The following is a 115343-nucleotide window of genomic DNA, read 5'->3' as shown; positions in this document are numbered from 1 at the left end:
CGCCGCGGTCCACAGCACCTGGCGGTCGACGTCGGGGGAGGGAACCGGCAGTGAGTTGGTGCGCGCGGTCTGTGCCGCGGCCAGATCCAGGCGGTGGATCAGCACCAGGCCGAGGCCGTTGAGCAGGGCCGCGATCGGCAGCAGCAGCGGATCGGCGAACGGCGCGAAACGTCGCACGGCCAGATGGGCGACCGCGAACAGCGCCAGATAGGCCAGCGCCAGTTCGGCGCAGTCGCGCCAGGCGCCCTGATCCTGGGCGGCCTCCACCAGAACCAGTGCGACAGTGGTCACGACGACCGCCGTCCCCAGCAGCAGAAGTTCGACATTGCGACGAGTCGAGGGCGGTGGCGCAGGGGCGAACCCGCCCGGAGGACTCGGGAAGGCCCCCGCCGACAGCGGTGCCGGAGCGGACATCAGTCCGCCTTCCTGCAGTTCTCCCCCGGAGTTTGCGGGGCCTGCGACGCGGTCGTCGGCGTGGCGGGCACGGTGGTGGTCGGGACGGGCGCGCCGGGGTGTCCGTCGCCGCTGGCCGGCGCGGGCGTGGCGGGCGCCGGCGTGGCGCCGTTCGGAGCGGCGGGGGTGGTGGTCGTCGGAGTCTGCGCGGGCTGCGGGGTCGAGACGGGGGTGGTGCACGCGGGCAGCAGATCCTGCTGAGCGAGCTTGGCGAGCTGGCGGCGGGCGTCGTCGAGGGTGCCCGGGGGCAGGCCGTTGTTCACCTTGTCCCGGCCGGTCTGCTCGAGGTCGGCGACCTGCAACTGCCGGCAACCGGACGTGAAACTCTCACCCGGAGCGGCCAGGCCCAGCTCACCGTCGCGCTGCACGCACGCGATCTGGTTCACCTCGTGGATCGAGTAACCGAGCACCGAACCGGGCAGTCCGCGCACGATCACGACGTTGCCGTTGTCCGCACCGACGTAGTAGTTGTTGCGAATCATCTTGTAGCCCACCACGAGTCCGACCGCGACCGCCGCGATCAGCGCGAGGGACAGCAGGATCCAGCGCAGTTTGTGACTCTTGCGGGGCTCGGGCGGTTCCTGGGCCACCGTGGCGCGCCGCGGGGCCGACCGCGGTGGGCGCATCGCCGCGGCGCGGCCGGCGGCGGTGTTGGGCGGCGGGGTGTCCTCGTCCTCACCGGAGGCGGCGCCGGCCACGATCGGATGACTCTGGCCGTAGTCCAGATCGATGACGTCCGCGACGACGACGGTGACGTTGTCCGGGCCGCCGCTGCGCAGGGCTAGTTCGATGAGGCGATCGGCCGCCTCATCGGTGTTGCCCTCCCGCAACGTATTTCCGATCGTCTCGTCGCTGACCACGTCGGACAGGCCGTCCGAGCAGAGCAGATAGCGATCGCCCGCCCGCGCCTCCCGCATGATCAGCGTGGGGTCGATCTCGTTGCCGGTCAGCGCCCGCATGATCAGGGACCGCTGCGGATGGGTGTGCGCCTGCTCGGGTGTGATCCGCCCCTCGTCGACCAGCGACTGGACGAACGTGTCGTCGCGGGTGATCTGGGCCAGTTCGTTCTCGCGGAACAGGTACGCACGCGAATCGCCGATATGCGCCAAGCCGAGTTTCTTGCCCGCGAACAGGATCGCGGTGAGCGTGGTGCCCATGCCGTCCAGTTCGGGCTCTTCCTCGACCTGGTCGGCGATGGCGGCGTTACCCGCGTGCACCGCGCGATCCAGCTTGCCGAGCAGATCGTCGCCGGGCTCGTCATCGTCGAGATGCGCGAGTGCGGCGATCATCAATTGGGAGGCGACTTCACCGGCGGCATGGCCGCCCATTCCGTCGGCCAGCGCCAGCAGGCGCGCACCGGCGTAGACGGAATCCTCGTTGTTGCCTCGGACGAGTCCGCGGTCGCTGCGCGCCGCGTAACGGAGAACAAGTGTCACGATCGCAGCTCGATCACTGTCTTACCGACACGGACGGGGGACCCGAGCGGAACCCGCACCGGGGTGGTGACCTTCGCGCGGTCGAGATAGGTCCCGTTGGTGGAACCGAGATCTTCGACGTACCAGTCCTCGCCTCGCGGCGAGAGTCGCGCATGCCTGGTCGAGGCATAGTCATCGGTGAGTACCAGCGTGGAATCGTCGGCGCGCCCGATGAGCACCGGTTGGGTGCCCAGGGTGATGCGTGTGCCGGCGAGTGAACCTTGAGTCACCACTAGATACTTGGCGCCCTTCTGGCCACGGCTGAAGGATGGCAGCACCGCGGAACCGCGTGCGGCCCGGGGCTGGATCCGGATGCCGGATGCCGCGTAGATGTCGCTGCGCAGGGTTCGGAGCACCGCCCATACGAACAGCCACAACAGCAGTAGGAACCCCGCACGGGTCAATTGCAGGATCAGTCCCTGCACGGTGCTCCACCTCCTGTTCCGGCCGATGTGGGTTCGTCGGTCCGACCCCCAACCGGCTTGCTGGTCAGCACGGACCTGCCGCCGACCGACGGTTGGCAGCATCATAGGGCCGATGACCGGTTGCGATCACGATAAGGGCGAGTTTTTCGCGCCGCATCGTGACCTGCATCGGCGAGCTTACGGGATCAGACGATTCGGATCAGGATCTCGGAATGTCCGGCGCGGATGATATCTCCGTCGGCGAGCTGCCAATCCTGCACCGGCGAGCCGTTGACCAGCGTTCCGTTGGTGGAACCGAGGTCCGAGAGCATCGCGACCTGACCGTCCCACCGGACCTCGATATGACGCCGGGACACCCCGGTATCGGGAAGCCGAAAGTGCGCGTCCTGGCCGCGGCCGATGATGTTGCTTCCCTCACGCAGCTGATAGGTCCGGCCGCTGCCGTCGTCGAGCTGCAGCGTGGCCGAGTACCCCGAGCCGCCCGCGGGCGCCTGGCCGGGCGCGGCGTAGCCGGGCTGCTGGCCGTAGCCCTGGTCGTAACCGGGCTGCTGGCCGTAACCGCCCTGTTCGTAGCCGCCCTGCTGCTGGCCGTAGCCCTGCTGGTAGCCCTGGTCGTACCCCGGCTGCTGGCCGTAACCCTGGTCGTACCCGCCCGGCGCCTGGCCGTATGCCTGCTGTTGTCCGTAGCCACCCTGGTCCGCGTAGCCCTGCTGTTGCCCGTAAGCCTGGTCGCTGTAGCCCTGGTGACCCTGGTCGGCGTAACCCTGCTGGCCGTAACCGCCCTGGTCGTACCCGCCGGCCTGGTCGTATCCCTGATCGTATCCGTGCTGGTCGTAGCCCTGCTGCTGCCCGTAACCCTGCTGGTAGTCCTGGCCGTTCCGGTAATCGCCGTACCCCTGCTGGGCATCGGGTGCGGCGTATTCGCCACCGCCCGGCGCCTGGTAGCCACCACCCTGCGGCGCCTGATAGCCACCGCGGCCGTAATCGTCGTAGCCCTGGGCGGGACGGCCCGCCGGCGGCGGCGCGTACCCGCGGTTGCGTGGATCGGACTCCGCGGGCTCACGACTCGGGTCGTAGCCTGAGTTCTGCGTCATGGGGCCAGCTCCTGGTTGCGGGTTTGCGGGTCTCTGTCGGGGTGGTCCGGACCGGCCGGGTGAGGGTCCGCGGGCCGCCGGGTTTCGGCGGTCCGCATCGGGATCGACCCGACCGCGAGTCCTGAACTGCCCGGTGTGCAGCGTAGGGGATGGTTCGAATTCGACGTGTACATCACCGTAGGTCTGCCACCCCTGTTCGCGGATGTAATCCTGCAGGTGTTTGGCGAAAGCCCGGGTGGTGAGTTCGTGATCGGCATCGAGTTGCTGCAGGTCCGACGCATTGATGGTGATGGTGTAGCTGTTGGGAGCCAGCAGATGGCCACCCTCCAGTTCGGTGACCTGATCGGAAGCCTCACGCTGCAGCGCCGCCTCCACCTCCTGCGGAACGACACTCCCGCCGAAGACGCGGGCGAACGCGTCCCCGACGGCGCCTTGCAGGCGGCGTTCGAAGCGGGTCACGAACCCCATCTCTGCCTCCTTCGGTACACATGCGTCGGGTCGTCGGTTCAGGATTGGCGACACGCCGATAGGGCGTGTCGACGTAGGGACACGGTCCCTGCATGATATCCACGATCGTCCACACCTGTAACTCCCGGCGGTTCCCAACGGTTCCCGAACCCGCCACACCGCCGTGTAGGCCCGTGAACAGGCGATTTCTTCCCATCCCCACGCCCGTGCTACTGTCTTCGAGTCGCTCGGGCGAGTGGCGGAATGGCAGACGCGCTGGCTTCAGGTGCCAGTGTCCTTCGGGACGTGGGGGTTCAAGTCCCCCTTCGCCCACCAGAACGAGGTGGGGCCGGAGTTCAACTCCGGCCCCACCTCGTTTTTCATATCGCCGACAGCGGTGTCGATTCCAGTGCGTCGCGCTCGTTCCGGCCGTGCCGATCCCGTCGGTGCGTCGCCGATCGACCGGCCCGAACGGCTTGTCGGGAATTTCACACACTTTCGCCGGGTGCGTTTGTCACCGGATACAGGTGGTGGGCTGCTGTATCGGACGGCCGGTGGGCCTGTTCGTTACGCTGCGTCGGTCGTGGTCGATCGACCCGCGGCCGGACGGGAACGGGGAACAGTCGGGTGGCAGCGATGAAGCGGAGTCCGGCCGGACGCCGGCACGGCGTGTTGCGGCTCGGCGTGGCGGTGGCCGCGATCGGCGCGGTGGTCGCCGGCACACCGGCGCGGGCGGCGACACCCCCGGGTCCGTTCGCCGCGCCGAGTCCCGCGCTGGGGCCGCAGGGCACCGCGACGATGCATGCCGATGCGGGCTCCTCCGACGCCACGCCGCTCGCCGGCCCGGGCGCGCATCCGGTGCGCGCGACGGTCCATCCGCTCGGCGCGGCCTGCCCGACGTTGCTGCAGGGTTCCGACGGGATGGTGGTGGCGTTGTGCACCACCATCGCGGGGCGCACGCCGACGGTGGAGCTGATCGATCCCGATGCGACCGTGCCGTTCGGAACGGCCTCGGCCACATTGCCTTTGGCGAAGGGCGGCCTGCTCGGCGGCGTATATGCCTATCTGGACAACGCGAATCGGCTGGTGGTCGTGGACGGGCAGCGCCGGTTGCTGCGGATCGCGCACTCGCGGGATGCGGCCGGGCGGTGGTCCTTGCGCGTCGTCTCGTCGGTCGACCTGTCCGGGGTGGTGCCCGCCGGAGACAACGTGGTCGGACTGGTTCCGGACCCGTCCGGCGGGGTGTGGTTCGCGACCGAACACGCGGTGGCCGGGCGGGTGGCCCCGTCCGGGCGGGCCGCGGCGATCCGGCTCGGCGACGGGGAGATGGTGGAGAACAGCATCTCCGCGACCCCGGACGGCCGCGTCGCGGTGGCGACGACACATGCGCTGCGGGAACTGCGGGCCGATATTTCCGGACGACCGGAAGTGTTGTGGCGCAGGACGTACGACCGTGGCCCCGGCCGCAAGCCCGGCCAGCTCAGCTGGGGTACCGGGTCGACGCCGGTGTACTTCGGCCCGCAGACCGGCGCGGACTACGTAGCCGTCGTCGACAACGCCGCCGGAGCGGCCAATCTGCTGGTATTCGATGCCCGCACAGGGCGGGCGGTGTGTTCGCAGCCGGTTCTCACTCATGGCGGGCCGGGCAGCGAGAACGCTCCGATCGGGCTGGGCCGCACGGTGGTCGTGGCGAGCACCTACGGCTACCCGTATCCGACGCTGCCGCAGGACGCCGGTCCGGCGGTGCCACCGACCGCGCCGTTCACCGGCGGTATGACTCGGGTGGATGTCGGGCCGTCCGGTTGTCACACGGTCTGGGACAACGCTATTCGCAGTTCGGCCGTGCCGATGCTGTCGGCTCCCGACCTGCTGATCTACACGGTGAACCGGATCGGCCCCGCGGCCACCACGCCGGCGGACGGTTTCGAATTCACCGCCGTGGACGCCGACACCGGTGCGATCGCCGCGCGCAGCCCGCTGCCGGGCACGATCGCGGAGGATCCGTTACAGACCGCGCCGCTGATCACCCGGGATCGCCGGGTGATACAAGGCACGCTGAGCGGGATCGTGCGGATCGGGTAACGCACCCGGCTGCCGTCTTTTCGCGGCGTTCATCGAGTTCAGGGTGTGATCTTCGCCGCACTCCCGCCTGCCGCCGCGGCTTTCTACGAGTTGTTCGGGCTGATAGCGGGCCGATCTGAAACGATCGTGGATCAGTGTCTGTGGTCGAATAATCGGGTGCATATGCGTCGATTGACTGTTATTGCTGGATGGATTTCCGGGACCCGCCGGGCGTAACAAACTTCAAGTTTGTTTACCGCCCGGCTACCTTTTCTTCATTGCTCGTTGATGTGACAAACATGCAGGTAAATTGACGTTTTTCAAGTCGAGCGGGCATCCGGTGAACGGAATCGGCAAACTCTACCTCGAGGGCGGTCGAGGTTATCGGTATCGGTGATTCGAAGGAATGGAAGTGTTCGGGCGAATACCGGAACCGTAGGTACCGTCAACTGCATTGATGGCGACGCTATGTGTTTGCCGAACGTATCGAACACCCTGTCCGACGTGCGGTTTCGGAGCTGTGACACATACGCCGGAGCCACGCTGCGGAGGTTGCGTCGGGATAACGATTGTGTAGAGTTGACGGTAACGCTGGCCGCAGCTGAGCTGGACTCGCTGCGGCCAGTGGCTCTCAAATTCCCGCCGAGATCGTCCTTCCGGACGCCGCGGATTCCTTCTTGTTAACCGGCTGTGCGCCCGCTGGTAACTGCTGACTCCCGCACCACGCGCCGCCCGACGCCGAACACATAGGTCAGGAACGCCAGTTCCGCCACTATGCCGATACCGATCCGCACGGGGGCGGGCCACCCGCTCGGGGTGATGAAGCCCTCGATCGTTCCCGATACCGCGAGCACGCCCACCAGGCCCAATGCCACTGTCGCCGAGGCCCTGCCCTGGCGGGCCAGCGCCTGCGCGCGAGAGAACCGGCCTGGGTCGATCAGCGTCCAGCCCAGCTTCAGGCCGGTGCCGCCGGCCACGAAAACCGCTGTCAGCTCCAGCATTCCGTGCGGGAGGATGAATCCGAAGAATGCGTCCAGGCGGCCCGCGCCGGCCATCAGACCGGCGGAGATGCCCAGATTGAGCGCGTTCATGAACAGGGCGTACACGGCGGGGAGAATCAACAGCCCGGTGAACAGGGCGACAGCGGAAACCCAGGCATTGTGCGTCCACACCTGCGCGGCGAACGCGTCGTGCGGATGCTCGGAGTAGTAGGTCTCGAATTCGCCGCCCGGTCCGGTCAGATCGCGAGTATCGCCGGACAGGCCCAGAATCCTTCGGGCCGAACCGGATCCGGACACCCAGACGCTCAGCCCGACGGTGATCGCCAGGAACACCGCGGCTACGCCGAGCCACCACGGCCAGACGCGGTACAGCGCAGCGGGGAAGGTGTGCGTGAAGAATCGTCCGACCGCGCGCCATGCCTCGACCCGGGTACCGAGCACCCGGCCGCGTGCCCTGGTCAGCAACGCGCTGAGTCCGCCGATCAACTCCGGATCCGGGGAATGCGACTGCAATCGCGACAACTGCTGGGAGGTGCGGCGATACAGCGTCATCAACTCGTCGGCCTCGGCGCCGGACAGGCGGCGCCGGCGAGTCAGCTGATCCAGCCGATCCCACGCAGGCCGGTTGGTATACGCATACGCGTCCACGTCCATCGGATACCTCCCGTACCGCCGATTCCGGCCGCTGATCGGATACGAGGCTAGCCTGTCGCGCCGACAATCCGTTCCCGGCCGGGGCGACCGAGGCGGGCCACGGCATTAGGCTGTGCAGACCATGGCCGTATTCACCACCGGCGAGGCCGTCGCCCTCGACCTGCCCATCGCGCGAATCCCCACCCGGGCCGCGGCGATGCTGATCGATCTGCTGTTGCAGGCCGCGCTCGGCGCGATGCTGATCCTGTCGGCCGGGATGGTCATCACCGAGTTCGAGCCGGATATCGCCTGGTTACAGACGGTGTCGCTGGTCGTTTTCGTCGCGGTCCTGGTCGGATATCCGGTCACCTGCGAAACGCTGCTGCGCGGCCGCACCGTCGGCAAGATCGTGCTCGGGCTGCGCGTGGTGCGCGGGGACGGCGGGCCGATCGATTTCCGTCATGCGCTCACACGCGGTCTGACCTGGGTCATCGTCGACTTCTGGAGTCTGGGCGGTTTCGGCGTCGTCGCGGTGCTCACTTCGCTGTGCTCTCCCCGCGGCCGCCGCGTCGGCGACGTGCTCGCCGGGACGGTCGTGGTTCATGATCGCGCCCGAATTCCCATGCCCGCGTTGGCCGTCGCCCCGCCCTGGCTGCAGGACTGGGCGCAGCGCCTGGACCTGTCCGGTCTTACCGAGGACCTGGCCCTGCCCATCCGCCAATACCTCACCCGCTATCCGACCCTCACCGTCGAGGTGCAACACACCCTCGGTGTCGCGCTGGTCGACGCGGCCTGCACCCAACTGCGCGTTTCCGCCCCCAGCGCCTACCCACCCCTGCAGATCCTCGGCGCCCTGATCTCCGAACGTCAACGCCGAACTCTCACCCGCCCCCGAACCCGTACGGCCACAACACTTCTCACCAGCGGGCTCACTCCACCAGCCCCGATCGATACCGCCTGGCGCCACCCTGCCTGAATCGGCGAACTCTCATCCGGCAGCCGCGCCCGGCCACAGTTCCGAGCCCCGACCGCGTTTTTTCGCTTCGCCCGCGCTGCACCCTCTTCGATTCGCCACGGCCACAACATTTCCCGTCGCCGTTGACCTGACCCTGTCGACTTTCTGGGCCGGTCGATATCGCGTGGCGCGGGCTCTGCCTATCGCCGAGAGACGAACCGCGCCACCCCCTTTCCCGCAGCTGTTCGCCCGTGTAGATGCCGTTTGTGCTACTCGTCGCCGAGAGTGGTCAGACTGACATCGATGTGCGGGGCAGGTCCGGCGGGACTACATGGCTCCGGACTTCTTCAGCTCGAGATATTCGTCGGCGAGGGCCTCGGGCAGCCGAGCGGGGGAGGTGGCGACCACATCTATTCCCTTGCGGCGCAGGGATTCCTGCACCAGGGCGCGTTCGGCCAGGAGGTTTTCGGCGGCGGCCGCGGTGTAGATCTCGGCGGTGGTGGTGCGGTGGGTGGCGGCTGTGGCGATATCTGGATCGGTGACCGAGACGAGCAGAACTCGGTGCCGTTGGGCCAGGACGGGCAGCACCGGCAGCAGATTCTCCTCGACCATCGCGCCGTCGAGACCGGTGAACCAGACGACCAGGCTGCGCCGGCGGGTGCGCTGGACCGCCGCCCGCACCATGGCCTCGGTATCGCTGTCGACCAGGGCGGGCACGATACCCGCCAGGGCGTGCATCAGTCTGGGTTGCAGGCCCTGGCCGCTGCCGGTACGCACCTCGGCCCGGACCTGACGGTCGTAGGCGAGCAGGGCCACGGTGTCTCCGGCCGCGGCGGCCAGTCCGCCCAGCAGGAGCGCGGCCTCGACACTGGTTTCCAAGCGGGTGGCCTCCGCGCTGCCGGAGCTGCCGCCACCGACCAAACCGGCGCTGTACCGGCCGGTGTCGAGCAGCAGCAGGACATGCCGGTTACGTTCCGGACGCCAGGTGCGCACCAGCACGTCACTCGCGCGGGCGGTGGCGCGCCAATCGATCGCGCGCACGTCGTCACCGGCGACATACTCACGGAAGGAGTCGAATTCGGCGCCCTGGCCGCGGATGTTCACCACATTGCGGCCCTCGAGCTGCTGCAACTGCCGCACCTTCGAGGCCAGGATGCGCTCGCTGCGGAACGGCGGCAGGGCGCGCACGCGGGCGGGGACCTGCTTGCGGATCTGCCATCCGGCCAGGCCCAGCGGGCCGAGCAGGCGCACCGTCACCGGTCCGGCCACGCGATCACCGCGACCGGACGGGGTCAATGCGGTAACGAGCCGGGTGCGCGTATTCCGGCCGAGTGTCAGGCGGTGGGTCCGCCGGTCGGCCCGGACGCTGTCCGGCCAGTCGTCCCAGAGCATGCCGCGCACCGTGCGGCCGCCCCGGTTGGTCACCGTGAGTTCCACCGCGGCCTCGCGCCCCACCCGCACGGTGGTCAGATCCGCGCGCGCGAGTTCCAGGTCCGCGCCCCGTGCCGACGCACTCGCGTCGATCGTGATGAGCACGGCCAGCAGCGCGGTCATCGCGACGATGCCCACCCACGAGGGCAGGACGACCATCACGACGACCGCGGCGACCGCCGCGATCGTGGCCAACCGGCCGGTGACAACCATTGCGCTACACCGGAACCGGAACCGACAGCAGCAGCGAGGACATCACGGCCTCGGCCGTCACCCCGTCCAACTCCGCCTCCGGCCGCAGTTGCAGCCGATGACGCAGTGCCACCAGCGCGACGAGCTTCACATCGTCGGGGGTGACGAAGCCGCGCCCGTTCAGCCAGGCCAGCGCGCGCGAGGCGGCCAGCAGCGCCGTCGCGCCGCGGGTCGAGGCGCCGTGCTGCACCGCGGGGGAGGTGCGGGTGGCGCGGCACAGGTCGACGATGTACGCGAGTACCTCGGGGCTCACCGCCACCTGCGCCACCGCCGCGCGCGCCGCGGTGATGTGCGCCGGCCCGGCCACCGGCCGCAATCCCGCCGCGGTCAGATCGCGCGGATCGAATCCCGCGGCATGACGTTGCAGAATGCGGAATTCGTCCGCACGTTCGGGCAGTTGGATGTCGACCTTGAACAGGAACCGGTCCAGTTGCGCCTCCGGCAGCGGATAGGTGCCCTCCTGCTCGATCGGGTTCTGGGTGGCGATGACCACGAACGGATCGGGCAGCGGCTGCGGCGTGCCCGCGACGGAGACCTGCCGCTCCTCCATGGATTCCAGCAGGGCCGATTGGGTTTTCGGCGGTGTCCGGTTGATCTCGTCGGCCAGCAGCAGGTTGGTGAAGACCGGCCCGCGGCGGAAGGTGAACTCGGCCGAATGGGGATCGTAGATCTGTGAGCCGGTCACATCGCCGGGCATCAGGTCCGGGGTGAACTGGACCCGCGAGTGCTCGAGTTCCAGGCCCATCGCCAACGCCCGGACCAGCAGCGTCTTCGCCACACCCGGAACGCCTTCCAGCAGAACGTGTCCACGGCACAGCAGGGCCAGCACCAGGAACATGACGGCCTGGTCGTTACCGACCACGGCCTTGCCGATCTCGGTGCGCAACGCGCCGAAGGCCCGCAGGGCGTCCTGCGCGGTCGGGGCGTGTGTGGTCTCGGTCTCGGCCTGTGTCATGCGATCTCCGACTCGATTCGGTTCAGTTGTGCGGCAATCATTTCCAGGGTCGCGTCGTCGGCCACCGGGCCGAACAGCACCGCACCCAGCAGGTTCGGGTCCGTACGGGTGCGGGTGCCGAGGGCCGCGATCACGCGATCCGGTGGTGCGTCGGCGGTCAGGCCGAGGGTCGGGCGAATCCGGCGCATGGTGGCCGCGCGCAGTTTGGCCGCGGTGTGATCGCGATCGGAGGATCTGCGGTACAGCGCGGCCTGACCGGCGAGCAATTCGTTCGCCGCGACCTGCACCGGGCGTGGTTCGCCGACCAGTGCGCCGCGTCGGCGGGCCCGCCACCACACCACGATGGCGGCACAGATCAGCCACTGCAGGCCGCCGTAGGCGAGCCAGTGCGGCAGCCGGTCGAAGATCGAATCATCGCCCACGTTGTTCGGGTTCGGCGCCGGCGGCGGTGGCGGCGGTTCATCGGGGAACGGATTGTGCTGCGGGGGTGTGGGGGGCGGTGGAGCCTTCGGCGCGCCGGACAGGTGCAGCAGGACATAGCCGATCAGCGCGAGTACCAGCACGCCCACCACCGCCGCCCAGAATTTGGGGTTGCGCAGCAATTCGGGCAGTGGCGGGATGCGCCATTGCCTCGGGTGACGCTCGCGGGTGACCGTCTCGACCGGCTCGTCCGGGAGCGGGGGTGCGAGCGAGTAACGATCGGCCTGTTCCAGGCGGCGGTATTCGGCCTCGGTAGCGGGCCGGCCACCGTAGACGACCTCGTCGAAATCGCGTGCCGCATCGGGAAGTTCGCTCGCCTGGGCGTTGGCCGCGGCATTCGCGGCGGTCTCCTGAGCGGTGCGGGAACGCTGGACCTCGAGTACGCCGCCCTGTTCCAGACCGCGGACCACCGCGCGGAATCGTTCGCGCAGCGCGGTACTGAAATCGTTGTGCAGGGCGGCCTGTTCGGCGGCGCCGCGATGTGCGCCGGCGGGGCCGAGACGTGGCGGCGGGGGAGCAGCGTCCGGGTCCGGTTGCACGGGAACGGATTCGAATGGCGGAACCGGAGGCAAATCGCCGCTGCTCACCGAGCCGACTCCGGATTCCATTGTGCCGGAACGGGAATGCGCACATCCCACGCCTCGCGGCGGCAGCGGCGATCGAGATAGGTGACCACGCTCGTCGCCGAATCGACCACCTCGGCGAATGCCGCGATCAGCAGGACACTCGCGGTGGACAGCACGATCACCGCCCAGCGGTGGGTGCCGGAGAAATCGGAGACGAACAGCGGAAGTCCGAGCAGCGGTACGGCCACCACCAGCAGCACCGCCCGCAACGACAGCCACAGGCCGGTCAACCGCCATTCCGCGCCGGCGGCAAGGATCTTCGCCCTCCCCACGGCACCACCATACGATGCGGACTCGGCGAACAGCACCGGGGCCACACACATCCGCCGGGCCCGCAGCCAGCCAACCAGCGGTACGGCTCCGAACAGACCGACGACCACCAGGACCACGCCCAAGGCCGGAAGCAGTACGCCGATCACCGTGTACAGCAGCCGATCGAGGACCAGCGGGCCGAACTTGCCGCCGAACCGCCGCAGCGCCGCGCGCCAGGTCGACGCGCCGCCCTGAATTCGCGCCACGCCGATCGGCACCGTGACCCCGCGCAGGAACAACCGCAGCAGCCAGGCGGTGACGGCCGTGGAAAGGATTGCCGACCAGGCGGTTCCGGTATCGGACCCGTCGGTGAGGATGGAGAATCCGGAGGTTGTCGCGACGACCAGATCCTCGGCCAGCACCAACCCGGCGACGACGAAGACGATCAGCTTGCGAATATCGGCCTGAATCACCGCGAACGGCAGATCCACCGATTCCCGAAACGACAGCGGCCGCACCGGAATCGATTCGGGCCCATCGAGCCCCGAAACCGGCGCCGCCGAGACCGCGCTCGAACCGGTCCGGCTCGTGGACGGACCGGCGTGATCGGCGGTAGCTGCGGGAAACACGCGCCCGAGTCTATCCGCCATTCGCCCGCTGAAAACCTTTCCGTCATACCCGCACCCCGTACCTGAATCCGCACCTCTTCCAGCCCGCAACCGCACCTGCTACCCAAGTTCGCCGCACCCGTTGGCCGGGTCCGGATATTGCTCCGGGGAGTCGCTGCGCGATCGGTCGACAACCGGCCGGTCGAGCCGGTGCCCCGCCGACGTGGGCTCGTCGTGGGCGCGGCGGCCGTCATCGCCTGACGTGCTGCGAAACCCGCCCGCCCACCTCGATCCAGCCGTCCGGGCGCGGATCGGTCGTGATCTGCGAGCCGCGGCCCTGGGTGATGGTCAACGAACGTCCCAGGGCCGCGGTCGGCTGGATCGCGGCCGCGCCGGTCGCCTCGTCCTCATCGATGACGTCACCGCGTCCGGGAAAGGCGCGCGCCCGGACCCGCCCGGCGGCTTCGTCCTGCCACCTCAGAGCGAAGGCGGATCAGCGGGAAACGATCTCCGTTATCCCGTGCAGGGCGGCCGGCTCGGGCTCGTTCGGCCCAGCGGGCAGCCGCGGAGTCATTGCCGCGTGGTGGTCGCGATGGCGTCGATAGTCGCGTATGCGCCGGTGAGAGCGGTCATGCTCAGGGCAGCTCGCAGCGGTATGTCGCGGCGGAGAAGCCGGCGGCGTTCTGCCGGGGAGGCGGTCACGCATCCCAATCCGAGCGCGACCGCCCGGGTGCCGAAAATCCTTGTCATATAAGTGAGTTCGGGGCCGGGGGCGATGCCGGCGAGTTCGGCGAGCCGCCGGGGGAAGGCCAGAGCCGCGCCGCCGAGGACGATGCGACCAGCCGCGAGCAGGCCGAGGGCGCCGGTGCCGGAGGTATCGCCCCGTGCTGTGCACGGACGCCGCCACCGTGGGTGCGATCGCGGGCGGGCGCCTCAGTGTCATGGACGCGGTCGCGCGCGGTCGCATCCAGCCCGAGGGTGACCGCGAGGCACTGCAGAAGCTCCTGACATTGCTCGACACACAGGTCACGTCATTGGCCGGCCCGTCCGCGGCGGCTGAGCGCAGCGGTACGGCCTGATCGCGCAGCCGGTTCCGAATCGCGAGCGTGCCCGGCGATTCGGGCGACCGAACCGGGGCTCGCGTGCTGCTCGATCTCGGCGAGGAATGCGGCGGGGGCGCGTGGCGTATGTCTTGTTGGTATTGCGATCCAGCGTGGGAAGGTGCCGAGGGGATGATGCTTCGTCAATACGAATACGCCCTGGCTGTCGCGGAGGCGGGATCGGTGACGGCGGCGGCGGAGTTGTTGCATGTCGCGCAGCCGTCCATGTCCCAGCAGATTCGGGGGTTGGAGCGGGAGCTGGGTGTGCAGTTGTTCGCGCGGACGCCGACGGGGCTGGTGCCGACCGTGGTCGGGCGGGCTTTTCTGCGCGAGGCACAGGTCGCGGTGAGCGCGTCGCGGCGGGCGCGGGCGACGGCGCGGGCCGCCGCCGACGAACTCGAGGGAGAGCTGCTGGTCGCGGTGCAGATGGGATTGGGCACCCAGCAGCTGCCACGGGCACTCGGTGCGTTGCGCAGCCGGTTTCCGCGACTGGAGGTGACCGTCTTCGAGGAGCCGAATCCGGCCGAACTGGAACGGCTCGGACGACGGGGTGTACTGGATCTGGTGCTGGTGGCCGCGCCCTGTGAAGAGGGCTCCGCACAGGCCCATCACCTCGGCGACGAGGAATTCGTCGTGGTACTGGGTGAGGGGCATCGGCTGCTCGCGGCGGACCGGGTCGACCTGCGGGAGCTGGCGGGCGAGCCGTGGGTGCGGTTCGACCGCGACAGCGCGTTGGACGGTGTGCTGCGTGAGGCGTTGCGAGACAACGAACTGGCCCCGACGACGATCGCCCGGGTGTCGCAGGCGGCGACGGCGGTGCGTTGGGCAGCGCACGGAATGGGTGTCACGCTGGTCCCGGCTTCGGCTGTGCCGCAAGGATATTGCCATCTCGCGCGGTCGGTGTCCCCGGTGGTGTCCCAGCCCGTCGTCGCGGCGGTCCGGCGTGATCCCGGCCCGGCGGAACAGGCATTGCTGGAACTGCTGCTCGGCCAGGATTGGTGCCGAACCGTTCCCGACCGTGCGCCGGACTCCTCCCTCGGCACTGTCCTCGAACCCGGAGATAGGAACAGCCCTGTCCATGTCGGATGAGGAATAACTTTCGTCCTCGGTGCACGGCGGCTGGTCCTGTAGCTCGGTGCTCGAATTCGAGCGGATCGACGACGCGATCCTGGTCGGGCGCGGATACGGCGGGATGATGATCACCGGTGTCGCCGCTGCTGCTGGACATCGCTCGTCGGGTGCGGCGCGGGGACAGCTTGGATCTCTTCCCGGGCAGCCGGTTCAGAGTTGGGTGGCGCCTCCGTCCACGACGAGTTCCGTACCCGTGGTGTATGTGGCGTCGAAGGCGAGGAACGTTGCGGCCCGGGCGATTTCATCGGGTGTGCCGAAACGTCGCATGGGATTGCTCGCGACCACCTGCGCCTTGAACTGCGCGGCGGCAGCTTCGCTCATGCCGTTCTCCAGAATGCCCGTATCGACGGGGCCGGGGCTGATCGCGTTGACACGGATGCCGCGCGGGAGCAGATCGGCGGCCAGGGTCCGGGCCATCGACCGCAAGGCCGCCTTACCCGCCGCGTAGACGCTGGTCGCCGGCAGGCCCATGACATTCGCGTTCGAGGTGGTCAGGACGATGCCCGCGCCCGCACCGAGCAGGGGGGCGAGCTTCTGCACCGTGAAGAACGCGCCTTTGACGTTGATCGAGAAGAGTTCGTCGTATTCGCGCTCGGTGGTCTCCTCGAGGGATGTGCTGCGGGCGACGCCGGCATTGACGAATAGGCCGTGCAGCATCCCGAATTCGTGCTTCGCCCGGTCGGCCAGCGTATCCAGATCGGATATCGTGGCGACATCGCCCGGTACGGTGACCGCATTATCGCCGAGCCGTGCACGTGCGGTATCGAGCGTGGTCCGGGAGCGCCCGGTGATCATTACCCGCGCTCCCTCTTCCACCAGCAGTTTCGCCATCGCGAAACCCATACCGCTGCCGCCGCCGGTGATCACCACGTTTTTACCGCTGTATCTGCCCATACCCATTTCCCTTCCTATCTCTCGAATTCACCGATGCGGCGGATTCGTCACCGGGGGAATTCGCCGCCGTCCACGACGAGGCCGCTTCCGGTCAGCCAGCTCGCGCGATCGGACAGGAGAAACAGCACCGCCTCTGCGATATCGTCGGGGCGGCCGTCGCGGCCCAGCGGTACGGCGGGCGTATCGCCCTGGCCCGGTGTGGTGGCGGCCATGCGCGCCCATTCCTCCCGGGTCTGCTCCCCGCCGGGAGTCGCGGTCCGGCCGGGCGAGACGGTATTGACTCGAATTCCGAAGGGAGCCAATTCCGCCGCCAGTCCTCTGCTGTAATTCTCCAGGGCCGCCTTCGCGGCGGTGTAGTGCAGGAACGGCGCCACGGCGGTGGGGACCGCCGCCGAGGAGATGTGCACGATCGCGCCCGATTTCCGATCCCGCATCTGCGGTGTGAGCAGCGCGTCCAACCGGACGGCCGACAGCAGGTTCAACGCCAGGGCGTCCTGCCACTCCTCGTCCGGAATGCTCGAACTACCCGAATGTGGCCGCGCGCCACCCGCGTTGTGCACCACGATGTCCACTCCGCCGAGTATTTCTCGCGCGGCTGCGGCGAGTGTCTCCGCGCCCGCCCGAGTCCGCACATCGGCCGCGACGAAATTCGCCTTGTCCGGAAGCGTATCGGTCGCCGACCGAGCCGTCGTGAGCACCTCGGCGCCCGCCTCGAGCAATTTCCGCACCACCGCCGCGCCTATTCCGCGAGAACCGCCGGTCACCAGAGCGCGTTTTCCGGCGAGTTCCTTTGTCGCCGAATTATTCTCCATTGTGGTCATGCCACGGATCCTCTCGATCGCACAGTCGTCCGCCCGACGGAAAAATGAATATGCGCCCCTTCCGAAACTTCGGATTATCGCGGGCACCTCGTCGAACGGTTTCACGGTAAGTCCCGGAGAGAACCCGAGGCAAAGACCAAATATCAGTAGGAGCCAGAGGAGATGCCTATGCCCGCCCACGATCGGGATCACGGCCGTACTCCCGCAATCGAATCGGTTGGACAGGTCGGAACCGGGTGCGCGGGTTTCCCGGATATCGACGATGAGAAGTTCGGTATCCGGATGTTCGTCGCCTACGCGCCGACGCTGGCGATCTTTCGAGGGCGGCGGGCTCGCCGGCCGATCGGGATTACCTCTGCTGGCTGTGGAGATCCGTGCGAAGCGACGGAAGTGGTTGTGGCGGAAGATAAATGATTATGACGCGGTTCAGCGAGAGCCGGGAGGGAGCCGGCGAGGATCGCGGGAATCGAGTTCGGCGGGAGTCGCAGTCCCGGTCACGGTTGTGCGGCGGTCGGCCGGGGCCAGGTCGTAAGTGGTTGGCGCAGAGGCGGTTCGGCCGGCGGGGTCGACGACCGTGGCGGGGAGCTGGGGATTGGAATCGGAGGAGTCGACGGTGACCTTCCGGGTGCGGCGGAGGGTGAAGGTTATCTCCTCGGTTTCCTCGAAGACCTGGCGGACCGTGCGCAGCGGATGGGTGGCGGTATCTATGGCGTCGGTGACGAAAGAGGGGACCAGGGGGCGGATCCAACGGGCGGCGGTGTCGGTGAAGGGGACGGTGCCGACGATGGGGAGTTCCAGGCCGCCGGATTTCGGAGCGGGGGCCACCGCGTCCCGGGGCAGCGGGGCGGGCAGGTTCGAGGGCTCGGACATGGTGTTCTCCTGGGAGTTCGGCGTCGGGGTGGCCGGAAGTTCCGCCAGTGCTTCGAATTCCGCGACCGCGCGGCGCTGCGGCTCGGTGACGCCGATTTCCACCGCACCGATCGAGGCGATGACGCGGCGACGCTGGTTTTCCCGATCGATGACGGTGTCGGCGTGCACGGCCAGGCGCGCGCTCGCCAATTCCTGCTCGGCGCGCAGTGTTTCGGCCTCGGTACGGACCTCGGCGCGTTTGACGGCGATGGCGGCCTCGGCATCGCGCGCGGCGCGATCGGCGACGGCCCGGGCCGAAACGCGGCGATCGAAGGCCGTCTCCCCGCGCCACCAGCGGGACAGCAGCGGCAGCAGGGCCAGCGCGACGGTGATCACGAGTGTCGCCAGACGCAGCACAAACGCACCGGCATCTGCGAAGGTGTAGCCGTTCAACGCGATCCAGCGTGCGCCGAGTCCGCGATCGCCGGTCCGCAGGGCGGCCGCGCGGGCCTGATCCAGCGCCTGCTGCCGCTGGGTCACGCGATCCTGGCTGGGCTGCGCCTGGGACTGTGCGGCGGCCAGACGGGCGCGCGCGTCATCGAGCATGCTGTTGTCGGCGCGGGTCTCGGGGCCCTGGCCGGGGACCCCGGTGATCTCGTTCTGCGGACATTCCGGGGTCGGGTTGTACTCGCAGCGGGCGACGATCAGGGCCCGCTGGATATCGGACTGCGCGCCGGTGATCGTCCGGGCCAGGGCGTCGCGGTCGGCTTTCGCCTGATCCAGAGCATTACGGGCGGTGACGACAGAGGTCGCGGATTCCGCGTCGTGCCTGGCGTTCTCGTCCAGGCGGTGATCGATCGTCCCGCCCAGCAGGACGGTGCTCGCCAGTTCGGCGACGACCACACCCGCCAGGACGGCCACCGCGGCGCGACCGATCAGCTCGCCGCCGAGGCGAACTCGCGAACCGTCGCGTCCGGGCAGCGGTGCGGTCGCCGCCGCGCGAGAGATGCTTCCGATCAGGAGCATCGAAAGCGCCGCCGCGATGATCACCACGATCACGGCCCACTCCGCTGCCGCCGTCGCCAGCGCGACGACCGCGCCCGACAGCGCCGTGAACAGCAGCACCAGCGCACCCGTCACGGCGTACCCCGACCGTTCGTGGTCCTCGGCGATCCGCGTACCCGCGCCGCCGAGCCAGGTCAGCCGGTCGGTGGTCCGAACTCGTAGTGCGTGAACGAGGTCCGTACCCACGCCCGGCGCGCCCGCGTCACCCCGGGCGGCGGCGGTGGATTCGGCGCGGGACGCGTCCGTGCCGGATCGGGCCGGGTCCTGATCCATCGGTTCCGAGATGTGGGGGCTGGTCATGGATTTCACATCCTCTGCATCCCAGGCGGTTTCGCGGCCGGCGAAGTCGCCGGCATTCGTGGTCGCCGCAGGTGAACGGCGGCGAGACGGTCGGGCGGGGCGGATTCGACCGCACGAATCGGCTCCAGCGTGACAGGCCGGCAGCACTCGCGCCGAGTCCCGTCCGCAGGTTGTGGTCAGCCTCACAGTGTTGCGCGACGGAACACGAATCTTCGGTGAGGAAACGAAAATTCGTATCCGGAATCCGATATCCGGTCGTTACCGTGGTGGAGTGGCGTTCGTCCGCGCACCGGCGCGACGGGGTGGCCCGCGTTCGCATCTCCGCACAACAACCGTCAGGAGTGTCTCCAGTGCGTACGTCCGTGTTGATGGCCGCGGTCGCGGTCGCGATCGGGGTGATGTCGGTTGAGGTGGTACCCATGACGATCGATCCGACGGTGCCGGCCGCCCACGCGCAGGCCCCGGCCGACGCCCCGGTGAGCTCCGATCCGCTGATCGATCTGCTGCTCGAGCGTCTGAATACGGCCGATGCCGTGATCGCGGCCAAATGGGTGGGTGCGGCCGACCGGAATCCGGTGATCGACGATCCGGCCCGCGAACAGGTGGTCTACGACTCGATGAGCCGGGCCGGAGCCGCGCTCGGACTGCCGGAGAGCTGGGTCCGGCAGGTCTTCGCCGGCCAGATCGAGGCCAACAAGATGGTGCAGCGCGGACTGCTCGCGCGCTGGCGGCTGGATCCCGCTTCGGCGCCGCGGACCTCGCCGGATCTGACCGCGGTCCGGCCGATCATCGATCGGGTGAACGGGGAGATCCTGCGTCAGCTCGCCCAACGGCGGGCCGAACTACGCGGCCCGACCTGCGCGGAACGGTTGTCGACCGGGGTGTTCGGCGTATTCACCGGTAGCCGGACCGACACCCTGCATCGGATGGCGTTGGTACGCGCGGCCGCCGCGGTATGCGGATGACCGCGGCACTGTGACATACCCAACACGACCGGTTTGCTGAACATGTGCCAAACTGTGAGATTGGTAATGAGACCGTACGGTCTGAACATTGCAATGGCTCGTAGTCTCCGTGTCCGCGCGGTCTCCGCCGTGTGTCCGGGAAGTTAGCCGCATAACAGTCGGTTTGTCCGGACGCGGGCTTGGGAATTCTCTATCGATGCAGGTTAGAGGGCATCTAGCGGCCTACGTGCAGGATGCGCGGGCACGAACCGGTCGCAACGGGCAACAGTGGCATACGCGACTGAGCGATCACCAAACTCTGCTTTACACTGGTGAGCGCGTAGTTAGTGGAGGACCGATGGAGACGCCCAGGTAGACGCTGTTCTTAGGGAACCTGAGTTGGTTGGGCGCAGGTCCTGACTTATCGTTTGCTCTTACGCTGGGCACGAAATGCCCGGCTGAATCGCCCGAATCGGTCACGAGCCGGGGGTCGCGGAGACCCTCGTGTTCGCACAGCCGGACCGAAGGGGCGGCGCGGGCACGGTGTGTGGAACACGGAAGGGCTCCGCAACCGCCGAGCACCCGACTACGAACCGGAGCGGGTGGACAACTGGAGAGTTGACTGCACGAGACGACCATCAGCGTCGCTGGTCTGACGAACCCTCCGGGGCGCAGTCTAGACGGAGGCGTTCGACGAAGGCCATATTTCTTCGAAGGCCTGATTTTGAAGGCAGAGGCATGACGCAACTACCTGGCCACAGGTCACCGGGGTCCGATCGATTGCATCGCAATCCGGGGCCCACCGGTCTCTACGACCCGGCGAACGAACACGACGCCTGCGGTGTCGCGTTCGTCGTCGACATGTACGGCCGCCGCAGCCGCGACATCGTCGACAAGGCTATTACGGCGTTGCTGAACCTGGAGCACCGCGGTGCCGCGGGCGCAGAACCCAACAGTGGTGACGGCGCGGGCATTCTGATCCAGCTCCCGGACAAGTTCTTCCGGGCCGTGCTGGCGGAGAGCGGCGCCACCTTCGAGCTTCCGCCGGAAGGCTCCTACGCCACCGGTATCGCCTTCCTGCCGCAGGCCCGCCGCGAGGCCGCCCGCGCCTGCTACGGCGTGGAGCGCATCGTGCGCGAGGAGGGCCTCGCGGTTCTGGGCTGGCGTGAGGTGCCGATCGACGAGACCTCGCTCGGCGCGCTGGCCCGCGACGCGATGCCGACGTTCCGGCAGCTGTTCATCGCCTCGCCCAAGGATTCCGCCGAGCAGCTCTCGGGTCTGGACCTGGACCGTCGCGCCTACGTCGTGCGCAAGCGGATCGAGCACGAACTCGGCCAGTCCGGCGCGGGCGAGGGCTCGGTCGGGCGTGAAACCGTCTACTTCCCCAGCCTGTCCGCGCAGACCTTCGTCTACAAGGGCATGTTCACCACCCCGCAGCTGCGGGCGTTCTACCTGGACCTGCAGGACGATCGGGTGGAATCGGCGCTGGGCATCGTGCACTCGCGCTTCTCCACCAACACCTTCCCGTCCTGGCCGTTGGCACACCCGTACCGCCGGGTCGCGCACAACGGTGAGATCAACACCGTCACCGGTAACGAGAACTGGATGCGCGCCCGCGAGGCGCTGATCGAGTCCGAAGTCTTCGGCGTCGACGAGCAGGGCCGCAATCGGCTGGACAAGATCTTCCCGGTCTGCACTCCCGGCGCGTCGGACACCGCGCGCTTCGACGAGGTGCTCGAACTGCTGCATCTGGGTGGGCGCAGCCTGCCGCACGCGGTGCTGATGATGATTCCCGAGGCGTGGGAACGCCAGGAGGCGATGGATCCCGCGCGCCGCGCGTTCTACCGCTACCACTCCTTCCTGATGGAGGCGTGGGACGGCCCGGCGTCGGTGTGCTTCACCGACGGCACCGTGGTCGGCGCGGTGCTGGACCGCAACGGCCTGCGGCCCTCCCGGATCTGGGTGACCGACGACGGCCTGGTCGTGATGGCCTCGGAGGTCGGCGTGCTCGACATCGAGCCGTCCAAGGTGGTCAAGAAGGCTCGCCTGCAGCCCGGCCGGATGTTCCTGGTGGACACCTCGCAGGGCCGGATCATCGGCGACGACGAGATCAAGACCCAGCTGGCCACCGAGCACCCGTACCAGGAGTGGCTCGACGACGGCCCGATCAAGCTGTCGGACCTGCCCGAGCGCCCGCACGAGCACATGGTGCACGACCGGGTCAAGATCCGGCAGCAGATCTTCGGGTACAGCACCGAGGATCTCAACCTCCTGATCTCGCCGATGGCGACCACCGGCGGCGAGGCGCTCGGCTCGATGGGCACCGACACCCCGATCGCGGTTCTCTCGGCGCGGCCCCGGCTGCTGTTCGACTACTTCTCGCAGCTGTTCGCGCAGGTCACCAACCCGCCGCTGGACGCGATCCGCGAGGAGGTCGTGACCAGTCTGCGCAGCATGATCGGACCCGAGTTCGATCTGCTGCATCCCGGTCCGGAGTCCTGCCGGCAGATCACGCTGACCCAGCCGATCCTGGACAACGACGAGCTGGCCAAGCTCGTGCACATCAACGACGACGGCTCCCGTCCGCAGCTGCGGTCGGTGGTCGTGCACGGTCTGTACCCGGTGCGCAAGGGCGGCAAGGGTCTGCGCAAATCGCTGCAGGCGATCAACGAGCAGGTTTCCTCGGCCATCGCGGGCGGTGCGCGGATCATCGTGCTGTCCGACCGCGAGTCCAACGAGAAGCTCGCGCCGATCCCATCGCTGCTGCTCACCGCCTCGGTGCACCACCATCTGGTGCGCGAGCGCACCCGCACCAAGGTCGGCCTGGTCGTGGAGGCCGGTGACGCCCGCGAGGTGCACCACATGGCTCTGCTGGTCGGCTTCGGCGCGGCCGCGATCAACCCGTACATGGTGTTCGAGTCGATCGAGGACATGATCGAGCGCGGCGCGTTGAAGATGCCGGGCAGCGGCGGCGTGGTCTGCGACGACTACGACGCGGCCGTGCGCAACTACAACAAGGCCGCCGGCAAGGGCGTGCTGAAGGTGATGTCCAAGATGGGCATCTCCACGATCGCCTCGTACCGGGGCGCGCAGCTGTTCCAGGTCGTCGGCCTGTCGCAGGAACTGTGCGACAGGTACTTCACGGGTCTGAAGTCCCCGCTGGACGGCATCGGCCTGGACGAGATCGCCGACGAGGTGGCCGCGCGGCACCGGATCGCCTTCCTGGAGAACCACAACGAGCGCGCGCACCGCGAACTCGAGGTGAGCGGTGAGTACCAGTGGCGGCGCGAGGGTGAATACCACCTGTTCAACCCGGACACGGTGTTCAAGCTGCAGCACGCTACCCGCAGCGGTCAGTACAAGATCTTCAAGGAATACACCAAGCTGGTCGACGATCAGTCCGAGCGGCTGGCCTCGCTGCGCGGTCTGTTCAAATTCCGTGGCGACGAGCGCAATCCGATCCCGATCGACCTCGTCGAACCGGCCTCGGAGATCGTCAAGCGGTTCTCCACCGGCGCGATGAGCTACGGCTCGATCTCCGCCGAGGCGCACGAGACGCTCGCCATCGCGATGAACCGCCTGGGCGGGCGCTCCAACTCGGGTGAGGGCGGCGAATCGCCCGCTCGCTTCGAGCCGGAGGAGAACGGCGACTGGCGGCGCAGTGCGATCAAGCAGGTGGCCTCGGGACGTTTCGGCGTCACCGCGCACTACCTGAGCAACTGCACCGACATCCAGATCAAGATGGCCCAGGGCGCCAAGCCGGGCGAGGGCGGTCAGCTGCCCGCGCACAAGGTCTACCCATGGGTCGCCGAGGTGCGGCATTCGACGCCGGGCGTCGGGCTGATCTCGCCGCCGCCGCATCACGACATCTACTCGATCGAGGATCTCGCGCAGCTGATCCACGACCTGAAGAACGCGAACCCGCAGGCTCGGATTCACGTGAAACTTGTCGCCGAGCCGGGCGTCGGCACGGTCGCCGCGGGTGTGTCGAAGGCGCATGCCGATGTGGTGCTGATCTCCGGCCACGACGGCGGCACCGGCGCCTCGCCGCTGACCTCGCTCAAGCACGCCGGCGGCCCCTGGGAGCTCGGCCTGGCCGAGACGCAGCAGACCCTGCTGCTCAACGGACTGCGCGACCGGATCGTGGTGCAGGTGGACGGTCAGATGAAGACCGGCCGCGACGTCATGATCGCCGCACTGCTGGGCGCCGAGGAATTCGGTTTCGCCACCGCACCGCTGGTGGTCTCGGGCTGCATCATGATGCGGGTCTGCCACCTGGACACCTGCCCCGTGGGTGTCGCTACGCAGAATCCGGTGTTGCGCGAACGGTTCACCGGCAAGCCGGAATTCGTCGAGAACTTCATGCTCTACATCGCCGAGGAGGTGCGCGAATACCTGGCCTCGCTGGGCTTCCGCACCCTCGACGAGGCCATCGGCCGGGTCGACCTGCTCGACACCACCAAGGCCAAGGAGCACTGGAAGGCCGCCAAGCTCGACCTGTCGCCGATCCTCGACGACGTCGAGACCGCGTTCATGTACCAGGACCGGCGCAACACCAAGGGCCAGGACCACGGTCTGGACCGGGCGCTGGACAACCAGCTCATCGCCGAATCGGCCGATGCGCTCGAGCGCGGCAAGCCGGTCAAGTTCGAGACCCGGATCACGAACGTCAACCGGACCGTCGGCACCATGCTCGGCCACGAGGTGACCAAGCTGTACGGCGGCGCGGGCCTGCCCGACGACACCATCGACATCACGTTCACCGGTTCGGCGGGCAACAGTTTCGGCGCGTTCGTCCCGGCGGGTATCACCCTGCGGGTGTTCGGTGACGCGAACGACTATGTCGGCAAGGGACTTTCGGGTGGTCACCTGGTCGTGCGCCCGCCGTTGAACGCTCCGGGCGAATTCGTCGCGGAGCAGAACATCATCGCGGGCAACGTCATCCTGTTCGGCGCGACCAGCGGTGAGGCGTTCATCCGCGGCGTGGTCGGCGAGCGGTTCGCGGTGCGCAACTCCGGTGCGACCGCGGTCGTGGAGGGCGTGGGCGATCACGGCTGCGAGTACATGACCGGCGGTAAGGTCGTCATCCTCGGTGAGACCGGGCGCAACTTCGGCGCGGGTATGTCCGGCGGCGTGGCCTACCTGTACAACCCGCACGGGACGTTCGAGAAGAACATCTCGCCCGAGCAGGCCGATGCCGTCGAACCGCTGTCCGGTGACGATTTCACCTGGCTGCACGACATCGTCGCCCGGCACCGCGACCAGACCGGCTCGGCCGTGGCCGATGCCATTCTGGGTGACTGGTCGCAGCAGGTGACGCACTTCGTCAAGGTTATGCCGCGCGACTACAAGAAGGTCCTGCTCGCTATCTCCGAGGCTGAGAAGGCAGGACGCGACGTGGACGCCGCCATCATGGAGGCCGCCCGTGGCTAGGACGTGCAGGCCGCCCGTGGCTGGAACTTTGGTGCGACGCACCGGAATTGAAGGGTGCGCCGGGCCGGCGCTGACGTGTGGAGTCGAGAATGGGTGACGCCCAAGGCTTTTTGAAGCACACCAAACGGGAGCTTCCCGAGCGGCGGCCGGTGCCGCTGCGGCTGATGGACTGGAAAGAGGTCTACGAGGAGGGTTTCTCGCACGAAACCCTGCGGACCCAGGCCAGCCGTTGTATGGATTGTGGCATTCCGTTCTGCCACAACGGTTGTCCGCTCGGCAACCTGATTCCCGAGTGGAACGATCTGGTCTACAAGGGCCAGTGGCGCGAGGGTATCGACCGTCTGCACGCGACCAACAACTTCCCGGAGTTCACCGGGCGGCTGTGCCCGGCGCCGTGCGAGGCGTCCTGCGTGCTGGGCATCAACCAGGATGCGGTGACCATCAAGCAGGTCGAGGTCGAACTCATCGAGAACGCTTTCGACGAGGGCTGGGTGACCCCGGTCTACCCGACCCGGTTGACCGGTAAGAAGGTCGCCGTGGTGGGTTCGGGCCCGGCCGGACTGGCCGCTGCCCAGCAGCTCACCCGGGCCGGTCACACCGTGACGGTGTTCGAGCGCGACGACCGGATCGGCGGTCTGATGCGTTACGGCATTCCGGAATTCAAGATGGAGAAGCGCTTCATCGATCGTCGCCTGGCGCAGATGGAGGCCGAGGGCACCATCTTCCGGCCCGGCGTGAACGTGGGCGTGGACATCACCGCCGAACAACTGCGCGAGCAGTTCCACGCGGTGGTGCTGGCCGGTGGCGCCACCATCGCGCGCGATCTGCCGGTGCCCGGACGGGATCTGGACGGAATCCACCAGGCGATGGAATTCCTGCCGCTGTCCAACCGGGTGCAGCTCGGCGACCCGATCACCGACGAGAACGGTCTGCCGCCGATCCATGCCAAAGACAAGAAGGTCGTCATCATCGGCGGCGGCGACACCGGCGCGGACTGCCTGGGCACCTCGCACCGTCAGGGCGCGGTGAGCGTGCATCAGTTCGAGATCATGCCGCGTCCGCCGCAGGAGCGTGCCTCCTCCACCCCGTGGCCGACCTACCCGCTGATGTACCGGGTCTCCTCGGCGCACGAGGAGGGTGGCGAGCGCGTCTACTCGGTCAACACCGAGCGGTTCGTCGGCGAGGACGGCAAGGTCACCGGCCTGCAGGCGCACGAGGTGCAGATGGTGAACGGTCGCTTCGAGAAGATCGAGGGCACCGATTTCACGCTCGACGCCGATCTGGTACTGCTGGCAATGGGTTTCACCGGTCCGCAGAAACCCGGTCTGCTCGAGGATCTGGGCGTCGGCTACGACCAGCGCGGGAACGTCAAGCGGGACAAGAATTTCCAGACCACGGTTCCCGGGGTGTTCGTCGCGGGCGATATGGGCCGGGGGCAGTCGCTGATCGTGTGGGCCATCGCCGAGGGACGTTCGGCCGCCGCCGCGGTGGACATCTTCCTCGAGGGTGAATCGGCATTGCCCACGCCGATCGTGCCGACCACCGTCGCGCAGCGCTGATCGGATAGGCGGTACAGCTCGACCGACAGAGCGCCCGCGAACATTCTTGTTCGCGGGCGCTTTTCGTTGTTCGCCCGATTTTTCCCGCCGATCCGGAACGAAACCAGGTCGAGTACGGGACGTCGGATGGCACTGGCGTGCCCATCCATCTATTCTTGATCACGGTGCGGTGTCGACGGGCAAACGATCCGATCCCGGACTCGCGAGAGTTCGACAGTTCGTACGCCCACGGTTAACCGAACTGCAACCCGGCTACCACACCATTGTCTGGAAAAACTTGGGATGCCCAATCCTGGGCAGGCTGAAACTGGAGCGGTATGCGGTTGAAACGGGTTGCTGCGGCTGCGGCCGCGGTTGCGTTGTCGGGGTTGTCGGGTGTGATCTTCGGAAGTGGTGCCGCTACAGCGGCTCCCGCGTGCCCGAACCTATACGTCGTGGCGATTCCCGGTACCTGGGAGACCGGTCCGGACAAGGCCGAGCACATGCGCGGCCCCGGCATGCTCGCCGGCGTCACTCGCAATATGCCCAGCGGCACGCGGGTCGACTACGTCAGTTACGCCGCTACCGCGTTCCCGTGGGAGGGCGACGTCTACGGCAGGTCGAAGGGCCAGGCGGTCAACAACGCTCGCGGCATGATCAAGGCGATGGCGACCCGATGCGCGGCGACCAAGATCGCGATCGTCGGCTACAGCCAGGGCGCCGACGCGGCCGGTGACGTGGCCGCCGAGATCGGCACCGGTATCGGGGTCGTGCCCCCGGGCCGCATCACTGGCGTCGGCCTGATCTCCGACCCGCGTCGCTCGCCCACCGACGTCCAGGTCGGCCCGCCTGCAGGCGGCGCCGGTGCGAGCGGTCCCCGCCCGGGCGGTTTCGGTTTCGTCAGCGATCGGGTGCGGACCATCTGCGATCCGCAGGACCTGTACTGCTCCACCAAGGCCGACGACTTCGTCACCCGGTTCGCGGGCTTCCTGGCCGAGACCTCGGATCCGAATCCCGCGAGCATGTGGCGCTACCAGCTCGAGGCCGGTTCGATCGTGGGCGATCTGATGTCCTCCGGCGGTATCGGCACGTTGGGGACTCAGCTGAGCGAGGGCGCGAACAAGAAGCGCGTCCAGCAGTTGGAGAAGTTCTACGGCTCGGGTGCGCACACCTCGTACGGCAGCTATTCCGTGGGCGGCGGCCAGACCGCGACGTCCTGGATGCACAACTGGATCGCCGGAATGGCCTAGCGGCACGGGCGAGTTCGATCGACGAGGGCCACTTCCCGCAGCGGAAGTGGCCCTCGCCGTATCCGGGGACGATCAGCCCGCGGAGCCGGTCGGCGGAAGGAACTGCGGGATCTGGGGACCCTGCGGGAACTGCGGTCCCTGCGGGCCGGGGCCGTTGTGGTGGTCGTCGCCACCCGGTCCGCCACGGTGGTCTCCACCTGGCCCGCCCTGGTTGTGCCAGTCGACGGCGATTGCGTTCGGTGCGGCTGCGAATGCGGGGACGGCCACGGCCGCCACGGGAACCACGGCCAGGGCGCCGGCGAGGGCAACACGGCTCACGATGCGGCGGGTGCGGGTTGTCTTCACGGAGACTGCCTTTCGATAGATTTCCGGCCACCTTCGCGGTGGCTATGGAGTCCATCGAAACGTCCGTCGCTGGGTGCGTGTTATGTCCCAGCTGGCAATCGGCTGGGACCGCGAAGGACGGGCGCTGAGCTGCCGAAACGCGCTGCAACGGAGAACGCGTCGAATTGTTCCACGCCCCTGGCCGATTCGCATCCGGCACGGACGACGAGGGCCACTCCCGCACGGGGAGTGGCCCTCGTTCACCCGGTGGCCGTGTCGTCGGCGGTCACCGAGGGGGTATCAGCCGGCCGAGCCGGAGGGCGGTGCCCACGGGCCTTGGTTCCAACCGTGATCCCAACCCGGGAAGCCCGGAAGCCGGTGGTCCCAATCGTGGTGGTCCCAGTCGTGATTCCAGGGACCGTGATCCCCGTCGTGGTCCCAGTCGTGGTGACGGTCGACCTGGATGGCCGAGGGAGATGTGGTGTCGGCCAGGGCCGGACCGGCCATTGCGGCGAGCGGAACGGCGGCCAGGGCGCCGGCGACGGCGACGCGGGCCACCAGTCGCCGGGTACGTGTCGACTTACTCGTGGAGAGCAACGAACTGCCTTTCTCTGGAGAACATGACCGCAGATCACGTGCGGGTCACGGTGTCTCATCGAACGATCGATCCTCGAGACGAGCGTCCGATAAACCTCATAATCGGCTGAGAATTCACACCGACTGTGCGGTCGCCATGATACGTGCGTAAATCACATATCGTGCGTACCGAGGGACAGTGGCGCAAATGTGACGAGCGGTGCGCGCGTGCGGAATTGGCGCGATCGAAGAATAGTCGATGGTGCGCGCGGCCGCATGCCGGTGACCGATCGGATGCCGTGCGCGCGGCGCATCGCGCACCGCGTTGCCGTTCGGGCCCGGAATGCGATTCGAGCTGGATTGTGTGCCAATGGATTTCGCGTCGGCGGCTTTGCGCTCAGCCGGGGGCTGCACTACGCTCGGCTGTCGAGCTGTCCACCGTTAGGGGATCCCCGGACCCATGACCGATTCCGCGTCATCATCGACGCCCCAATGGGTCGTCCAATCAGTTCCGCCCGAGTGGGAGCCGCCGCAAGGCCTGATCGATGCCGCGGCCGTGAATTCCGGTGGGTCGGTGATCGATATCGACCCGGCCTGGGTCGACGATCCCAACGGATTCGTGCCGCCCGGGGCGGTCCGCGGCCTGTTCCCGGTGGACGAGCAGGGCCGGCTGGTCCGGGAATATCACCGCAATGCCGCGCACACTCCGCCGCGGGACGACTTCCGCAAGCTGTACGTGGACAACGAGGTTCCGTTGCTGGTGCTCGGCGACGATCCGGAGGCCACCGTTCGCGCGTACCTGACCGATACGCTGACCGCGCAGGTGGCAGGCACCGAGGTGGAATGGATCTGGGTCGCGGACGCGCCGGGTCACCAGGTCGCCGGGAAGCCGATCGAGAACGATCGGGTCGCCGTCACCCGGGTCGCGCTGGGTATTCCGTTCGCCATGTCGGTGCGGGCGCCCGGACGCGATCGCGAGGTGCTGGCCGGGACGTTCACCATCATCTGGGCCGGACTGGACGAACCCGAGCATCGCGTGCGGCTGTGGCTGGATCTGGGCGAGTCGCGGGAATGGGCGGTGGAGCATTCCCGATCCGCATGCACGAGGTGTAGCGGGCGAATTCAGCGGCCGGGCAGATTCCGGGGCAGCAGATCCCAGACGTGCCCGTTCTCGTTGATCGTGGCCACCGTGCGATTGCCCGTGCGGGAGTACAGAATTCGCGTGATCGAACAGTAGTCGATCGGGAAGGTCAGCGGACGCTCCAGATTCAGGATCCGTTGGGTCAGTACATTGATCACCCCGCCGTGCGCGAACGCCACCACGGTATCGGCGTGCTCGGCCGCCGCGACGATCTCATCGACCGCCGCGGAAACCCGGGCGAAGAATGCGGCGCCATCGATCTGCTCGGGTAGATGTCCCGCCTTGATCCGCCGGTACACCGCGGCGAAACGCGCCTGCGCGGAATCGGATTCGGCTGCCTCCCCGGAGCCCTCGGCGGCCTTGCGGGCGTCCTCGATCGGCAGGTAGACCGGCAGATCCCGGTCGTATTCGGCCAGCCCGTCGAAAATATCCACGGGCAGGCCGAATTTCGCGGCGCTCGCCGCGGCGGTGGATCGGGCCCGGCGCTGCGGACTCGACACGATGCGGGCGATGCGGTGACCGCCGCCCTCGAGCCGGGCCAGCGCGTCGGGCACGCGCGCGGCCTGCTCCAGCCCGATATCGGTCAGATCCGGATCGGCGGGACCGTCGACGGCGACCAGACGTTCCGGTTGGGCATGACGTACGAGTACCAGCTGCACGCCATTACTGTGCCGTATGGCCGCGAACCGCCGTCATCCCGGCATGCCCCGAGGGCGGCACGCGGCTCAGGTGCGCGGCTTGACCAGCGGGAACGGCAACGTCTCGCGGATGCTGCGCCCGGTGATCAGCATGACCACGCGGTCCACGCCGACGCCCAGGCCGCCGGTCGGCGGCATGGCGTGTTCGAGGGCCTGCAGGAAGTCCTCGTCCAGTTCCATCGCCTCCGGATCGCCACCCGCGGCCAGCAGCGACTGTTCGGTGAGCCGCTTGCGCTGTTCGATCGGATTGGTCAGTTCGCTGTAGGCGGTGCCCAGTTCGACGCCCCAGGCCACCAGATCCCAGCGTTCGGCGACGCCCGCGATGCTGCGGTGGGCGCGGGTCAGCGGCGAGACCGAGGTGGGGAAGTCGATGTAGAAGGTCGGCTCCTCGGTGCGGTCCTCGACCAGGTGCTCGTACATCTCCAGCACGATCTGGCCCGCGTCCCAGCCGCACTGGTACGGCACCCCAGCCTTCTCACACAGCGCGCGCAGCCGTTCCACCTCGGTGTCGGCGGTGATCCGCTCGCCCAGGGCCTGCGAGATCGCGTCGTGCACGGTCTTGACCGGCCAGTCCCCGGAGATGTCGACCTCGGCCAGCGAACCGTCCGGCTGCGGGCGCATGGCGACCATCTTTCCGTTCGCGGCGAGGGCGGCGTCCTGGATGAGCTGGCGGCAGGCGTGCATCATCCGCATGTAATCGCTGTGCGCCTCATAGGCTTCCAGGATCGTGAACTCCGGATTGTGGCTGTAGTCCACACCTTCGTTGCGGAACACCCGGCCCAGTTCGAACACCTTCTCCATACCGCCCACGCACAACCGCTTCAGATACAGCTCGGGTGCGATACGCAAATACAGGTCCAGGTCGTAGGCGTTGATGTGGGTCTGGAACGGGGTGGCGTTCGCGCCGCCGTGCACCTGTTGCAGCACAGGCGTTTCCACCTCGAGGAAACCCCAGCCGTTGAGCGTGTCCCGCAGCGAACGCACCACCGCACTGCGTTTGGCCAGCATGTCGCGGGTGTCGACGTTGATCGCCATGTCGACGTAGCGCTGGCGCACCCGGGCCTCGGGATCGGCCAGACCGCGCCATTTGTCCGGCAGCGGGTGCAGGCATTTGCCGATCATCCGCCAGTCCTGCGCGAGCAGCGACAATTCGCCGCGGCGACTCGCGCCGATCTGCCCGCTGACCTCGATCAGATCTCCCAGGTCGAAGAATTCGTCGAACGCGTGCGCCCGGTCCACGCCGACCCGGCCGCGGTCGATGACCAGCTGGATATCGCCGGACCAGTCCCGCAGCACCGCGAAGATCACGCCGCCGTAGTCGCGGATGCGCAGCAGCCGCCCGCACACGCGCACGGTCGTGCCCTTGGGTGAGCGGCGGGCGTCCAGGACCGAATGGGTGGGCGGGTAGGCGACCGGATAGGAATCGATCCCGGCCGCCTCGAGCCGGGCGACCTTGTCCATCCGCACCCGCACCTGTTCGGGGCGACGCGGACCGCGCTGCTCGAGTTCCTCGGGGGGCGGCTCCGGCGGGCTCCCGTCGGCATGCAGGCCGGTCATGGTCGGCGGGACGGCCGAGCGAATGCCGGTGTGCCGCATGGGATCCGGCTGCTTGCCGAAACGCGGCAGGAAACCCTCGGCCAGCGCGCTGGCCACGGCCACCCGGAGCAGTTGACGGCGCTCCTCGAACAGGGAGAACCGGGGCACCCACTGCGGCTGGTACTTCACATTGGACCGGTACAGCGCCTCGAGCTGCCACCAGCGCGAGAAGAACATCAGCACACCGCGCCACAGCCGCAGCACCGGACCCGCGCCGATCCGCCCGCCCTCCTCGAACACCGCGCGGAACACCGCGAAGTTCAGCGAGACCCGGGTGATGCCGTACTGCTCCGAACTCAGCGCCAGCTGGGAGATCATCAATTCCATGACGCCGTTGGGGCCCTTGGGATCTCGCCGCATCAGCTCCAGCGAAACGCCGGTGCGGCCCCACGGGACCAGCGAGAGCATGCCCAGGACGCGTTCGGTGGCTCCGGCTTCGCCGTTGCCGGGGGCGACGGCCTCCACCAGCAGGCAGTCGCCGTCCAGCGGATCGCCCAGCCGGCCCAGCGCCATGGAGAATCCGCGTTCGGTCTCGGTGTCGCGCCAGGCGTCGGCGTTCGCGATGACGCGGGAGAATTCCTCGGGGGTGATTTCGTTGTGCCGCCGGATGCGCACGGTGATGCCCTGTTTGCGCAGCCGGTTGGCGGCCTGACGCACCTGTTTCATCTCCGGGCCCGCCAGGGAGAACGTGCGGGTCTCCAGAATCGCCTCGTCGCCCAGCCGCAACGCCGACAGCCCGGCCCGGCGATACGCCGTCGCGCCCAACTCGCTCGCACCCATCACCGCCGGAGCCCAGCCGTACTGGTCGGCCAGGCGCAACCACGCGTCGATGGCCTGCGGCCAGGCTTCCTTCGGTCCGATCGGATCGCCCGAGGCCAGGCAGACGCCCAGTTCCACGCGATAGGTGACCGCGGCCTTACCGCTGGGCGCGAAGACGACGGCCTTGTCGCGCCGGGTGGCGAAATAGCCCAGTGAGTCCTCGACGTCCGAGCGCTCGAGCAGCCCGCGCAACGCGGATTCGTCCAGTCCGGTCAGGGCGTTGGACGCGCGCTGGGAGCTGAACAGCACCATCGCCGCCGCCATCACGGCGAGGAATCCGAAGAAGCCGAGCAGCAGATCCACGAAATGTCGCGGGCGGCCGTCGAAGCTGTCCGTGTTGACCAGAATCGCCGCGGTCACCTTGGACACCGCCCAGGCCGGGCGTTCCACACCGCGCGGCAGCGTTCCCGGCAGCAGTTCCACCAGACCCCAGCCGAGCAGGAATCCGGTGGCCAGTCCGCCCGCCAGGACGCCGAGCGCCTTCCACACCGCCGCGCGGCGGACCTGGGTGTAGAACTCCGGCCAGGCCGCGATCAGCAGGCCGATCACCAGGACGTGGACGATCAGCGCGATCAGCGCGCTGATATTGCGTTCGTCACCGAATTCGATGGCGTTCGCGGCCGCGAAGGACGCCATATAGGCCACCAGCAGCCACCACGCGATACGTTTGCGGCTGGCCGTCGCGCCCGCGAGCAGACCGATCATCAACGCCCACACCAGCGAGGTCTCGGGGGCGTCGAAGTAGTAGTCGTCGATGTAGTGCCGCGGCACCTGCGTGATGAACCGCAGGCCGGGGGAGATGCTCCACAGCATGCACAGCACCGAGAAGGTGCCCAGGACGAGTCCGGTCAGATGCGGAACCTCACTGAGCCGTCCGTGCGCGCGATGCGGTACCTCCGGAGACCGCGGGGTGCGCTCGGCGTTGTGCCGGCGGTCGGGTTTGGAGCGCCGGCGCTCGGAAGGCGCTACGCCGGATGTCGATGTCACCGAACCAGTGTGAATGTTGACCTCGCTCGAATGCGGAACGTCGGCGTGCATGTCCGTGCCCGGTGTGTGCGCGCCGAGGTCGCCGCGGGGGGTGGATGTGCCGCCGCGGGCGCGAAAGGTGAAGATGTTACCCATGTCGGATCCAGTCGATGTGCCGATCGATGACGAGGTCATTCGACTCGGGCAATTCTTGAAGCTGGCCAACCTGATCGATAGCGGCTCGGAGGCCAAGACCGTGATCGCAGCCGGTTTGGTGCGCGTTAACGACGAGGTCGAACTGCGGCGCGGTCGTCAGCTGCACGCCGGGGACGTGGTCACCATCGCCGGACATCGGGCCCGGGTCGGCAACGGGGGCTGACGCCGCGCCGCGGGCTCATTCGGCGCGCACGACGATTCCATCGTGATCGCTGTAGAGCATCTCGCCGGGGACGAAGGTGACGCCGCCGAATTCGACCGGCACATCGCGTTCGCCGGAACCGGTCTGGGTGCTCTTTCGCGGGTTGGTGCCAAGGGCCTTGAGGCCGATGTCGAGGGTGCGCAGGATCGCCGAATCGCGGACCGCGCCGTTGACCACGACGCCGGCCCAGCCGTTGCTCACCGCGCGTCCGGCGATGATGTCGCCCACCAGCGCGGTGTGCACGCCGGCGCCGCCGTCCACCACCAGCACCCGGCCCTCCCCGGGTTCCCCCAAGGTCTGTTTGACCAGGAGGTTGTCCTGGAAACAGCGGATCGTGACGATGCGGCCCGCGAATGCCTCGCGCCCGCCGAACTGCGTGAACTGTGTGTCACAACTGCGGATCTCCGGACCGATCTCATCGGCGAGGTCTGCGGTGGCGACGGTATTGGCTGATTCGGTCACGGCTGCAAGCTTGCCATGGTGCCCGTCGGCGTTCCCTGAGACCTTTCTGCGAGCTTGGTCCGGGCTGTCGATTCCCGGACCGTCCCGGGGCGGACAGCTGGTCAGGCCGTGACGGACAGGGTTGCGGCCAGTCCGAACACCACCGCGATCGCCACCACCTCGATGACCGCGCGGCGCAGCGAATCGTCCGCGGACAGGCGATGGTCCGCCGCCGCGGGTACCCAGCTGCGGCGCGACCACCAGCCCAGGGCCAGCAGTCCGCTCAGGAGAACGGCCTTCGTCAGCAGGATCCGGCCGTAACCGGTGTCCACCAGGGGCGTGAGTCCGCCGACCTTGACCAGTCCGTCGATGATGCCGCTGATGCCGACCGCGGCGACCGCGGGCAGCGCCCAGGCCGAATATCGCGGCAGCACCCGGGCCCATTCCCCGCGCGAACGAACCACCAGAGCCAGGGCCAGCAGCAGTCCGAACCAGGCCGCGGCGCCCAGCACGTGGACGGCCGCGAAGACCGCACCCAGCGGTTGCTGGGACATGTGCCCGGTGATCGGCCGCAACTCCAGGGCCACGGCCGCGAACATCAGCACCAGATCGACCGCGGCCCGGTCCGGCTGCCGGTGGGCCAGCGCGCAGTATCCGGTCACCACGGCGGTCCCGACCAGGATCGCGATGCCGACCTGGCCGCTGCTGACGTGGGCCAGATACGTGCCGAACGCCCCGGTGCCCAACCGGCTCACCGGCACCCCGACCACCTGCGCCGCCGCGCAGGCCAGCACCGCGAATTCCAGGACGGTCCAGATTCCGCCGACCACGGCCAGTTGCCGCCACGGCGGATCGATCCTGTGATGCAGCCGGGGCAGCGCGGCCAGGCCGACCACGGTGGCCCCGGCGCAGTCCGCCAGGGCGCGGACCGGCGCCTCGGACTGCAGCGGGTCCGGCGCGGCCAGCGCCCAGGCCAGCACAGTGCCCAGGACCGCGGCCGGGACGACCAGCAACAACGTCGACCGCAGGGCGGATGAGCCGCCGCCGGTCGTCCTCCCGCTCACCGCTTACTCGTCTTCTTCCCGTTCTTACCGCCGAGCAGGGCGAAGGCCAGTCCGCCGCCGAACAGCACGACCGCCCCGACGATGAACACCCAGACCGGAACCCCGCCGGACCCGCCACCGGAACCGCTCGCGGGGCCGGCCTTCGGTCCGGGCGTCCCGTGTCCGGCCGTGGTGAGGGTGAAGCTGCGGGTTCCGCTGACCGGATGGCCGTCCGCCGAGGTCACCCGGTAGGCCATCGTGTACTTGCCCGCCGGACCGAGTTCGCGGACCGCGATGCTGACCCGCGGACCGTCCACCACGGGCTGCCCCTCGGACCACAGATTGTGGTCCGGCCCGACCACGGTCACCGACGGGAAACTGGGCTGCAGATTCTCGTTGAACGTGAACGTTACCCGGGCCGGTCCGGTGGACAGCTGCGCGCCGTCCGCCGGATCGACCGAGACGAGGACCGAATGCGCCGCGGCCGGACCAGCGCCGAGAACGGCCAGTCCGGCGGCCAGCAGCGCGACCGCGACCGCGCCGAGCGTTCGGCGGATCATGAGCGTCGGCCCCGGACCAGCGCGCCCAGACCCAGGGCCGCACCGAGTGCGCCGAGAACCAGTCCGATGCCGCCGAGCCAGCGGGCGGTGGAATCGGATTCGGACGTGGTGGCCGCCTCGCTCGTGGCGCTCATCGGGTGTTCGTCGCCGGATCCGGCCGCGGCCAGGCTCAGCGTCGGGACCGGGTTGTCCGGCTCCTTGCCGTCCGGTCCGGTCGGCTGATTCCAGCTGACGACCTTGCCGTCACTGTAGGTCTGCACGGCCGGGAACTCGGCGTGATCCTGTTTGGGCAGCGGGGCGAGAAGAACCGTGAACTGCTGGAACTGATTCGGCGCGATGCCCGGGGTGCCGGGGTCGGCGGTCCAGGTGACGGTCGTGTACTGATTCTTGTCGTTCTTGTCCAGTTTGGCGGTCCATCCCGGCAGCGGCTGGGTGCGGGCCTCGTCCACGGCGGGCAGGGTGACCGCGAGGCTGGTCGTGGACGCGGTCTCGGATTCGTCGGGGACGCGGAAGGTCAGGACGGCGTCGCCGCCCTGCGTCGCGCCCGGGGAGGTGACGTGGACGTGGGCGGCGGCGGTGCCGGTGGCCGGCAGGGCCAGCGCGGCCGCGGCGGCCGTCGTGAGCAGGGCGCGCGAAATTCCGATGGGCATGAGTGTGTGCTTTCTGCGTGGAAAGGTGATGGGCGGTGATCGGGCGTGATCAGGCCGGCATCGGAGGGGCGCGCGAGCCCGGGGGTCCGGCATGCAGAAGGCGGTGAATGTTCGAGGTCCGGTCGGCCCAGCGCGCCGCGCGAGGTGCGGGTGATAGCGGTCGCGCGGGTCCGGAGAGCGTCCGGATCGCCCGGGAGACGACCGTGTACAGCCGTTCGGCGGCGATGATGAGAATCGCGCAGACCAGCGTGGCGAGCGCGTGGGCGGCGGCCATCGGACCGCCGAACGGACTCGCGGTGGCCAGGAATGTGCCTGCCGCACCGCAGGATTCGCGGCCAGCGGCCATCGGGTCCGGTCCGGCCGAAACGGACAGTGCCAGATGCGCGACCAGCTGTCCGGTGGCCACGGCTGCCAAAAGGGCTGTGCGAGAAGGGGTTCCGGCCGGAACCGGAAGCAGGGTCGCGATCGCGCCGATTCCCGCGGCGGCACACAGCAACAGGGTCAGCGGCGCGGAGCCGGGCCAGCCGCCTCCGGCCGAACCGTGCGCGGCCACCGCGAGGGCGGCGACGGTAGCGCCGACGAGCACACCACGAAAGGGTCCGGCGGCCGTTCGGCCTCCGGACCCCGGTGCTGGCGTGCGGCGCATCGCCGGTGGGTCGATCGGTGGACGGGTCAGCGCACGCCCAGGCGGGCGAGCACATCGGATTCGACGCCGGACAGCTCGTTGGAGATCGAGGTGTGCACCGCGCGGCGGCGCGGGGCGGGCATCTGCTCGGCGGTGCGGACCGCGGCGGTCAGGCTGTTCAGCCGGTCCCGCGAGGCGGTGACGAACTGCTGGGTCTCGGCGTCCTTGGCGGAGGAGTCGGCGATCTTCGACAGCGCCGACTCCGCACCGCTGATTCGCGCTTGCAGGCGCGCGCCGTGCCCGGAGAAGTCGCCGAGTTCGTCCAGTCCGATGCCCAGGCGCTGCGCGCGGCGGGCGTCGATCTGCCCGCGCAGGAAGGTCGCGGCCCGGTAGGCCAGCGGCGCGAGCACCGGGATGAGAACCCGGGCCACGCCCAGATACTTCTTGACCTGTCCGGCGCTGAACAGGTCGCGTTCGGCCTTCTCTGCTGTCTTCAGTGCGGCCTTCTCCTCGGCCTTGAGCGTCGAGATCTGCTGTTTGGCCACCGCTCGCTGGGTGCGCGCCTCCTCGCGATGACGCTTGCGCTCGTTGCGCGCGGAGAGTCTGGCCTCCAGCCCGGCCTTGTGCTTGAGGGCCTTCGCCTCGGCTTTGCGGTCCGCGCGCCGCTTGCGCTTGGTGAACAACCCCATTGCAGCCTCCTGAATTCTCGGCCTCCGCTTCGCTACGGCAAAGTTCGCGGCCCCCGAGGCCCGTCGTTACCGGGCCGCCGCGTGCTGCTTCGTCGCATGCGCGGCGCCCCCGAAACGATGAGCCGGCCGCAAACCCGTTGTGCTTGCGCAGTGCCGTGTCGCCGTTGGTTCGCGGTGGCCTACCGGCCAGTTTTGCGTGGTACGTACTCGGTGAAATGTATACCCGACTCGGGTCGTCGTAGCACTACAGCCCGCGACCAACTCCCGCCTCGCCGGACCCGCCCGCGTTTCGCCGCGCCGACCCGGCACTTCCGGCCACGTCCACCCTGGACAACACGATCTCCGAAGGCCACGGTCCGGACCGATCCCGGACCGATCCGCACCCGCACCGCCCGGCTCACCCACCCCTACCGCAACGACCCCGCTCTGCACCGCCGGCCCGGCGCGGACCCGCCCGTTCATCGCGGCCCGCCACTTGCGATGGCCACGGACGAAACGATTCTTATCGATCGGCAACGACGCACGGCCAACCACCGTTATGCAGCGCCGAGCAGGGACCGCCCAGGCTCGTCCCGGCCTCGGAAACATCACCTCCGAGGCCGTAGCCCATTGGATACTGGACCGCTCGATGCGCTGACGCGCGGCGCGCCCTCGACTCGTCTACGTTGTGGAATGCCGACCGGGCCCGCCCAGGCTCCTCCTCCCTCGGAAACATCACCTCCGAGGCCGCGGCCCCGCCGGAGCGAAGCGGAGGCCAAAATTACAGCCTGTCGGTGGTGGGGACCATACTGCTAAGCGTGGAATCGGGCAGTGGTGACCGTGAAGGTCTCGAGGACAGCGGTGATCCGGCGCGGCGGCCGACGGCTTCGGTGCGGGGTGACGGGTCCGATTCCGATGTGGTGGAACGGGAGCGGAGTGGGCGGGGGGCCTTTCTGGACGCGCGGTCGCTGATCGGGTGCCGGCATCGATTGCATCTGACCGCAACCCATCCCGAGGTGCTGGCGGGGGTCGCCGAGGACGTGGGGGTGCGGCAGCGACGGGATGCCGCCATGGCTCATCGGGAGCACGTGCGCGACACGCTGGTCGCGGCCGCGCCCGAGCGGTGGGTGGTGATCGATCCGGCGCAGCCCGCGTCGGTGCGCGCCGAGGCGACGATTCGGGCGTGTGCCGAAGGGGCGCACCGGATCTGGGGTGCGGTGCTGCCGCAGGAGTTCGACACCGGGCGGCGCGGGGGTTCGGAGATCCTGCTGCGGGACGAGACGCGCGGCGGGTACATCCCGGTGATCGTGGTCAACCACAAGGTGACCGACGCTCGTCAACCCGATCCGGCCGACCACCATCCGCTGACTTCCGATCTGTACCAATGGAATCCGCAACCGGACCGGCATGTCCGCACCCGTCCGCAGCCGCGCGACCAGCAGCGCCTCGCGCATCTGTATCGCATGTTGCAGCGGCACGGCCTGGCCAGTCCGGCCCTGGTCGGTGGGGCGATCGGTCTGGCCTTCGATCGCATTCTGATCCACGATCTGGCCGGATTGCTCGACGATTACGACCGCCGCTACGCCGACCGCATCGCGGTGGTCCGCGGCGAACTGCCCACGGTGCCGTCCAAGGTGCCCGAATGCCGTCAGTGCCCGTGGTGGTCGCGCTCGGGCACGCCCGATGATCTCAGCTGCGAGCGCTGGCTGATCGAACATCACGACGTCAGCCTGGTCGCGCCGGGTTCCCGCGCGGAACTGCTGCGCCGTCACGATGTGGAGACCGTCGAGGATCTGGCCGGATGGACGGGCGAGGAGCCCGAGGACTGGCAGTACGAGCCGTTCGCCGAGGCCGTGGTCACCGCCCGCGCCTGGATCTCCGGCGCCCCGCTGGTCCGGCGGGTCGAGCGGCTGCGGGTCCGGCGCGCGGACGTCGAGGTGGACGTGGACCTGGAGAGCTATCAGGAATACGGCGCCTACCTGTGGGGCACCCTGCTGGACGGGGTGTACCGGCCGTTCGTCACCTGGGATCCGGTTCCGACGGCCGATGAGGCCCGCTCGTTCGCCGAGTTCTGGACCTGGCTCATGGCCAGGCGCGCCGAGGCCGCCGCGGCCGGGAAAACCTTTGCCGCCTATTGCTATTCGCGCAATGCCGAGGACAAATGGATGTACGAGTCGGCGCGCCGATTCGCGGGTGTGCCGGGCGTGCCCACCGAACAACAGGTGCGCGAATTCGTGGACGGCCCGGAGTGGGTGGACATGTTCCAAGTGGTCTCCGAACAGTTCATCTGCCCGAACGGCAAGGGTCTGAAGAAGGTCGCACCGGTCGCCGGGTTCGCCTGGCGCGACGTCGAGGCCAGCGGTGAGGCGTCGATGAGCTGGTACCGGCTCGCGGTCGGTTACGACGACGGCGCGATCGATCTCACCCAGCGCACCAGGCTGCTGGAATACAACGAGGACGACGTGCGGGCGACGCAGGCGCTCCGCGAATGGATGGTTCCGTCGGTGCCCGGCGGCCGTAGCGCCGAGGCCGAGGTGCCGAGCATGGCGGACTTTCGCGAGCCCGATCGAGCCCGTCGTACTATCGGCACGTGACTGAGCATGTCGAGAAACTCGAGTTTCAGGCCGAGACCCATCAGCTTCTGGAATTGATGATCCACTCGGTCTACTCCAACAAGGACACATTCCTGCGGGAACTGATCTCCAACGCCTCCGATGCCCTGGACAAGCTGCGCCTGCTGTCCTACCAGGACAAGGATCTCGAGGTCGACACCGCCGATCTGCACATCGAGCTGGAGGTCGACAAGGAGAACCGGATCCTGACCGTCCGCGACAACGGCGTCGGCATGTCCCGCGCCGAGGTGGTGGACCTGATCGGCACGCTGGCCAAATCCGGCACCGCCCAGCTGCGCAAACAACTGCTCGAGGCCAAGCCGGACCAGGCGGCCGAGGAGCTGATCGGTCAGTTCGGCATCGGTTTCTATTCGACGTTCATGGTGGCCGACAAGGTCACCCTGACCACCCGCAAGGCCGGCGAGTCCGAGGCGACCCGCTGGGAGTCGCAGGCTGGTTCATCGACCTACACCATCGAGACCCTCGACTCCGCACCGCAGGGCACCGCGGTATCGCTGCATCTGATGCCCGCCGACGAGGACGACCACCTCTTCGATTACACGCAGGAGTGGAAGCTCCGCGAGATCGTCAAGAAGTACTCCGATTTCATCGCCTGGCCGATCCGGATGCAGGTCGAGCGCACCGTCACCGAGGGCGAGGGCGAGGAGAAGCAGGAAAAGACGATCCTCGAGGATCAGACTCTCAACTCGCAGAAGGCGCTGTGGACGCGCCCGCGCGGCGAGGTCTCCGACGAGGAGTACAAGGAGTTCTACAAGCACGTCTCGCACGCCTGGGACGATCCGCTCGAGATCATCCCGTTCAAGGCCGAGGGCACGTTCGAATATCAAGCGCTGCTGTTCATTCCGTCGCAGGCGCCGTTCGATCTGTTCATGCGCGAGCACCAGCGCGGTGTGCAGCTGTACGTGCGCCGGGTGTTCATCATGGACAACTGCGAAGAGCTGATGCCGGAGTACCTGCGCTTCGTCAAGGGCGTGGTCGACGCGCAGGACCTGTCGCTCAACGTCTCTCGCGAGATCCTGCAGCAGGACCGGCAGATCCAGGCGATCCGCAAACGTCTTGTGCGCAAGGTGCTCTCGACGGTGAAGGATTTGCAGCAGGCGGAGGACAAGACCTCGTACGAGACGTTCTGGCGGGAGTTCGGGCGAGTTCTCAAGGAGGGCTTGCTGTCCGACTTCGACAACCGCGAAACCCTGCTGCAGGTCTCGTCTTTCGCCTCCACGCACTCGGAGGACAAGCCCACCACGCTCGCGGACTACGTCTCGCGCATGGCCGAGGGCCAGGACAAGATCTACTACATGACCGGCGAATCGCGTCGGCAGATCGAATCCTCGCCGCATATGGAGGCGTTCAAGGCCAAGGGCCTCGAGGTGCTGGTGCTCACCGATCCGGTCGACGAGATGTGGGTCGGCCAGGTTCCCGAATTCGACGGCAAGGCGTTCCAGTCCATCGCCAAGGGTGAGGTCGATCTGGAGTCCGAGGAGGAGAAGAAGGCCTCCGAGCAGCTGCGTGAGCAGCAGGACAAGGATTTCGGCGAGGTCTGCACCTGGTTGCAGAAGACCCTGGACGAGAGCGTCAAGCAGGTCCGGCTCAGCTCTCGGCTGACCACCTCGCCCGCCTGCCTGGTCGGGGACGTCTTCGATTTCACCCCGCAGCTCGAGCGGATGTATCGCGCGTCGGGGCAGGCACTTCCGGAATCCAAGCGGATCCTGGAACTGAACCCGGCCCATCCGCTGGTGACCGGACTGCGCGAGGCCTACTCGAAGGACAAGGAGGCCGCCGACGCCGGGAACTCCGCCGAACTCGCCGAGACCGCCGAACTGCTCTATGGCACAGCGGTTCTCGCCGAGGGCGGGGAACTGAAGGATCCGGCGCGCTTCGCCGGGATCCTCACCGATCGGCTGACCCGCACGCTGTAGTTCACACGGGCATGGGTTCCCGTCCTGCCGACGGGACCCATGCCCGAACGATCAGCAGAAAATGTGATCCACATCACCAATGATGTGATCTCGGAACTCGGCTCAGAACCAGGGGGTTGTACTCAGTGGTCGTAGCTTTCAGTCGTAGCTTCCCGAGCCCTGCTCGTCGCTTCGCGGCGACACTTCATCGAGGCTCCCCGTCTGGATGCGACCACCCGGTCATCGTGATTTTGCGGTGACCAGCAACACCTCGTCAGGAGAAATAATGGTTCAGGGAACCGTGAAGTGGTTCAACGCGGAGAAGGGCTACGGCTTCATCTCCCACGACGGCGGCGCCGACGTTTTCGTGCACTACTCGGAGATCGAGGGCAACGGGTACCGTGCGCTCGAGGAGGGACAGAACGTCACCTTCGAGATCACCCAGGGCAAGAAGGGCCCGCAGGCTTCCGGCGTCCGCGCTCAGTAGTCGTCGATCCCGGACGTCCGGCCCGGGAACCGACTGCTCGCGCGGTCGAACGACATCAGGCCCGCACCGAATTTCGGTGCGGGCCTGACGTTTCGCGATGATTACCGGGGCGCCATGCGCAGCGCGCCGTCCATGCGGAAGGTCTCGCCGTTGAGGTAGTCGTGCTCGGTGATGTACTGCGCCAGCTGCGCGTACTCGTCCGGGCGGCCCAGCCGCGAGGGGAAGGGCACACCCGCCTCGAGGCCCTTGCGGTACTCCTCGGTGACACCGGCCAGCATCGGGGTGTCGATGATGCCGGGAGCGATGGTGTTCACCCGGATGCCGAACTGCGCCAGGTCACGCGCGGCCGGGACGGTCATTCCGGCGACGCCGCCCTTGGACGCGGAGTAGGCGATCTGGCCGATCTGGCCCTCGAAGGCCGCCACCGACGCGGTGTTGATCACCACGCCGCGCTGGCCGTACTCGTCGACCGCCTCGGTCTTGGAGATCGCATCGGCGGCAACGCGCATCACGTTGAACGTACCGAGCAGGTTCACCGTGATCACTGTGCGGAACAGCTCCAAGTCGTGCGGGCCGTTCTTGGACAGGATCCGGCCGGCCCAGCCGACCCCGGCGCAGTTGACCACGATGCGCAGCGGGACGCCGGACTCGACGACCGTCGTGACCGAGGCGGTGACGTCCTCGCCGCTGGTCACGTCGGTGGGAAGCAGGATGACACCGGCGGGAACGTTATCGCCTGCCCGTTCGATCGACTGCTGCAGATCGAATCCGAATACGGTCGCGCCCTGGTCGGCGAACCGCTTGGCGGTCGCGGCACCCAGGCCGGACGCAGCGCCGGTGATGATTGCGGCAGAGCCCGAAATCTCCACGGTGTTTGGTCCTCTCGTTGGTGACGGCCCTTCGCTGGCCTTTCGTCAATAGGCACAGTAACCGCCCTACCCACCGGTCTACTTTCGGCCTCCGCTTCGTCGGCGCGGAGCTGTCCGGCAACCTTGGGGGGCCGCGGCCCCGCCGGAGCGCAGCAGAGGCCAAAATTACAGGAAACCGCTCGTGAGCAACGGAGTCGCATCGATGTCAGACCCGGCAGGGACCAGCCGACAGTTGCCGCGGGGCCGTCACGGCCTGCCGCGGGAGGCCGTGATCGCCTCTCAGCGCGACCGGATTCTGAGCGCGATGGCACAGGCGATGACCGAAAACGGTTATGTGGGAACGTCCGTCGCGATGATCATCAAGCGGGCCGGCGTGTCCCGGGAGACGTTCTACGAGCAGTTCCGTTCCAAGGAGGACTGTTTCGAAGCCGCCTACGAGCGAGCCGCCCGAGTTCTGCTCGAACGGATCGTCGAGGCGGCCGCAACGCTGCGGGACACACCGGCGACCCGCGAGCAGCGGATCGAGGCGATGCTCGGCGCCTATTTGAGCGGGCTGGCCGCCGACCCCGCCGACGCGCGCCTGTTCCTCATCGAGGTCTATGCCGTCGGCCCCGAGGCCATCGCGCGACGCGGCGAACTCCAGGAATCGTTCACCGCCATGGTCGCCGACATCCTCGACGCGCACACCGCCGAACAACATTTCGCCTGCCAGACCCTTGTCGCCGCCGTCAGCGCGCTGGTCACCACCCGAGTCGCCGCCGGAGATCTGGACGGTCTGCGGGCATTGAGCGGGCCGCTGCTCGAACTCCTGCGCCGCAGCGGAGATCTGTTCGGCACCCCGCCGCCGCTCCGCGACCTCAGCATCTCGTCGGGTGCCGGGTAGCCGGTGGTTGGTGCTGGGCAGTGTTCCGGGCGCCGGCCCGTGAGCTGCCGGCAGTTTCGCGATACTTCGGATTCAGTGGCTGTCGACGGACTCGTTCTCGGGAGCCGGCTGTCGCGCCGAAGTCGTCGCCCGGCGTTGGACAAGCCACAGCGCCGCGCCCGCGACCGCCGGAGCCAGCAGGGAGATCGCGTATTCGGTCACGCGCCCCAGATCCGGTGCGAAGGCCGAGAGCAGGGTGGCCGCGGCGATATAGAGGAACAGCAGGCCGGATCCGATCGCGATGGCGCGTTCGGGAACGTGCTTGCCGAGCAGGATGCCCAGTGCGATGGCACCGCCGCCCGCGGCCACCATGCCCACGACCGAGCCGATCCACACCGCGATCCAGTTGTGGTTCGAGGCCAGGGCGATGATGGCGAACATGGTCCGGTCGCCCAGCTCGGCCAGCAGGAATGCGGACAGAACCATGAAGAACACTCGCCACGGCGAGCGTGCGCCGGAATCCTTCTCGGCGATCTCGGTGTCCGCGTCGGCCTCGGTGTGGATCGTCTCGCGCAGAGTCCACAGACCGACGGCGAGCAGAACGACCGCGGTGATCACGGCGATGGCATTGGTCGGCAGTGCCGCGCCCAGGAAATGTCCGACGCCCACGGCGATCAGGTTGACCGCGATACTGGCCGCGGTGATTCCGCCGAGCACGACCCACCACCGATGACGCAGCGCGAAGGACAAGGCCATGAGCTGCGATTTGTCCCCCAATTCGGCGAGGAACAACACGCCGAAACTCAGCAATATCGTGGCGATCATCTTCTGCGCTCCCAGATCTCCGGCCTGCCGGCCGCAGACGGGGCGTCTCCGGCCGACAACGCACCCGAAATATCGGTTGGTTGGTTATCGGCCGAAGGTCTCGCCCACCGGGGCGGGCGGATTCGATTCACCGCCGCGACGCCGGTTCACGTGGCCGGACCCGGATGGATCAGTATGTCGACCACGCGATTTGGGGCTACTCCCCTTCGCTGTGACCAAGCCTATCCTAATTCGCCTCCGCTGCCAACCTGTTGTCATCGAAATCGCAATGCGCGCAATAAGTTTGGCGATCCTGTCCGAATACTTCGGTTACCCGTACGCAGTGTCCAGGGCGCCCTGACAGGTGCACGCCCGGCCGGTCATGCCGCGATCAACATGGCCAGAACCGCGGTATCGGGGTCGCTGATCGGGTCGACGCCCACCCGGCTGACCATCGAGGTCACCGTGCCGTCCGACTCGGCCTCCACCCAGGCCGCGCGATGTTGCAGTCCCAGATGCGGCACTCCGGGCAGCAGTACGCAACCCGAGGCCGCACCACTGCATTCGGGCAGGGACGGGCTGGTCTCCGAGGGCGGATGCAACATCATCAGCGCGGGCGGCACATGCTGGGCAAATCGTCCGGGCTCGAGCGCCTGTTCACCCAGCACCGGGCCCTCGGCCAGGACCAGGCCTACCGTGCCGGGTTCGGGATCGTCGGGAAGGTCCTCGCGAGCGCCGAAAACGGTGGTGGTGGTCAGAATGCCCGGCAGCGTTGCCACCCGGACGGCCAGCGCCAGCAGTTGCGCCCATTCCTTCGTGGTATCCGGCCAGCGGCCTCCGATGAGAAATCCCCGCAGTGATCCGTGCGCCTGGAATGGCGTAACTCGAACCGGATCGTTCGTGTGCATCGTGGCCTCCCGAGTCTGTCCGGGATGGCTGCCGCAATAGCGAGCCGTCCTGAAGTTGTGGGTACCCGAGAATGGACCGAACAATGTCTGGCACACAAGTACCAGAGAGTGCTAAGGCGCAGGTAACAGCGCTGAAACATGAAACGGGCCCGCGAACCGAATGGTTCGCGGGCCCGTTCTCGAGCTATGCGCCGGAGTTCCGGCGGCCCGATCAGCCGAAGACCAGACCCTTGCCCTGAGCGGTCGCGCGAGCGAAACGCTCCTGCACGTCGGCCCAGTTGACCACGTTCCAGAACGCCTTCACGTAGTCGGCCTTGACGTTCTTGTACTGCAGGTAGAACGCGTGCTCCCACATGTCGACCTGCAACAGCGGGATGATGCCCAGCGGCACGTTGGCCTGCTGGTCGTACAGCTGGAAGGTCAGCAGCTTCTGGCCCAGCTGGTCGTAGCCCAGCACGGCCCAGCCCGAACCCTGCAGACCGTTGGCCGCGGCGGTGAACTGCGCGCGGAACTTGTCGAACGAGCCGAACTGGTCGTCGATGGCCGCGGCCAGGTCGCCGACCGGCTTGTCGCCGCCGTTCGGGGACAGGTTCTTCCACCAGATGGTGTGGTTGACGTGGCCACCCAGGTGGAAGGCCAGGTTCTTCTCGTTCAGGAAGATCGCGCCGTGGTCACCGGACTCGCGCGCCGCTTCCAGCTTCTCGAGTGCGGTGTTGGCGCCGGCGACGTAGGTGGCGTGGTGCTTGGAATGGTGGAGTTCGTTGATCTGCCCGGAGATGTGCGGCTCCAGGGCGCCGTAGTCGTAGTCCAGATCTGGCAGCGTGTACTCAGCCACGATGTCCCTTCCGTCGTATGTCAGGCCGTCTGCACCCGGACTTGCCGGGCGCACCCAACCATCATTCGTACACCCGCTCGTGTGCAACCGGCGGCCGTGCCCCCGGAATTCCTGATGAACGAAAAGATTCCCGATGATCGGAATCGCTTGCGGCGCTACATCGGCGGCGCGACGTCCGGCAGCATGGTGCGCGGATCGCAGGCGTCGTGCGCCTTCCACCAGCGCGCACCACCGGCGATGAACTCCGCGAGCGGAATCTCACGGCCGTCGGAGGTGGCGATCGAGACGTCCTCGAACCAGATCCGAACGTCCAGCTCGCGCGGATCGATACCCTCCTGCTGGGAGAACTCCAGCAGATGGCTGCCCGGCTCGGCGCTGATGGTGCTGTCGAAGCTCAGCAACTCGCGCCACAGCGCCCAGCCGCTGTCGTCGGCATCGACGAAATCCCAGCCGTGCAGGGCGCCGCCGCCGAATCCGGCGATCGCCTCGCCGAGGGTTTCCAGGGTGAGCGGGAAGACCCGCGGTTCGGTATCGTCCCAGCGCTGCATGCGCAGCGAGGCGGCGATCCGGCTGACGCCGGTGAGTGTCAGGTACACCCGGTGATCCGTGGGCGGTGGCCCATCGGTGGGGAGGGTCAGCACTTCGAGTTCGAGCCGAACCCGTGCGGCCTCGGCGTCGGGCACGAGGCCCAGACAGGTGCCTTCGGCAAGTGCTGTGTTGAGTCCGGCCGTATCCAATCCGTCGAGTAACCCGCGGGTCGCGTCCATGCGGACCAGGCTACCGACACCTGGGGACATGTCGGGGATTTCGGCTCGCGGCAGGTGTTGCCGGGATTTTTCGAAACCGAGGGAACCGAACGCCGATGCGCTCCGTCCAAGTAGTTGTCGGGATCTCCCGGCCGCGGTTCCGCCCGTCGGGTCCGCGGTTCGCGGCGGATCCCGTGGAAGGCGGTGGGCGACCGCTCCGGCATGAGGAGGGGAGTATCGGATCGGTCGCCCACATGCGCTTCTTGCTGGTCAGGGGTTCGGCTCGGAGCTATCACCGCGACACTCTCGACCTGTGGATGAGGTTGTGGATATGTGGATAACTCGGCGCGAGTTATCCACACTCTCCACCGGTCCGGGTCCCGTGGCAGGATCGAACACGTGACGAGCCCCGAAATTCCATCGGTGCCGGTGGATGCCGTACCTGCCGAATTCGATGATGCCGGGACCGCGCCGGCCATACTGCTCGACGTCCGGGAGGACGACGAGTGGCAGCTCGGGCACGCACCCGGCGCTGTGCACATTCCCATGGCCGATATTCCCGCCCGCGCCGACGAGCTGGACTACGACCGGGAGATCTACGTGATCTGCCGTCAGGGCGGGCGCTCGCTGCAGGTCGTGCGGTATCTGACGCATATCGGATTCGACGCGGTCAATATCTCCGGCGGCATGGTGGCCTGGCAGAAGGCCGGTCGCCCGCTGACCGCCGAGGGCGATCACGAGGCGAAGATCTACTGATGAGAGGGGGAGCGGCATGGCGGTGAGTACGGTCGTACAGCCCTGTGCCCGCTGCGGTGCGCGGTGGGCGGTGCAGGGCAGGCCCATGCACTGGTGCCCGCGCTGCCACGGTGTGCTGCTGTCCCCGGCTCCGGTGGACGCCCCGCCGCAGCGGCGCAACTACCGCTGGGTCGCCCGTCCCCCGGGACGCCGCCGCCCGCGCGGCACCCGTCCGTCGGCCACGAATCTCGCACCCGTTCCGACACCGCGCTACACCGAGATTCCGCGCTGGGGACTGCACGATCCGCCGCCACGCCAGGTGGCGGCTTCCCGGTCGCGGTTGGCTCGGCTGAGTGATCGGGCCGTGCGGCTGCTGACGACGACGGTGGTGCTGTTCGCCCTGTCCGCGGCCGCCGAATTCGTGCGGTATCTGCTGCTCATGCGGAACCGGACGCGGTTGATCGAACCGGTCGTGGTCTACCTGTCCGACTGGTCGGTGCGGGTCTTCGCCGCGCTGGCCCTGGCGTTCGCGCTGGTGACCGCCGTCGCGCTGGCGGGCTGGCTGATCGAGGCCCGGCGGCGCGCCTACGCCGCCGACGGGCACCGCGATCCGCGCGGGATGTGGGCGCTGCTGCTGGGTTGTGTGGTTCCCGTGGTGAACCTGCTGTGGCCCGGTGTATTCCTGACCGAACTGGCCCGTCGTCACGGCGATCCGCGCGTTCTGCAAGCCGTGCGGATCTGGTGGGCGGTCTGGGCGGTCAACGGCGTGATGGCCGTGATCGCACTGAGCTTTCGCGGCGCCGACACCTTGCAGGCCCAGGCCAACGGGGTGATCTTCACCGTCTACACCGATCTGGCGGCGACGGCCGTCGCGGTGCTGTCGCTCTGGGTGATGCGTTCGTACGAGGGATTGGATCTGCGCGGTCGCCGCCGGTCGCCCCGGCGCTGGGTGGCCACCGGCGGTCCGGTCGTTCCGGTCATCGAACCGGTGCATCCGGCGAACGCGGAGGCCGGACCGGCCGACGCGCATTCGGCCTCGGCCACCGGCGATGCGAGCGGTGCGACGGCCCGGCGCGCCGCGGATCCGGAGGTCGTGCAGGATAGGCGTGCGGAGGCCGTCTCGGGTGCGGAATCCGAGCAGCAGGAGGAGGTCATGGCGAAGTGAATCAGGACAGTCGTGCGCCGTTCGTCGTCGCGCATCGAGGCGCCTCGGCGGCCCGTCCGGAACACACTCTCGCCGCATACGAGCTGGCCCTGCAGGAAGGCGCGGACGGCGTCGAATGCGATGTGCGGCTGACTCGCGACGGCCATCTGGTCTGCGTGCACGACCGCACGGTGGATCGCACCTCCTCGGGGTCGGGACTGGTCAGCGAGATGAGCCTGGAGGAGTTGCGCGCCTTGGACTTCGGCACCGACGGCGAGTCGTCCGCGGTACTGACCCTGAGCGAACTGATCTCGCTGGTGCTGGACTGGCGCAGCCGGCCGACCAAGTTGTTCATCGAGACCAAACATCCGGTGCGCTACGGCGCGCTGGTGGAGAACAAGGTCCTGGCCGAACTGCAGCGATTCGGTATCGCGACGCCCGCCTCGGCGGCGCATTCGCGGGCGGTCGTGATGTCCTTCGCCGCGACGGCGGTCTGGCGGATTCGCCGCGCCGCGCCGCTGCTGCCGACGGTGCTGCTCGGCGAGTCGTCCCGCTATCTCGGCGGCAGCGCGGCCACGACGGTCGGCGCGACCGCGGTCGGCCCCTCGGTGAAAACGCTGCGTGAACATCCCGATCTGGTCGACAAGGCCGCCGCCGCCGGACGCGCGACATACTGCTGGACGGTCGACGATCCGGACGATGTGAAGTTGTGCGCCGAACTCGGCGTCAACTGGGTCGCCACCAACCATCCCGGCCGCACGAAGGCGTTGCTGGACGCCCTTCCGCCGCTTCCCGATTCGCAACCGAGCCAGTGAGAGCCCGATAGCAGCCCACAGTGTGCCAGCCGCAGGTGTGGTCGTGGTGTGAGGTCGCTGGGCAACCTTCCCGGCGCTCGACGGCACGGTGAATCGCGATCGGGCCGTGCCGCGCTGTAGGTTCTGCGTTCGTGGGTAAGAGCAAACGGAATACTCCCAAGCCCGACAGCAACCGGGCCCAGCGTCTCGCCGAGCGGCGAGCCGACCGAGCCAACCGCGGCGTGACGCGTCCGTTCGCGGGTTTGGCCGCCGAATGCGATCTGGTGGCGCTACGGGAGTTCGTGCCGTCGGCGACCGCGACGTTGCCGACCGCACCCGGATTCGCCGCGAAACGTCCGGTGACTCTGGCCACGGTCCTGCCCGGCGCGGTGGCCGCGCTGGTGCGCGCCGCCACCGAACCGATCGGCTTCGTCGCCGCGCAGGTGCAGTTCCAGTCCGAGAATCCGGCCGCCGATCTGGCCGCCGCCATCGCTTGGACGCAGACCACCGACCCCGGCGAATCGCTGAACAGCGCGGGCGATGCCGACGTGACGGCCCAGTCGCTGACCGAGGTGATCGATCCGGCCACAGCCCTGGACCTGACCGTGCACCAGGACTTCAACTGGTGGGTTCCCGAAGGTGTGCAGCCCGATCCGCAGGTGGCCGCGACCATCGAACAGGCGAACCAGGCGATCATGCCCTCGGACCGCCTGCGGTTGGACGCCGACGCCGTCGGTGCGGCCTGGTGGGTCGACGCGGGCGACAAGGCGCATCTGCGCTGGGTCCGTCCGGAGGACGAGGACGCGCTGATGCTGGCGCTCGCGCGCCTGCACGCCGCCGGCGGCCTGCACCTCGGTGAGGGTTCCCGCTTCGCCGGTTCGTTCCGCACCCACGGCCTGCTGGTCCCGGTCTTCGACCTGGACCGCGAACGGCACGCCACCGAATGGGTGCAGCCCGCAACGGAATTCGGCACCCGCCTCGGCGAGGCCCTCGCCTCCGACGCCCCGCTGAGCCCGGACGAGCGACGTTCGCGTGACGGATTGCGTTCGCGTCAGATCACTTTGCGCTGAACCGACGCTTCGGTGAGCCGGGTCCGCCGACACGGACTCGGCTCGTCAGCGGCCGGATATCAACCGAGCCAACTCATTTGGTGAGCAGGTTGTCCGGGATCGGCTTGTCGGCGGCGAGGTCGGCGAAGAACTGGCTGGCCTGGGTCTTGTCCCAGAGCAGGACGTTGCCGCTGCCGTCGACGGTTTCGAAACCGCCGATGGGCACGGTGGTGGCGACGGTGTTCGCGTGCAGCGCCCAGGCCAGGGCGCCCAGGTTCCAGATGTGATCGCCGTTGTCCACCTGCAGCGTGCCGGTGATGCCGGTCGCCAGCGGCCACAGTTTGAACGGGTTGGCCAGAGTGCTCGCGCTGGTCGCCTTCTTCAGCAGGGCCGCGAGGAACATCCGCTGATTGTTCATCCGGTCCAGGTCCGCGCGCGGAGTAGCGCGGGTGCGCACGAATCCGAGGGCCTGCGGGCCGTTCAGATGCTGGCAGCCCGCGGGCAGGTTGAGTCCGGCCTTCGGATCATCGATCGCGTTCGGCAGACACATATCGATGCCGCCGACCGCGTCCACCATATTCGCGAAGCCGCCGAAGCCGATCTTCGCGAAATGGTCGATATGCAGACCAGTCGCGGTCTCCACGGTCTGGGTCAGCAGTTTCGGGCCGCCCTCCGCGAAGGCGGCATTCAATTTGTCCCGACCGTGGCCGGGAATGGGTACGTAGGAATCGCGCGGGAGGCTGACGATGGTGGTCGAGCCCGACTGCGGAATGTGCACCAACATGATGGTGTCGCTGCGTTCACCGCCCGCGTCGGCCTCGTCGCCGGTGGACAGCTGCTGTTCCTGCGCCTGGGTCATCCCTGCGCGACTGTCCGAACCGGTGAGCAGCCAATTTGTTCCGGCGGTCTGCCCCACCCGTCCGGAGTAGGCGGCCAGCGCGTCGATCCGGTGCAGCGAACTGTCCAGATAGATGCCGGCCGCGATCGGTGTGATGATCAGCACGAGCAACAACACCAGAAACCAACGCCCCCAACGCCGCTTGCGGCGAACCACGGGTTGCCGCGGCTGAGGTTTGCGACGACGCGTGGGCGGGAGCGGCGCGGGCGGCGGGCCCTGCTGATACGGCACGGGCCGCTGTGTCGGGGCCCAACCGCGATCCGGCCCGGGCCGCGGACCGCGACCGCGCGGCGGCGGCGGAGATTGCGGACCACCTTCCGACCAGGCCAGCGGTGGTTGTCGCCCGTCTCGGCGCATGACCTGGGTGGGTTCGATTCGCGGCGGTTCGCCTCGTCCGCCCGGCATCGGGTGTCGCCCACCGGGGCCGTTCGGCGGCACCCGGCGCATCCGTGGATCCCGCGGATCGTACGGGGGTCGCTCGCCGTTCATCTCCGCGATAGTAACGGGAGAAGCTGAGCGTTTCAGGGGAGCCAGGTGACGTGGCCGTGCAGCAGGGTGTAGCCGATATAGGCGACCGAATCGATTGTGGCGTGCGCCACTATCAATGGCCACAGCCGATTGGTGCGCTGCCAGAACGCGCCGAAGATCAAGCCCATCACCAGATTTCCCAGTCCGCCGCCGAGGCCCTGGTAGAGGTGATAGCTTCCGCGCAGCAGGGCCGAGGCGAGCAGGGATCGGTTCGGCGACCAATCCAGTTGCCGCAGCCGGGTGATCAGATAGGCCACCACGATCAGCTCCTCGGCCACGGCATTGGCGATGGCCGCCAGGATCAGCGCGGGCAGCCGCCACCAGTGGTCGCCCAGGGAACTGGGCACGATGGTGACGCTCAATCCGAGTGCGTGCGCGAGCAGATACAGGCCCAGGCCCGGCAGCCCGATCACGGCCGCGAGTACGAGCGCGGGAACCACGTCGCGGCGCAGCCGGATTCGTGCCAGGCCGATCAGACGCGGTCCGAACCCGCTGCGCCACAACAGGTACAGCCCCAGCGCGCCCCAACCCGCCAACCGCAGCACGCTCAACAGCTGGAACAGCAGATCGATGGTCGACTGTGTGGCCCGGGACGGATTCAGCGCCACCGACTGCCCGCCGATCCCGCCCGGCGCCAGCGCACTCTCCAACAGCGACAGCGCCGCACTGGCGCCGCTCAGTCCGAACGTGACGACCAGAACGACCAGAATTTCGATCCGGATCGCCCGCCGCTCCCCGCCGGAGGCGGGCACCGGCCACACCGGAACAGCATCAGCAGCCGAATTCACTCCGCCAATCTAATCAAAGCGCGTGCGGCCCGGCCGTCGCCCACGATCGCACTCACCCCTCAGACCAACAACATCTCCTGCCCGCCGTCACCGTCAAGGGGACGATATCGGCCCATACCCTGCCAGTTACACTGCCGGCCGACTCCGCGATCCCGAAGTCGGAAGACCACGACGACCGGATGCGCCGGCGAGATCGACAGCGGCGCAGAATATCCGGAAATGCCGAAGAGCGGACGTCCGCAGCCGACACACCGACCGGTTGCGGCTGGTGTTTTCCCGAGGCACTCGGTCAGATGGTCCAGGTGATCGGATAATTGGTGTAGGTCGCGGTCTCTGCTGTGAACGTCACGCCTACTGCCCTGAAGTCGTTGCGCGCTTCGACCCTCATCTCCTTCAGTTCGTCCATCTGCGCCGCATGCTCTTCGGAGTCCCATATGCTCACCTGGGAGAGCGAGCCCTCGGGGGAAACGCCCGCGTACCAGTGAAGAAGGCCGGGCAGTCGCAGGATGGCTGGGATCAGGTACTCCGAGGTCCTCTTGTCCGCGGCGACGACCGCGTCGTACAGGCTCGGATCGAAGGTGACGCGCCCGACGCGTACGACGGCAGTTGTTGGCAACGACTCTGTCATGGAGATCCTTTCCGGGATGAGTACATTACGACAGAATCGGAATCGATTCGACTCTCCACGGGCGGAGGCCGAGTGGTCCAGGAACCGTCCCCATAGTCCAGTCGTCGCCAACGGGCACAGCGCGGCAATCACATACCGGACCCGGTATCTCTGCGCAGCGGGACATCCGACAATGTCGCTGAGTGAGCGTAGGTCGACAGGCCGGAACGATTGGTAGACAACGGCTTCCAGCACACCCTCGGCAGCCGATTTCGGTGGGTTCGGTTGCCCTTCCAGGGAACCTGAAATGGACATGCCGTATTCGATACCCGCCAGCATCCCTCAGCGAAATGGCTGGTCAGAATACGCCCGCGGTAGATCGGGGGCCCTACCCGCTCGAGCACCGTGCGCAAGATTCGCCGATGGCTGACGAAGGATGTTGCTGTCGCCTGGTCAGTACGCGGAGTGGACGTTGTCCATCGAGCCGTAACGGTGGGCCGCGTAGTTGCAGGCTGCGGTGATATTCGCGACCGGGTCCCAGATATCGGAGGGCGTGCCGGCGACGTGGTAGGCGTCGAAGGTTGGTTCGATCAGCTGGAGCAGTCCCTTGGACGGGTGTCCGGCGGCGGCATTGGAGTCCCACAGGTTGATGGCTCGGGGGTTACCGCTGGATTCACGCATCACATTGCGGTGGATGCCGTCGTAGCTACCCGGGATGTTGTTGCTGTGCATGACGTCGAGCGCGTGCCGGATCCAGCCGTCGAGATTGTCCGGGTAGACGGGGGGCAGCGCGGGCTGTAGCGGCAGCTCCGGCGGCGGGGGCTGGATGGGCAGTTGCGGCAGCGCGGGGTGGAAGGACAATGGCGGCGGCGCTGGCAGCGCTGGTAATGACGGGAGCGGCGGCAGCGCGGCAGTCGCCACGGCGGGGGCGATCGCCTGGGGCGCTGGAACCGCGGCCACATCGGAAGACGTGCCGGAACTGCTGTTGGCAACGGCGGATGAGGCGGGGACAGCGATACCGGCCGTGGCCAGCACCAGGGCAGTGACTCCGCTGCGGAGCGGACGTCGAGACGACGGTTTACGGTGCTTGGGCATTGTGGTGACTCCACTGCGGAGCAATGGACGTCGGGAGGAAGGTTTACGGTGCTTGGGCATTGAAATCCGGTTCTTTGCTGGTGCGTCGGCCCGGCCTGAGGCAGCGCTGAACTACGACGAGAACCTGGTGCCGAGGCCCGTCCGGATCGGGGCGTTGCTGTTGTCGGGCTGTGTTGTGATGACCGTCGGCTCTGATTTCTGGCGGTGCCGCGGTGCGGCCCTTCGATGCGGCCGGTCGGCGGCAGATCTCAGCTTGATCACAACACGTGAACAAAGAACTAACAAAACGTAAACAGTAGACCTTGACGATCTTGAAAGTGGCAGGTCGAGGTCGTCGGCCATGCGCGTGTGCGGGGAGTTTGCAGTTAAACCTGCTGTGATGCAAAACACAAAAGTTATTCGTACTGCAATCTGTGCGTCTCGATCAGATCACGGGACGTCTATCGGCCGCCCAATGGCCACCATGGTGGCAATGCAAACCGTGGCTTCAGGGTTTGCGCCCCATTCCGCACCAGGCCCAGGCCGGACCCGTATGGGGTTCGACGTCGAACAGCGGAACCTCTGCCAGCTCGGGATGCCAGTCCTCCAGCGTCGTGACGCCGGGCGGCAGCAGATGTGTTCCAGCGAAGAACTTCTCGGTCTCCGTGAAGTTGCGGGTGATCATGGTTATGCCGCTGCGCTCCGCGGCTTCCGCGGCGCGCTGGGCGCCCCGGGTATTGAAATCCGCGGTGGCGTGACTGATTGCCAGGGAACTCCCTGGCGGGACGGCGTCCAGGTACCGCGCGACAATATCGTGTATCCCGTCGGAGTCGCGGAAGTACATCAGCACCGAGATCAGCATGATCCCGATCGGCCGGTCCATGTCCAGAGTCCGCGTGAGTCCGGGATCGCGCAGAATCGACTCGGGCTCGCGCAGATCGGCATGGATGAAGGCGGTCCGGCCCTCGGGCGGGCTCTTCATGAGCGCACGGGCGTGGGCCAGCACGAGCGGATCTTTGTCCACGTACACGATGCGCGCCGCGGGATTCACCTCCTGCGCGACCTGGTGGGTGTTGCGCGCGGTCGGCAGGCCGGTGCCGATATCGAGGAATTGGGTGATGCCCAGTTCGGTGATCGCGTACCGCACGGTGCGGCCCAGGAAAGCGCGGTTCGCCCGCGCCATGCTGCGAATGCCTGGGATGTGCGCGGCGATCTCGTCACCGAGTCTGCGGTCGGCCGGATAGTTGTCGACGCCGCCGAGCCAGTAGTCGTAGAAGCGTGCCTCATGCGGGATCGTGGTGTCGATCGTGGTCGGTAGTCGTCCACCGGTCTCGTGGCCTTCCGGCATGGTGATCCTCTCCGTGATGGCCGCGGCGTATGCGCGGCGTATTCCGTACCCCGACGGCCAACACCGCGTCGAGCGCAAGGAGCGCAGCGAGACCGTTACCCGCCGGATGGGGGGCTCATGTTGCAGCCCGGCACGCGAGTGACGTTGTGCTGCAAAGTCATCGGCCGCCGCAAGGGCGAGAGTCCACCATGACTCGCATCCAATGCGGCAAGCTGCGACAGGGCCCTCCAGCCTGGCAGGCGACCGGATCAGGGCAGGATCTGCGGAACCAGGTCGGGCCGCGCGACGCCCACGCCGGCGCCGATCGCCGCGCCGAGCAGGGTCGGCAGCGGATTGATGAACGATCCGGTGGCCGAGCCGATTGCCGCACCGCCGGCCGCGCCGTTGAGGACCGGATCCGGGTACTGGGCGTGCGGGTTGGTGGTCACCGGCTCCAGCGGAACACCCGCCGCAATCGGCCGAGTAACAGCCGACGCCGCGGGCACACTCGCATCGGCGGAGGCTCCGCTGGCGAACACTGCCATCGCGGCAACGGGCAAGGCGCCCGCGACGAGCACTCGTGCCGTCTGGACCAGGGCTTGACGAACCATTTTCTTCCTAACGTTCGGCCCCGGGAGGTCCCGGGGATCACTCCTACATCGGGTGATGGCCGCTACGCGCCGACCGGATGAATGGGCGGTATCGCCTGGGCCAACTTCGAGCACCGAGCCGGACACTACTGCGGAGCGGGTGAATTGGTGTGGCGTTGCGGGAATTTCGTTCAGTGGGCGGTGTCGGGCAGGTGGGCTACATCCGGCGCATGCCGTGCAGGAACGGGCAGCCGGCGAGGATTCGCACTGCGCGGCTGAGGGATTGGACGTCCTCGACCGGGGCCTGGAAGGGCAGGCGCACGTCGTGGTCCTCCTCGTCGGTCTCGATGCGCAGGCTGATGCCGTAACGGTCGATCGCGAGGGGGTGGATCGCGCCGCCGCGCAGCCGGGTCGGCAGGTGGCGGGCGAGCTGGGCGACGACGTCGGCGTGATCGGCGTCCATATGCTGCAGCCAGGCCGCCTCGAGCTCCCAGAACGGGTCGGGGCGCGCCTCGCGCAGATCCGCGTGGCAGACCGATTCCGCCCCGGTCGAATCCGCCAGCACCGCGGAATTGATCATCAGGCGCAGCAGGGTCGTGGTGTGCCCGACGTCGAGCAGGGCCGGATGCGGATGGTCCTCGGCGACGGCCGAGGCGAGCAGGCGCTGCGTGCCGGCGGGGACGGTGCGCACCCGCCCGCGCAGCCAGACCAGCGCCCGCACCGGTTCCCGCAACGGCAGCGGCGTGCGGTCGGTGAGTTCCAGAACAGCCTGGACGCCACCCTCACCGCTGCGTGCGGCGGCAACCGCGGGTGAGTCGATCGGCACCGCGACCACGGCGTCACCGCACTGGCGCAGGTGGTGGACGGTGATGGTCGCCGGATCCATTCCGGGCAGGGCCAGCATCGCTTGATCGGCATGTGCGCAGGCGTTGCGGATCCGTTCGGCGGTGGATGGCGCGAGGGTCGGATTCGGTCGCATGCATTACCTCCAGGGCTGGTCCCGGCCACGGTGTATCAGTTAGGTAAACCTAAGCTAAGTGAATGTGCCCGGTTGTGCAAGCATTTCGATCGCTACGGTGGAAATGTGCCGCACGATTCCGCCGCCGCCGAACCGGTTCCGCTGACGTTGTCCATGCCCGCCGCATCCCGGGCCGATCTGGCGGACGGGCTGGTCCGGCCGCTGTCGGAGGTTCCGGACGCGCCCGTGTTGGACGCCGGACTGCCCGATGTCCAGGTGGCCGAATTCCTCGTCGTGGCCGCGCACTCCGCCGGCGGATTCATCGCCCGCACCGATTCCGGGGAACGGGCCGTGGGCGTCGTCGCCGCGACGGTCGCCGCACTCTGCGGCGAGGACATCCGCCGCGCACTGACCCGTCCGGACCTCGACTTCCTGCGCGGACTGGGACCGGCGGCGGTCGAGGCGTTGCGCGGTGTGCTGCTGGCGATCGAGTCGGAAACGCCGGACACCGTCGCGAAAGCCCTGGAAGTGCTGCAAACTCCGAGCCCACCGGCAACCGGTCGGTAATGTCGTATCCGTGCCGCGTATCGCCTATTTCGGACCATCGGGAACGTTCACCGAGATGGCCCTTGCCCAGCTCGAGTCCGCCGATGTCTTCGACGAGCCGGTCGAACGGATCGCCGCGACCAGTCAGGGTGCGGCGCTGGAGCTGATCCGGGCCGGCGCGGTCGAGGGTGCGGTGGTACCCATCGAGAGTTCGGTGGAGGGTTCGATCTCGCCGACGCTCGACGCGCTCGCTCTCGGGCCGCGGCTGCAGATCGTGGCCGAGACCGAACTCGACGTCGCCTTCACGATCGTCGCTCGCCCGGGCATCGCGCTCGACGACGTGCGCACCATCGCCGCCTATCCGGTTGCGGCGGCCCAGGTTCGGGGTTGGCTGGACGAGCATCTGCCGCAGGCCGCGATGTACACCTCGGCCTCCAATGCGGCCGCCGCCGAGGACGTCGTTGCCGGACATGCCGATGCGGCCGTATCGACCACGCTGGCCGGGGAACGGCTCGGGCTGACGGCGCTGGCGTCCGGGGTGGCCGATCACGATCAGGCGGTCACGCGATTCGTGCTCGTCACCCGGCCCCGGCAGGCCCCGCCGCGCACCGGCGCGGACCGGACCTCGCTGGTCGTGCTGGAACTGGCCAACGAACCGGGTTCGCTGATGCGAGTATTCGCCGAATTCGCCACGCGCGGAGTCGATCTCACCCGCATCGAATCCCGGCCCACCCGCACCGGAATGGGTACGTACCGGTTCTATCTGGACTGCGTCGGGCATATCGACGACACCGCGGTTGCGGAGGCGCTCAAGGCATTACATCGCACCGCGGGGCGGATTCGCTTCCTCGGTTCGTGGCCCGCGGGCTCACCCACCGGGGCACCACCGCCGTCCGACGAACCCGCCGCGGCGTGGCTGGCAGATCTGAAGAAGGGAACGGCCGACCTATGAGCGGCAGACTCGTCCTGGTGCGGCACGGCGAGACCGAGGGAAATGTCGCCAAAATTCTCGATACCAAGGTGCCCGGTCGTCCGCTGACCGAACGCGGTGTGGCACAGGCGAAAGCGTTCGGCGCCGCATTGGCCGAACCGCCGCGCAAACTGTTCAGCTCGCAGGCGCTGCGAGCCCGGCAGACCGCACAGCACATCGAATCGGTGACCGGGGTTCCCGCGCAGGCGCTCGACGGACTGTCGGAGGTATTCGTCGGCGAGCTCGAGGGCAGCGATGCCGAATCGGCGCACGAACTCTTCCAGACGATCTACAAGTCCTGGCATCTGGGCGAATTGGACCGTCGGTTGCCCGGCGGGGAATCCGGCCACGATGTGCTCGACCGGTATCTGCCCGTGCTGGAAAGACTTCGGCAGTCCTACCTGTCCTCGGGCGAGGACGGCGACATCCTGGTGGTCAGCCACGGCGCGGCGATGCGGCTGGTCGGTATGACCCTGGGCGGTGTCACCCCGCCGTTCACCACGAACAACCATCTCGACAACACCGAGACCATCGAACTGCTACCGCGTTATGCCGGAACCGAATTCCTGTCCTGGGAGTGCACGCGCTGGGGCCGGTTCACCCCGCCGTTCCTGTACGAGGCCGAGCCGGACGCCGACAACCCGATGGGCTGAGCGCCCGCGGAATGCAGCGGATGCCGGCGCGCTCGAACCAGATTCAGATCGCGCCCGCGGGCGGGTTGAATTCCGCTCGCAGCGGCAGCTTTTCGATGAGATCCTTGATCGCCGTGCGCAGCCGCCCGGTGGTGCCCGTCGCCAGTGAGGTCCACTGCACGTCGTCCTCGGACCGGGTGGTGGTCGTGATGAACCGGCCGTTGCGGGTGTTGAAGACGGCGATCGCGCCGTCGGCGATATCGCGGCTGCCGTCGCCGTAGATCACGCCCACGATCGAGGCGTGCGAGGGCACCTCGACCAGCGCCGCGGCAAGGGTCTGCGCATCCCGGGGCGGGCGGCCCACCCGGCTCAGGCGCTGTGCGGTGGCGTTGCTGTCACCAGCGTCATCGAGGATGGGTTGCAGTTCCTCGGTGAGTACGTTCATCCCCTCGAGTTCGAGCGGATCCGCCGGGCCGAGTGCGGCGAGGATGGTGCCGGGCAGATCGTGCGAGGCCTCGCTGATGACGTAGGTGTCGGGCCCGCGCAGGGCGACCACCTCCATCTCGTCACCCTTGGCGATGCACATCCGATTCACCAGCTCACCGACGTACCAGCGCACGGCGATCGCCCAGTGCGGCCGGTCCAGTGCCCGCAGCCGGTCTTCCAGATCCCGGTGAACGAATTCGCCGTCCAGAAGATCGCGCGCCGCGAGCGACTCGGCGGCCGCATCGAACGCCTCCTTGCGCCGGACGTCCGTGTCGTACCGGGAGAAGGTGTCCAGTACGACCGGAACCTGGCTGATCTGCAATTTATCCAGCAGGAACTGCATCTCGTCCAGTGTCAGCACTACAGATTCGAGCATGGCCCCACCCCGTCCAGCGCCGAGAACCGTCACCTAGCGGACTCCGCGCTGGGATCGCCGCCGATGACGCCCGCCGCGATGATCCGGCCGTCGTTGAAGTATTCGCCGTGTACCAGTTCGTTCTTGTGCTCGAGGTCCTCGTCGTCCTCTTCGACCTGGTTGCCCAGCAACGGATTTCCGCTGCTGACCGGACGGGTCGAGGCGGGCTGGGTGGCGTTGGCGCTCGTCGGAGTGGTCGGCGCGACCTCGGGCACATTGGCGGTCGGGAAGTTGGTACCCAGGCCCGCGCCCCAGCCCTCCGGGATCTGCAGATTGCCCGCACCGTTACCGATGCTGACCGAGCCGCCGCCCGCGAAGGACACCGCCCGTGTGGCGATAGCGCCGCCGCCGAGTCCGCCGAGTCCGCCGAGTCCGCCGATCATGGTCGTGGACATGCCCGGCGAGGCGGTGGAAGTGGTGGTGGCCGCGGAGATGGTGCTGCCGACGGCATCACCGACGGTCGGCACGGCCGAGGTGGCCACGGACCCGGCGACGCCCGCGACCTGGGTCGCGGCATCGGTGCCGCCCGGGCTGGAGATCGCCGCCTGCGCGGCGGAGAACGCGTTGGCCACCGGGTTGACATCGGCCTGCACGGCCTGGGCGACATCCAGTGCGCCGCCGACGGTTCCGGCGCCGACCGCGATAGGCGGCGGCATCATGAAGGCGGCGGGGGTGGCGACCATGAGCGAGGTCGCTGCCTCGTAGGTCTCCATCACCAGCGCGGCGCGGATCTGCACCTCCATGTAGGCGGCCTCGGCGGCCTCGCCGGCGCCGCACAGGTCGCCGCCGGTGGTGTGCGCCGCGACGCGGGCCGCGTCGACGGCCGCGATCTCCGGCGGGCTCGGCATGACCAGTGAGGCAACGGTATAGGCGGTCGCGTTGGCGGCGGCCTTGGCGCCCATCGCGGCGGCCATCGCGGTCTGCTCGCCGCACCAGCCGGTGAAGGCGGTGAGCTGAGCCATGGCGGCGATACCGTTGACACCCAACAGGCCGACGCCCAGTTCGGCCATCACGCGGGTGAGCGTCGCGGTGGCATCGGTCCACGCCGCAGTCAGACCCGCCCAGGCGGTCCCCGCGGCCGCGATCGGCACCGCGTGCGCACCGAGATTCAGCGTGGCCGAGTTGATTTCGGCCGGACGGGCTTCCCAGACCACGCCGGTGATTCCAGCAACCATTGTTCTTTTCCCCTGTGGTTGACGTCGAAGAAGTAAGTGGTCTCGGTCAGAGCTCGAGTGCGGTCTGGACCGCGGTGATGCCCGCGGCGCGGACGGCGTCCTGCGCGGCGTACTCGGCCACCTGGATCCGCAACGTCTGAGCGGCGTTTCGCAACTCGACGATGCCCTGCGCGATGGACGCGTCGTGCGTGGCCGCGCCCTCGTTGAAGTGGTTGGCGGCCAAGAGGGAGACCTCTTCGGCGCCCGACGGGACGACATGGGTGGCGGGTGCGCTCAGCCCCTGGGCCGCGGCGAGACGATCGGCCAGCAGGTCGAGCTCACCGGCGGCCGCGAGCACGATTTCGGCGTCGACGTGAACGAGATCTACCATGACTCGAACTCCTTCTGGTGGCAGCTAGTCAACTGTAGGACCGGCACAGGCCGCCCCTTCGGTGGAACCACGAGAATTCCCCCTACGAGTTCTTGGACGCGGCGCACCGCGATCCGGTTCCCTCGAGTCCGAAGTTTACGGGTTCGAATCCCCCCGCGGACAGGACTATCCCCATCCCAGCTCATGCAGCCGGGCTTCGTCAATGCCGAAATAGTGAGCCATCTCATGAATTACGGTGATTGCCACCTCGTTCACGACCTGCTCCGCGGTATCGCAGATGCCGAGAATGGGTTCCCGGTAGATCGTGACGGTGTCCGGCAGTGCGCCGCCGTACTGGCTGTCGATCCGCTCGGTCAGCGCGATGCCCTGGTAGAGACCGAGCAGATGTGGATCCTCCGGATTGCGCGGTTCGATCAGCACGACCACGTTATCGATGGCCCGGGTGAGTTCGGGCGGGATCAGATCCAGTGCGTCGCCGACCAATTCCTCGAACCGCTCCGGTGACATCGAAACGCTCATCGCGATCGGTCCCGCGGACTCAACGTACCGGCGGGGCCGCGCCGGGCAGCGGAGCGGGAGTGGACCGGCCGCTGCTCGGCGGCGGCACCGGAGCCTGGCCGTCGATCAGGATGTTGCCCTTGGCCGATCCGGTGATCGAGGAGAACCCGTCCTTGGTGCCCTTGCCCACCAGGCAGTTCAGCTTGTGACTGCCCACCAGCCAGCTGCGGGCGTCGATGTTGTCCCAGAAGATGGTGAGCGTCTTGTTGATCAGGGCCTTCGGACCGCCGAGATAGGAATCCGCGACGCGTGCGCACTGATCCTGCATGTACTTGTCCTGATCGGCGTTCGCGGGCGTGCCGCTGCCGAACTGCTGGCCCAGATCGACGCTCGACATCACTTCGTACGCATGCGGTTCGGAGCAGTCGACCGGTTCGTTGGTCGGCAGGTTCTGGTTGATGCCGATGCAGGTGCCGGGATCGGAGACGCGCGACTGATCGCTGTCGCGCACCCGTCCGACGGTCTGCTGGGTGGCGTTTCCGGTGGCGCTGACCAGTTGCAGTCCGCAGCGCACCGTGCGATCCCCCTTGTTCCACGCGGGCTCACCGGGATTGATCATGCCGACCACGAAACGTCCGCGCGGGTCCAGGCGGCCGCCCAGGTAGGCCTGCGCCGCGGTGACGCAGTGCTCGTCCCGCAGTTCCGCGAATCGCAGTGAATCCGGGAAGCGGGTGCCCGGACCGAATTCCCGGCCCGGATAGTCGCTCAGATCGATGTCGGCGGTGACCTCGAACAGATGCTTGTCCGCGCAGTTGACCTTCGACAGATCCAGGGTCTTGGGATTGGTCCAGGTCAGGCAGTCGCCCGACTTCGCGGTGCCGAATACCGAATTGTTCCGCCCGACCGGACCGCCGCCGCCCGGATCGCGCGCCTCGAGGCCGTGCGAGGAGCGGAACCCGGAGATGGACAGCGTCACGATCGCCGCGACCAGCGCCCCCACGGCCACCGCGAGCAGCCCCCACCGCATCTTGTGCGCGGGCAGATGTACGCGCCTGCCCGCGCGCGGCGCGGCCGGGTCCGGCTCGGCGGCGGTGTCGTCCCACTCGGAAGCCGACTCGGCCCACCCGGGGCCGGGTCCGTGCTCGGGTGCGCGCGCGGGCGCCTGTTCGGAGGACATCGCGGTCCATCATGGCACGGTATCTTCGGCCTCCGCTGCGCTCCGGCGTGTTCGCGGCCCCTTGGGGTCTCACCGGTCGGCCCCGTGTCGGGCACTCGTTCCTCGCACCTGCCACGCGTCCGACCGGCGAGACGGGCCGCGAACCTCGGGGTCGACGTTGTCCGAGGTTGGCGGAACGAGGTTCTCGGAGGTGGTCCTGAAGCAGGTGTTGTCGCGGCGGGGCGCGGACCTGCGGAATATGGGTGGACTGGGCCCGATAGGCTTGGTCCCCATGATCGACCTCCGATTCCTGCGTGAGCAGCCCGATGTCGTCCGCGCGTCACAGCGGGCGCGGGGTGAGGACCCGGCGTTGGTGGACGCCCTGCTCGAGGCCGACGCCGCCCGGCGCGCTGCGGTGGCGAACGCCGACTCCCTGCGCGCCGAGCAGAAGGCGCTGGGCAAGAAGGTCGGCAAGGCGTCCCCCGACGAGCGGGCCGGTCTGCTGGCGCACGGGCAGGAGTTGTCGGCGAAGGTCAAGGAGGCCGAGGCCGCGGAGCACGCCGCGAACGCCGAACTCGACCTCGCGCAGCGCGCGCTGTCGAACGTCGTGCAGGAGGGCGCGCCCGCGGGCGGCGAGGACGATTTCATCCTGCTCGAAACCATCGGCAGCGCACCCGAATTCGACTTCACCCCGAAGGACCATCTGGAACTGGGCGAATCGCTCGGGCTGATCGATATGGAGCGCGGGGCGAAGGTGTCCGGCGCGCGGTTCTACTTCCTGACCGGATACGGCGCGCTGTTGCAGCTGGGCCTGTTGCAGCTGGCCGCGCAGCGCGCCACCGCCAACGGCTTCACCATGATGATCCCGCCGGTGCTGGTGCGTCCGGAGATCATGGCCGGCACCGGTTTCCTGGGGCAGCACGCCGCGGAGGTCTACCGGCTCGAGGAGGACGACCTGTATCTGGTCGGCACCTCGGAGGTTCCGCTGGCGGGCTACCACTCGGGCGAGATCCTGGATCTGTCGGCCGGGCCCAAGCGCTATGCGGGCTGGTCGTCGTGCTTCCGCCGGGAGGCGGGCAGCTACGGCAAGGACACCCGCGGCATCATCCGGGTGCACCAGTTCGACAAGGTCGAGATGTTCGTCTACTGCAAGCCCGAGGACGCCGACGCCGAACATCGGCGGCTGCTCGGCTGGGAGAAGGAGATGCTGGCCGCGCTCGAGGTGCCGTATCGGGTGATCGATGTGGCCGCCGGTGATCTGGGCAGCTCGGCGGCGCGCAAATTCGACTGCGAGGCCTGGGTTCCGACCCAGCAGACCTATCGCGAGCTCACCTCGACCTCGAATTGCACCACGTTCCAAGCGCGTCGGCTGTCGGTGCGGTACCGCGACGAGAACGGCAAACCGCAGATCGCCGCGACCCTGAACGGCACGCTGGCCACCACGCGCTGGATCGTCGCCCTGCTGGAGAACCATCAGCGGGCCGACGGTTCGGTGCGGGTGCCCGAGGCGCTGGTGCCGTTCGTGGGTAAGGAGATCTTGGAGGCGGTCTAGAGTCCGAGGTCACCTACCTCCGGGCATCGGTAGCTAATGATTTGCGAACGAATTCGACAGAGCCACGGCATTTCCCGACTCGCCGGGGAAAGCGGGGAAGTGGGGATCGGGAACCGACTTTGCTCGGCGATTCCTGCGGATGTGACAACCGCTCGGGTCAACTGTGTCTAGGCTAGGGGCCGTGCGCGGAATCGGCTCGCGCGTCGATACCCGGACGCGGGTGCGGACGGTTTCGGCGCTGGCGACGGCAAGGGTCATGGCCCGGACCACCGGGGCGTTCTATGTGATGGGCGGGGTGCTCGGTCTGCTGCTGACCGCGATAGCCCCGGGCTCGGAAGGGAATCGGCCGCTGGTGGGCGCGGCCGCCGCGGTGGCGTTGTTGCTGGGCGTGAGCCTGCTGATCTGGGGCCCGCGGCTGCCGCATTCGATTCATCACGGCTACGTCGCCCTCGCGACGGTGCTGGTGACGATCGCGGTGCACTGGTTCCCCAATACCGTCGGGGCGATCGGGCTCTCCGCGTTCTACGTGTTCATCGCCTGCGACGCCGCGATCTTCTTCGGCTGGAAATGGGTTGCGGCCCACGTGAGCTTCGCGGTGCTGCTGTGCCTGTGGGTGGTTCCCTCGAGGGAGCTGCCGTGGTGGTCGGGAGTGATTCCGGCCGGGGTGACCGTCGGGGCCGGCATCGTGGTGGGCATTCTGACCCGGATGGCCTCGGACGCCGATATCGACGTCCTGACCGGCCTGCTCAACCGGCGCGGATTCGATCGCACGCTCAGCAATGCGATCGCACACGCCGCGCGCAGTGGTCAGGGACTCGCACTGGTTCTGGTGGATCTGGACCGTTTTCAGAAGATCAACGACCATCTCGGTCATCGCGCGGGTGACGCGGTGCTGCAGCGCGTGGCCGATACCTGGTCCAAACTGCTCGCTCCGGATCAGCAGCTGGCCCGATACGGCGGTGACGCCTTCGCCCTGCTGTTGCCCAATACCACCGAACAGGCCGCGATTCTGCTCACCGAGCAGCTGCGGGCCGCGGTCACCACCGGATGTTCCGCGGGTGTGACCTCCTGGCAGCCCGGCGAATCCGGATCGCTGCTGGTGAGTCGCGCGGACGTCGGCCTCTACCGGGCCAAGCAGGCCGGTCGCAACCGGACCGTGCTGGAGTCCTCCCGGCAGCTGCCGCTGGCGGTGGAGTTGCGCGAGGCCATCGATAAGGGCGCGCTGGATGTGCACTACCAGCCGATCGTGAGCCTGAGCGAAGACGGTGCGGGCCGTGCGGTCGGGGTGGAGGCGCTGCTGCGCTGGTCCTCGAGTGCGCAGCCCGATGTCACCACCGAGGGGCTGATCCGGGTTGCCGAGGAATACGACCTCATCGCCGATCTGGACGAGTTGGTGCTGCGCCGGGCCTGCGCCGACGCCGCACGGCTGCAGGAGACCTTCGCCCAGCTCGATCTGACCCTGAACGTCAATGTGAGCGGCCTGGAACTGGCCGAATCCGATTATGCCGACCGGGTTTCGAACATTCTGAACGATACCGGCTGGCCGGCGGATCAGCTCGTGCTGGAGGTCACCGAGAGTGAGCTCGCGGCCGAATCCCAGACGGCCATCGGCAATCTCGCTACGTTGCGCGAACGCGGCGTGCGCATCGCCATCGACGATTTCGGCACCGGGTATTCCTCGCTGAGCCGGCTGGCCACCATTCCCAGCGACATCCTGAAGGTGGACCAGTCCTTCGTCGCGGCGATCCGCTCCGATTCGCCGGCCCCGCCCCTGCTGGGAGTCATTGCGGCACTGAGCCGGTCGCTGGATCTGCAGGTCATCGCCGAGGGTGTGGAGACCGAATATCAGGCCGCGGTGCTCACCGAACTCGGTTTCGCGCTCGCGCAGGGATATCACTACAGCGATTCGCATCCGGTGGCCGATCTCATCAACGACCTGAACGATCAGCACGGTCTGGTCGGCGCGGGCGTGCCCGACCACGAATTCTCCGCCAACGGCTGGATTCCGATGGATACCGGCCACGATCCGGGGGCCTTCGGCGGCGAGTAGCCGGACGGATCATCTTCCCGGCGTGGTCGTTCAGCGGGATATCGTTTCGTACCGGACAATCGCGGGTGAACTGACGCCGCGCGGGTGACGGCCGGAGCGAAAGGCAGCTGGATGGCGGAATTGGGTGTGGCCGTGGTCGGGTACGGGCTGGCCGGTGCGGTGTTCCACGCGCCACTGATCGCCGCGGAGCCCAGGATGCGGGTGGCCGCGGTGGTCACCTCCGCCGCCGAGCGCGCCGAGCGGGCCCTCGCGACGTATCCGGGTGTGCGGGTGGTCGCTTCCGCCGATGAGCTGTTCGCCGATCCGGACGGCGTCGATCTGGTCGTGATCGCCACCCCCAATCGCACCCACGCACCGTTGGCCGTGCAAGCGCTGAACGCGGGACTGCCGGTGGTGGTGGACAAGCCGTTCGCGCTCACCGCGGATGAGGCGCTCGAGGTTATCGCGACAGCCGAGCAGGCCGGGCTGGTCCTGTCGGTCTTCCAGAATCGCCGGTGGGACAGCGACTTTCTGACGTTGCGCCGACTGATCGAGGCCGGGGAGCTCGGGCAGGTGCGCCGGTTCGAATCCCGGTTCGAGCGCTGGCGGCCGGTCAGCAAGGGGAGTTGGCGCGAGGTCGGCGACGCCGCCGACGGCGCCGGCATCCTGTACGACCTGGGCAGTCATCTGATCGATCAGGCGCTGACCCTGTTCGGGCCGGCGACCGAGGTCTACTGCGAATTGGATTGCCGCCGACCGGATGTGCGGTCCGACGACGACGCCTTCATCGCGCTCACGCACGATTCCGGCGTCCGCTCGCACCTGTGGATGAGTGCGGTCACCCCGCGCCTGGGTCCCCGGATGCGGGTACTCGGTTCGGAGAGCGGATTTCTCACCTTCGGGCTGGACCCGCAGGAGGACGCGTTGCGCGCGGGGCGCCGACCGGGCGACGGACAACCTTGGGGCACAGTGGATTCGGAGAACTGGGGCACACTGGGCACCCCGGAGAAGACCTATCCGGTGCCCGCCGAGCCGGGGAACTATCCGGCGTTCTACGCGGAGATGGCCGCCGCCCTGCTGGACGGCGCCCCGGTCCCGGTCGATCCGAACGACGCGGTGGCCACCTTGCAGGTTCTGGAGGAAGCCCGGATGTCCGCCGCGGGCGAGTGATCCGGCGGGAAACCCGCCGCCGGAACGCATTGCGCGGGGACCATGCGGACGCGGCCCTCAGAGCTTACGCGAGCGCAGCTCGTGCCCCTTGGACGTCTTGCACCGCCCCGACTCCAGATCCCACTGCCAGCCGTGCAGATTGCAGGTGAGGGTATTGCCTTCGACCACACCGAATTTGGACAGATCGGCTTTGAGGTGCGGGCAGCGGCGCTGCACCTCCCAGCCGGCCAGCTCGGTCGATGCCGAATCGTCGTGCGCCTCGGCGAACCAGCCGTCCGCGTAGGCGATTCGCTCATCGGTGAGGCATTTGAAGAAGGTGTAGAGGAATTCGTTGTAGCCGCCGATGCGCCACGCCTGGAACCGCGTGGACAGGAAGATCGTGTTCACCCAATCGGGTTCGTGATCGCGCAGCACCGTGCGCACCAGCTGCGGATCGATCCGGAAGCCGTAGCGGTACCGGCCCTCGCCCTCGATCGGCTCGCGCACCTTTCGCTTCGGAAAGTCCAGTACGAACGTCTCCTCGCCCAGCACCAGCCCGACCGGATAGCCGATACCGTCGCAGATCAGGTCGCTCTGCGCCATGATCGGCTCGAACAGGTCGCGCAACTGCGGTAGCAGCGGCTCGTCGCCGGTCGCCCAGGTCGCCTTCTGCGCGGCCAGCGCCGGAGCCATCCGCTGCGCCATCCGCTCGATGTATCCGGCCTTGTCCCCGTAGATCTCGTCCGGATCGACCGGGTGGGTGAGCTCGAGCTCCTTGCCGCGCACGTCGGCGACCGAACCCGGAATCATCAGCACGCCACCGGAATTGCCGTGGATCCGCATCTGCTCGAGGAAGACGATCTGGTCCGGGAATATGTTGCCCTCGTCGCCGTGATCGTCGTTGAGGTAACGCAACTCGTCGTCCAGGAAGACCGGGGGACCGGCCGAGGGGACCACCCAGGTCGCCCCGACCTGCTCGATATAGCTGCGCGCCCGGTCCATCCCGCGCTGCCGCTTCTGCTTGCCGAAGTTCGACTTGGTGCGCGTCGGGATGTCGTAGACCATCGGGTACCAGATCGCGCCCGAATACTGCAGCAGATGAATATCTATGTGCCCGAACGTCTCGTGCAGGACGTCCATATCGACCGGACGGGCGTCGTTCATGTTGAAGCACACCGTCTCGCCGTCCGAGACGACCAGCCCGGAGTCGCCGATCGGGCCGTCCGCGGGGGCGCGCAGCGCGATGATCATGATATCCATCTCGCCGCCCGGCCCGGTGATGGTCCGCTTGACCGAATTCTCGGTTTCGATGAACTTCGTGAAGCCGAGCTTCTCCAGTTCACGACGCAGATCCGGCACCGGGTAATCCGGCAGCAGCACGGTCGCGTCCTTGCTGACGTGGTCGGTCAGGTGCTGCGCGTCGAAATGGTCGCGGTGCAGGTGCGAGACGTACAGGAAATCGCAGTTGCCCAGCTCGTCCCAGTCCAGTCCGGTGTTGTCCGGGAACGGGAACCAGGACGCGAAATACGCCGGGTTGACCCAGGGATCACACAGGATCGTCCCGGCCGCGGTACGGATATGGAACCCGGCGTGTCCGACGCTGGTGATCTCCACGAACTTCCCTCCGATACGTTGCCGGTCACCCAGGGTACCGACTACGAGGAGACGTCGCCGATGCAGTAACCCTGCTTGCCCGACTTCAGGGTGAATGTCCGGGTCTGTTCGACTCCGTCGGTGGTCAGGACCGAGGCCGAGACCGTGAGATACGGCCCGCGCAACGCCGCCGAGGTCAGCGACTGATCGACGAAGGACTGCACGTCGTCGGCCTTGCCCGGTGCCGCGGCCAGCGGCGGGGAGGTGGTCCGGCCGGTGCCGGCGGGATCCCAGGTGCCCGGCGTGGCCGCGCAGCGCAGCGGGTGGGTGGCCTCCTTGTCCGCGGGGTCGAGCGGCGTTCCCGTGACGCGGTCGAGGTAGCGGCGCACGGTGTGCCGGGCGTCGGCGTCGTTGAACGCCGGTGTCGTCCCGGCCTGGTAGACCCGCGGACAGGCGTATCCGGTCGCGATGTCGCTGCGTTGCGCCACGACGGTGACCGCCCCGCGACCGGTGCCCTGCCAGGTGATCGCGGTGCCGTCGTCCACGCCGGGGCGGGCCAGCGCGCCGAGGATGGCCTTCTTGTCGGTGTACATGGACTGCACGTTCTGCGGGGCCACGGTCCAGCATTTGGCCTGCAGCCGGGTCGGCGACACCGACTGCAGGTCCATGGCCCAGCGGGTGAGCGCGTCGGCGGCGTCGGAATCCGGTTCGGTGAGTGAGACGGTTACCGCGAGTTCGCCCGGCCTCGGCTTCGGCAGCACCGGTGCGGCCGCCGCGGTGGCCGGCGCGGCCGTGGGCGATGCGCTCGGGGAGGAGGTCGCCGGGGCCTGCGGTTCGTCGGCGCGGTAGTCGGTGCCCTCGATCCCCACCCGCGAATCGCAGCCCGCGACAAGTCCGGTCGCGATCAGTGCCAGCCCCCCGGCCAGTGCGTATCGGAGACGTCCACGCGAAGCCGGTCGGGGAAATTTCACTGCGGTGAACCTCTTTCCTGTACGCGTGTGCCGTTGTCTGAGCGGCGTGTGTGTGGATTGCGACACACGCCTGGGTGTAGCCCGATGTGCCGGGGACTACGCTAGCGGAATTGTGGAACCCGTCTACCGGTCGATCATCGGCCTGGCCCGCACCGTCTTCTTCGCGCAGGGGCTGAAATTCGACGTCCGAGGGGCCGAGCGCATCCCCGCCGTCGGTGGCGCGGTCATCGCCATCAATCACACCGGCTACATGGACTTCACCTATGCCGGGCTGCCCGCGCGCACTCCGAAACGGTACATCCGGTTCATGGCCAAGAAGGAGGTGTTCGACAGCGGCGTCTCGGGCCCGATCATGCGCGCGCTGCGGCACATTCCGGTGGATCGCTCGGCCGGGGCGGATTCCTACAAGGCCGCGCTGGATTATCTGCGCCGCGGTGAACTGGTCGGGGTGTATCCGGAGGCGACGATCAGCCGCAGCTTCGAGATCAAGGAATTCAAATCCGGCGCCGCGCGCATGTCGATCGAAGCGGGCGTGCCGATCATCCCGATGGTGATCTGGGGTGCGCAGCGGGTGTGGACCAAGGGACATCCCAAACGCCTGGGCCGCACCAACACTCCGATCCGGATCGCGGTGGGCGAACCGATCGCACCGCCCGTGGTGGGCGACGGGGATATCGGGGAGGCGGCCGCGGAGCTGACCACGCGCCTGCGCGCGACGATGCAGCAGATGCTCCAGGAATTGCAGCAGGGCTACCCGCACGAGCCCGGCGCTTACTGGGTTCCGGCTCGACTGGGCGGCGGTGCGCCCACACTGGAGGAGGCGAACGCGATGGACGCCGCGGACGCCGCCGCCAAGGCCGACCGCGCCGCGGCGGACCGGGATTCGGCCGGTGCCGACCCGGATCTGTAGTCCGACAGCGAGAGTGGATGCACAGGAGTTGTGAATATGGCGCGCGAACCCGTATTCGACGTTCTCACCGGATTGGTCCGCGGTGTGTTCCGGGCGCAGGGGCTGCGGCTCGAAATCGCCGGGCAGGAACATATTCCGCGTACCGGGGGCGCGGTGCTGGCCGTGAACCACACCGCGTACCTGGATTTCATGGAAGTCGGGTTGGTGGGCCGTCGCTCGGGCCGCAACGTGCGCTACATGATGAAGGCCGAACTCGAGCACGGCATCGTCGGCTGGCTCATGAAGCACTGCAAGGCGATCGGCGTCGATCGCAGCCACGGCGCGGAGTCGTACGAGCGCGCGGTGGCGGCGTTGCGGGACGGTGAGATCGTCGTCGTCTATCCGGAGGCGACGATCAGCCGCAGTTTCGAGTTGAAGGAATTCAAATCCGGCGCCGCCCGGATGTCGATCGAATCGGGCGCCCCGATCGTGCCGATGACGATCTGGGGCGCACAACGCGTCTGGACCAAGGACATCCCGAAGGAGCTGGGCCGTAAGCATTTCCCGATCCACATCCGGATCGGCGAGCCGATCGCGCCGCCGTCCGGTGCGCTCACCGCCGCCGGTGTGGACGAGTTGACCGCCGAATTACGCTCCCGCATGGGCGATCTGCTCGAACAGGCGCAGGCGGGATACGAGATGCCCGCGGGCGCGCCCTGGGTGCCCGCCCGCTTGGGCGGCAGTGCGCCCACCCCGGAACGCGCGGCGGTCCTGGATCAGGAGGAATTGGCCCGCCGCCGCGCCGCGGCCCAGCGCAAAGCGGCGAGCTGAGCGGCGGACCGATCCGGCGGCAGCGGGATTCGACGTTGTCCCGCACCGTGTCCAGCGGTTGTGGAGCCGGTCGTAGCGGGGCATGGCGAGGTGTTCACCTATGACCGACTCGTGCCGACGTGGGCAGGCACGGTTCTGAAACGCGCGGTGGCCAACCGGTCCGGCATCGACTTCGACAACCTCGACCACCAGCGCCGGCCCGGCCGGCGGCCATTCCCCACGCTGTTGTTCCACGGTGACACCGACGCACTGGTGCCCATCGGCTCCAGCGACGCGTTCGCCGAGGCCCATCCGGAGTCGGTCAGCTATGTCCGGGTGGCGAACTGCGGGCACACACTGGCCTGGAACGCCGAACCGGACACGTACCGGGACGCGCTCGTGACGTTTCTGGCCACCGAATCCGGTTGAGCGAGAGCCGGATCAACCGCGCCAGGCGGTGGCGCAGGGGGTCGGAGCCGGGAGGGCGCCGCGGAAGTAGGCGGACGGGGCGGTGCCCATGAGGATGCGGAATTCGGCGGTCATGTGGGATTGGTCGTAGTAGCCATGGGTGGCGGCGGTGGTGGCCAGCGGGTCGGGGCCGGCGTCGGCCAGGACGCGGCGAATGCGGCCGATGCGGGCGAACTGCTTGGGGGACAGGCCGATTCCGGTGGCGAACAGGGTGCGGAGTTGGCGCTCGCTGATGGCGAGGCGGGCGGCTACCTCGGGTACGGGTATCGACCGCTCGGCCAGGACCGCGGTGGCCGCTTCCAGAAGACGGCGGCGGCGCTGATGTTCCGGGACATCGGAAAGTGCCTGTGGCAGCGCGTCTTCCAGGATATTCAGCGCCTCGTCCGGGGTGCTGTGCAGCAGCCGGTCCTCGAATCCGGCCAGCGGGCCAGGGAAATCGGCCAGGGGGCGCACACGGTCGGTCAGTTCGACCGCGTCGACGCCCAGTAGCGGCCGCACCGCGGCGGGAGCCAGGCGCAGTCGCTGACATGCCGCGGACTCCTCGGCCCGCTTGTACGTCGCGCGGGTGCGCGGCCCGACCACCGCGACGTCGCGGCGGCCCGACCGCTCGGCCCGGATGACCACGGTGGTTTCCGCCTGCGGGATATGCGTGAAGGGCTCGGCGAGGTCGTCGAGGAACGGGATGCGGCCGATTCCGGTGAGCCAGGGCCGCAGGGCGGCCGGAACCGCGAGCGGGCGCTCGAACTGCTCGGTGGTGCGCACGGGGGCGACGGACAGGACGCTCACCACATCGACTGTAGGCGCGTGCGCCGCCGAGCGGTCCTGCCGAAATTTCCTATGGCGCAGGGGCCGGCCCGCAGCAGGCTGAGCGCATGATTCTGGTGACGGGTGCCACGGGCACCATCGGCGGTGCGGTGGTTCGGCAGTTGGTCGAGCGGGGCGAGAAGGTTCGCGCGTTCACGAGAAATCCGCAGGCGGCGCGGCTGCCCGACGGCGTGCAGGTCGTGGGCGGCGACTTCTCCGATCCGTCCTCGATCGACGCGGCCGTGGCGGGGGTGCGGGCGGCCTTCCTGGTCAGCGTGCCCGGCCCGGACAAGGCCGACAGCGATACCGCACTGGTCACCGCCGCGCGGGCGGCGGGGGTGCGGCGGCTGGTGAAACTCTCGGCCATCGGCACCGGGGACCCCGCACTACGAGACTTCGCGAACTGGCACGTGCCCGGTGAGCAGGCGGTGCGGGAGAGCGGCCTGACGTGGACGATCCTGCGCCCCAGCGCATTCGCCTCCAATACGCTCGCCTGGGCCGAGGCGGTCCGGACCGGCGAGCCGGTGCCGATCCGCACCGGGACGGGCGGTCAGGGGGTGATCGATCCGCGGGACGTCGCGGCGGTCGCGGTCGAGGCACTGACCTCGGACGAACACGCCGGGCAGGTGTACACGCTGACCGGACCCGCGTCACTGTCCGAACCGGATCAGGCCAGTGTGCTGGCCACCGAGCTGGGCCGCCCGGTGACACTCGCGCCGCTGTCGCAGGACGCGGTGCTCGCGCATCTGCGGGCACGCGGACTGTCCGAGAAGTACATCGAGGTGGTGCTGCAGGGCTCGGCCTTCATTCGCGACGGCGGCAACACCACGGTCACCGACGATGTTCAGCGGGTCCTCGGCCGCGCGCCCCGGACGTATACACAGTGGGTGCGCGACCACCTCGCGGCGTTCACGGATGAGAACGGCGGCGCAATCGAGTCATAACGGACTGGACGGGCGTACCAACACGCGGCGCGGCGCGCCGTAACCTGGCGATGACAGGGCCGCAACCTGCCATTTCATGGCGTATGTCGGACCGAATGGATACGGTCGGAGATCATGAGCCGCTATGTGATGCCGGCCGAGTCCGCCCCGCATGCCCGGACGTGGCTGGCGTGGCCCGCCAAGGAGTCCGTCTGGGAGGATCTGCTGCCCGAGGCGCGCGCGGATGTGGCCCGACTGGCCCGTGCCATCGCCGTGCGCGAACCCGTCGCGCTGCTGGCGCGCCGCGAACATGTCGAGGATGCCCGCCAGGTCGTAGGCGACGGGGTCAAGGTGGTCTCGGCCCCGCTGGACGACTTATGGGTGCGCGATACCGGCGCGACCTTCGTGACCACGCCCGAGGGCGGGGTGGTGGGGATCGACTTCAATTTCAACGGCTGGGGGCAGAAGGCCGAATACCATCTCGATGCCCGCGTCGCCCGAAAGATGCTGGAGTACGAGGGAATCGAGCGAGTGGTCGCGCCGATCGTCGCGGAGGGCGGATCGCTCGAGGTCGACGGCGAGGGCACCCTGCTGGCGACCGAGAGTTCGCTGGTCAATCCGACCCGCAATCCCGGCAGCGACCACGACGAGATCGAACGGGCTCTCGGCGATCTGCTGGGCGTGCGAAAAGTGGTGTGGCTGCAGGGCGTTGCGGGCCGGGAGGTGACGGACTGCCATGTCGACGCGGTGGCCCGGTTCGCCCGGCCGGGCGTGGTCGTGGTGGACCGGCCGGTGGATCCCGACCGCGACGACATCTTCGCCCGCGCCGCGGCCCGCGCCCGCGAAATACTGCGCGAGGCCACCGACGCCGCGGGCCGGAGTTTCGAGATCATCGAACTGCCGCAACCGAACCGGGCCGATATGCCCGGCACCCGCGGCGCCGAATTCCTCTACACCTACGTGCATTTCTACGTCGGCAACGAGGCGGTCTACATGCCCGCCTACGGCGACCGCCATGGTGACGATCGCGCCGCGGGCATCCTCGCCGACGCGTTCCCGGGCCGGGAGGTCGTCCCGGTGGAATTCAACGCGGTCGCCGAGGGCGGCGGCGGAATCCACGCGGCCACCCAGCAACAACCGGGCTGAGCCGCATACGCGTTCAGCTGGGGTCCGATCCCCGAATCGCGGAGAACCACACCGCCACCCCGGCAGCCACCGTGACGGCCCCCAGGAACGCGGGGAAGCCGCCACCGGCGACGTAGACCCACAGCAGGGCCGCGAACGGTGCGGCGACGACGTATTGGCCGTCCAGCAGGAGTCGGCGGGTGAATCGCGACGCGTCCGCGGCGTGCGCCGGGCCGTCGGGATCGGGGCGGGTCGGGTTCTCGTGCAGGCGGCCCACGGGCTCACGATCCCGTATGGGGCCCGATGGGAAGAGCCGCAGGTCGTCGAAATACACGGTGCCGTCCCGGAATTCGGCCTTGGAATCGGTCGCGGTGACGAGTGCCGAATCGAAATAGACCGGCAGCCAACGGGTTCGGCCGCCTGCGTTGAGTTCGAGCCAGGATCTGCTGAGCAGGCGGTGCTGCTGACGTATCCGGCGGCAGCGCAGGGTGTTTCCACGTCGTCCGGTGGACTCGTTGTCGGATGGTCCGGAGGTCGTCGGCGCGGCGTCCATAGGTGCGGGGTCCGCCGATCCCGTTGCCGCGGCGCGCAACCCGGGATCGGTATGCCACGGCAACACTCCGGCCGCGACCAGGAGCCGAAACGCGCTGTACACCACCACGACCAACGCGACCGCGCCCAACATCGCCAACTGCTCCGAACCGGCGAACGGCGCCCAGGCGAGGCAGATCACCAGGGCGCCGATCGTCGTCAGAACCGGATAGGCCAGCGGATGACCCGAACCGGAAATCACTTCAGGAAGCCGATTTTCGTCCAATCGGTGGTGGACAGGCCGAATGCGCCGATATTGGCCAGGTTGGCCCGGGTGGCGTAGGTACCGGAGGCCTGGTTGAGGGTCAGGGAGAAGCCCTCCTGCCAGATCTGTTCATCGGCCTGGTTGGCGAGTTGGATGGCTTTCTGCGGGTCGAGTTCGGACATGGCCTTGTCGATCAGATCGTTGAGTTCGGGTGAGCCGATCCGGCCGAAGTTACCCTGCACGTTGCCGGGAAAATAGCCGTAGATCTGGTCGACGGCGGCCAGCGGGAACGGGGTGCCGACCCAACTCGTTTGCAGGAGTTCGAAATTCCCCGGAACCTCCACATTGCTGACGATGTTCTGGCCGGGCACCGTCTGGATATCAAGCTTCACGCCGACCTTCGCCAGATCCTGCTGGACGATCTTCGCGGTATCCACCCAGGCCTGCTGGTCGTACATGACATCGCGCAGTTCCAGCTTGCGGCCGTCCTTCTCGCGCACGTCTCCGTTGAGCTTCCAGCCGAGCGCGTCGAGTTCCTTGGCGGCCTCCTGCGGATCGAAGGCGACGGCCGCGGAATTGTCCTGATAACCCTTCTGACCAGCCATGAAAATATGGTTGTTCAGAGGTTTGGGGTTGTCGACGATACCGTGCTGACTTTCGGTGACGATCGCCTGCCGGTCGATTGCCTTCGAAATCGCAACACGCAGTTTGGGGTCCTCGAGTATCGAGCCCTTCGCGCCGTTGAACGTGATCGTGCTGTAGGTGGGTTCGGCGGTCCGCCGGACCACCACGCCGGGGCTGTTCTTCGCCGCGACGACATTGGCCAGGCCCGAAACGTAAGTCCAGTCGATCTCGTTGTTCTGTACCGCGCCGAGAACCGCGCTGTTGTCGAGTACGGACAGCGTGATCGTGTCCAGCTTCGGGGCCGGGCCCCACCATTTCGGGTTGCGCGACAGCGTGATCCGGTTCTGGGTCTTGTCGATATTGCTGATGATGAACGGACCGCCGCTGATCGGCAGGCCGTTCTTGGCCAGGGTGTTGAAGGCCTGCGGAGTCTCGGTGTACGCCTTGGGATACAGCGGACTGAACATGGACTGCCACGAGGAATACGGTTTGGCCATGGTGACGACGGCTTGCCGATCGTCCACGCCGCGCTCCACCGACGCGATCCGGTCGTATCCGCTCGTGGCCGACACCAGGAAATCCTTGTTGGCCCCGTTCATCGCCGCGGCTTCGGAACGCATATCCTCCCAGGTGATCGGAGTCCCGTCGGACCACACCGCTTTTGGATTGATCGTGTAGACGATCTTCTGCGGATTGGTGCCGGCCAGCTTGATATCGGTGAAATAGTTGTGATCGACGGAGATATTTCCGGCGGCGTCGCTGGTTACGGTTTCCGGAAGTACCGGGCCCAGAACGTAGTTCACGGTGTCCTGGGTATTGCCGTCGATCTCCAGCGCGTTGTAGTTCTCCGGCATTCCGCCGATCGCCTCGCGCAGATTTCCGCCATCGCGCAACTTGTCCACCGGCTGCGGATTGATATCCGCCGCTGCCCCGACGGAATTGACCCCACCGACCGACCCCCCGGAACTACACCCCGACACCACCAATCCGACGGCGAGCGCCGGGATCGCGAGCGGGAGCAAGGTCGAACGAATCCGCATGGATCGATCCTTCCGTCGGGGCGGCCTCACTTGGCGAAGCCGATTGCGGTGAAGTCGTAGGTGGCCAGGCCGGGTGCGCCGATATTGGCGAGGTTGGCCCGGGTGGCCCAGTTCCCCGGATCCTGGGTCAGCGGCAGGGAGTGGCCTTCGGCGAAGATCTGGGTATCGACCTGATTCGCCAGCGCGATGGCCTTGTCCGGGTCGAGTTCGGACACTGCCTTGTCGATCAGATCGTTCAGGGCGGGTGAGCCGATCCGGCCGTAATTGCCCTGCACATTGTTCGGATACAGGCCGAATTCCTGCGGAATGCTGTTGAACACGAACACATCACCCGACAGGGTGTACTGCGAGGTGTCGAAGTCGCCCGGAATGATCACATTGGTGAAATAGTCCTGTCCGGGGCGGGTATCGATGGACATCTTCACTCCGACCTTCGCCAGATCCGATTGGATCATCTTGGCGATGGTGACCCAGCCCGGATCGTTGTACATGACATCGCGGAACGCCAGCTGGCGGCCGTCCTTCACCCGGACGTCGCCCTGAAGCTTCCACCCCAGGCCGTCCAGCTGCCGCGCGGCAGCGGCCGGGTCGTAGGCGACCGGAGCCGAATTGTCCTGGTAGCCCTTCTGTCCCATGACGAAGATGTGGTTGTTGAGCACCCGCGGATGATCGGTCAGGCCCGCCAAGCTCGTATCGGCGATGGCCTGCCGGTTGATCGCCTTGGCGATCGCCACGCGCAGTGCGGGATCGGCCATGATCGAACCGGGCGCGCCGTTGAAGGTCAGCCAGCGCCACATGTTCATCGGCGCGTGCCGCAGTTGCAGCCCCGCGGTGCGCCGGATCAACAGGACGTCGTTCAGGCTCGCCATGCGCGCGAGGTCGAGTTCGTTGTTCTGCAGGGCCGCGGCCCAGGTCGACTGGTCCAGCACGCTGTAGGTGACGGTATCCAGCTTGGGCGGCGCACCCCACCATTTCGGATTGCGCGCCAACACTATCCGGCGCTGCGTGCGGTCGATCGACTGCACGACGAACGGTCCCGCGGACGGTCCCATATGGTCGGCCAGGCTGTGATTGAACGCCTCCGGGTCGCCGGTCACCGATTTCGGGTAGAGGATCGAATTACCCGAGTACTGACCGCGCCAATCGGCGTAGGGCGTGCTGAAGGTCAGTACCGCCTGCCGGTCGTCGACGCCGCGCTCGACCTTCTCGACCCGGTCGAAACCGTTGCTGATGGCGTACAGGTAGCGCTTGTCCCGCCCGTTCAACGCCTGCCAGGTCGCCGCCAGATCCTCCCAGGTGATCGGGGTGCCATCGGACCACACGGCCTTGGGGTTGATGGTGTAGACGACCTGTTGCGGATTGGTGTTGGCCAGCTTGATGTCGGTGAAGTAGTCGGTATCGATGGTGAGCTGACCGGCGGGATCGGCCTTGAACGCTCGCGGCATCGTCCACCGGATGAGATCGGCTGTCTCGCCTTCGTTTCCGTCGACGCACTGCACATTCCAGTTCGACGGGATGGCGGTGATCGCCAACCGCAGATTGCCGCCGTCGCGGACGTTCTCGCGGGGCTGCGGATTGATGTCGTTGACGGTGCCCAACGTCGCCGAGCCGGTCGAGCCGGTCCCGGACGAACACGCCGCCGCCAGCGCCGATACCGATGCCGCCGCGACGACCTTGCCGAATGTGCGCCTCTTCACGATTCTGCTCCTAGCGGGCGACGACGGGAATGGGAACCGCGTCGATGAGCGCGCGGGTGTAATCGTGCTGCGGATCGGTCAGAATCTGTTCCGCCGGGCCGATTTCGACGATCTTGCCGCGATACATGACCGCGATGTCGTGCGCCAGATTCCGCACCACCGAAAGATCGTGGGAGACGAACAGATACGACAGTCCGCGCTCGATCTGCAGATCGCGCAACAGGTTCAGCACACCGGCCTGAATGGAGACGTCCAGCGAGGACACCGGCTCGTCCAGCACCAGGATCTCCGGATCCAGGGCCAGCGCCCGCGCGATATTGATGCGCTGCTTCTGCCCGCCGGAGAAGTCGGCCGGATACCGGTCGACGTGCTCGGCGCGCAAACCGACTTGTTTCAGCAATTCCGGTACCCGCGAACGAATCTCCTCACGCGGACGTCCGGCGATGCGCAAGGGTTCGGCCAGGGCGTCGAAGATCGGCATGCGCGGATCGAGCGACGCCGACGGGTCCTGGAAGACGATCTGCATCTTCGCCCGGATCTCCCGGCGGCGGGCCTTGGTGAGTGTCGCGACATCACTGCCGAGCACCTCGATCGTGCCGCTCTGCGGCGCGGCCAACTCCATGATCTCGGTCAGGGTGGTGGATTTGCCGGAGCCGGACTCACCGACCAGCGCGAGTGTGCGGCCCGCGCGCAGTTCGAAATCGATCCCGTCCACCGCGCGCACCTCGCCGGTGCGGCGGCGCAGGATCACTCCCGAGGTGATCGGGAATACCTTCGTCAGTTCCGAAACCCGCAGGACCACATGCGAATCCGTCTCGACCTCGGGTTCGGGTTCGGTGATCTCCCGCCGATAGGCCGAGAACAGTTCCGCGGAGCCGATTTCCGCGGTGCGGATGCAGGCCGCCCGATGTCCCGGTGTGATGTCCTGCAGCGGGGGTTCGGCCGCGCGGCACTCGTCGATGGCGACCGGGCAGCGCGGCGCGAACGGGCAGCCGGGCGGCAATGCGTGCATGGCCGGCGGTGAGCCCTCGATGGGGATCAGCGGCGTGCGCGCCGGACCGTCCATACGCGGGATCGAACCGAGCAGCCCCACCGTGTACGGCATCCGCGGGGAGCGGAAAAGGTCTGTGGTGCCAGCGGTTTCGACGATCTTACCGGCGTACATGACCGCCACCCGATCCGCGATGGTCGCGGCGATCCCCATATCGTGCGTGATCATGATGACGCCCGCACCGGTGATATCGCGCGCGGTGCGCAGCAGTCCGAGGATCTGCTTCTGTACCGTGACGTCCAGCGCGGTGGTGGGCTCGTCGCAGATGATCAGTTCCGGATCGTTGGCGATGGCCATCGCGATGACCACGCGCTGACGCATACCGCCGGAGAATTCGTGCGGGAAGGCGCGCGCCCGCGCCTGCGGTTCGGGAATCCCCACCAGGTCCAGCAGTTCCACCGCGCGAGTCGCGGCCTGCTGCTTGGACATCGAGCCGTGTGCGAGCAGCGCCTCGGCGATCTGGTCGCCGATCCGGTACACCGGGGTCAGCGCCGAGAGCGGATCCTGGAACACCATGGAGATCCGGCTGCCGCGATAGGTCGACAGGGCCTTGTCGTCCATGCCGAGCAATTCCTTGCCGCGCAACCGGATCGAGCCGCGCACTCGGGCCTGATCGGGCAGCAGGCCGATCACCGCCAGCGAGGACACCGATTTACCCGAACCCGATTCGCCCACGATGGCGAGCACCTCGCCGTCGGCGACGGAGTAGTTCACTCCGCGCACCGCGTCGATGCGGCCCTCCTCGCCGGGGAAGGACACGTGCAGATCGGAAACCTCCAGCAGCGGAGCGGTCGTGGTCTGCTTCGGAGCCTCGGGTGCGGCGGCGGTGGCTGATGTGTCGGTCATGACTGAGTCTTCCGCTTGCTCTGCTTCGGGGCCTTGGCGGTCTTGCGACGGGCTCGCGCACGGGAGGAACCGGGGTCGAAGGCATCTCGCAGGCCGTCACCGACCAGGTTGGCGCACAGCACGATCGCGATCAGGAAGCCGCCCGGGAACAGGAACAGCCACGGAAAGGTCAGCGCCGATTGGGAATTCGCCGCGATCAGCGTGCCCAGCGAGACGTCCGGCGGTTGCACGCCGAATCCCAGGTAACTCAGGCCGGTTTCGGACAGCACCGCCGCGCCGAGGGCCAGGGTGGTGTCGATGATCAGGAACGAGGCCACGTTCGGCACGATGTGCGTGACGATCAGCGACCGCGTCGACGCGCCCATGTACTTCGCGGCGCGGACGAATTCGCGTTCCCGCAGGCTCAGCGTCAGCCCGCGCACGATGCGCGCGCTGATCATCCAGCCGAACGCGGCCAGCAGAATGATCAGCAGCGGAATCGATCCGCTGCCCTTGGTGCGCGGGGAGAAGATCGCGATGATGATGAAACTGGGCACCACCAGCAGCAGATCCACCAGCCACATGATCGCCCGGTCGGTCCAGCCGCCGAGCAGGCCTGCCACCGCCCCCGCGGCCACCGCGATGATCGAGCCGAGGATGGCCACGCAGAAGCCGATGATCAGCGATTTCTGCAAGCCGTGCAACGTCTGCGCGAGCAGATCCTCACCGCTGCCGTCGGTGCCGAACGGATGGTTCGGGCTCGGCGCCTGATACAGCGCCGCGTAATCCATGTGCCGGTAGTCGTAGGGCAGGATCGGCGGCAGCGCGAACGCGGCGATCACGATGAGCAGCAACACGATCGCGCCCGCGATGGCGGCCTTGTTCCGCAGGAACCTGCGCCACACCAGTTTCCGGCGTCCGGCCGCGGTGGGCTCGGGCGCGCCCTTGCTGATCAGTTCGACTTCTGTCATGACACACGCACCCTGGGATCGAGCATGGCGTAGACGATGTCCGAGAGCAGGCCGGATATCAGGATCACCAGGCCGGCGAAGGTCGTCACGGTGACCACGATGTAGAGGTCCTGCTTGTTGATCGCGTCCACCAGCCATTCGCCGACGCCGTGCCAGCCGAAGATCTTCTCGGTGAACACCGCGCCGGTGATCAGACCGCCCAGGCCGTAGGCGAACAGCGTCGCCATCGGGATCAGGGCGGTGCGCAGGCCGTGTTTGTACAGCGCGCGTTTGCGGGTGAGTCCCTTGGCGCGGGCGGTGCGGATGAAATCGCTCTGCAGAACGTCGAGCATGGCGTTGCGCTGATAGCGGCTGTATGCGGCCATCGAGCCCAGGGCCAGGCCCAGCGTGGGCACGACCATGTGCTGCAGCCGGTCGACGAACTGATTCCACAGCCCGTCCACGGCGGTTGCCGAGGTTTCGCCGGTATAGAGGAAGATCTGCTGACCGGTTGCCGTATTGAGTTCCAGCGCACCGTATTTCAGTAGCGTCGCCAACAGGAAGATCGGCGTGCTGAGCACCAGCAGCGAGATGATCGTGGTGAAATAGTCGCTGAATCGGTACTGCCGGATCGCTCCCGCCGCGCCGATCAGCACGCCGAGCGCGGTACCGATCACCGAGCCGATCACCAGCAGTCGCAGACTCACCCCGATCCGGCGGCCCAGTTCCTGACTCACCGGCTGACCATCGAGGGTTCGACCGAAGTCCCCGTGCACCACGACGTCCTTCACCCAGGTGCCGTAACGCGGCAGGATCGGCTCGTTGAGATGCAGTTCGGCCGCCTTGGCGTCGATCACCGACTGCGGCGGGCGGGGATTGCGCTGCTCGAGACTGTCCAGCGGATGGAACGTCAGCGACGCCAGCGCGAAGGTCAGGAACGAGGCGAGCACCAACAGCACGACATAGTTGAGCGCACGTCGTAGCAGAAAGCCGGTCATCAGTCCCCTCGGGTCGGTTACTAGCCCCCGATCATAGGGATAGATATTCCGGCGAGCGCGTTACGCACGACGACCGCACTTTCCGTCGCGAGATATCGTGCAGAGAAGGTTTCAACGTCGTCGGGCGGTCCGACGTCGTATGACAGGGGGGCGGGTCGTGAGTTATCCCCAGTATCCGGGCGGGTATCAACCGTATCCACAGGGCCAGGGCATGGAACCGAGCGGTGGGACGGCGATGGCCGCCGGTGTGCTCGCCTCGCTCGGCGCGGTCGGGCAAATCTTCGGCGGAGTGCTGGACGTCGTGGTGGGCGTCGCCCTGCCCGATTTCGGCGATTCCGCCGTGGCGTTCCACTCCTGGTTCACCGGCTATCTGATCGTCCTCGGAGTGGTCGGCCTGGTCACCGGGGGCTTGCTCACCGCCGGTGCGCTGGCGATCTTCCGGCGTAAGCCGCTCGGGCGGATCCTCATCGTCGCCGGATGCGTGGTCACGATCGTCACCGGGGTGGCGGCGTATACCGTGCTGAACGTCGGCGATGTGAGCGCGGGGCACGGTGCGGTCGGGCTGATGAGCGGATTCGGCGGAGTGGTCGGACAGGTGTTTCCCGTCACCACCGCGATCCTGGCGTTGGTGCCCGCGACCGGGCGCTGGCTCGCTCACGTTCCCGGGCGGGCGACCGGATATCCCGCGCCGTACCCGGGTCGGGTGCCCGCGGGGTATCCGGCGCCGAACGCACCGTACGTGGATCCGTTCCGGCCGGGCCCCGCGCCCTGTTCCGGCCGGTCGTATCCGGGACAGCCCGCGCCGTACGCGGGGCAGACCGGGCCGGATACGTCGGCCGGTGCGCCGGGCCCGATCGCCGGCGGGACGCCGCAGGCTCCCGGATCGATGCCCTATTCGAACGAGCCGACGCCTTTTCCGGAGGTGCCGCCGCTCGACGCGGCCGAGGATTCGTGGCGGCGTCCGGGAAACTGATTACTTCGGCACGAGCATTTCGGGCAGGATGGAATAGGTGACTCGCCTGAACTCGCCCAAGCCCAGACTGGTGGCCACCGATGTCGACGGCACGTTGATCGATCGGGCCGAGCAGGTGAGTCCGCGGACCCGGGCCGTGGTCAAGGCGCTCGTCGACGACGGTGTGCATTTCGTCCTCGCCACCGGGCGGCCGCCGCGGTGGATCGATCCGGTCGTGGACGGACTCGGCTACCCGCCGCTGTGCGTCTGCGGTAACGGTGCGGTCGTCTACGACAGCGCCGCCGACCGGATCCTGTACAGCAATTCACTGGATGTGGACAGGCTCGCCTGGCTCGCCGAACTCGCCGAACGAGTCCTGCCCGGCTGCGGTCTGGCCGCCGAGCGCGTCGGCGAGACCGCGCACGATGCCGCCACTCCGCAGTTCGTGAGTTCGCCCGAATATCAGCATGCCTGGTTGAATCCGGACGATACGCAGGTCGCCCGCCGCGAGGTGCTCGCCGCGCCCGCGATCAAGATGCTGATCCGGCTGCCCGGTACGACCAGCGCCGATATGCGCGCGGCGCTGGAGCCGCATCTCGACGACCGTGCCGACCTCACCTATTCCACCGATCACGGCCTGATCGAACTGTCCGCGCCGGGGGTCACCAAGGCGTCGGGCCTGACCATCGTCGCCGAACGTCTCGGGATCGAACACCGCGACATCATCGCCTTCGGCGATATGCCCAACGACGTCCCGATGCTGCGTCTGGCCGGTCACGGCGTCGCGATGGGCAACGCCCACCCCGAAGCCATCGCCGCCGCCGACGAGATCACCGGCAGCAATGCCGAGGACGGCGTCGCGCGCGTCCTGGAACGCTGGTGGTCCAGCTGAATTCGCGTTCGCGGGCCGAATTCGCCTCGGCTGGATGGCATTCGCGTCGCCGAGGGTGTTCTGCGCAGTGATCGGGGCAGGTGCGGTGATCGAGACGCCGACCGGGGATCGTGTTCGCGTCGTCGAATGCTGAATGGGTACGGATTCGAGGCCGCGTCCGGCGTTTCGGGGTCGACCTGCTGGATTTTCTTGCGGGAGTTAGCCTGTTCGCTGCCTCCTGAAAGCTGGACTCCGACTCGGGCTGCTGTCACCGGGAGTGCGTACGGGATCTTCGTCGATGCCGACCGTGCCGATGGTCGATGAGAGTGGTTCGCGTTACCGGACCGATCGACGCGAATGTGACGAGTCCGCCCGGATGCGGGCGGACTCGCTGAACTCCTTGTGCGACAAGAGCTAACGCTGCAGGACCGAATGCGGGAATGCCGGGGCGAGTGTGGGCATGGGGGACATCGCATCGGGCGTGGGTCCGGGACTCGGCGATGGCTCGGAATTCGAAGTCGAGTCCCCGGCGTTCCTGCCGGAATCGGCCGGTGCGGCAACGCTTTTTCCGGGCCTGTTCGAATCATATTGTGACACACCGCTATTCGACGGCTTGCGGGCGGCCATCGAGGAAGCGGTGTCCGCGGCTATTTCGCGGATGCGGTCCATCCGGGCATAGGCGGCATTGCCCGGGCAACTGGTCTTGCCGACGTCCCGGTGGGCCAGGACGGTCGGCAATTTCACCGCCGCGCCCTTCTCGTACTGGGTGTAGCCGGTGCCCTGCGAGTGCAGGGTGGTGCTGCTCAGCGGGTTCAGTCCGGCGATCGCGGCCCGCCAGCCGATGAAACGTCCGGCGGCCTGGATCGCCGCATCGGTCGGCGGCTGGGATCGGAAATCGCCCATCAGCGCGACCCCGGCGGTGTGCTCGTTGAAGCCGCCCGCGTGCGCGCCCTGCACGGGTTTGTCCAGACCGCCGGCGCGGCCCTCGAAGATCCGGCCGTACTTGTCCACCAGGGCGTTGTAGCCGATATCGCACCAGCCCAGCGTTTTCGCGTGATAGGCGTAGATCGCGCGGACGATGCCCGGCGATTCCGCCGCGGTGTAATCGTTGCGGCCTGCCGTGTGGTGCACGATGATTCCGCTCAGGCCGTCGTCGACGGTCGGTTTGCCGCACCGCAGCGAGGGGTCCGCGCCCCACTGTGCGCGGGTGATCACCTTCGGGCCGCCGTCGGGCAGCGGTGCGGCGGTCGCGTCCAGCGCCGCGTCGGACGGGCCGCGGCCCGGGTCGATCAGCACGGCGGATACGTCGGTCGCGCCCTCGGTTCGGTCCGTCGCACCGGCCTTGTGCGTGAGCAGAACCTGTACATCCTTGGTGCTGCCGACATAGATCGGCTCGGTCCCGGCGCGGTCGGGCGTGGTCGCGTCGGTGGGGCCGGTCTCGATCGGATCCGCGGAATACCAAGCGCCCCAGTCGCCATCGGCATCGCGCGCCCGGATCATCGCCGTCGTCCCGTCCAGACCCTTCGCGGTGAGCGCCACCATGCTGAACGGCGTCTCCCGCGTGACCTCCTTGACCCGCGCGCCCACCTGTGCCGCCACCTCGGGTGAGACAGCCCCGGGCGCCAGTGCCGGTGCGGCGGGGTCGGCTCCCGGTACCAACGCCGGATCGCTCACGGCCGCATCCGGATTCGCCGATGGGTTCGGCACGGCAGAGGTTCCGGAGGGGTCCGGCGCTGCGGGTGAGGTCGGGTAGTCGACCGGCACGGCCACACTCCTCGCGCCGGACCGCACGGCCGCGGCGGGTGCGCTATTCGCTGGGTATGCCCTCGGATCAGCCGGAATATATTGCGTCTCAGCCGTTTTCGATGCCTTTGGAACACGGGTCGATGCGGATACCGGCAGGGCATGCGCCGCACCGGCCGAGGCGCGGGTGACCCGTGTGGCGGCGGTTTCGCTACCAGGGGAGGGCGTCGCCGGGCCCGGAGCGCGGAAAGCGGCTGGTACCTGCGGTGTCGCGGGTCCGGCCGGAGTCGCGGGTGCGGGCTGCGCCGGGACCTGCGCCTGAGGTCCGGAGGAGACCTGCGGGGTGCCGGGGAGTGGGGCCGCGGGCGACGTGGGCCGAGTGTCGGGGACCTGCGGGAAAAGTGGCGCCTGGACGCCGGGTTGCGGCGTCGGTCCGGCTGGTCCGGCCTGTGGTGCTGCGGTATCCGGGTTGGGCGTGGTCCGCGGATCGCCGAGTCGGGGGAGCGGAATTTCGGCGGGGAGTTGCAGGCCCGGAGGCAGGGGCAGGTTCGGCGGTATCGGCACGGCGCTCGGGAGCGGAAGGCGGCGGAGGTCCGAAAGGCGCAGGTCGGGCAGGCTCAGGCCGCTGAGTTCGTGCAGTGGCAGCACGGCGTCCGGGACCGAGTCCAGTAGGACCTCGGCGAAATGCGCCGGAATAGCGGATAGGTCGCTGTTATCGGTGTTCCGATATTCCGGCGAACCCTGCAGTGCGATCGCGGACAGCGGTGCGACGACCGCGAGCGTGGCGACGACGGGAAGGACGTACGACCTTTTGGGTCTGCGATACGGCACGAGCTGCTCCATTCGGGATAGAACCGGCGACCGTCGGTCGGGTGGCCATGGTTGATTCCTGACGGATCAAGCGTCACACTGGTCCCAACCGTGACAAATCTAAACCTTTGGTAGAGGCTTAGATAGCAATAACTCGAATGTAGCTTTCCGATAGACATCCAGCGGGCAGGCAGGCGGGGAACGTCCCGCCGGCCGGTTCGCGGAATCCGTGGGAGTGCGTGATGACCAGCTCGAAACGTCCGAGGTTCGTGCCCATGCGCCACGGCGGACTGTCGCGCAGACGCCGTCACCGGCGTGTCGCGATGGCGGGTGGGATGGTCGCCGCGCTGACCGCGGGTTCCGGCGTTCTCTATTGGGCATGGCCCGCTGCGGTGCCATACCGCACGACCGCTGGCGTGGACGAGGGGCACGGCCGAGGAATGAGCCAGTTCGGCGCGTTCGACCAGGCCAAATCCGGGACGAATGCGATCGGCATTCTGCAGCGCTACTATCCGGGCGCTCAGCTGGCCACCATCGCGCCGACCACGGTGCGGGTGCGGCTGATGGGACAGGACGACAAGCCGCTGGACGTCTACTCCGATTCCGGGCTGAGTGTCGCCGGCCGGCATGTGCTGCCCGGGCAGGTCGCGCATCTGACGCCCACGTCCGGCGGGGCGGATGTCACCGTCCTGTCGGGCTGCGGCGGGGACGTGCTGTGGCAGGGGTCCACCACCGATCCGTGGGTCTACCCGATCGCGCCCGGCGCCAACCGTCCGGCGGCCGAACAGCTGAAGATCTGCGGTGCCGGCGGATATCGGGGAGCGCTGGGCGTCGCGCTGGACGGCCAGGAGATCCGCACGGTCGATCGCGTCGACACCGAGGACTACCTGCGCGGCGTCGTGCCGACCGAGATGTCCGCCGACTGGGCGGATCAGGGCGGCGGTGAGGCCTTGCGTGCCCAGGCGATCGCCGCCCGGTCCTATGCCCTGGCCGAGACCCGCTACCCGTACGCGCAGACCTGTGACACCCAGGACTGCCAGGCGTATTCGGGAACCAGCCGGGAGGATCCGCGCACGGATGCGGACGTCCGCGCGACCGCGGGCCAGGTACTGCTGCGCGATGGCCACCTACTGCGCACCGAATACTCCTCGGCACCCAACGGCGTGCACCCCATGGATGCCGGCATGTTCGAAATCGGGCCCACCCCAGCCGAATTGACTCCCGCCGCCCCGCTCGCCCCCGCCGATCCCCCGGCACCCGAGCCCGCACCCGGCCCGACCGCCATCGACACCAAATACGCCCAAACCGGCGGCCCTACAGGCATTTTGGGACCAGCCCTCGGCCCCGAATCGCTCCTGCCCGGCCACGGCGGCACATTCCGGCTGTTCCGCAACGGCGTCATCATCGCCACCCCGACCCTGGGCACCAAGGTCGTCGATTTCACCACCCTCCTGCAACTGGCACCCGGTGTCGCCACCCCGGCCGCCGCTGCCAACTCGGGCACTCCGGTCGACTCGAATAGCCCTGTCGGCCCGGCCTCTTCCGCCAACTCCGGTAGCCCGGCTGTGCCGGGTGTTTCGGCGAACTCGGGTGGTGCGGGTGTGCCGGGTGTTTCGGCGAACTCGGGTGGTTCGGGTGTGTCTGCCAACTCGGGTACTCCGCCTGTGCCTGGTGTTTCGGCGAACTCCGGTACTCCAGCTGTCCCGGGTGTTTCGGCGAGTTCGGGTGGTTCGGCTGCCCCTGGTGTTTCCACGAACTCGGGTAGTCCGGCTGGGCGCAGCGCCTCCGTGAACTCGGGCACGCCCAATAACGCAGGCGCTGCCGCCTCCGGCGTCCCCGCCAACCCGAGCGCCTCCGCGGCCGGCGTCCCCGCCAACCCGCCCGCGCCGAACGGCACCGATCAGTCGCCCCAGACGCCTCGACCCTCACGAACCCCACCGGTCCCGAACCAACCGGCCCCCGCTCCCGATGCCGCACCCCCGGCAGGCACGCCGAATGCCGCGTCGGCTCCGACTTCCGCAGCTCCCGCCGCAACGTCGGCCCTGACTCCTACGGTTCCCGCTCGGACGTCCGCGGCCGCGTCGGCCCCGAGCGCAGCGGCCTCGGGTCCGGGGCCGGGTGATTCGGCGGTGCCGTCTTCGGCGGCTTCGGGTGCGGCTTTGACCTCGGCTTCCGCGGTTCCCGCTCGGACGTCCGCAGCCGCGTCGGCTCCGAGCGCAGCGGTCTCGGGTCCGGGTTCGGCTGTTTCGGCGGTGCCGTCTTCTGTGGTTCCCGCTTCGTCGTCCGCGGCCGCGTTGGCCCCGAGCGTAGCGGTCTCGGGGGCGGGTGTTTCGGCGGTGCCGACCTCGGCGGCTTCGGGTGCGCCAGCGGCTTCTCCCGCGACTCCTGCCGCCACGTCGGCCCCCTCCCCGGCGGCTTCGGGTGCGGCTACGTCGGCTTCGGCCCCGATGGCAGCGGATGGCTCGGCTCCGGCACTGCCCACTTCATCACCCGCTCGCAGGTCGGTCCCTACGTCTGCGGCGCCGGCTCCGGCCGCAACAGCGCGAGTTCGGTGACTCCTGCCGTAGCTCCTCCCGCCCGGGACAACCGCGCGACTCCGGATTCGACCGCACGACCCGCGTTGTCATAGCGCTTACCTATCGCGGCCGCGGACGTTCGACTCCGGATGCGGTTCGGTCTGCGATCGTGCGGGTCGTACATGCGACATCGTCCACGCAAACCGCATGGGTTCGGTCATGGTGAGCCGTATGTCCCTGGACCAACCTCCGTCTGCTTCGGATCCGCAGGCTCGCTCCTGCTTCGGGTGCGGCTTCGAGGGGCTCATCTGTCCGGTGTGGGATCGGCTCCGAACTCTGCCCTCGTTCGGGCCGCGAGAGGTGCGGATACCACTCGAAACTGCAACGGGCCCTTCGATTTTGTGAATTCGGTGTCAGCGTTCTCGGGTCGGGGGAGACCGCTCCGGGAGGGCTGCGGTGGGGTTTGCGGAAATACTCCTTGACCTTGACGTAGCGTCAACTTGCATGCTGGGTTCATCGATGTGATCAGGGATAACGGGAGGCGCGGGCATGAGTGAGTGGTCCATTCAGGACTTGGCCCGGGCCGCGGGAACCACCAGCCGGACGCTGCGGCATTACGGGCAGCTCGGATTGTTGCCACCCAGCCGGGTCGGTGCCAACGGCTACCGGTATTACGACCAGGACTCCCTGATTCGGTTGCAGCGCATCCTGTTGCTGCGCGAACTCGGCCTCGGCCTGCCGGTTATCGCCGAAGTGCTTGCGGGGGAACAGGATACGGCGGCCGCATTGCGAACGCATCTGGAACTGCTGCATCAGCAGCAGGACCGGATCGCCCGGCAGATCGCGTCGGTGCACACAACACTGCGCAAGACGGAAGCAGGTGAACCGCTCATGGCGGAGGAGACATTCGACGGATTCGACCACACCCGGTACAAGGACGAGGTGGTCGAACGCTGGGGTAAGGAGGCGTACGAGCGCAGCGATGCCTGGTGGCGTTCGATGAGCGAGGCGGATCGAAACGCGTTCGGGCAGGCCCACCTCGATATCGCCGCGGATTACGGGCGGGCGCATTCGGCAGGTCTGGCGCCGGACAGTGCGCAGGTCCAGGCGATCGCGCAACGTCACTACGACTGGATCGCGATCGGCTGGGGAGGCCGACGACCGGATGCCTGCGCCTTCACCGGCCTCGGCGATATGTACGTCGCGGATCCGCGTTTCGCCGCGAACTACGACAAGCACGGCGCGGGCACGACCGAATTCGTTCGCGACGCGATGTACGCCTACGCCGAAACCCATCTGCGGTAGCAGATTTCGGCCTGCACAGCGCGCCGGGGTGTCGAGCCACCCGGAGTCTCCGGGTGGCTCGACAGTGGGAATTTTCGGGTCGCCGCGGAACGGACGTGCGGGGTAGAGTTCGCGCCCAGATCAGGGGAGGAAAGGAAAACCCGATGAGCTACCCATACGGCCAGCCTGGTTACGGCGGCGGTCAGCCTCAGCCCTACGGCCAGCAGCCCTATGGTCAGCAGCCGGGTTATCCACAACAGCCCGGATACCCCCAGCAGCCAGGTTATTCACAACCGGGCTATCCGCAGCAGGGTGCCTATCCCCAGCAGCCGGGTTATCCCCAGCAGCCGGGCGTGGTTCCGCCGCAGGGCTTTCCCCAACAGATCGGTAATCCACAGCAGTTCGGTAATGCACAGCAGTTCGGTAATGCACAGTCGTCGGCCGGTGGCGGCACCGCGATCACCGCGGGTGTGCTCGCGATCGTGATGGCATTGCTCGGCATCGGCGGGATCGTCTACACCCTGCACGAGATGAGCGTCGCGAAGCAGGCCATGGACAGCCTCCACAACCTGTACAGCAGTCCCTATGGGAACAGCCTTCCGAGCACGCACGTCGATTTCAACGCGGGAGGCTACTACTTCGGCGTGGTGGTCGAGGCCATCGTCGCGGTGCTCTTCCTCATCGGCGGGTTCCTGGTGATCAACCACAAGAACGGCGGCCGGATCATGTTGCTGATCATGTCCTGTCTGGGCATTGTCGGCGGTGTGATCGGTGTGTTCGTCGGCCTGGCCTCCAGCGTGGCGATGCCTGCGGTCTTCTCCATCCCGGGTCTCGTGGTGGTAGGTCTGATGCTGTTCCTGACCCTGTCCTCGGGCACCAAGCGCTGGTGCGGCGTGACCCCGCCGCAGGCTCCGCAGATCAATTACGCCCAACCGCAGTACCCGCGCTACTGATCGGCGTACCGCGGTGTGATCGGCGCGGTACAGTGCGCGTCCGAGGTCGAAAGAGGGGGAGAAGTGGGATATCCGTACGGTCAGCCCGGACATTCGGGTTACGGACCTTATCCACAGCCGGGCTATCCACAACCGGGATATGCACAAGCGGGCTATCCACAGCCGGGCACTCCGCCGCGGAAGCCCGGTGGCGGCACCGCGATCACCGCCGGAGTGCTCGCCACCATCCACGGATTGCTGGGCCTGCTGGTGACGGTCGTGGGGTCGATCGAGACCCGGCAGGATCGGCACGACGGGTACAGCGACTCCAGTGAGATCGTCACACTGCTCGTCGTAGCGGTTTTCACCGGTCTGTACCTCTGCGGGGCGATACTGTTCTTCTTCCGCAGGCGCGTCGGCCGGTACCTGATCATCGGAACGAGCGGGTTGACCCTGCTCGGCGGCGTCGGCGGAATGGTCTACTCACTGGCGGCCGGCAACTTCACCGACCATTCGGACGTGGTCTACGCGTACGTGACGATACTGATCGTGCTGGTATTCGAGTCGCTCACGCTGGGCCTGGCCGCGGTGCGTTCGACCGGCCGCTGGATCGCGGCCCGCACGGCCGCGTCGACCCTGCATCCCCAGCTCGCCACCGGGTACGCCCCGCAGCAGTACCCGCCGCACTGATGCGGCCGGGTCGGCGATGTGGATACCGAGTGGATGACCACCGCCTCCCCGGACCGCGAATTCCACGCGAAATGCGGATGGCGGGCATCGGAAATCTGCCGGTCGGGCGTGTCGGCGCGAGGCAGTCTGCTACTCCGCCGGGCGTCTTCGCGGACTTCCGATACGCTGGGCACCCGTGACCGCCGCAACGCCCTTCGATCTGATCATCGTCGGCTCCGGATTCTTCGGGCTGACCATCGCCGAACGTGCCGCCACCCAATTAGGTAAGCGGGTGCTGGTCGTCGAACGCCGCTACCACCTGGGCGGCAACGCATATTCCGAGGCGGATCCCGAAACCGGTATCGAGGTGCACAAATACGGTGCGCACCTGTTCCACACCTCGAACAAGCGAGTGTGGGATTACGTCAACCAGTTCACCGAATTCACCGGCTACCAGCACCGCGTCTTCGCCATGCACAAGGGGCAGGCATACCAGTTCCCGATGGGATTGGGTCTGCTCTCGCAATTCTTCGGACGTTATTTCACTCCCGACGAGGCACGCGCGCTGATCGCGGAACAGTCCGCCGAGGTGAACGCCGCGGATGTGTCCAACCTCGAGGAGAAGGCCGTCTCGCTGATCGGCCGCCCGCTGTACGAGGCGTTCATCCGGGACTACACCGCCAAGCAGTGGCAGACCGATCCGAAGGAGCTGTCCGAAGGCATCATCACCCGCCTGCCGGTCCGCTACACCTTCGACAACCGCTACTTCAACGACACCTACGAGGGCCTGCCGCGCGAGGGCTACACCGCGTGGCTCGAGAAGATGGCCGAATCCGAACTCATCGAGGTCCGGCTGAACACCGACTGGTTCGAGGTGCGCGAGGAGATCCGCGCGCAGAGCCCGGACGCCCCGGTCGTCTACACCGGTCCGCTGGACCGCTACTTCGACTACAGCGCGGGCGAATTGGGTTGGCGCACCATCGATCTGGAGACCGAGGTGTTGAACACCGGTGACTTCCAGGGAACTTCGGTGATGAACTACAACGACGGCGACGTGCCGTTCACCCGCATCATCGAACCGCGCCACTTCCATCCCGAACGCGATTACCCCACGGACAAGACGGTCATCCAGCGCGAGTACTCCCGTTTCGCGCAGACCGGCGACGAGCCGTACTACCCGATCAACAGCGCCGAGAACCGCGAGAAGCTGGTCGCCTACCGGGAGCTGGCCAAGAACGAAACCGCTACGGCCAAGGTCCTTTTCGGTGGCCGTCTGGGCACCTACCAGTACCTGGACATGCATATGGCGATCGGCAGCGCGCTGAGCATGTTCGACAACGTTCTGCGCCCGCACCTGGAATCCGGCGCACCCCTGGTCGCACAGGACGACCGGTGATCCGCGCCCGAGCAGCCCTCCGCAGGAAGTGACATGACCGCACAAGCGACCCTGGAACAGATGCCCACCCACACCCGCGCCATCTCGCTGCTGCAGCGCGTCATCCTGCCGCGCCCGGGCGAACCGCTCGACGTGCGCACCCTGTACCTCGAGGAATCGGAGACCAACGCCCGTCGCGCGCACGCGATCTCGCGCACCGCGCTGTCGATCGGCGCGGAGTCCGAGGTCTCCTTCTGCACCTACTTCAACGCGGTGCCGGCCAGTTACTGGCGGCGCTGGAGCGTGCTGAGTTCGGTGGTGTTGCGGCTGGAGCTGTCCGGCCACGGCCGGGTGGACGTATACCGGTCCAAGGCCGACGGTTCACGAATTCACGTGCAGGGCAACGAATTCGGCACCATGCCAGCCGATCCGGCGCACACCGGCGAAGGGGAGCAGGCCGGAATCGCAACGGAATCGGTGGAATTCGAGGTCGAGCTGGCCCCGTTCGAGGACGGCGGCTGGATCTGGTTCGACATCACCACCGATTCGGCGGTCGAATTGCGCAGCGGCGGCTGGTACGCACCGATCGAGGCGCCCGGTGCGGGCACCATCGCGGTCGGCATGCCCACCTTCAACCGTCCGGGCGACGCGGTGAAAACCATTGCGACGCTGGGGTCGGACCCGCTGGTGCTGGAGAAGATCCGCGCGGTCATCATTCCGGACCAGGGCACCCGCAAGGTCGTCGACGAGCCGGGATTCGCCGAAGCCGCTGTGCCGCTGGGTGATCGGCTGGCCTTCCACAACCAGCCCAACCTGGGCGGATCCGGCGGGTACAGCCGGGTCATGTACGAGGCGTTGAAGACCACCGACGCCGAGTACATCGTGTACATGGACGACGACATAGAGATCGAGCCGGACTGCATCCTGCGCGCCCTGGCCTTCTCCCGCTTCGCCCGCTCGCCGATCCTGACCGGCGGACAGATGCTCAACCTGCAGGAACGATCGCACCTGCACACCATGGGCGAGGTGGTGGACCGCTCCATCTTCATGTGGACCGCTGCCCCGAACGTGGAGTACGACCACGACTTCTCCAAGAATCCGCTGCGCGACCGCGACAACTCCAAGTTGCTGCACCGCCGCATCGACGTGGACTTCAACGGCTGGTGGACCTGCGTCATCCCGCGCAAGGTCGCCGAGGAACTGGGCCAGCCGCTGCCGCTGTTCCTGAAATGGGACGACGTCGAATACGGTTTGCGCGCACGCGAACACGGCTTTCCGACCGTCACCCTGCCGGGTGCGGCGGTCTGGCACATGGCCTGGTCCGACAAGGACGACGCGATCGACTGGCAGGCGTACTTCCATCTGCGCAACCGCCTGGTCGTCGCCTCCCTGCATCTGCCGAACGACGGCCGCCCGATGGTGGTCAACACCATCAAGGCCACGGTGAAACACCTGCTGTGCCTGGAGTATTCGACGGTCGCCATCCAGAACGAGGCGATCCGCGACTACCTCGCCGGGCCGGACAAGCTGTTCGGCCTGCTGCCCACCGCCCTGGGCAAGGTGCACGCCATGCGCAAGGAATATCCCGACGCGGTGGTCCTGCCGTCCTCGACCGAACTGCCCTTGGCCTCGCACGCCGAGGTCGGCGCGGTCGGCGAGCCGGGCAATCCGATCGCCAAGGTGGCCCGGCTCGGTAAGGGCCTGCTGCACAACGTCCGCAAGGCCAACCCGAAGCACCACGACACCCCGCAGCTGAACGTCCCGACGCTCGACGCGCGCTGGTTCCTGCTCTCCCAGGTGGACGGCGTCACCGTCACCACCGCGGACGGCCGCGGCGTGGTGTACCGCAAGCGCGATCCGCGCAAGGCGCTCGAGCTGTTCAAGGAGGCCATGCGGCTGCGCCGGGAGCTGGCCGAGCGTTTCCCCGAGGTGCGCAACCAGTATCGTGCGGCGCACGCCAAGCTGACCAGCACCGCGGCCTGGGAGGATGCCTTCGGCATCGGCCCGGCCGCGAGCACACAGGAGAATCCGAAATGACCGCAGAAGCCTCCGATCTGGGTGGCAGAGCGCCGGAGTTGCACGTCGTTCCCGATCCACAGCTGCGATCGGCCGAGGTCAAGATCCTCAACGCCGTACAGGGCACCGTCGGATCCAGCCCGGCCGTGATCTCCGCCGCGCGCGGAATGTCCCACTTCGGGGAGCACGCGCTGGGCTGGATGGCGATCGGGGCGCTCGGCGCACTCGTGGACTCCCCCCGCCGGCGGCAGTGGGCGGGTGTCGCGGTCGGCGCGTTCGGCTCGCACGCGGCCTCGGTCGTCATCAAGCGAATCGTCCGGCGCAAGCGGCCGCACGATCCGTCGGTGCAGGTCAACGTGTCGACGCCGAGCAAATTGAGTTTCCCGTCCTCGCACGCGACCTCGACCACGGCGGCTGCGGTGTTGCTGGGACGGCTGACCGGGCTACCCTTGCCTGCGGTGCTCGTGCCCCCGATGTTGCTCTCCCGGATGGTTCTGGGAGTGCACTATCCCTCCGACGTACTCGCCGGCTCCGCGCTGGGCGCCGCGTCAGCTGCCGCCGTGCTAGCCGCCGAAAAGAGATTTGCCAGTGACCGCACAGGAAAGAGCCCTCGCTGAAATGAGTGAAGAGCCGACCGGCACCGACCTCGACGAAGCCGTGCTGAAGGGTCCGCCCAAGACCCTGGCCGGAGGGCTCGTCAAGGCCGTGCGCCCGCGCCAGTGGGTCAAGAACGTCCTGGTGCTGGCCGCACCGCTCGCGGCGGGCAAACTGCCGGACGGCAAGTACGCGATCGCCGATGTGACCAGGGACTGGCATATCGGCATCGCGTTCGTGGTCTTCTGCATGGCGGCCTCGGGCATCTATCTGATCAACGACGCGATGGACGTGGAGGCCGACCGGGCCCACCCGACCAAGCGTTTCCGGCCGATCGCGGCCGGTGTGGTGCCGATCAACCTGGCCTACGTCCTGTCGGTCGTGCTGCTGGCCGGCTCGCTGCTGATCTCCTTCCTGGCCGCCTGGCAGCTGGCGGTCACCATGGCGGTGTACATCGGCATTCAGCTCGGATACTGCTTCGGCCTCAAACACCAAGCGGTACTGGACATCTGCATCGTCTCCTCGGGCTTCCTGCTGCGCGCGGTGGCCGGTGGCGCGGCCGCGGACATCCGGCTGTCGCAGTGGTTCCTGCTGATCATGGCCTTCGGTTCGCTGTTCATGGCGGCCGGAAAGCGCTACGCGGAGTTGAAGATCGCGCTGGACACCGGGGCGAAGATCCGTAAGTCGTTGCAGTACTACACACCTACCTACCTGCGGTTCATCTGGACGTTGTCGGCGACCGCGCTGGTCGTGTTCTACGGCCTGTGGGCCTTCGAGACCGACCACAAGCACACCCAGTGGTTCGCGATCTCGATGATCCCGTTTACGATCGCAGTCCTGCGTTATTCGGTCGACGTCGATGGTGGCGAGGCCGGAGAACCCGAAGAGATCGCGCTGGGGGACCGCATTCTGCAGTTCCTCGCCATCGCCTGGATCGGAGCGGTAGGTGTCGCTGTCTATCTCACCTGACGAGATGCTGGCAGACGGGGAAGAGCGGGATGGGACGGACGGTTCGAGCCGAGCGCTCGACCGTGTCCGACTACGTGATCCCGCACGGCGTTTCACGCTGTTCGCTCGCCTGGCATTCGTCGGTGGGGTGGTCACCACCGTGGTCGTCTTCGCCTGCGGCGCTTGGGCGCGTCGCTGGATCGCGGACGACGGCTTGATCGTTCTGCGCACCGTGCGCAATCTGTTGGCCGGCAACGGCCCGGTCTTCAACGCGGGCGATCGCGTGGAGACCAACACCAGTGCCGCGTGGACGTATGTGATCTGGTTCTTCAGCTGGATCACCCACGCCCGCCTGGAATATGTGAGTCTGTTCACCGCGCTGACGCTTTCGCTGCTCGCGGTGATGTTCGCGATGCTGGGCGCGGCGCGGCTGTGGGGCGGTGCGGCAACGCAATTGCTGCTTCCGGCCGGCGCTGTGGTTTACATCGCGATGCCGCCGGCCCGCGACTACGCCACCTCCGGCCTGGAGAACTGCCTGGTCATCTTCTGGCTCGGCGTGCTGTGGTACCTGCTGATCCGCTGGTCTCGAGCCGAACGCGTCCGGCTGCCAAGTCTTTTCGGACTGGTGTTCTGGGCCGGGTTGTGCTGGGTGGTGCGTCCGGAGATGACCATTGTCGGCGGGCTGGCCCTGCTCCTGGTGTTCTGCGCGCCGATGCCCGCTTCGCGGATGCGCCCGATTGTCCTGCGCGCCTGCATCGTCGTGGTCGGCGGTCTGGTTCCGGTGGGATATCAGATCTGGCGAATGGGGTACTACGGACTTCCGGTGCCCAACACCGCGATCGCCAAGGAGGCGGGCGGCGCGAAGTGGGGGCAGGGCCTGAAATATCTGTGGGATCTGAGCGGACCGTATTTCCTGTGGGCGCCGCTGCTGGTGCTCGCGATCGTCGCGGTACTGATCCTGCGCGCCCGCCGGGCGCACGCCGCCTCGGCCGAGACCGATGCGGAATCGGCTGCGGCGCCGGGACGTCCGGGGCTGCTCGGCCGGATCGAAGGTGTCCGGCACCGGTTGCGGACTCCGCGCGCGGTGGTCACGCTGGTCCTGGTCGGCGCACTGCTGCTGATCGTCTTCGAACTGCGCGTCGGCGGCGATTTCATGCACGGCCGAATGTTGTTGCCGCAGTTGTTCACTCTGCTGCTGCCGGTGGCGGTGCTGCCGGTGTGGCGGTTCGGCGCGGCCGCGCGCGGTGCGCTGCACCGGAATTGGGCGTTCGCGCTGCCGGTGGTCTGGGTGGCCATGATCGCCTGGGCGCTGTTCGCCGCGAACACCACCGGTAACAAGTCCGGCGCCGGCATCAGCGCGGACGGCATCGTCGACGAGCGAATCTACTACGTGCTCAACAGCGGTCACGATCATCCGGTCCTGGCCGAGGACTATCTGGACTATCCGCGCATGCGGGCGATGGTCGAGGACATCGACAACACCCCCAACGGCGGCCTGCTGCTGAACTCGCCGTCGTTCATGATGTGGTACATCGCGCCGCCGCCGCTGCCGATCCCCGAGGGCGGGGCCGGTCACACCGTCTACTTCCTGAATCTCGGCATGACCAGCATGAACGTTCCGCTGAACGTGCGCGTCATCGATCAGGAGGGCCTGGCCTACCCGCTGGCCGCGCATTCGGACCGGCTCACCGACGGTCGGATCGGACACGACAAGAACCTGTATCCGGACTGGCCGCTGGCCGATACCGGCATGGTCGACCGGCACCCGTGGATGCCCTGGTACATGGACGAGAAGTGGGCGATGCGGGCGCACACCGCGCTGTCCTGCCCGGCCACCCAGGATCTGCTGGCCTCCTCGCGCGCCCCGCTGACGCTGTCGCGGTTCAAGCACAACCTGATCCAGGCGTGGTCGTTCTCCAAGTACCGCATCGATCGGGTGCCCAAGTACGAGATCGAGCGTTGTCATCTGGTCGATCCCGCCCCGGCGCCGCCCCCGCCGGCGCTTACACCGCCGAAGTAGATCCCGCCCTTCCGGTAGCTGTGAAATGACTGTGTATTCCCAGGTGCGGTCCGACCCGGTTGGAAGCCGGGTCGGACGGGCGAATCTCCAGGTCATAACGGCCGCGTGTGATCATCTCGGCGGGCCGGGAACCGGCCACCACAGGACCGTGCCGATCGGTTTCAAACTGCGTTTTACACCACTTAGTCTCATTTTGATAACGCCGAGGCATGGTTTGCACGATAAGCTCACCGAGAACTTCCGCCCGGCGGTGCAAGCCTGCTTGCGCTGGTGGGCGGGCCCGCACGAAGCGGCCGAGCCCGGCCGCACAAAGGAAAGGCCGAACAGGATATGCGAGGCGTGACTGTGCGTTGGGCGCAGGAAAGACGTCGGAGACGGTCGCTCGATCAGGGTTCGCGGCGACGGTCCGGCTGGATGAGGCGCTCGGCGCTCGGACTGGCGTTGGCTACGTTGTTGCCGATCGGAATGTCGGCAGCGGAGGCGGGTTCCGCGTCTGCGGCGTTCAACCCGACCGGATTCGACTTCTGGGTCAATTCGTCCATCATGGGTCCGATCAAGTCGCGGGTCTTCCGCGCCGCCGACGGGAACACCGACCGCGTGGTGTACGCGCTCGACGGTGAACGCGCCGGTCTGGATCTGTCCGGCTGGGAGATCAACACCGACGTCGCGGCGGCGCTCACCCGCGCCAACATCAACGTGGTGATGCCGGTCGGCGGTCAGTCCAGCTTCTATATGGACTGGAATTCGCCCAGCTCGTTCCTGGGCATTCCGCCGCAGGCCGGTTCGTCCGGGTCGTCCTCGGGCTCCTCGTCCGGGTCGGGCGGGCTGCAGATTCTCGGGCAGGGCCCGGGTAAGAGCTACCGGTACGACTGGGAAACCTTCGTCACCCGCGACCTGCGGAACGCGCTGCGTGACCGGCTCGGCTTCCGGAGCACGCGCAACGGCGTGTTCGGCCTGTCGATGGGCGGCAGTGCCGCGCTGACGCTGGCCGCGCACCACCCGGACATGTTCCACTACGCGGGCGCGTACTCGGGTTATCTGAACATCTCCGCGCCCGGTATGCGTGAGGCGTTGCGCGCGGCGATGATCGACGCCGGCGGCTACAACATCGACTCGATGGCCCCGCCGTGGAGCCCGAAGTGGTTCTACATGGATCCGTTCGTGTTCGCCCCGCAGCTCAAGGCCAACAACACCAGGCTGTGGATCGCCGCGGGCAGCGGTATCCCGGGGGCGGGTGACGTTTCCAACGCGATGGACGTCATCCAGGGCTCCCCGCTCGAGGCGCTGGCCCTGGCCAACACCCGGGCCTTCCAGATCCGCATGCTGAGCCTGGGCGCGCAGAACGCCACCTATGATTTCCCGGCCGTCGGTGTGCACAACTGGCACAACTGGGAGCAGGAAGTCGACAAGATGATTCCGGACATGTCCGCCAATATCGGCTGACCACCCGGGCAGGCGAAGGCCGTGGACGGAGTTCTCTCCGCCCACGGCCTTTCCCTTTTTCCGCTGCCGTCCGAGATACGGCCGATCCTGCGGGTCCGGACCGCCGAGCCCGGGCAACGCGGCGTCGGCTCGAACACGCCGAAGCCGAGCAGAGGCCAAATAACACGCCGGTAGCCGATACTCGTTTCGTATCGACCATTCAGTGCTGTACGCAAGGCGCAGCGTATGCGCCGAGGAGTTCGTCTGTGTTGTCCGAATAGATGGGGTGCCGGGCCGCGAGCGGGTGTGCGGAGACCGATGCCCGAGCGAAAGGCGAGACGCGATGCGATGTGCGCCCAGGAAGCCTGGTTTCGGTATCCCCGGCACCCGACTATCGTCAACGGGCCGCGGGTTCGCCCGTTCGGCCCGGAAATGGCTGGGCCGCACCGCATTGGCGGCGGCGTTGGTCGTGGCCATGCCGCTCGGTCAGGCGGTGCACGGCGATGCGCCGAAGGCCGCGGCGGCGTTCGATCCGCATGCCTTCGACTTCTGGGTGAACAACGGGTCGATGGGCCCGGTCAAGACCCGCATCCTGCGGGCGCGCGACGGCAATACCGATCGCGTCGTCTACGCCTTGGACGGTATGCGCGCCCGGCAGGACCTCAACGGCTGGGAGATCGAGACCAATGTGGCCGAGGTGCTGGCCAATTGGAATATCAATGTCGTGATGCCGGTCGGCGGCCAGTCCAGCTTCTACGCGGACTGGAATGCGCCGAGTTCGCTCTTGGGCCTGCCGCCGACCAATTTCGGTTCCTCCAGTGGCTCGGGCGCGACCGAGACGTTCATGTCCGGGCCGGGTAAGGACTACCGGTACGACTGGGAGACGTTCCTGACCCGGGATCTGCGCAACGCGCTGCACGACCGGCTCGGTTTCCGGGCCACCCGCAACGGCGCCTTCGGCCTGTCCATGGGCGGCAGTGCGGCGCTGATGCTGGCCGCCTACCACCCCGATCAGTTCAGTTACGCCGGGGCGTTCTCCGGATATCTGAACGTCTCCGCGCCCGGTATGCGCGAGGCCATTCGCATGGCCATGGTCGACGCGGGCGGATACAACGTGGACGCGATGGCGCCGCCGTGGGGGCCGAAGTGGCTGGCGATGGATCCGTTCGTATTCGCGCCCAGGCTGGTTGCCAACAACACGAGGCTGTGGATCGCGGCGGGCAGCGCCCTTCCCGACCAGGCCGACCTGGCCGGGCCGGTGGGCGCCGCCGCCGATCGCGTGGTCCGCGGTATGCCGCTGGAAGCATTGGCGCTGGCGAACACTCGGGCATTCCAGGTGCGAATGAACACGCTCGGCGCGCGCAATGTGGTGTATTCGTTCCCCAATTACGGCATCCACGACTGGATCAACTGGAGTAACGAGGCGTACCGGATGATTCCGGACATGTCGCGCAATATCGGCTGACCGCCGGAGTTGTTCCGCGGCCCGGGACCGTCGGGTCCCGGGCCGAATGCGGTTCCGGTCGCGATGCGCGGCATCCGCGGTCCGGATTGTGTTGTGCGAGCGGATTTGCAGTTACCACGAATTCTTGGTTCCGGGAAGGGTTCCCGCGACATAACCGTGGGAACGCGATAGGGTCACTGCACGATTACGAAAGGTCTCGGGCGGATTTCGGACACGGATACGCCCGCATCTTGCTAACCGCTGATCGGTCGAATATGGTCCAGCGAGCGCAAGTGTGACCACCTCGTAGACGCGGCGTTGCTCGCATCGGAGATCGGGATCCGAGACGGGTGTGTACCGTGCCGTCGACGGCAGCCCGGCTGCGGTCGCGCGGTACGCCTACAACAGCAGACTACAGCAGCAGAAAGTGAGCAGTATCCATGCGTTTCGGCAGGTCCGCAGCGCCGGCGTCGGATTCGGCGCCCGCCTCGGCGGGAGTCTCCCAAGGGCGGCGAATTGCTCGGTTCGGTTGGCGCGCGCGACTTCTCGCCGTCGGCGCCGCTGCGCTGGCGCTCCCGCTGGCGACGGCAGCAGCAGTCCCGTCGGTCGCCATGGCGTCCCCGATCGTCGGTCATCCGGTGCATCGCACCCCGGCCGGCGGCTACCAGGAGCTGATGGTTCCCTCCCAGATGGGCCCGGTCAAGGTCCAGGTGCAGTGGGCCAGGCGCGGCGGCAATGCCGCGCTGCTGCTGCTCGACGGCCTGCGTGCTCGCGACGACCGCAACGCGTGGTCGTTCGAGACCAACGCGCAGCAGATGTTCGGTAACGACAACGTCACGCTGGTCATGCCGGTGGGCGGGCAGTCCAGCTGGTACGCCGACTGGCAGTCGCCGAGTAACACCAACGGCCAGAAGTTCACCTACATGTGGGAGACGTTCCTGACCAGGGACTTGCCCAACTTCCTGGCGAACTACAACGTCTCGCGCAGCAACTGGGCGGTCGCGGGCCTGTCCATGAGTGGCCCGGCGGCGCTGCGCCTGGCGGCGTTCCACCGGAACCAGTTCAAGTACGCGGCCTCGTTCTCCGGCCCGCTGAACTGGAACGCGCCGGGTATGCGTGAGGCGATCCGCGTCATGATGCTCGACGCCGGCCGGTTCAACGCCGACTCGATGGCCGCGCCGTGGAGCCCGCAGTGGCTGCGCTCGGACCCGATGGTCTTCGCGCCGCAGCTGCGTGGCCTGCCGATGTTCATCTCCTCCGGCAGCGGTCTGCCGGATCAGCGCGACAACATGGGTTCCGCTGTGGGCCTGTTCAATACAGGTAACGCCATGGCACTCGAGGCCATCGCGATGGTCAGCACGTACACCTTCCAGGCGCGTCTGCAGTCGCTGGGCATCCCGGCCACCTACGACTTCCCGGCCACCGGTACCCACATCTGGCGGAACTGGCAGGACGAGCTGGCCAAGGCCCGTCCGGGCATCCTGGCGGCCCTGCACGCCTGACGATCAATCAGCTCCCCGACCGGCGTCGTGCCTCGTGCACGGCGCCGGTTGTCGTTTGCGGCCGGTTTGTCCGCTCGCCCAGGGCCGTTGAATGGACAACTCATAGTGTTATCCGCGCGTCGGCGCGTTCAAACGTGATTCGCGCGGTAGAAAAACCCCTGTGGCAGGTGTGGCGTATGAGAGCAGAGGGAGTGCGAAACGCGCCCGTGCGCGCCGGCTCGGGCTCGCGGCGCTATCCGCCGCTGTCGTCCTTCCGCTAACCGTCGGCTATCCCGCGGGCACCCCGGCTGTCGCCCAGCCACCCACCGCACCGGCTCCCGCTCCCCAGCCACCCACCTCACGAATCTCCCCAGCTCCCACCCCCGCAGCTCCGGCCAGGGTGGCCCCCGCCGCCGCGCCACCGGGCACTCCAGCGGCTCCGGCCCCCGCGACCTCGACCCCGGTACTCCCGGCCAAGGTCGCAGCCCCTGCTGCACCGGCCCCGGTGCCGCCATCCCGATCTGCCTCCGCGGTTCCGGGCCGTGGCGCCCCGGTCGCCGCTCCCGCAGACTCGGCGTCAGCACCCGTTGCCCCGGCTGCTCCTCCCCCCGCCGCCCCGCCCCGCCCTGCTACGCCGGCTCCCGTCGGCGGGACTCGTATCGCCGCATCTGCCCCAACTCCTGCGGCAGCTCCGCCTGCCCCCGCCGCACCTTCCTCGGTACCGGCCGCGCCTGCTCCGGCTCACGCCCCCGCTCCGGCTGTTCCGGCAGTGGCACCACCGCGGCCTGTTGCGTCGGCTCCCGTCCGCGGGACTCGTATTGCCGCACCTGCCCCAGCTCCTGCGGCAGCTCCGCCTGCCCTCGCTACACCTTCCTCGGTACCGGCCACGCCCGCTCCGGCTCACGGTCCAGCTCCTGCCCCGCCTGCCCCGGCTCCTGGTCTTGCCCCGGCCGCTCCGGCCCCTGCGTCGGTTCACGGTCCTGCTCCAGCCAGTCCTGCACCGGCTGCTTCGGCTCCCGCTCCAGCCGCGCCCGCTCCGGCGGCCCCTGCATCGGCTGCTTCGGCTCATGGTCCCGCTCCGGCCGGTCCTGCTCCGGCTCGCGCGCCCGCTCCGCCCCCTCCGCCCCCTCCGGCTGCTCCGGGGGGGACACCGGCGGCGGGAGTGCAGCCTCCCGTTCCGGCCGCGCCGCAGCCCGCGGCTCCTCGGCCCGCGCCGCAGCCCGCGGCTCCTCGGCCCGCGCCGCAGCCTGCCGCTCCGCCGCCCGCACCTCAGGCCGCTCCCGCACCTCAGGCCGCTCCGGCTCAGGCCGCACCGGCACCTCAGGCCGCGCCCGCACCTCAGGCCGCGCAACCGGCTCCCGCGCCGGTCAAGCCCGCACCCCCGCCGGCTCCGCTGCCGGGTGGGGCGAGTGTGCAGAAAGTGGTGTGGTTGACGAGCCGGTGGGTGTCGTTGTGGATCAATTCGCCGTCGATGGCCACGCCGGTTCAGGTGCAGCTGTTGTTGCCGCGCGATTGGTACGCGCGTCCGGACATGCGGTTCCCGCAGCTGATCATGCTCGACGGGCTGCGCGCGACCGACGACTACAGCGGCTGGACGCACGACGCCGGGGCGATCGACTTCTACGCCGACAAGGATGCGCTGGTCGTGCTGCCGATCGGCGGGCAGTCCAGCTTCTACTCCGACTGGGCCCGCCCCGACAACGGCAAGAACTACCAGTGGGAGACCTTCCTGACCAAGGAACTGTCCCCGGTTCTGGAGAATCAGTGGCGGGCCACGGCCGCGCGCGGCGTCGAGGGCCTGTCGATGGGCGGCACGGCGGCGATGTTCCTGGCCGGGCGCAATCCGAACTGGGTGAAGTACGCCGCCTCCTATTCGGGCTTCCTGACCACGACGACGCTGGGCATGCCGCAGGCGATCATGTACGCGATGCGGGATGCGGGCGGATTCGACGCGAACGACATGTGGGGTCCACCGACGAGTTCGGAGTGGGCCGCGCACGATCCCGCCGGTCTCGCCGAGAAGCTGAAGGGAATCAGCCTGTACGTCTCGGCGGGCGCGGGCACCGCGGGCGCCTACGACACACCGTCGGGTGTCGCGCCCGGTGCCAGCACGAATGTGGCGGGTATGGGCCTCGAGGTGCTGTCCCGGCTGACCACGCAGAACTTCGTCAGCAAGCTGAACAAGCTGGCGATCCCCGTGACCGCGCAATACCGGCCCTCGGGCACGCATTCGTGGCCGTACTGGGATTTCGAGATGCGGCAGTCCTGGCCGCAGGCCGCGCAGGCGCTCGGCGTGCCCGCCGACGCTCCCGCCTGCACATCCGGCGGCGCGATCGCGGCCGCGGCGAAGGTCGGCTCCTGGCTCGGCCCGTGCACCACGGGCGAATATCAGGTGGCCGGGGGCAGCGCACAGGACTTCCACGGCGGCCAGGTTTTCCGGTCCCCGTCGACCGGCGCCCATCCGGTGGCCGGTGCGATCGGCGGCACCTATCAGGCGACCGCGGGACCCGCTGGGCCACTGGGATTTCCGGTCGGCGACGAACGTCCGCTGCCCGATGGCCGCGGACGGTTCCAGGGCTTCGGCAACGGTGTCATCTATTGGACCCCGCAGACCGGCGCGCAGGTGGTGCGCGGGGCGATCCTGGAGACGTGGGGCAAGCAGGGGTTCGAGCGCGGTCCGGCCGGATATCCGACCGGACCGGAGACCAGGACACCGAACCGGGACGGCGTGGTGCAGGGGTTCCAGAACGGCCCGATCTACTTCAGCGCCAAGTCCGGAGCCCATCGGGTCCTCGGGCTGATCCTGGGCAAGTACGCACAGCTCGGCTTCGAGAACAGCTTCCTGGGTTTCCCGGTCGCCGAGGAGCAGCCGCTGGTCAACGGCGGCCGGATCAGCCGGTTCGAGGGCGGCAACATCTATTGGAGTCCGCTGTCGGGCGCGTGGGCGGTACGGACCGGACCGATCATGGACGCCTGGGCCCGGCAGGGCTTCGAACACGGCAAACTCGGCTATCCGATCAGCGACGAGTTCCCGGTTCCCGGCGGTGTGCAGCAGAACTTCCAGACCGGCTACGTCGTCATCCAGAACGGAAAGCCGGAAATCCACGGGCTGTAATCTCGGCCTCCGCTTCGCTCGGGCGGGTTCGCGGCCCCCAGGTCTCGCGCTCGGCCCCGTGTCGGGCACTCGCAGCCGCCACGCGTCCGAGCGGCGCGATGGGCCGCGAACCTTGGTGCCGGTGTTGTCGGGGGCAGGCGAGCCGGGGTGATCTTCGGGTGATTCTCGACTCCATCGGCACGCGTGCGAATGGTGAGATGGGCCGCGAACCTCGGCGTTGTCCGGGTGAGCGAGCGTGGTGATGCCGGCGGTGGCTCTCGATGCCACGGCACGCGTTTCGAATGATGAGATTGGGCGGCGGACCTCGGGGTGGTGTTGAACCGGCTTCGCGGAAACAGCTGTGCGGGATTCCTCGCCGGCCTGCGACCTGTGCGTGACTGCCGGGACGCATGGGGCCGAGGTGTCGTCCGGAGTTGAGCGGGGTGGGGGTTGTGTCGTCGGCCTGTTCGTGACGGCGGGGCCCTGAACCGTGTGGCTTCTTCGTCGATGCGGCTAGCCTGGACGGCGACCTTCTGCCCTGACCCAGATCGAGGATACGAATTCATGCTTCGGACCAGTGGAAAGGCGGCCGGCCTCGCCGGACGCGGTGTTGCCGCGGGTGCGGCCGTCACGATCGCCTCCGTCTTGCTGCTCACCGGCTGCGGCGGTAACGACTCGACCGCGTCGAGCACGCCCACGCTGAAGACCTCGACCACCACCGCCGCGCCGACCACCACGACGTCCGCCCCCGCCACCGCCCCGAGCACCACCGCGGCGGCCCCGAAGACGACCACGAGCGAGCAGCCGCAACCGGCCGTGACGCCCACCCTGGCCCCGCCGAAGATCACCGCGAAGGACCAGGCGTTCCTGGACGCGCTGAAGGCGCGCGGAGTCTCGGTGTCCTCCGCGGACATCCCGCTGGCCGTGGCGAACTACATCTGCCAGGCCAAGAAGAGCAATGTCTCGCAGCAGGAGGTCCAGACATACGTGAACGCGATGGCCGGTCAGGACCCCTCCTATGACCCGAACAAGATGCCGATCGCCCAGCTCGGCCAGATCTATGTCGATGTAGCCAACCAGACGTACTGCAACAAGTGAACGCGCGACGGTACGGCAGAGGCGTGCGCGGACCGCGCCGCCGGGGGGTTGGATGTCTGACGATTCTCGCGGTCCTCGCGGTGTTCGTCGTTCTGGTGATACTGCTGTGGTACATGCTGGCCGGCTGCTCGCACGTGCCCGTGCCGACGCCGCCCGGGACGACCAAGAAGCCGACCTCGCAGCCGGCCTCCTGTCCGGACGTGCAGTTGCTGTCGATCCCGGGCACCTGGGAGTCCAACAGCAACGACGACCCGCACAACCCGACCGCGAACCCGGCGTCGCTGATGCTGAACGTCACGCGGCCGGTCCGGCAGCAGTTCGCGAACAGTCGTCTGGACGTCTACACGGTTCCGTATGTGGCGCAGTTCTCCAATCCGATCGCCATCCCGCCGGACGGCCAGGCCTCCTACAACGTCAGCCGGTCCGAGGGCGCCGCGCGCGCGGTGGCCGAGCTGACCACCATGTACAAGAACTGCCCGCTCACCACCTACGTGATCGCGGGGTTCTCGCAGGGCGCGGTCATCGCAGGTGATATCGCCGCCGATATCGGCGCGGCCAAGGGGCCGGTCCCGGCCGATCAGGTGCTCGGTGTGATGCTCATCGCCGACGGCCGCCGCCAGCCGGGGCCGGGACAGGCGATCGAGGTCGGCCCCACGCCGCCGGGGGTGGGCGCGGAGGTCACCCTGCGGGGGCTGAGTGTGCCGGGTATCACCATGACCGGGCCGCGGTCGGGCTTCGGCGCACTCGCCGGTCGCACCTACACCATCTGCGCGAAGGGCGATCTGATCTGCGATGCGCCGATTCAGGCACTCACCCCGGTGAATATGTTCCCGAGTCTGCTGACCCTCGTCCGCGCGGCCGGGAACCCGGTGCACAGCCTGTACAACTCGTTCGTCGTCGACGCCGACAACCGCAGCACCGCGACGGACTGGACCGCGGGCTGGGCCGAGGGGCTGATCAACGGCGCACCGCATCCGAAGCACTCGTGACGAGGATTGGTGAGGGCCTCGCCGGGAGCCTTCGTTGGTCAGGACTCGAGGAGAACCCCTCGGATCGCCGCACAGGCTGTAAAGTGCACCTCTGATCGCGACGCCGGAGCCGGTCCACCGGGACCGACCGGCGTCGCACCGATTTCCGCACGGGTCAGGAGCATGGGTTCATGACACAAGCCGTTGCACCGGACGGTCGTACGACCGCGCCGGGCGCGCCGCCGCGAGGGCTTCGTCCCGTGACGGCAGGCGAGGGCAACAAGCATCGGATCGATGTCGGCACGTCCACCGCACGCGCCGCGCTGCGCCCGTCGCCGATTGTGGTTATCGGCACATCCGGCGTGGTCAGCGGAAATATTCGTAACATGGACCGGCTCGAGTCGATGTTCTATAGTGGTGCGTTTCCGACTCGGACGGATGTTTTCGTGCCGGAGATTCCGGCGTCACGGGGTGGCGACACCGCGACAGCCCAACCGAACCGGGCCGCCGGATGTGGTCCGGAACAGCTTGGGTCCGCTGGGCATACTGCCGCGGTGCCTGCTCTGTACCATGTCTCTGGTTTTGAATACATCTAGCCGATAGGCGGTCACCGCGCAGACCGCCGACAAAGCTGCAGGCGAGCTCTTGCACGAAGAGCGGCCGCAGGCGTAAGAGAGTCGGGGCCTCACAGGTATCAGCGGCCATGGCGCCGTGCTGCGTGTGCCTCGGAGGAGAAGGAATGACGGACGAGACTTTCGACGATTACCTGGACGAAACCGGGAACATCAAAATTCCCGAGGGTCGTACCCTGGTCGACTACGTCGAGAAGCACACCCGCAATGACGCGAACACCCTTGCTTACCGATACATCGACTACTCACGTGAGCGCGACGGTGAGTACCAGGATCTGACCTGGAAGGAATTCGGTGTCCGGCTGCGCGCGGTGGCCGCGCGCCTGCAGCAGGTGAGCAAGCCGGGCGATCGGGTGGCGATTCTGGCGCCGCAGGGTCTGGACTATGTGATCTCCTTCTTCGCCGCGATCTACGCGGGCTGCATCTCGGTGCCGCTGTTCGATCCGGACGAGCCCGGTCACACCGACCGGCTGCACGCGGTGCTGGCCGACAGCGAGCCCTCGGCGATCCTGACGGCGAGCTCCTCCGCCGCCGGGGTCCGTCAGCTCTTCCGCGCCCTGCCCGCCGCCCAGCGCCCGCGCATCATCGCCGTGGACGCGGTGCCCGATGCCCTCGGCGACAAGTGGGTTGTGCCCCAGGTCGACGTCGACGATATCGCGTACCTGCAGTACACCTCGGGATCGACGCGCACCCCGGCGGGCGTGGAGATCACCCACCGCGCGGTGGGCACCAACCTGCTGCAGATGGTCAACGCGATCAACCTGGACTGGAATTCGCGCGGGGTCACCTGGCTGCCGCTGTTCCACGACATGGGCCTGCTGTGCGTGATCCTGCCCGCGATCGGCGGCAAGTACATCACCATCATGTCTCCGAGCGCCTTCGTGCGGCGCCCGTACCGGTGGATCAAGGAACTGGCCGCGGTCTCCGACGGCGCCGGCACCTTCGCCGCCGCGCCGAACTTCGCCTTCGAGCACGCCGCCGCGCGCGGTCTGCCGCGCAACGGCGAGACGCTGGATCTGTCGAACGTCATCGGGCTGATCAACGGCAGTGAGCCGGTGACGACGTCCTCGATGAAGAAGTTCAACGCCGCGTTCGCGCCGTACGGCCTGCCCAAGACCGCGATCAAGCCGTGCTACGGCATGGCCGAGGCGACGCTGTTCGTCTCCGCGACACGGCACGAGGACGAGGCGAAGGTCATCTACGTCGACCGCGACGAACTCAACGCCGGTCGCGTGGTCAAGGTCGATCAGAACGCACCCAATGCCATCCCGCAGGTCAGCTGCGGCTACATCGCGCTGTCGCAGTGGGCCGCGATCGTGGACGGCGAGTCCATCGACAGCCCCGAGGGCGCGCGTGAGCTGCCCGAGGGCCGGGTCGGTGAGATCTGGCTGCACGGCAACAACATCGGCATCGGGTACTGGGGGCGCGAGGAGGAGACTCGCAAGACCTTCAAGAACCAGCTCGTCCACCGGCAGTCCGAGGGTTCGCACGCCGAGGGCACCGCGCAGGATGCGATCTGGCTGCGCACCGGTGACTACGGCGTGTACGTCGACGGCGAGCTGTACATCACCGGCCGGGTGAAGGATCTGGTGATCGTCGACGGCCGCAACCACTACCCGCAGGATCTCGAGTACTCGGCGCAGGAGGCCAGCACCGCGCTGCGTCCCGGTTTCATCGCCGCCTTCTCGGTGCCCGCGAATCAGCTGCCCGCCGAGGTGTTCGAGGCGGACAGCCATTCCGGTCTGAAGTTCGACGCCGAGGACGCCTCCGAACAGCTGGTGATCGTGGCCGAGCGCGGACCGGGCGCGGGCAAGGCCGACCCGCTGCCCATCGCCGACGCGGTACGCGGCGCGATCGCGCAGCGTCACGGTGTTACCGTTCGCGACGTACTGTTGGTCCCGGCGGGCTCGATTCCGCGCACTTCGAGCGGCAAGATCGCCCGCCGCGCCTGCAAGGCCTCGTATCTGGAAGGCACGCTGCGTGGCGGTTACACACAGCAGGCATTCCCCGATGCACCCGATGAAGAGTGACGTGACGGCGATATCGGCCGTCGTTCCCTGCCCGCGCACCACCCGGACACAGGTAGCTTGAGGATTGATGGCTGACAACGAGGGCACCCAGACGACCGAGACCGCCGCCGCGCACGCGGAGTCTGCCGAGAGCACCGCTGCCGGTTCCGCGAACGGCGCCGCTGCGGAAGCGGCGAACGGCACCGCCGCCGAGTCGCGGGACGGCACGGCCGCCGAATCGGCCGATACCGCGGAACCGATTGCGGCAGTGGCGAAGTCGGGCGAGGCGCAGCCCGCGGGCACCGAGATGTCGGTGGCCGAGCTGCGCGAGTGGTTGCAGCGCTGGGTCGCCGACGCGACCGGCCAGCCGATCGAGAGCATCACCGTGGACCGG

General features: G+C 67.8%; 100 protein-coding genes and 1 tRNA gene (2 of these 101 only partly in view). 51 read left to right on the top strand and 50 right to left on the bottom strand.

Going from position 1 to position 115343, the window contains the following annotated elements; all coding sequences use genetic code 11:
- The 4 genes from AC5WS7_RS14160 to AC5WS7_RS14145 form a co-directional block, all read right to left on the bottom strand.
- Positions 1-414: the 5' portion of an FtsW/RodA/SpoVE family cell cycle protein gene (locus tag AC5WS7_RS14160; protein WP_495954922.1), read on the bottom strand. 1071 nt of this gene lie to the left of the window's left edge; 414 of the gene's 1485 nt are visible here — the first part of the coding sequence; the start codon lies at positions 412-414; its stop codon lies off the left edge, out of view.
- Positions 414-1889: a PP2C family protein-serine/threonine phosphatase gene (locus tag AC5WS7_RS14155; protein ID WP_495954921.1), complete on the bottom strand. Its 1476-nt coding sequence runs from the start codon at positions 1887-1889 to the stop codon at positions 414-416. The genes AC5WS7_RS14160 and AC5WS7_RS14155 overlap by 1 nt, the downstream gene beginning before the upstream one ends.
- Positions 1886-2353 (bottom strand): FHA domain-containing protein FhaB/FipA, encoded by a 468-nt coding sequence (locus tag AC5WS7_RS14150; RefSeq protein ID WP_067663506.1) that lies wholly within the window; start codon positions 2351-2353, stop codon positions 1886-1888. The genes AC5WS7_RS14155 and AC5WS7_RS14150 overlap by 4 nt, the downstream gene beginning before the upstream one ends.
- Before the next feature lie 185 nt (positions 2354-2538).
- Positions 2539-3915 (bottom strand): FHA domain-containing protein, encoded by a 1377-nt coding sequence (locus tag AC5WS7_RS14145; RefSeq protein ID WP_495954920.1) that lies wholly within the window; start codon positions 3913-3915, stop codon positions 2539-2541.
- Between the two features lie 229 nt (positions 3916-4144).
- On the opposite strand from AC5WS7_RS14145, the gene AC5WS7_RS14140 reads away from it, so the two are divergent.
- Both AC5WS7_RS14140 and AC5WS7_RS14135 read left to right on the top strand, forming a co-directional pair.
- Positions 4145-4230, top strand: a tRNA-Leu gene (locus AC5WS7_RS14140).
- 300 nt (positions 4231-4530) lie between these two features.
- Positions 4531-5976, top strand: a complete 1446-nt coding sequence (locus tag AC5WS7_RS14135) for a hypothetical protein (protein ID WP_495954919.1) — start codon at positions 4531-4533, stop codon at positions 5974-5976.
- Positions 5977-6635: 659 nt separating this feature from the next.
- Here AC5WS7_RS14135 and AC5WS7_RS14130 read toward each other — a convergent pair.
- Positions 6636-7610, bottom strand: a complete 975-nt coding sequence (locus AC5WS7_RS14130) for a stage II sporulation protein M (RefSeq protein WP_495954918.1) — start codon at positions 7608-7610, stop codon at positions 6636-6638.
- 121 nt (positions 7611-7731) lie between these two features.
- On the opposite strand from AC5WS7_RS14130, the gene AC5WS7_RS14125 reads away from it, so the two are divergent.
- On the top strand, positions 7732-8565 hold the full coding sequence (locus tag AC5WS7_RS14125; RefSeq protein WP_495954917.1) for an RDD family protein: 834 nt from the start codon (positions 7732-7734) through the stop codon (positions 8563-8565).
- 306 nt (positions 8566-8871) lie between these two features.
- On the opposite strand, the gene AC5WS7_RS14120 is transcribed toward AC5WS7_RS14125, so the two are convergent.
- Genes AC5WS7_RS14120 through AC5WS7_RS14105 form a run of 4 tightly spaced genes read right to left on the bottom strand, consistent with a single transcriptional unit; the run spans position 8872 to position 13169 of the window.
- Complete coding sequence (locus tag AC5WS7_RS14120) at positions 8872-10188, bottom strand: DUF58 domain-containing protein (RefSeq protein WP_495954916.1); 1317 nt, start codon at positions 10186-10188, stop codon at positions 8872-8874.
- A 4-nt stretch (positions 10189-10192) separates the two neighbouring features.
- A complete protein-coding gene (locus AC5WS7_RS14115; RefSeq protein ID WP_495954915.1) occupies positions 10193-11182 on the bottom strand; it encodes an AAA family ATPase in 990 nt (329 codons plus the stop codon).
- Complete coding sequence (locus AC5WS7_RS14110; protein ID WP_495954914.1) at positions 11179-12201, bottom strand: DUF4129 domain-containing protein; 1023 nt, start codon at positions 12199-12201, stop codon at positions 11179-11181. The genes AC5WS7_RS14115 and AC5WS7_RS14110 overlap by 4 nt, the downstream gene beginning before the upstream one ends.
- Positions 12202-12245: 44 nt before the next feature.
- Positions 12246-13169, bottom strand: coding sequence for a hypothetical protein (locus tag AC5WS7_RS14105; protein WP_495954913.1), 924 nt, complete (start codon positions 13167-13169; stop codon positions 12246-12248).
- Positions 13170-14032: 863 nt separating this feature from the next.
- Here AC5WS7_RS14105 and AC5WS7_RS14100 point away from each other — a divergent pair.
- Both AC5WS7_RS14100 and AC5WS7_RS14095 read left to right on the top strand, forming a co-directional pair.
- Positions 14033-14227 (top strand): hypothetical protein, encoded by a 195-nt coding sequence (locus AC5WS7_RS14100; RefSeq protein ID WP_495954912.1) that lies wholly within the window; start codon positions 14033-14035, stop codon positions 14225-14227.
- Between the two features lie 153 nt (positions 14228-14380).
- On the top strand, positions 14381-15337 hold the full coding sequence (locus AC5WS7_RS14095; RefSeq protein WP_495954911.1) for a LysR family transcriptional regulator: 957 nt from the start codon (positions 14381-14383) through the stop codon (positions 15335-15337).
- A gap of 192 nt (positions 15338-15529) precedes the next feature.
- Here the strand turns inward: AC5WS7_RS14095 and AC5WS7_RS14090 are convergent, their stop codons facing one another.
- Positions 15530-16279, bottom strand: a complete 750-nt coding sequence (locus tag AC5WS7_RS14090) for an SDR family oxidoreductase (RefSeq protein ID WP_495954910.1) — start codon at positions 16277-16279, stop codon at positions 15530-15532.
- Positions 16280-16320: 41 nt separating this feature from the next.
- The gene (locus tag AC5WS7_RS14085) at positions 16321-17094 is read right to left on the bottom strand and encodes an SDR family oxidoreductase (RefSeq protein WP_495954909.1); all 774 of its coding nucleotides are present in this window, start codon (positions 17092-17094) and stop codon (positions 16321-16323) included.
- Positions 17095-17262: 168 nt separating this feature from the next.
- On the opposite strand from AC5WS7_RS14085, the gene AC5WS7_RS14080 reads away from it, so the two are divergent.
- Positions 17263-17508, top strand: coding sequence for a hypothetical protein (locus tag AC5WS7_RS14080; RefSeq protein WP_495954908.1), 246 nt, complete (start codon positions 17263-17265; stop codon positions 17506-17508).
- A 12-nt stretch (positions 17509-17520) separates the two neighbouring features.
- Here the strand turns inward: AC5WS7_RS14080 and AC5WS7_RS14075 are convergent, their stop codons facing one another.
- On the bottom strand, positions 17521-19308 hold the full coding sequence (locus tag AC5WS7_RS14075) for a DUF4407 domain-containing protein (RefSeq protein ID WP_495954907.1): 1788 nt from the start codon (positions 19306-19308) through the stop codon (positions 17521-17523).
- A 350-nt stretch (positions 19309-19658) separates the two neighbouring features.
- On the opposite strand from AC5WS7_RS14075, the gene aroQ reads away from it, so the two are divergent.
- From aroQ to AC5WS7_RS14055, 4 genes are all read left to right on the top strand, one after another.
- Positions 19659-20273, top strand: coding sequence for a gamma subclass chorismate mutase AroQ (gene aroQ / locus AC5WS7_RS14070; protein WP_495954906.1), 615 nt, complete (start codon positions 19659-19661; stop codon positions 20271-20273).
- A 759-nt stretch (positions 20274-21032) separates the two neighbouring features.
- Positions 21033-25685 carry a glutamate synthase large subunit gene (gltB, locus tag AC5WS7_RS14065; RefSeq protein WP_495955178.1) on the top strand — a complete coding sequence of 1551 codons (4653 nt, stop codon included), beginning with the start codon at positions 21033-21035 and terminating at the stop codon, positions 25683-25685.
- 89 nt (positions 25686-25774) lie between these two features.
- A complete protein-coding gene (locus AC5WS7_RS14060; RefSeq protein WP_495954905.1) occupies positions 25775-27244 on the top strand; it encodes a glutamate synthase subunit beta in 1470 nt (489 codons plus the stop codon).
- A gap of 317 nt (positions 27245-27561) precedes the next feature.
- The gene (locus tag AC5WS7_RS14055) at positions 27562-28473 is read left to right on the top strand and encodes a cutinase family protein (RefSeq protein WP_495954904.1); all 912 of its coding nucleotides are present in this window, start codon (positions 27562-27564) and stop codon (positions 28471-28473) included.
- A gap of 72 nt (positions 28474-28545) precedes the next feature.
- Here AC5WS7_RS14055 and AC5WS7_RS14050 read toward each other — a convergent pair whose 3' ends face one another.
- Positions 28546-28818, bottom strand: coding sequence for a hypothetical protein (locus AC5WS7_RS14050; protein ID WP_495954903.1), 273 nt, complete (start codon positions 28816-28818; stop codon positions 28546-28548).
- 279 nt (positions 28819-29097) lie between these two features.
- Complete coding sequence (locus AC5WS7_RS14045; RefSeq protein WP_495954902.1) at positions 29098-29355, bottom strand: hypothetical protein; 258 nt, start codon at positions 29353-29355, stop codon at positions 29098-29100.
- A gap of 478 nt (positions 29356-29833) precedes the next feature.
- Between AC5WS7_RS14045 and AC5WS7_RS14040 the strand changes: the two genes are divergently transcribed.
- On the top strand, positions 29834-30610 hold the full coding sequence (locus AC5WS7_RS14040; protein ID WP_495954901.1) for a hypothetical protein: 777 nt from the start codon (positions 29834-29836) through the stop codon (positions 30608-30610).
- Here AC5WS7_RS14040 and AC5WS7_RS14035 read toward each other — a convergent pair.
- Complete coding sequence (locus AC5WS7_RS14035; RefSeq protein ID WP_495954900.1) at positions 30496-31173, bottom strand: histidine phosphatase family protein; 678 nt, start codon at positions 31171-31173, stop codon at positions 30496-30498. The two genes, AC5WS7_RS14040 and AC5WS7_RS14035, sit on opposite strands and share 115 nt — an antisense overlap.
- A 66-nt stretch (positions 31174-31239) precedes the next feature.
- Positions 31240-34749, bottom strand: a complete 3510-nt coding sequence (gene lysX, locus AC5WS7_RS14030; protein ID WP_495954899.1) for a bifunctional lysylphosphatidylglycerol synthetase/lysine--tRNA ligase LysX — start codon at positions 34747-34749, stop codon at positions 31240-31242.
- On the opposite strand from lysX, the gene AC5WS7_RS14025 reads away from it, so the two are divergent.
- Positions 34748-34972, top strand: coding sequence for an RNA-binding S4 domain-containing protein (locus AC5WS7_RS14025; protein WP_495954898.1), 225 nt, complete (start codon positions 34748-34750; stop codon positions 34970-34972). The two genes, lysX and AC5WS7_RS14025, sit on opposite strands and share 2 nt — an antisense overlap.
- Positions 34973-34987: 15 nt before the next feature.
- Here the strand turns inward: AC5WS7_RS14025 and rraA are convergent, their stop codons facing one another.
- The 6 genes from rraA to AC5WS7_RS13995 form a co-directional block, all read right to left on the bottom strand.
- Positions 34988-35473, bottom strand: coding sequence for a ribonuclease E activity regulator RraA (gene rraA / locus AC5WS7_RS14020; protein ID WP_495954897.1), 486 nt, complete (start codon positions 35471-35473; stop codon positions 34988-34990).
- Positions 35474-35574: 101 nt separating this feature from the next.
- The gene (locus tag AC5WS7_RS14015) at positions 35575-36516 is read right to left on the bottom strand and encodes a CopD family protein (protein WP_495954896.1); all 942 of its coding nucleotides are present in this window, start codon (positions 36514-36516) and stop codon (positions 35575-35577) included.
- Positions 36513-37055 (bottom strand): copper resistance CopC family protein, encoded by a 543-nt coding sequence (locus tag AC5WS7_RS14010; protein WP_495954895.1) that lies wholly within the window; start codon positions 37053-37055, stop codon positions 36513-36515. The genes AC5WS7_RS14015 and AC5WS7_RS14010 overlap by 4 nt, the downstream gene beginning before the upstream one ends.
- Positions 37052-37705, bottom strand: coding sequence for a YcnI family copper-binding membrane protein (locus AC5WS7_RS14005; RefSeq protein WP_495954894.1), 654 nt, complete (start codon positions 37703-37705; stop codon positions 37052-37054). The genes AC5WS7_RS14010 and AC5WS7_RS14005 overlap by 4 nt, the downstream gene beginning before the upstream one ends.
- A 49-nt stretch (positions 37706-37754) precedes the next feature.
- Complete coding sequence (locus AC5WS7_RS14000) at positions 37755-38291, bottom strand: hypothetical protein (RefSeq protein WP_495954893.1); 537 nt, start codon at positions 38289-38291, stop codon at positions 37755-37757.
- A gap of 86 nt (positions 38292-38377) precedes the next feature.
- Entirely contained in the window at positions 38378-39019 is a 642-nt protein-coding gene (locus AC5WS7_RS13995; protein ID WP_495954892.1) for a DUF6474 family protein, read from the bottom strand.
- An 896-nt stretch (positions 39020-39915) separates the two neighbouring features.
- Between AC5WS7_RS13995 and AC5WS7_RS13990 the strand changes: the two genes are divergently transcribed.
- The 3 genes from AC5WS7_RS13990 (at position 39916) to AC5WS7_RS13980 (ending at position 44013) form a co-directional block, all read left to right on the top strand.
- Positions 39916-41592: a TM0106 family RecB-like putative nuclease gene (locus tag AC5WS7_RS13990; RefSeq protein ID WP_495955177.1), complete on the top strand. Its 1677-nt coding sequence runs from the start codon at positions 39916-39918 to the stop codon at positions 41590-41592.
- A complete protein-coding gene (htpG, locus tag AC5WS7_RS13985; protein WP_495954891.1) occupies positions 41589-43547 on the top strand; it encodes a molecular chaperone HtpG in 1959 nt (652 codons plus the stop codon). The genes AC5WS7_RS13990 and htpG overlap by 4 nt, the downstream gene beginning before the upstream one ends.
- 265 nt (positions 43548-43812) lie before the next feature.
- Positions 43813-44013 carry a cold-shock protein gene (locus AC5WS7_RS13980; RefSeq protein ID WP_067884929.1) on the top strand — a complete coding sequence of 67 codons (201 nt, stop codon included), beginning with the start codon at positions 43813-43815 and terminating at the stop codon, positions 44011-44013.
- Positions 44014-44114: 101 nt separating this feature from the next.
- Here the strand turns inward: AC5WS7_RS13980 and AC5WS7_RS13975 are convergent, their stop codons facing one another.
- Complete coding sequence (locus AC5WS7_RS13975) at positions 44115-44882, bottom strand: SDR family NAD(P)-dependent oxidoreductase (protein WP_495954890.1); 768 nt, start codon at positions 44880-44882, stop codon at positions 44115-44117.
- Positions 44883-45084: 202 nt separating this feature from the next.
- Between AC5WS7_RS13975 and AC5WS7_RS13970 the strand changes: the two genes are divergently transcribed.
- The gene (locus AC5WS7_RS13970) at positions 45085-45765 is read left to right on the top strand and encodes a TetR/AcrR family transcriptional regulator (RefSeq protein ID WP_495954889.1); all 681 of its coding nucleotides are present in this window, start codon (positions 45085-45087) and stop codon (positions 45763-45765) included.
- Between the two features lie 72 nt (positions 45766-45837).
- Here AC5WS7_RS13970 and AC5WS7_RS13965 read toward each other — a convergent pair whose 3' ends face one another.
- The 4 genes from AC5WS7_RS13965 to AC5WS7_RS13950 all read right to left on the bottom strand — a co-directional run bounded on the left by AC5WS7_RS13965 (position 45838) and on the right by AC5WS7_RS13950 (position 49058).
- The gene (locus AC5WS7_RS13965) at positions 45838-46569 is read right to left on the bottom strand and encodes a TMEM165/GDT1 family protein (protein ID WP_495954888.1); all 732 of its coding nucleotides are present in this window, start codon (positions 46567-46569) and stop codon (positions 45838-45840) included.
- 359 nt (positions 46570-46928) lie between these two features.
- Complete coding sequence (locus AC5WS7_RS13960; protein ID WP_495954887.1) at positions 46929-47456, bottom strand: peptidase; 528 nt, start codon at positions 47454-47456, stop codon at positions 46929-46931.
- Between the two features lie 211 nt (positions 47457-47667).
- Positions 47668-48291 carry a superoxide dismutase gene (locus AC5WS7_RS13955; protein WP_495954886.1) on the bottom strand — a complete coding sequence of 208 codons (624 nt, stop codon included), beginning with the start codon at positions 48289-48291 and terminating at the stop codon, positions 47668-47670.
- Positions 48292-48446: 155 nt separating this feature from the next.
- Positions 48447-49058, bottom strand: a complete 612-nt coding sequence (locus tag AC5WS7_RS13950) for a hypothetical protein (protein ID WP_495954885.1) — start codon at positions 49056-49058, stop codon at positions 48447-48449.
- A gap of 378 nt (positions 49059-49436) precedes the next feature.
- Here AC5WS7_RS13950 and AC5WS7_RS13945 point away from each other — a divergent pair, with 378 nt between their 5' ends.
- The 4 genes from AC5WS7_RS13945 to AC5WS7_RS13930 all read left to right on the top strand — a co-directional run bounded on the left by AC5WS7_RS13945 (position 49437) and on the right by AC5WS7_RS13930 (position 52780).
- The gene (locus tag AC5WS7_RS13945) at positions 49437-49793 is read left to right on the top strand and encodes a rhodanese-like domain-containing protein (protein WP_495954884.1); all 357 of its coding nucleotides are present in this window, start codon (positions 49437-49439) and stop codon (positions 49791-49793) included.
- 22 nt (positions 49794-49815) lie between these two features.
- Positions 49816-50937, top strand: coding sequence for a DUF4328 domain-containing protein (locus AC5WS7_RS13940; RefSeq protein ID WP_495954883.1), 1122 nt, complete (start codon positions 49816-49818; stop codon positions 50935-50937).
- On the top strand, positions 50934-51731 hold the full coding sequence (locus AC5WS7_RS13935; protein ID WP_495954882.1) for a glycerophosphodiester phosphodiesterase: 798 nt from the start codon (positions 50934-50936) through the stop codon (positions 51729-51731). The genes AC5WS7_RS13940 and AC5WS7_RS13935 overlap by 4 nt, the downstream gene beginning before the upstream one ends.
- A gap of 131 nt (positions 51732-51862) precedes the next feature.
- Positions 51863-52780 (top strand): DUF5926 family protein, encoded by a 918-nt coding sequence (locus AC5WS7_RS13930; protein WP_495954881.1) that lies wholly within the window; start codon positions 51863-51865, stop codon positions 52778-52780.
- Positions 52781-52853: 73 nt separating this feature from the next.
- Here the strand turns inward: AC5WS7_RS13930 and AC5WS7_RS13925 are convergent, their stop codons facing one another.
- The 7 genes from AC5WS7_RS13925 to AC5WS7_RS13895 all read right to left on the bottom strand — a co-directional run bounded on the left by AC5WS7_RS13925 (position 52854) and on the right by AC5WS7_RS13895 (position 59550).
- Positions 52854-54146, bottom strand: a complete 1293-nt coding sequence (locus AC5WS7_RS13925) for an LCP family protein (protein ID WP_495954880.1) — start codon at positions 54144-54146, stop codon at positions 52854-52856.
- Positions 54147-54178: 32 nt separating this feature from the next.
- A complete protein-coding gene (locus AC5WS7_RS13920; protein WP_495954879.1) occupies positions 54179-54973 on the bottom strand; it encodes a CPBP family intramembrane glutamic endopeptidase in 795 nt (264 codons plus the stop codon).
- 289 nt (positions 54974-55262) lie between these two features.
- Positions 55263-55601: a hypothetical protein gene (locus tag AC5WS7_RS13915; RefSeq protein WP_495954878.1), complete on the bottom strand. Its 339-nt coding sequence runs from the start codon at positions 55599-55601 to the stop codon at positions 55263-55265.
- A 432-nt stretch (positions 55602-56033) separates the two neighbouring features.
- Complete coding sequence (locus AC5WS7_RS13910; protein ID WP_495954877.1) at positions 56034-56675, bottom strand: transglycosylase SLT domain-containing protein; 642 nt, start codon at positions 56673-56675, stop codon at positions 56034-56036.
- Between the two features lie 487 nt (positions 56676-57162).
- Entirely contained in the window at positions 57163-58002 is an 840-nt protein-coding gene (locus tag AC5WS7_RS13905; protein WP_495954876.1) for an SAM-dependent methyltransferase, read from the bottom strand.
- A 248-nt stretch (positions 58003-58250) separates the two neighbouring features.
- Positions 58251-58592 carry a hypothetical protein gene (locus AC5WS7_RS13900; protein ID WP_495954875.1) on the bottom strand — a complete coding sequence of 114 codons (342 nt, stop codon included), beginning with the start codon at positions 58590-58592 and terminating at the stop codon, positions 58251-58253.
- Between the two features lie 196 nt (positions 58593-58788).
- Positions 58789-59550: a DUF2470 domain-containing protein gene (locus AC5WS7_RS13895; RefSeq protein WP_495954874.1), complete on the bottom strand. Its 762-nt coding sequence runs from the start codon at positions 59548-59550 to the stop codon at positions 58789-58791.
- Positions 59551-59655: 105 nt separating this feature from the next.
- Here AC5WS7_RS13895 and AC5WS7_RS13890 point away from each other — a divergent pair, with 105 nt between their 5' ends.
- Genes AC5WS7_RS13890 through AC5WS7_RS13880 form a run of 3 tightly spaced genes read left to right on the top strand, consistent with a single transcriptional unit; the run spans position 59656 to position 61698 of the window.
- On the top strand, positions 59656-60096 hold the full coding sequence (locus tag AC5WS7_RS13890) for a hypothetical protein (protein ID WP_495954873.1): 441 nt from the start codon (positions 59656-59658) through the stop codon (positions 60094-60096).
- 10 nt (positions 60097-60106) lie between these two features.
- The gene (gene pheA / locus AC5WS7_RS13885; RefSeq protein WP_495954872.1) at positions 60107-61027 is read left to right on the top strand and encodes a prephenate dehydratase; all 921 of its coding nucleotides are present in this window, start codon (positions 60107-60109) and stop codon (positions 61025-61027) included.
- Positions 61024-61698: a histidine phosphatase family protein gene (locus AC5WS7_RS13880; RefSeq protein ID WP_495954871.1), complete on the top strand. Its 675-nt coding sequence runs from the start codon at positions 61024-61026 to the stop codon at positions 61696-61698. Before pheA ends, AC5WS7_RS13880 begins: the two co-directional genes overlap by 4 nt.
- Positions 61699-61741: 43 nt before the next feature.
- On the opposite strand, the gene AC5WS7_RS13875 is transcribed toward AC5WS7_RS13880, so the two are convergent.
- The 5 genes from AC5WS7_RS13875 to AC5WS7_RS13855 all read right to left on the bottom strand — a co-directional run bounded on the left by AC5WS7_RS13875 (position 61742) and on the right by AC5WS7_RS13855 (position 65798).
- Positions 61742-62539, bottom strand: a complete 798-nt coding sequence (locus AC5WS7_RS13875) for an ESX secretion-associated protein EspG (RefSeq protein ID WP_495954870.1) — start codon at positions 62537-62539, stop codon at positions 61742-61744.
- A gap of 29 nt (positions 62540-62568) precedes the next feature.
- On the bottom strand, positions 62569-63753 hold the full coding sequence (locus tag AC5WS7_RS13870) for a PPE domain-containing protein (protein WP_495954869.1): 1185 nt from the start codon (positions 63751-63753) through the stop codon (positions 62569-62571).
- A 46-nt stretch (positions 63754-63799) separates the two neighbouring features.
- Positions 63800-64123, bottom strand: a complete 324-nt coding sequence (locus tag AC5WS7_RS13865) for a PE family protein (protein WP_495954868.1) — start codon at positions 64121-64123, stop codon at positions 63800-63802.
- Positions 64124-64288: 165 nt separating this feature from the next.
- A complete protein-coding gene (locus AC5WS7_RS13860; RefSeq protein ID WP_495954867.1) occupies positions 64289-64642 on the bottom strand; it encodes a metallopeptidase family protein in 354 nt (117 codons plus the stop codon).
- Between the two features lie 19 nt (positions 64643-64661).
- Complete coding sequence (locus AC5WS7_RS13855) at positions 64662-65798, bottom strand: septum formation family protein (RefSeq protein ID WP_495954866.1); 1137 nt, start codon at positions 65796-65798, stop codon at positions 64662-64664.
- Between the two features lie 271 nt (positions 65799-66069).
- Between AC5WS7_RS13855 and serS the strand changes: the two genes are divergently transcribed.
- The 3 genes from serS to AC5WS7_RS13840 all read left to right on the top strand — a co-directional run bounded on the left by serS (position 66070) and on the right by AC5WS7_RS13840 (position 70528).
- Positions 66070-67329 (top strand): serine--tRNA ligase, encoded by a 1260-nt coding sequence (serS, locus tag AC5WS7_RS13850; protein ID WP_495954865.1) that lies wholly within the window; start codon positions 66070-66072, stop codon positions 67327-67329.
- A gap of 181 nt (positions 67330-67510) precedes the next feature.
- Entirely contained in the window at positions 67511-69379 is a 1869-nt protein-coding gene (locus tag AC5WS7_RS13845) for a putative bifunctional diguanylate cyclase/phosphodiesterase (RefSeq protein WP_495954864.1), read from the top strand.
- 111 nt (positions 69380-69490) lie between these two features.
- On the top strand, positions 69491-70528 hold the full coding sequence (locus AC5WS7_RS13840; RefSeq protein WP_495954863.1) for a Gfo/Idh/MocA family protein: 1038 nt from the start codon (positions 69491-69493) through the stop codon (positions 70526-70528).
- Positions 70529-70585: 57 nt separating this feature from the next.
- Here AC5WS7_RS13840 and AC5WS7_RS13835 read toward each other — a convergent pair whose 3' ends face one another.
- Entirely contained in the window at positions 70586-72121 is a 1536-nt protein-coding gene (locus tag AC5WS7_RS13835; RefSeq protein WP_495954862.1) for a Rieske 2Fe-2S domain-containing protein, read from the bottom strand.
- 41 nt (positions 72122-72162) lie between these two features.
- Positions 72163-73071 carry a hypothetical protein gene (locus AC5WS7_RS13830; protein WP_495954861.1) on the bottom strand — a complete coding sequence of 303 codons (909 nt, stop codon included), beginning with the start codon at positions 73069-73071 and terminating at the stop codon, positions 72163-72165.
- Positions 73072-73183: 112 nt separating this feature from the next.
- Here AC5WS7_RS13830 and AC5WS7_RS13825 point away from each other — a divergent pair, with 112 nt between their 5' ends.
- From AC5WS7_RS13825 to AC5WS7_RS13815, 3 genes are all read left to right on the top strand, one after another.
- Positions 73184-73981 carry a lysophospholipid acyltransferase family protein gene (locus AC5WS7_RS13825; RefSeq protein WP_495954860.1) on the top strand — a complete coding sequence of 266 codons (798 nt, stop codon included), beginning with the start codon at positions 73184-73186 and terminating at the stop codon, positions 73979-73981.
- A 36-nt stretch (positions 73982-74017) separates the two neighbouring features.
- Entirely contained in the window at positions 74018-74791 is a 774-nt protein-coding gene (locus AC5WS7_RS13820) for a lysophospholipid acyltransferase family protein (protein ID WP_495954859.1), read from the top strand.
- Between the two features lie 111 nt (positions 74792-74902).
- A complete protein-coding gene (locus tag AC5WS7_RS13815) occupies positions 74903-75199 on the top strand; it encodes a hypothetical protein (RefSeq protein WP_495954858.1) in 297 nt (98 codons plus the stop codon).
- A gap of 12 nt (positions 75200-75211) precedes the next feature.
- On the opposite strand, the gene AC5WS7_RS13810 is transcribed toward AC5WS7_RS13815, so the two are convergent.
- On the bottom strand, positions 75212-76024 hold the full coding sequence (locus AC5WS7_RS13810; RefSeq protein WP_495954857.1) for an AraC family transcriptional regulator: 813 nt from the start codon (positions 76022-76024) through the stop codon (positions 75212-75214).
- A gap of 86 nt (positions 76025-76110) precedes the next feature.
- Here AC5WS7_RS13810 and AC5WS7_RS13805 point away from each other — a divergent pair, with 86 nt between their 5' ends.
- Positions 76111-76986 (top strand): SDR family oxidoreductase, encoded by an 876-nt coding sequence (locus tag AC5WS7_RS13805; protein ID WP_495954856.1) that lies wholly within the window; start codon positions 76111-76113, stop codon positions 76984-76986.
- A gap of 114 nt (positions 76987-77100) precedes the next feature.
- Positions 77101-78111: an agmatine deiminase family protein gene (locus AC5WS7_RS13800; RefSeq protein ID WP_495954855.1), complete on the top strand. Its 1011-nt coding sequence runs from the start codon at positions 77101-77103 to the stop codon at positions 78109-78111.
- Positions 78112-78124: 13 nt separating this feature from the next.
- On the opposite strand, the gene AC5WS7_RS13795 is transcribed toward AC5WS7_RS13800, so the two are convergent.
- From AC5WS7_RS13795 to AC5WS7_RS13770, 6 genes are read right to left on the bottom strand one after another with little or no spacing between them, the layout of a single operon-like run.
- Entirely contained in the window at positions 78125-78883 is a 759-nt protein-coding gene (locus AC5WS7_RS13795) for a hypothetical protein (protein WP_495954854.1), read from the bottom strand.
- A complete protein-coding gene (locus tag AC5WS7_RS13790; protein ID WP_495954853.1) occupies positions 78880-80550 on the bottom strand; it encodes an ABC transporter family substrate-binding protein in 1671 nt (556 codons plus the stop codon). Before AC5WS7_RS13790 ends, AC5WS7_RS13795 begins: the two co-directional genes overlap by 4 nt.
- A 26-nt stretch (positions 80551-80576) precedes the next feature.
- A complete protein-coding gene (locus tag AC5WS7_RS13785; protein WP_495954852.1) occupies positions 80577-82247 on the bottom strand; it encodes an ABC transporter family substrate-binding protein in 1671 nt (556 codons plus the stop codon).
- 10 nt (positions 82248-82257) lie between these two features.
- Positions 82258-84144, bottom strand: coding sequence for a dipeptide ABC transporter ATP-binding protein (locus AC5WS7_RS13780; RefSeq protein ID WP_495954851.1), 1887 nt, complete (start codon positions 84142-84144; stop codon positions 82258-82260).
- On the bottom strand, positions 84141-85094 hold the full coding sequence (locus tag AC5WS7_RS13775; protein ID WP_495954850.1) for an ABC transporter permease: 954 nt from the start codon (positions 85092-85094) through the stop codon (positions 84141-84143). Before AC5WS7_RS13775 ends, AC5WS7_RS13780 begins: the two co-directional genes overlap by 4 nt.
- Positions 85091-86071, bottom strand: a complete 981-nt coding sequence (locus AC5WS7_RS13770) for an ABC transporter permease (protein ID WP_495954849.1) — start codon at positions 86069-86071, stop codon at positions 85091-85093. The genes AC5WS7_RS13775 and AC5WS7_RS13770 overlap by 4 nt, the downstream gene beginning before the upstream one ends.
- A gap of 157 nt (positions 86072-86228) precedes the next feature.
- Here AC5WS7_RS13770 and AC5WS7_RS13765 point away from each other — a divergent pair, with 157 nt between their 5' ends.
- Positions 86229-87044: a hypothetical protein gene (locus AC5WS7_RS13765; RefSeq protein ID WP_495954848.1), complete on the top strand. Its 816-nt coding sequence runs from the start codon at positions 86229-86231 to the stop codon at positions 87042-87044.
- A gap of 37 nt (positions 87045-87081) precedes the next feature.
- Entirely contained in the window at positions 87082-87915 is an 834-nt protein-coding gene (locus AC5WS7_RS13760) for an HAD family hydrolase (RefSeq protein ID WP_495954847.1), read from the top strand.
- A gap of 393 nt (positions 87916-88308) precedes the next feature.
- Here the strand turns inward: AC5WS7_RS13760 and AC5WS7_RS13755 are convergent, their stop codons facing one another.
- Positions 88309-89658, bottom strand: a complete 1350-nt coding sequence (locus AC5WS7_RS13755) for a peptidoglycan recognition protein family protein (RefSeq protein WP_495954846.1) — start codon at positions 89656-89658, stop codon at positions 88309-88311.
- 1031 nt (positions 89659-90689) lie between these two features.
- Here AC5WS7_RS13755 and AC5WS7_RS13750 point away from each other — a divergent pair.
- From AC5WS7_RS13750 to AC5WS7_RS13695, 12 genes are all read left to right on the top strand, one after another.
- Entirely contained in the window at positions 90690-93002 is a 2313-nt protein-coding gene (locus AC5WS7_RS13750; RefSeq protein WP_495954845.1) for a SpoIID/LytB domain-containing protein, read from the top strand.
- Between the two features lie 510 nt (positions 93003-93512).
- Entirely contained in the window at positions 93513-94268 is a 756-nt protein-coding gene (locus tag AC5WS7_RS13745) for a MerR family transcriptional regulator (protein WP_495954844.1), read from the top strand.
- Between the two features lie 143 nt (positions 94269-94411).
- A complete protein-coding gene (locus AC5WS7_RS13740) occupies positions 94412-95200 on the top strand; it encodes a hypothetical protein (protein ID WP_495954843.1) in 789 nt (262 codons plus the stop codon).
- A gap of 63 nt (positions 95201-95263) precedes the next feature.
- On the top strand, positions 95264-95869 hold the full coding sequence (locus tag AC5WS7_RS13735) for a hypothetical protein (protein ID WP_495954842.1): 606 nt from the start codon (positions 95264-95266) through the stop codon (positions 95867-95869).
- Between the two features lie 175 nt (positions 95870-96044).
- Complete coding sequence (gene glf / locus AC5WS7_RS13730; RefSeq protein ID WP_495954841.1) at positions 96045-97244, top strand: UDP-galactopyranose mutase; 1200 nt, start codon at positions 96045-96047, stop codon at positions 97242-97244.
- Between the two features lie 33 nt (positions 97245-97277).
- Entirely contained in the window at positions 97278-99260 is a 1983-nt protein-coding gene (locus AC5WS7_RS13725) for a glycosyltransferase (protein WP_495954840.1), read from the top strand.
- A complete protein-coding gene (locus AC5WS7_RS13720) occupies positions 99257-99856 on the top strand; it encodes a phosphatase PAP2 family protein (RefSeq protein ID WP_495954839.1) in 600 nt (199 codons plus the stop codon). The genes AC5WS7_RS13725 and AC5WS7_RS13720 overlap by 4 nt, the downstream gene beginning before the upstream one ends.
- A gap of 1 nt (position 99857) precedes the next feature.
- Positions 99858-100802 carry a decaprenyl-phosphate phosphoribosyltransferase gene (locus tag AC5WS7_RS13715; RefSeq protein ID WP_495954838.1) on the top strand — a complete coding sequence of 315 codons (945 nt, stop codon included), beginning with the start codon at positions 99858-99860 and terminating at the stop codon, positions 100800-100802.
- A gap of 4 nt (positions 100803-100806) precedes the next feature.
- The gene (locus AC5WS7_RS13710; RefSeq protein ID WP_495954837.1) at positions 100807-102801 is read left to right on the top strand and encodes an arabinofuranosyltransferase AftB family protein; all 1995 of its coding nucleotides are present in this window, start codon (positions 100807-100809) and stop codon (positions 102799-102801) included.
- 414 nt (positions 102802-103215) lie between these two features.
- Positions 103216-104244: an alpha/beta hydrolase gene (locus tag AC5WS7_RS13705; RefSeq protein WP_495954836.1), complete on the top strand. Its 1029-nt coding sequence runs from the start codon at positions 103216-103218 to the stop codon at positions 104242-104244.
- Positions 104245-104698: 454 nt separating this feature from the next.
- A complete protein-coding gene (locus AC5WS7_RS13700) occupies positions 104699-105688 on the top strand; it encodes an alpha/beta hydrolase (RefSeq protein WP_495955176.1) in 990 nt (329 codons plus the stop codon).
- Between the two features lie 419 nt (positions 105689-106107).
- Positions 106108-107169, top strand: a complete 1062-nt coding sequence (locus AC5WS7_RS13695; protein ID WP_495954835.1) for an alpha/beta hydrolase — start codon at positions 106108-106110, stop codon at positions 107167-107169.
- A 267-nt stretch (positions 107170-107436) separates the two neighbouring features.
- On the opposite strand, the gene AC5WS7_RS13690 is transcribed toward AC5WS7_RS13695, so the two are convergent.
- A complete protein-coding gene (locus AC5WS7_RS13690) occupies positions 107437-107625 on the bottom strand; it encodes a hypothetical protein (RefSeq protein ID WP_495954834.1) in 189 nt (62 codons plus the stop codon).
- A 943-nt stretch (positions 107626-108568) separates the two neighbouring features.
- Between AC5WS7_RS13690 and AC5WS7_RS13685 the strand changes: the two genes are divergently transcribed.
- The 6 genes from AC5WS7_RS13685 to pks13 form a co-directional block, all read left to right on the top strand.
- A complete protein-coding gene (locus AC5WS7_RS13685; RefSeq protein ID WP_495954833.1) occupies positions 108569-110263 on the top strand; it encodes an alpha/beta hydrolase-fold protein in 1695 nt (564 codons plus the stop codon).
- 543 nt (positions 110264-110806) lie between these two features.
- Positions 110807-111340: a DUF732 domain-containing protein gene (locus tag AC5WS7_RS13680; RefSeq protein ID WP_495954832.1), complete on the top strand. Its 534-nt coding sequence runs from the start codon at positions 110807-110809 to the stop codon at positions 111338-111340.
- Entirely contained in the window at positions 111337-112329 is a 993-nt protein-coding gene (locus tag AC5WS7_RS13675) for a cutinase family protein (protein WP_495954831.1), read from the top strand. Before AC5WS7_RS13680 ends, AC5WS7_RS13675 begins: the two co-directional genes overlap by 4 nt.
- A gap of 170 nt (positions 112330-112499) precedes the next feature.
- A complete protein-coding gene (locus tag AC5WS7_RS13670; RefSeq protein ID WP_495954830.1) occupies positions 112500-112904 on the top strand; it encodes a hypothetical protein in 405 nt (134 codons plus the stop codon).
- 143 nt (positions 112905-113047) lie between these two features.
- Positions 113048-114970, top strand: coding sequence for a long-chain-fatty-acid--AMP ligase FadD32 (gene fadD32 / locus AC5WS7_RS13665; protein WP_495954829.1), 1923 nt, complete (start codon positions 113048-113050; stop codon positions 114968-114970).
- Positions 114971-115256: 286 nt separating this feature from the next.
- Positions 115257-115343: the 5' end (the start) of a polyketide synthase Pks13 gene (gene pks13 / locus AC5WS7_RS13660; protein WP_495955175.1), read on the top strand. Its footprint extends 4992 nt past the window's final position; only the first 87 of its 5079 coding nucleotides appear in the window; it begins with the start codon at positions 115257-115259; its stop codon lies beyond the right edge, outside the window.

The organism is Nocardia sp. PLKS1-43, assembly GCF_059510335.1.
The sequence above is the reverse complement of the archived record's forward strand: the minus strand, read 5'-3'. Positions and strand labels throughout refer to the sequence as shown.

What these genes read in the sequence shown, in the direction of transcription:
- AC5WS7_RS14125 (WP_495954917.1), top strand. Translation starts at nt 7,732, where the DNA reads ATGGCCGTATTCACCACCGGCGAGGCCGTCGCCCTCGACCTGCCCATC.
- AC5WS7_RS13780 (WP_495954851.1), bottom strand. Translation starts at nt 84,144, where the DNA reads ATGACCGACACATCAGCCACCGCCGCCGCACCCGAGGCTCCGAAGCAG.
- AC5WS7_RS14040 (WP_495954901.1), top strand. Translation starts at nt 29,834, where the DNA reads ATGACCGATTCCGCGTCATCATCGACGCCCCAATGGGTCGTCCAATCA.
- AC5WS7_RS13680 (WP_495954832.1), top strand. Translation starts at nt 110,807, where the DNA reads ATGCTTCGGACCAGTGGAAAGGCGGCCGGCCTCGCCGGACGCGGTGTT.
- AC5WS7_RS14115 (WP_495954915.1), bottom strand. Translation starts at nt 11,182, where the DNA reads ATGACACAGGCCGAGACCGAGACCACACACGCCCCGACCGCGCAGGAC.
- AC5WS7_RS14055 (WP_495954904.1), top strand. Translation starts at nt 27,562, where the DNA reads ATGCGGTTGAAACGGGTTGCTGCGGCTGCGGCCGCGGTTGCGTTGTCG.
- AC5WS7_RS13895 (WP_495954874.1), bottom strand. Translation starts at nt 59,550, where the DNA reads ATGCGACCGAATCCGACCCTCGCGCCATCCACCGCCGAACGGATCCGC.
- AC5WS7_RS13900 (WP_495954875.1), bottom strand. Translation starts at nt 58,592, where the DNA reads ATGGTTCGTCAAGCCCTGGTCCAGACGGCACGAGTGCTCGTCGCGGGC.
- AC5WS7_RS13700 (WP_495955176.1), top strand. Translation starts at nt 104,699, where the DNA reads ATGCCGCTCGGTCAGGCGGTGCACGGCGATGCGCCGAAGGCCGCGGCG.
- AC5WS7_RS13725 (WP_495954840.1), top strand. Translation starts at nt 97,278, where the DNA reads ATGACCGCACAAGCGACCCTGGAACAGATGCCCACCCACACCCGCGCC.
- AC5WS7_RS14080 (WP_495954908.1), top strand. Translation starts at nt 17,263, where the DNA reads ATGCCCGCCCACGATCGGGATCACGGCCGTACTCCCGCAATCGAATCG.
- AC5WS7_RS14085 (WP_495954909.1), bottom strand. Translation starts at nt 17,094, where the DNA reads ATGACCACAATGGAGAATAATTCGGCGACAAAGGAACTCGCCGGAAAA.
- AC5WS7_RS13925 (WP_495954880.1), bottom strand. Translation starts at nt 54,146, where the DNA reads ATGAACGGCGAGCGACCCCCGTACGATCCGCGGGATCCACGGATGCGC.
- AC5WS7_RS14005 (WP_495954894.1), bottom strand. Translation starts at nt 37,705, where the DNA reads ATGCCCATCGGAATTTCGCGCGCCCTGCTCACGACGGCCGCCGCGGCC.
- AC5WS7_RS13715 (WP_495954838.1), top strand. Translation starts at nt 99,858, where the DNA reads ATGAGTGAAGAGCCGACCGGCACCGACCTCGACGAAGCCGTGCTGAAG.
- AC5WS7_RS13950 (WP_495954885.1), bottom strand. Translation starts at nt 49,058, where the DNA reads ATGGACGCGACCCGCGGGTTACTCGACGGATTGGATACGGCCGGACTC.
- serS (WP_495954865.1), top strand. Translation starts at nt 66,070, where the DNA reads ATGATCGACCTCCGATTCCTGCGTGAGCAGCCCGATGTCGTCCGCGCG.
- AC5WS7_RS14025 (WP_495954898.1), top strand. Translation starts at nt 34,748, where the DNA reads ATGTCGGATCCAGTCGATGTGCCGATCGATGACGAGGTCATTCGACTC.
- AC5WS7_RS14120 (WP_495954916.1), bottom strand. Translation starts at nt 10,188, where the DNA reads ATGGTTGTCACCGGCCGGTTGGCCACGATCGCGGCGGTCGCCGCGGTC.
- AC5WS7_RS13695 (WP_495954835.1), top strand. Translation starts at nt 106,108, where the DNA reads ATGCGTTTCGGCAGGTCCGCAGCGCCGGCGTCGGATTCGGCGCCCGCC.
- AC5WS7_RS13800 (WP_495954855.1), top strand. Translation starts at nt 77,101, where the DNA reads ATGAGCCGCTATGTGATGCCGGCCGAGTCCGCCCCGCATGCCCGGACG.
- AC5WS7_RS13710 (WP_495954837.1), top strand. Translation starts at nt 100,807, where the DNA reads ATGCTGGCAGACGGGGAAGAGCGGGATGGGACGGACGGTTCGAGCCGA.
- AC5WS7_RS13970 (WP_495954889.1), top strand. Translation starts at nt 45,085, where the DNA reads ATGTCAGACCCGGCAGGGACCAGCCGACAGTTGCCGCGGGGCCGTCAC.
- AC5WS7_RS13740 (WP_495954843.1), top strand. Translation starts at nt 94,412, where the DNA reads ATGAGCTACCCATACGGCCAGCCTGGTTACGGCGGCGGTCAGCCTCAG.
- AC5WS7_RS13995 (WP_495954892.1), bottom strand. Translation starts at nt 39,019, where the DNA reads ATGGGGTTGTTCACCAAGCGCAAGCGGCGCGCGGACCGCAAAGCCGAG.
- AC5WS7_RS13775 (WP_495954850.1), bottom strand. Translation starts at nt 85,094, where the DNA reads ATGACAGAAGTCGAACTGATCAGCAAGGGCGCGCCCGAGCCCACCGCG.
- AC5WS7_RS13840 (WP_495954863.1), top strand. Translation starts at nt 69,491, where the DNA reads ATGGCGGAATTGGGTGTGGCCGTGGTCGGGTACGGGCTGGCCGGTGCG.
- AC5WS7_RS13860 (WP_495954867.1), bottom strand. Translation starts at nt 64,642, where the DNA reads ATGAGCGTTTCGATGTCACCGGAGCGGTTCGAGGAATTGGTCGGCGAC.
- AC5WS7_RS13745 (WP_495954844.1), top strand. Translation starts at nt 93,513, where the DNA reads ATGAGTGAGTGGTCCATTCAGGACTTGGCCCGGGCCGCGGGAACCACC.
- fadD32 (WP_495954829.1), top strand. Translation starts at nt 113,048, where the DNA reads ATGACGGACGAGACTTTCGACGATTACCTGGACGAAACCGGGAACATC.
- AC5WS7_RS13855 (WP_495954866.1), bottom strand. Translation starts at nt 65,798, where the DNA reads ATGTCCTCCGAACAGGCGCCCGCGCGCGCACCCGAGCACGGACCCGGC.
- AC5WS7_RS14145 (WP_495954920.1), bottom strand. Translation starts at nt 3,915, where the DNA reads ATGGGGTTCGTGACCCGCTTCGAACGCCGCCTGCAAGGCGCCGTCGGG.
- AC5WS7_RS13965 (WP_495954888.1), bottom strand. Translation starts at nt 46,569, where the DNA reads ATGATCGCCACGATATTGCTGAGTTTCGGCGTGTTGTTCCTCGCCGAA.
- AC5WS7_RS14075 (WP_495954907.1), bottom strand. Translation starts at nt 19,308, where the DNA reads ATGACCAGCCCCCACATCTCGGAACCGATGGATCAGGACCCGGCCCGA.
- AC5WS7_RS14010 (WP_495954895.1), bottom strand. Translation starts at nt 37,055, where the DNA reads ATGATCCGCCGAACGCTCGGCGCGGTCGCGGTCGCGCTGCTGGCCGCC.
- AC5WS7_RS14090 (WP_495954910.1), bottom strand. Translation starts at nt 16,279, where the DNA reads ATGGGTATGGGCAGATACAGCGGTAAAAACGTGGTGATCACCGGCGGC.
- AC5WS7_RS13805 (WP_495954856.1), top strand. Translation starts at nt 76,111, where the DNA reads ATGATTCTGGTGACGGGTGCCACGGGCACCATCGGCGGTGCGGTGGTT.
- AC5WS7_RS14135 (WP_495954919.1), top strand. Translation starts at nt 4,531, where the DNA reads ATGAAGCGGAGTCCGGCCGGACGCCGGCACGGCGTGTTGCGGCTCGGC.
- AC5WS7_RS13770 (WP_495954849.1), bottom strand. Translation starts at nt 86,071, where the DNA reads ATGACCGGCTTTCTGCTACGACGTGCGCTCAACTATGTCGTGCTGTTG.
- AC5WS7_RS13870 (WP_495954869.1), bottom strand. Translation starts at nt 63,753, where the DNA reads ATGGTTGCTGGAATCACCGGCGTGGTCTGGGAAGCCCGTCCGGCCGAA.
- AC5WS7_RS13915 (WP_495954878.1), bottom strand. Translation starts at nt 55,601, where the DNA reads ATGACAGAGTCGTTGCCAACAACTGCCGTCGTACGCGTCGGGCGCGTC.
- AC5WS7_RS13670 (WP_495954830.1), top strand. Translation starts at nt 112,500, where the DNA reads ATGACACAAGCCGTTGCACCGGACGGTCGTACGACCGCGCCGGGCGCG.
- AC5WS7_RS13720 (WP_495954839.1), top strand. Translation starts at nt 99,257, where the DNA reads ATGACCGCAGAAGCCTCCGATCTGGGTGGCAGAGCGCCGGAGTTGCAC.
- lysX (WP_495954899.1), bottom strand. Translation starts at nt 34,749, where the DNA reads ATGGGTAACATCTTCACCTTTCGCGCCCGCGGCGGCACATCCACCCCC.
- AC5WS7_RS13750 (WP_495954845.1), top strand. Translation starts at nt 90,690, where the DNA reads ATGACCAGCTCGAAACGTCCGAGGTTCGTGCCCATGCGCCACGGCGGA.
- AC5WS7_RS14060 (WP_495954905.1), top strand. Translation starts at nt 25,775, where the DNA reads ATGGGTGACGCCCAAGGCTTTTTGAAGCACACCAAACGGGAGCTTCCC.
- AC5WS7_RS13875 (WP_495954870.1), bottom strand. Translation starts at nt 62,539, where the DNA reads ATGCTCGAATCTGTAGTGCTGACACTGGACGAGATGCAGTTCCTGCTG.
- AC5WS7_RS14130 (WP_495954918.1), bottom strand. Translation starts at nt 7,610, where the DNA reads ATGGACGTGGACGCGTATGCGTATACCAACCGGCCTGCGTGGGATCGG.
- AC5WS7_RS13865 (WP_495954868.1), bottom strand. Translation starts at nt 64,123, where the DNA reads ATGGTAGATCTCGTTCACGTCGACGCCGAAATCGTGCTCGCGGCCGCC.
- AC5WS7_RS13980 (WP_067884929.1), top strand. Translation starts at nt 43,813, where the DNA reads ATGGTTCAGGGAACCGTGAAGTGGTTCAACGCGGAGAAGGGCTACGGC.
- AC5WS7_RS13905 (WP_495954876.1), bottom strand. Translation starts at nt 58,002, where the DNA reads ATGCCGGAAGGCCACGAGACCGGTGGACGACTACCGACCACGATCGAC.
- AC5WS7_RS14095 (WP_495954911.1), top strand. Translation starts at nt 14,381, where the DNA reads ATGATGCTTCGTCAATACGAATACGCCCTGGCTGTCGCGGAGGCGGGA.
- AC5WS7_RS13960 (WP_495954887.1), bottom strand. Translation starts at nt 47,456, where the DNA reads ATGCACACGAACGATCCGGTTCGAGTTACGCCATTCCAGGCGCACGGA.
- AC5WS7_RS13705 (WP_495954836.1), top strand. Translation starts at nt 103,216, where the DNA reads ATGAGGCGCTCGGCGCTCGGACTGGCGTTGGCTACGTTGTTGCCGATC.
- AC5WS7_RS13880 (WP_495954871.1), top strand. Translation starts at nt 61,024, where the DNA reads ATGAGCGGCAGACTCGTCCTGGTGCGGCACGGCGAGACCGAGGGAAAT.
- AC5WS7_RS13790 (WP_495954853.1), bottom strand. Translation starts at nt 80,550, where the DNA reads ATGCGGATTCGTTCGACCTTGCTCCCGCTCGCGATCCCGGCGCTCGCC.
- AC5WS7_RS13820 (WP_495954859.1), top strand. Translation starts at nt 74,018, where the DNA reads ATGGCGCGCGAACCCGTATTCGACGTTCTCACCGGATTGGTCCGCGGT.
- AC5WS7_RS13910 (WP_495954877.1), bottom strand. Translation starts at nt 56,675, where the DNA reads ATGCCCAAGCACCGTAAACCGTCGTCTCGACGTCCGCTCCGCAGCGGA.